104 protein-coding genes and 1 pseudogene (2 of these 105 running past the window's edge) are annotated in these 113,202 nt (G+C 61.2%); 56 read left to right on the top strand and 49 right to left on the bottom strand.

All coding sequences use genetic code 11. The annotated features are described in order from the left end of the window. The 8 genes from rodA to BUE92_RS11055 form a co-directional block, all read left to right on the top strand. On the top strand, positions 1–473 hold the 3' end of the coding sequence (rodA, locus tag BUE92_RS11090) for a rod shape-determining protein RodA (RefSeq protein ID WP_044268991.1). 631 nt of this gene lie to the left of the window's left edge; the window shows 473 of its 1,104 coding nt (coding positions 632–1,104); its start codon lies off the left edge, out of view; the stop codon is at positions 471–473. A 17-nt stretch (positions 474–490) separates the two neighbouring features. Then, on the top strand, positions 491–1,501 hold the full coding sequence (gene mltB, locus BUE92_RS11085; RefSeq protein WP_047711860.1) for a lytic murein transglycosylase B: 1,011 nt from the start codon (positions 491–493) through the stop codon (positions 1,499–1,501). Further along, positions 1,501–2,505 (top strand): septal ring lytic transglycosylase RlpA family protein, encoded by a 1,005-nt coding sequence (locus BUE92_RS11080; RefSeq protein WP_073523683.1) that lies wholly within the window; start codon positions 1,501–1,503, stop codon positions 2,503–2,505. The genes mltB and BUE92_RS11080 overlap by 1 nt, the downstream gene beginning before the upstream one ends. A gap of 183 nt (positions 2,506–2,688) precedes the next feature. Beyond that, a complete protein-coding gene (locus BUE92_RS11075; RefSeq protein WP_073523680.1) occupies positions 2,689–3,846 on the top strand; it encodes a D-alanyl-D-alanine carboxypeptidase family protein in 1,158 nt (385 codons plus the stop codon). Positions 3,847–3,930: 84 nt separating this feature from the next. Then, on the top strand, positions 3,931–4,206 hold the full coding sequence (locus BUE92_RS11070) for a DUF493 domain-containing protein (protein WP_073523678.1): 276 nt from the start codon (positions 3,931–3,933) through the stop codon (positions 4,204–4,206). Further along, entirely contained in the window at positions 4,206–4,853 is a 648-nt protein-coding gene (gene lipB, locus BUE92_RS11065; RefSeq protein WP_073523676.1) for a lipoyl(octanoyl) transferase LipB, read from the top strand. Before BUE92_RS11070 ends, lipB begins: the two co-directional genes overlap by 1 nt. Before the next feature lie 25 nt (positions 4,854–4,878). Beyond that, positions 4,879–5,880 carry a lipoyl synthase gene (gene lipA / locus BUE92_RS11060; protein WP_161794304.1) on the top strand — a complete coding sequence of 334 codons (1,002 nt, stop codon included), beginning with the start codon at positions 4,879–4,881 and terminating at the stop codon, positions 5,878–5,880. A gap of 153 nt (positions 5,881–6,033) precedes the next feature. Next, positions 6,034–6,954, top strand: a complete 921-nt coding sequence (locus BUE92_RS11055) for a S66 peptidase family protein (RefSeq protein WP_073523674.1) — start codon at positions 6,034–6,036, stop codon at positions 6,952–6,954. A gap of 106 nt (positions 6,955–7,060) precedes the next feature. On the opposite strand, the gene BUE92_RS11050 is transcribed toward BUE92_RS11055, so the two are convergent. The 5 genes from BUE92_RS11050 to leuS form a co-directional block, all read right to left on the bottom strand. Next, positions 7,061–8,386 (bottom strand): lytic murein transglycosylase, encoded by a 1,326-nt coding sequence (locus BUE92_RS11050; RefSeq protein WP_073523672.1) that lies wholly within the window; start codon positions 8,384–8,386, stop codon positions 7,061–7,063. A gap of 61 nt (positions 8,387–8,447) precedes the next feature. Then, positions 8,448–8,612 carry an alternative ribosome rescue factor ArfA gene (gene arfA, locus BUE92_RS11045; RefSeq protein ID WP_003176285.1) on the bottom strand — a complete coding sequence of 55 codons (165 nt, stop codon included), beginning with the start codon at positions 8,610–8,612 and terminating at the stop codon, positions 8,448–8,450. A gap of 215 nt (positions 8,613–8,827) precedes the next feature. After that, on the bottom strand, positions 8,828–9,865 hold the full coding sequence (gene holA / locus BUE92_RS11040) for a DNA polymerase III subunit delta (RefSeq protein WP_073523670.1): 1,038 nt from the start codon (positions 9,863–9,865) through the stop codon (positions 8,828–8,830). 39 nt (positions 9,866–9,904) lie between these two features. Next, the gene (locus tag BUE92_RS11035) at positions 9,905–10,510 is read right to left on the bottom strand and encodes an LPS-assembly lipoprotein LptE (protein WP_014720078.1); all 606 of its coding nucleotides are present in this window, start codon (positions 10,508–10,510) and stop codon (positions 9,905–9,907) included. An 88-nt stretch (positions 10,511–10,598) separates the two neighbouring features. Next, a complete protein-coding gene (leuS, locus tag BUE92_RS11030; protein WP_003194453.1) occupies positions 10,599–13,205 on the bottom strand; it encodes a leucine--tRNA ligase in 2,607 nt (868 codons plus the stop codon). A gap of 261 nt (positions 13,206–13,466) precedes the next feature. Between leuS and BUE92_RS11025 the strand changes: the two genes are divergently transcribed. Further along, positions 13,467–13,772 (top strand): hypothetical protein, encoded by a 306-nt coding sequence (locus BUE92_RS11025; RefSeq protein WP_073523668.1) that lies wholly within the window; start codon positions 13,467–13,469, stop codon positions 13,770–13,772. 97 nt (positions 13,773–13,869) lie between these two features. Continuing rightward, a complete protein-coding gene (locus BUE92_RS11020; protein ID WP_073523666.1) occupies positions 13,870–14,631 on the top strand; it encodes a YdcF family protein in 762 nt (253 codons plus the stop codon). Positions 14,632–14,782: 151 nt separating this feature from the next. Here the strand turns inward: BUE92_RS11020 and lnt are convergent, their stop codons facing one another. The 5 genes from lnt to miaB all read right to left on the bottom strand — a co-directional run bounded on the left by lnt (position 14,783) and on the right by miaB (position 20,207). Then, positions 14,783–16,306 (bottom strand): apolipoprotein N-acyltransferase, encoded by a 1,524-nt coding sequence (gene lnt, locus BUE92_RS11015; RefSeq protein ID WP_073523664.1) that lies wholly within the window; start codon positions 16,304–16,306, stop codon positions 14,783–14,785. 8 nt (positions 16,307–16,314) lie between these two features. Beyond that, positions 16,315–17,154, bottom strand: coding sequence for an HlyC/CorC family transporter (locus tag BUE92_RS11010; RefSeq protein ID WP_073523662.1), 840 nt, complete (start codon positions 17,152–17,154; stop codon positions 16,315–16,317). Between the two features lie 42 nt (positions 17,155–17,196). Then, positions 17,197–17,655: an rRNA maturation RNase YbeY gene (gene ybeY / locus BUE92_RS11005; protein ID WP_003194442.1), complete on the bottom strand. Its 459-nt coding sequence runs from the start codon at positions 17,653–17,655 to the stop codon at positions 17,197–17,199. Next, positions 17,648–18,652 carry a PhoH family protein gene (locus tag BUE92_RS11000; RefSeq protein WP_019818064.1) on the bottom strand — a complete coding sequence of 335 codons (1,005 nt, stop codon included), beginning with the start codon at positions 18,650–18,652 and terminating at the stop codon, positions 17,648–17,650. The genes ybeY and BUE92_RS11000 overlap by 8 nt, the downstream gene beginning before the upstream one ends. A gap of 226 nt (positions 18,653–18,878) precedes the next feature. Then, positions 18,879–20,207: a tRNA (N6-isopentenyl adenosine(37)-C2)-methylthiotransferase MiaB gene (miaB, locus tag BUE92_RS10995; protein WP_073523659.1), complete on the bottom strand. Its 1,329-nt coding sequence runs from the start codon at positions 20,205–20,207 to the stop codon at positions 18,879–18,881. 130 nt (positions 20,208–20,337) lie between these two features. On the opposite strand from miaB, the gene BUE92_RS10990 reads away from it, so the two are divergent. Further along, positions 20,338–20,664 (top strand): DUF1820 family protein, encoded by a 327-nt coding sequence (locus BUE92_RS10990; protein WP_003215457.1) that lies wholly within the window; start codon positions 20,338–20,340, stop codon positions 20,662–20,664. Between the two features lie 127 nt (positions 20,665–20,791). On the opposite strand, the gene BUE92_RS10985 is transcribed toward BUE92_RS10990, so the two are convergent. The 4 genes from BUE92_RS10985 to BUE92_RS10970 form a co-directional block, all read right to left on the bottom strand. Next, entirely contained in the window at positions 20,792–21,346 is a 555-nt protein-coding gene (locus tag BUE92_RS10985; RefSeq protein WP_073523657.1) for a tetratricopeptide repeat protein, read from the bottom strand. Positions 21,347–21,572: 226 nt separating this feature from the next. Continuing rightward, positions 21,573–22,856, bottom strand: a complete 1,284-nt coding sequence (gene hemL, locus BUE92_RS10980) for a glutamate-1-semialdehyde 2,1-aminomutase (RefSeq protein WP_073523654.1) — start codon at positions 22,854–22,856, stop codon at positions 21,573–21,575. 11 nt (positions 22,857–22,867) lie between these two features. Continuing rightward, positions 22,868–23,497, bottom strand: coding sequence for a thiamine phosphate synthase (gene thiE, locus BUE92_RS10975; protein WP_073523651.1), 630 nt, complete (start codon positions 23,495–23,497; stop codon positions 22,868–22,870). 30 nt (positions 23,498–23,527) lie between these two features. After that, entirely contained in the window at positions 23,528–24,325 is a 798-nt protein-coding gene (locus tag BUE92_RS10970; protein ID WP_073523650.1) for a hydroxymethylpyrimidine/phosphomethylpyrimidine kinase, read from the bottom strand. Between the two features lie 275 nt (positions 24,326–24,600). Between BUE92_RS10970 and BUE92_RS10965 the strand changes: the two genes are divergently transcribed. The 4 genes from BUE92_RS10965 (at position 24,601) to BUE92_RS10950 (ending at position 31,214) form a co-directional block, all read left to right on the top strand. Next, positions 24,601–27,000: a hybrid sensor histidine kinase/response regulator gene (locus BUE92_RS10965; protein ID WP_073523649.1), complete on the top strand. Its 2,400-nt coding sequence runs from the start codon at positions 24,601–24,603 to the stop codon at positions 26,998–27,000. Between the two features lie 195 nt (positions 27,001–27,195). Beyond that, entirely contained in the window at positions 27,196–28,848 is a 1,653-nt protein-coding gene (locus BUE92_RS10960; protein ID WP_073523648.1) for an acyl-CoA dehydrogenase family protein, read from the top strand. Positions 28,849–29,034: 186 nt separating this feature from the next. Beyond that, positions 29,035–30,507 carry an AMP nucleosidase gene (amn, locus tag BUE92_RS10955; RefSeq protein WP_153475217.1) on the top strand — a complete coding sequence of 491 codons (1,473 nt, stop codon included), beginning with the start codon at positions 29,035–29,037 and terminating at the stop codon, positions 30,505–30,507. Positions 30,508–30,578: 71 nt separating this feature from the next. Beyond that, on the top strand, positions 30,579–31,214 hold the full coding sequence (locus BUE92_RS10950; RefSeq protein WP_073523647.1) for a pseudouridine synthase: 636 nt from the start codon (positions 30,579–30,581) through the stop codon (positions 31,212–31,214). On the opposite strand, the gene BUE92_RS10945 is transcribed toward BUE92_RS10950, so the two are convergent. After that, positions 31,209–31,418 (bottom strand): DUF2788 domain-containing protein, encoded by a 210-nt coding sequence (locus tag BUE92_RS10945; protein ID WP_025999909.1) that lies wholly within the window; start codon positions 31,416–31,418, stop codon positions 31,209–31,211. The genes BUE92_RS10950 and BUE92_RS10945 overlap by 6 nt on opposite strands. 235 nt (positions 31,419–31,653) lie before the next feature. Further along, entirely contained in the window at positions 31,654–32,133 is a 480-nt protein-coding gene (locus BUE92_RS10940; protein WP_003194418.1) for an Lrp/AsnC family transcriptional regulator, read from the bottom strand. A gap of 427 nt (positions 32,134–32,560) precedes the next feature. Between BUE92_RS10940 and BUE92_RS10935 the strand changes: the two genes are divergently transcribed. Then, positions 32,561–33,442 (top strand): DUF6515 family protein, encoded by an 882-nt coding sequence (locus BUE92_RS10935; protein WP_073523646.1) that lies wholly within the window; start codon positions 32,561–32,563, stop codon positions 33,440–33,442. Here BUE92_RS10935 and BUE92_RS10930 read toward each other — a convergent pair. Further along, a complete protein-coding gene (locus BUE92_RS10930; RefSeq protein ID WP_073523645.1) occupies positions 33,439–34,332 on the bottom strand; it encodes a cation diffusion facilitator family transporter in 894 nt (297 codons plus the stop codon). The genes BUE92_RS10935 and BUE92_RS10930 overlap by 4 nt on opposite strands. 9 nt (positions 34,333–34,341) lie before the next feature. Then, entirely contained in the window at positions 34,342–34,761 is a 420-nt protein-coding gene (locus tag BUE92_RS10925; protein ID WP_003194410.1) for a hypothetical protein, read from the bottom strand. A 222-nt stretch (positions 34,762–34,983) separates the two neighbouring features. Here BUE92_RS10925 and hrpB point away from each other — a divergent pair, with 222 nt between their 5' ends. Further along, positions 34,984–37,494: an ATP-dependent helicase HrpB gene (gene hrpB / locus BUE92_RS10920; protein ID WP_073523643.1), complete on the top strand. Its 2,511-nt coding sequence runs from the start codon at positions 34,984–34,986 to the stop codon at positions 37,492–37,494. A gap of 124 nt (positions 37,495–37,618) precedes the next feature. On the opposite strand, the gene BUE92_RS10915 is transcribed toward hrpB, so the two are convergent. Both BUE92_RS10915 and BUE92_RS10910 read right to left on the bottom strand, forming a co-directional pair. Beyond that, the gene (locus BUE92_RS10915) at positions 37,619–38,707 is read right to left on the bottom strand and encodes an endonuclease/exonuclease/phosphatase family protein (RefSeq protein WP_073523640.1); all 1,089 of its coding nucleotides are present in this window, start codon (positions 38,705–38,707) and stop codon (positions 37,619–37,621) included. Positions 38,708–38,748: 41 nt separating this feature from the next. Beyond that, positions 38,749–39,408, bottom strand: a complete 660-nt coding sequence (locus tag BUE92_RS10910) for a YciC family protein (RefSeq protein WP_034133780.1) — start codon at positions 39,406–39,408, stop codon at positions 38,749–38,751. 182 nt (positions 39,409–39,590) lie between these two features. Here BUE92_RS10910 and BUE92_RS10905 point away from each other — a divergent pair, with 182 nt between their 5' ends. The 3 genes from BUE92_RS10905 (at position 39,591) to BUE92_RS10895 (ending at position 41,549) form a co-directional block, all read left to right on the top strand. Then, complete coding sequence (locus tag BUE92_RS10905; protein ID WP_073523639.1) at positions 39,591–40,316, top strand: DUF2076 domain-containing protein; 726 nt, start codon at positions 39,591–39,593, stop codon at positions 40,314–40,316. A 119-nt stretch (positions 40,317–40,435) separates the two neighbouring features. Beyond that, the gene (locus BUE92_RS10900; protein WP_003194396.1) at positions 40,436–40,912 is read left to right on the top strand and encodes a LabA-like NYN domain-containing protein; all 477 of its coding nucleotides are present in this window, start codon (positions 40,436–40,438) and stop codon (positions 40,910–40,912) included. A gap of 25 nt (positions 40,913–40,937) precedes the next feature. Further along, positions 40,938–41,549 carry a 3'-5' exonuclease gene (locus tag BUE92_RS10895; RefSeq protein WP_073523638.1) on the top strand — a complete coding sequence of 204 codons (612 nt, stop codon included), beginning with the start codon at positions 40,938–40,940 and terminating at the stop codon, positions 41,547–41,549. 123 nt (positions 41,550–41,672) lie between these two features. Here the strand turns inward: BUE92_RS10895 and BUE92_RS10890 are convergent. Beyond that, positions 41,673–41,983: pseudogene (locus BUE92_RS10890) on the bottom strand (DUF6124 family protein). A gap of 421 nt (positions 41,984–42,404) precedes the next feature. Next, positions 42,405–42,866 carry an Lrp/AsnC family transcriptional regulator gene (locus BUE92_RS10885; protein WP_014720049.1) on the bottom strand — a complete coding sequence of 154 codons (462 nt, stop codon included), beginning with the start codon at positions 42,864–42,866 and terminating at the stop codon, positions 42,405–42,407. A 160-nt stretch (positions 42,867–43,026) separates the two neighbouring features. Here BUE92_RS10885 and yedA point away from each other — a divergent pair, with 160 nt between their 5' ends. Both yedA and BUE92_RS10875 read left to right on the top strand, forming a co-directional pair. Further along, the gene (yedA, locus tag BUE92_RS10880; protein ID WP_034126930.1) at positions 43,027–43,923 is read left to right on the top strand and encodes a drug/metabolite exporter YedA; all 897 of its coding nucleotides are present in this window, start codon (positions 43,027–43,029) and stop codon (positions 43,921–43,923) included. Positions 43,924–43,971: 48 nt separating this feature from the next. Next, complete coding sequence (locus BUE92_RS10875; protein WP_073523637.1) at positions 43,972–45,306, top strand: DEAD/DEAH box helicase; 1,335 nt, start codon at positions 43,972–43,974, stop codon at positions 45,304–45,306. 534 nt (positions 45,307–45,840) lie between these two features. Here the strand turns inward: BUE92_RS10875 and BUE92_RS10870 are convergent. Next, complete coding sequence (locus tag BUE92_RS10870) at positions 45,841–47,067, bottom strand: TIGR03862 family flavoprotein (protein WP_073523636.1); 1,227 nt, start codon at positions 47,065–47,067, stop codon at positions 45,841–45,843. A 171-nt stretch (positions 47,068–47,238) separates the two neighbouring features. After that, positions 47,239–48,159, bottom strand: coding sequence for a histone deacetylase family protein (locus BUE92_RS10865; RefSeq protein WP_060767991.1), 921 nt, complete (start codon positions 48,157–48,159; stop codon positions 47,239–47,241). Between the two features lie 77 nt (positions 48,160–48,236). Here BUE92_RS10865 and BUE92_RS10860 point away from each other — a divergent pair, with 77 nt between their 5' ends. The 3 genes from BUE92_RS10860 to BUE92_RS10850 all read left to right on the top strand — a co-directional run bounded on the left by BUE92_RS10860 (position 48,237) and on the right by BUE92_RS10850 (position 50,419). Beyond that, a complete protein-coding gene (locus BUE92_RS10860) occupies positions 48,237–48,806 on the top strand; it encodes a GNAT family N-acetyltransferase (RefSeq protein WP_073523635.1) in 570 nt (189 codons plus the stop codon). A 159-nt stretch (positions 48,807–48,965) separates the two neighbouring features. Next, complete coding sequence (gene tesB, locus BUE92_RS10855) at positions 48,966–49,835, top strand: acyl-CoA thioesterase II (RefSeq protein ID WP_014720043.1); 870 nt, start codon at positions 48,966–48,968, stop codon at positions 49,833–49,835. Continuing rightward, positions 49,832–50,419: an HAD family hydrolase gene (locus BUE92_RS10850; RefSeq protein ID WP_073523632.1), complete on the top strand. Its 588-nt coding sequence runs from the start codon at positions 49,832–49,834 to the stop codon at positions 50,417–50,419. The genes tesB and BUE92_RS10850 overlap by 4 nt, the downstream gene beginning before the upstream one ends. A gap of 132 nt (positions 50,420–50,551) precedes the next feature. Here the strand turns inward: BUE92_RS10850 and BUE92_RS10845 are convergent, their stop codons facing one another. Genes BUE92_RS10845 through BUE92_RS10835 form a run of 3 tightly spaced genes read right to left on the bottom strand, consistent with a single transcriptional unit; the run spans position 50,552 to position 52,873 of the window. Further along, the gene (locus BUE92_RS10845) at positions 50,552–51,526 is read right to left on the bottom strand and encodes a hypothetical protein (RefSeq protein WP_073523630.1); all 975 of its coding nucleotides are present in this window, start codon (positions 51,524–51,526) and stop codon (positions 50,552–50,554) included. Continuing rightward, positions 51,527–52,414, bottom strand: coding sequence for a KPN_02809 family neutral zinc metallopeptidase (gene ypfJ / locus BUE92_RS10840; RefSeq protein ID WP_073523629.1), 888 nt, complete (start codon positions 52,412–52,414; stop codon positions 51,527–51,529). It lies immediately after the preceding gene. A gap of 45 nt (positions 52,415–52,459) precedes the next feature. Further along, positions 52,460–52,873, bottom strand: coding sequence for a lipoprotein (locus BUE92_RS10835; RefSeq protein ID WP_073523628.1), 414 nt, complete (start codon positions 52,871–52,873; stop codon positions 52,460–52,462). A 199-nt stretch (positions 52,874–53,072) separates the two neighbouring features. On the opposite strand from BUE92_RS10835, the gene BUE92_RS10830 reads away from it, so the two are divergent. Next, positions 53,073–53,951 (top strand): DMT family transporter, encoded by an 879-nt coding sequence (locus BUE92_RS10830; RefSeq protein WP_003194370.1) that lies wholly within the window; start codon positions 53,073–53,075, stop codon positions 53,949–53,951. On the opposite strand, the gene BUE92_RS10825 is transcribed toward BUE92_RS10830, so the two are convergent. Next, positions 53,952–55,286 carry an MFS transporter gene (locus tag BUE92_RS10825; protein ID WP_014720038.1) on the bottom strand — a complete coding sequence of 445 codons (1,335 nt, stop codon included), beginning with the start codon at positions 55,284–55,286 and terminating at the stop codon, positions 53,952–53,954. A 226-nt stretch (positions 55,287–55,512) separates the two neighbouring features. Between BUE92_RS10825 and quiC the strand changes: the two genes are divergently transcribed. Both quiC and BUE92_RS10815 read left to right on the top strand, forming a co-directional pair. Then, entirely contained in the window at positions 55,513–57,414 is a 1,902-nt protein-coding gene (quiC, locus tag BUE92_RS10820) for a 3-dehydroshikimate dehydratase QuiC (RefSeq protein ID WP_073523627.1), read from the top strand. Positions 57,415–57,491: 77 nt separating this feature from the next. After that, positions 57,492–58,157: a TetR/AcrR family transcriptional regulator gene (locus tag BUE92_RS10815; RefSeq protein ID WP_073523626.1), complete on the top strand. Its 666-nt coding sequence runs from the start codon at positions 57,492–57,494 to the stop codon at positions 58,155–58,157. A gap of 223 nt (positions 58,158–58,380) precedes the next feature. Here the strand turns inward: BUE92_RS10815 and BUE92_RS10810 are convergent, their stop codons facing one another. Further along, positions 58,381–59,229 carry a shikimate dehydrogenase gene (locus BUE92_RS10810; protein WP_073523625.1) on the bottom strand — a complete coding sequence of 283 codons (849 nt, stop codon included), beginning with the start codon at positions 59,227–59,229 and terminating at the stop codon, positions 58,381–58,383. Beyond that, positions 59,229–59,675 (bottom strand): type II 3-dehydroquinate dehydratase, encoded by a 447-nt coding sequence (gene aroQ, locus BUE92_RS10805; RefSeq protein WP_073523624.1) that lies wholly within the window; start codon positions 59,673–59,675, stop codon positions 59,229–59,231. Before aroQ ends, BUE92_RS10810 begins: the two co-directional genes overlap by 1 nt. Before the next feature lie 39 nt (positions 59,676–59,714). Between aroQ and BUE92_RS27865 the strand changes: the two genes are divergently transcribed. From BUE92_RS27865 to BUE92_RS10795, 3 genes are all read left to right on the top strand, one after another. After that, a complete protein-coding gene (locus BUE92_RS27865; RefSeq protein WP_143169969.1) occupies positions 59,715–59,942 on the top strand; it encodes a hypothetical protein in 228 nt (75 codons plus the stop codon). Between the two features lie 85 nt (positions 59,943–60,027). Then, the gene (locus BUE92_RS10800; RefSeq protein WP_073523622.1) at positions 60,028–60,456 is read left to right on the top strand and encodes a DUF4160 domain-containing protein; all 429 of its coding nucleotides are present in this window, start codon (positions 60,028–60,030) and stop codon (positions 60,454–60,456) included. Then, positions 60,453–60,920: a DUF2442 domain-containing protein gene (locus tag BUE92_RS10795; RefSeq protein WP_060767998.1), complete on the top strand. Its 468-nt coding sequence runs from the start codon at positions 60,453–60,455 to the stop codon at positions 60,918–60,920. Before BUE92_RS10800 ends, BUE92_RS10795 begins: the two co-directional genes overlap by 4 nt. Before the next feature lie 114 nt (positions 60,921–61,034). On the opposite strand, the gene trmA is transcribed toward BUE92_RS10795, so the two are convergent. Together trmA and BUE92_RS10785 are read right to left on the bottom strand one after the other, a co-directional pair. Continuing rightward, positions 61,035–62,114 carry a tRNA (uridine(54)-C5)-methyltransferase TrmA gene (gene trmA, locus BUE92_RS10790; RefSeq protein WP_073523620.1) on the bottom strand — a complete coding sequence of 360 codons (1,080 nt, stop codon included), beginning with the start codon at positions 62,112–62,114 and terminating at the stop codon, positions 61,035–61,037. After that, entirely contained in the window at positions 62,111–63,406 is a 1,296-nt protein-coding gene (locus BUE92_RS10785) for an NCS2 family permease (RefSeq protein WP_073523618.1), read from the bottom strand. The genes trmA and BUE92_RS10785 overlap by 4 nt, the downstream gene beginning before the upstream one ends. Before the next feature lie 188 nt (positions 63,407–63,594). On the opposite strand from BUE92_RS10785, the gene BUE92_RS10780 reads away from it, so the two are divergent. The 4 genes from BUE92_RS10780 (at position 63,595) to BUE92_RS10765 (ending at position 67,828) form a co-directional block, all read left to right on the top strand. Further along, positions 63,595–64,041 carry a DUF4879 domain-containing protein gene (locus BUE92_RS10780; protein WP_073523807.1) on the top strand — a complete coding sequence of 149 codons (447 nt, stop codon included), beginning with the start codon at positions 63,595–63,597 and terminating at the stop codon, positions 64,039–64,041. A 96-nt stretch (positions 64,042–64,137) separates the two neighbouring features. Then, positions 64,138–64,662, top strand: coding sequence for a (2Fe-2S)-binding protein (locus BUE92_RS10775; RefSeq protein ID WP_034126942.1), 525 nt, complete (start codon positions 64,138–64,140; stop codon positions 64,660–64,662). Continuing rightward, entirely contained in the window at positions 64,659–65,648 is a 990-nt protein-coding gene (locus BUE92_RS10770; protein ID WP_073523616.1) for an FAD binding domain-containing protein, read from the top strand. The genes BUE92_RS10775 and BUE92_RS10770 overlap by 4 nt, the downstream gene beginning before the upstream one ends. Further along, on the top strand, positions 65,645–67,828 hold the full coding sequence (locus tag BUE92_RS10765; protein WP_073523614.1) for a xanthine dehydrogenase family protein molybdopterin-binding subunit: 2,184 nt from the start codon (positions 65,645–65,647) through the stop codon (positions 67,826–67,828). The genes BUE92_RS10770 and BUE92_RS10765 overlap by 4 nt, the downstream gene beginning before the upstream one ends. Before the next feature lie 155 nt (positions 67,829–67,983). On the opposite strand, the gene BUE92_RS10760 is transcribed toward BUE92_RS10765, so the two are convergent. Then, positions 67,984–69,222 carry an MFS transporter gene (locus tag BUE92_RS10760; protein WP_073523612.1) on the bottom strand — a complete coding sequence of 413 codons (1,239 nt, stop codon included), beginning with the start codon at positions 69,220–69,222 and terminating at the stop codon, positions 67,984–67,986. Positions 69,223–69,538: 316 nt separating this feature from the next. Here BUE92_RS10760 and BUE92_RS10755 point away from each other — a divergent pair, with 316 nt between their 5' ends. From BUE92_RS10755 to BUE92_RS10745, 3 genes are read left to right on the top strand one after another with little or no spacing between them, the layout of a single operon-like run. After that, entirely contained in the window at positions 69,539–70,978 is a 1,440-nt protein-coding gene (locus tag BUE92_RS10755; RefSeq protein ID WP_073523610.1) for a cytochrome ubiquinol oxidase subunit I, read from the top strand. A gap of 1 nt (position 70,979) precedes the next feature. After that, the gene (gene cydB / locus BUE92_RS10750) at positions 70,980–71,987 is read left to right on the top strand and encodes a cytochrome d ubiquinol oxidase subunit II (RefSeq protein WP_073523609.1); all 1,008 of its coding nucleotides are present in this window, start codon (positions 70,980–70,982) and stop codon (positions 71,985–71,987) included. 12 nt (positions 71,988–71,999) lie between these two features. Next, entirely contained in the window at positions 72,000–72,164 is a 165-nt protein-coding gene (locus BUE92_RS10745) for a DUF2474 domain-containing protein (protein WP_003194328.1), read from the top strand. 120 nt (positions 72,165–72,284) lie between these two features. On the opposite strand, the gene BUE92_RS10735 is transcribed toward BUE92_RS10745, so the two are convergent. Both BUE92_RS10735 and BUE92_RS10730 read right to left on the bottom strand, forming a co-directional pair. Continuing rightward, positions 72,285–73,409 (bottom strand): methyltransferase, encoded by a 1,125-nt coding sequence (locus BUE92_RS10735; RefSeq protein WP_073523607.1) that lies wholly within the window; start codon positions 73,407–73,409, stop codon positions 72,285–72,287. Between the two features lie 140 nt (positions 73,410–73,549). Then, complete coding sequence (locus BUE92_RS10730) at positions 73,550–74,260, bottom strand: helix-turn-helix transcriptional regulator (protein WP_073523606.1); 711 nt, start codon at positions 74,258–74,260, stop codon at positions 73,550–73,552. 447 nt (positions 74,261–74,707) lie between these two features. On the opposite strand from BUE92_RS10730, the gene BUE92_RS10725 reads away from it, so the two are divergent. Continuing rightward, positions 74,708–75,484, top strand: a complete 777-nt coding sequence (locus BUE92_RS10725) for a ferredoxin--NADP reductase (RefSeq protein ID WP_073523605.1) — start codon at positions 74,708–74,710, stop codon at positions 75,482–75,484. A gap of 41 nt (positions 75,485–75,525) precedes the next feature. Here BUE92_RS10725 and mscL read toward each other — a convergent pair whose 3' ends face one another. Beyond that, positions 75,526–75,942 (bottom strand): large-conductance mechanosensitive channel protein MscL, encoded by a 417-nt coding sequence (gene mscL, locus BUE92_RS10720; RefSeq protein ID WP_073523604.1) that lies wholly within the window; start codon positions 75,940–75,942, stop codon positions 75,526–75,528. 287 nt (positions 75,943–76,229) lie between these two features. Between mscL and katB the strand changes: the two genes are divergently transcribed. From katB to radA, 3 genes are read left to right on the top strand one after another with little or no spacing between them, the layout of a single operon-like run. Further along, a complete protein-coding gene (katB, locus tag BUE92_RS10715) occupies positions 76,230–77,771 on the top strand; it encodes a catalase KatB (protein ID WP_073523603.1) in 1,542 nt (513 codons plus the stop codon). Between the two features lie 57 nt (positions 77,772–77,828). Continuing rightward, positions 77,829–78,368 (top strand): ankyrin repeat domain-containing protein, encoded by a 540-nt coding sequence (locus BUE92_RS10710; RefSeq protein WP_073523601.1) that lies wholly within the window; start codon positions 77,829–77,831, stop codon positions 78,366–78,368. Positions 78,369–78,403: 35 nt separating this feature from the next. Beyond that, a complete protein-coding gene (gene radA / locus BUE92_RS10705) occupies positions 78,404–79,771 on the top strand; it encodes a DNA repair protein RadA (RefSeq protein WP_046069598.1) in 1,368 nt (455 codons plus the stop codon). A 112-nt stretch (positions 79,772–79,883) separates the two neighbouring features. On the opposite strand, the gene BUE92_RS10700 is transcribed toward radA, so the two are convergent. Next, complete coding sequence (locus tag BUE92_RS10700; protein ID WP_073523599.1) at positions 79,884–80,252, bottom strand: PilZ domain-containing protein; 369 nt, start codon at positions 80,250–80,252, stop codon at positions 79,884–79,886. A gap of 174 nt (positions 80,253–80,426) precedes the next feature. On the opposite strand from BUE92_RS10700, the gene BUE92_RS10695 reads away from it, so the two are divergent. From BUE92_RS10695 to yjiA, 3 genes are all read left to right on the top strand, one after another. Continuing rightward, on the top strand, positions 80,427–82,493 hold the full coding sequence (locus BUE92_RS10695; protein WP_073523597.1) for a carbon starvation CstA family protein: 2,067 nt from the start codon (positions 80,427–80,429) through the stop codon (positions 82,491–82,493). Between the two features lie 15 nt (positions 82,494–82,508). Beyond that, on the top strand, positions 82,509–82,706 hold the full coding sequence (locus BUE92_RS10690; protein WP_003176208.1) for a YbdD/YjiX family protein: 198 nt from the start codon (positions 82,509–82,511) through the stop codon (positions 82,704–82,706). A gap of 151 nt (positions 82,707–82,857) precedes the next feature. Continuing rightward, positions 82,858–83,817 (top strand): GTPase, encoded by a 960-nt coding sequence (gene yjiA / locus BUE92_RS10685; RefSeq protein WP_073523594.1) that lies wholly within the window; start codon positions 82,858–82,860, stop codon positions 83,815–83,817. 126 nt (positions 83,818–83,943) lie between these two features. Here the strand turns inward: yjiA and glyA are convergent, their stop codons facing one another. Both glyA and BUE92_RS10675 read right to left on the bottom strand, forming a co-directional pair. Next, positions 83,944–85,197, bottom strand: coding sequence for a serine hydroxymethyltransferase (glyA, locus tag BUE92_RS10680; protein ID WP_073523590.1), 1,254 nt, complete (start codon positions 85,195–85,197; stop codon positions 83,944–83,946). Positions 85,198–85,467: 270 nt separating this feature from the next. After that, a complete protein-coding gene (locus tag BUE92_RS10675) occupies positions 85,468–89,319 on the bottom strand; it encodes a sensor domain-containing protein (protein WP_073523587.1) in 3,852 nt (1,283 codons plus the stop codon). Positions 89,320–89,604: 285 nt separating this feature from the next. On the opposite strand from BUE92_RS10675, the gene ettA reads away from it, so the two are divergent. After that, complete coding sequence (gene ettA / locus BUE92_RS10670) at positions 89,605–91,269, top strand: energy-dependent translational throttle protein EttA (RefSeq protein WP_005791601.1); 1,665 nt, start codon at positions 89,605–89,607, stop codon at positions 91,267–91,269. 57 nt (positions 91,270–91,326) lie between these two features. Here ettA and BUE92_RS10665 read toward each other — a convergent pair whose 3' ends face one another. Further along, positions 91,327–92,256 carry a LysR family transcriptional regulator gene (locus tag BUE92_RS10665; RefSeq protein ID WP_073523584.1) on the bottom strand — a complete coding sequence of 310 codons (930 nt, stop codon included), beginning with the start codon at positions 92,254–92,256 and terminating at the stop codon, positions 91,327–91,329. A gap of 95 nt (positions 92,257–92,351) precedes the next feature. Here BUE92_RS10665 and BUE92_RS10660 point away from each other — a divergent pair, with 95 nt between their 5' ends. From BUE92_RS10660 to gdhA, 7 genes are all read left to right on the top strand, one after another. Continuing rightward, a complete protein-coding gene (locus BUE92_RS10660) occupies positions 92,352–93,545 on the top strand; it encodes an MFS transporter (protein WP_073523583.1) in 1,194 nt (397 codons plus the stop codon). A gap of 34 nt (positions 93,546–93,579) precedes the next feature. Continuing rightward, positions 93,580–94,404, top strand: a complete 825-nt coding sequence (locus BUE92_RS10655; protein WP_019818016.1) for a hypothetical protein — start codon at positions 93,580–93,582, stop codon at positions 94,402–94,404. A 32-nt stretch (positions 94,405–94,436) separates the two neighbouring features. Continuing rightward, positions 94,437–95,654 carry an MFS transporter gene (locus tag BUE92_RS10650; RefSeq protein ID WP_073523582.1) on the top strand — a complete coding sequence of 406 codons (1,218 nt, stop codon included), beginning with the start codon at positions 94,437–94,439 and terminating at the stop codon, positions 95,652–95,654. 40 nt (positions 95,655–95,694) lie between these two features. Further along, positions 95,695–96,924: a pyridoxal phosphate-dependent aminotransferase gene (locus BUE92_RS10645; protein ID WP_073523581.1), complete on the top strand. Its 1,230-nt coding sequence runs from the start codon at positions 95,695–95,697 to the stop codon at positions 96,922–96,924. Positions 96,925–96,948: 24 nt separating this feature from the next. Next, positions 96,949–97,794 carry a hypothetical protein gene (locus tag BUE92_RS10640; RefSeq protein ID WP_073523580.1) on the top strand — a complete coding sequence of 282 codons (846 nt, stop codon included), beginning with the start codon at positions 96,949–96,951 and terminating at the stop codon, positions 97,792–97,794. 48 nt (positions 97,795–97,842) lie between these two features. Then, positions 97,843–98,733: a phosphoenolpyruvate mutase gene (gene aepX / locus BUE92_RS10635; RefSeq protein ID WP_034126960.1), complete on the top strand. Its 891-nt coding sequence runs from the start codon at positions 97,843–97,845 to the stop codon at positions 98,731–98,733. A gap of 328 nt (positions 98,734–99,061) precedes the next feature. Further along, positions 99,062–100,399 (top strand): NADP-specific glutamate dehydrogenase, encoded by a 1,338-nt coding sequence (gene gdhA / locus BUE92_RS10630; RefSeq protein ID WP_073523579.1) that lies wholly within the window; start codon positions 99,062–99,064, stop codon positions 100,397–100,399. Here gdhA and BUE92_RS10625 read toward each other — a convergent pair. The 4 genes from BUE92_RS10625 to BUE92_RS10610 form a co-directional block, all read right to left on the bottom strand. Continuing rightward, entirely contained in the window at positions 100,396–100,893 is a 498-nt protein-coding gene (locus tag BUE92_RS10625) for a GreA/GreB family elongation factor (protein ID WP_073523576.1), read from the bottom strand. The genes gdhA and BUE92_RS10625 overlap by 4 nt on opposite strands. A gap of 56 nt (positions 100,894–100,949) precedes the next feature. Continuing rightward, positions 100,950–101,306, bottom strand: a complete 357-nt coding sequence (locus tag BUE92_RS10620; protein ID WP_073523574.1) for a hypothetical protein — start codon at positions 101,304–101,306, stop codon at positions 100,950–100,952. A 243-nt stretch (positions 101,307–101,549) separates the two neighbouring features. Next, complete coding sequence (locus BUE92_RS10615; RefSeq protein WP_073523573.1) at positions 101,550–103,403, bottom strand: Lnb N-terminal periplasmic domain-containing protein; 1,854 nt, start codon at positions 103,401–103,403, stop codon at positions 101,550–101,552. 92 nt (positions 103,404–103,495) lie between these two features. Further along, the gene (locus tag BUE92_RS10610) at positions 103,496–103,984 is read right to left on the bottom strand and encodes a DUF3015 domain-containing protein (protein ID WP_073523572.1); all 489 of its coding nucleotides are present in this window, start codon (positions 103,982–103,984) and stop codon (positions 103,496–103,498) included. A 263-nt stretch (positions 103,985–104,247) separates the two neighbouring features. On the opposite strand from BUE92_RS10610, the gene BUE92_RS10605 reads away from it, so the two are divergent. Then, positions 104,248–106,686, top strand: a complete 2,439-nt coding sequence (locus BUE92_RS10605; RefSeq protein ID WP_014719999.1) for a Lon protease family protein — start codon at positions 104,248–104,250, stop codon at positions 106,684–106,686. A gap of 288 nt (positions 106,687–106,974) precedes the next feature. Next, complete coding sequence (locus BUE92_RS10600) at positions 106,975–107,292, top strand: PA4575 family protein (protein ID WP_003194269.1); 318 nt, start codon at positions 106,975–106,977, stop codon at positions 107,290–107,292. A 6-nt stretch (positions 107,293–107,298) separates the two neighbouring features. Here the strand turns inward: BUE92_RS10600 and BUE92_RS10595 are convergent, their stop codons facing one another. Next, complete coding sequence (locus BUE92_RS10595) at positions 107,299–109,122, bottom strand: hypothetical protein (RefSeq protein WP_081372182.1); 1,824 nt, start codon at positions 109,120–109,122, stop codon at positions 107,299–107,301. Positions 109,123–109,284: 162 nt separating this feature from the next. Between BUE92_RS10595 and BUE92_RS10590 the strand changes: the two genes are divergently transcribed. Further along, positions 109,285–109,773 carry a TIGR00645 family protein gene (locus BUE92_RS10590; RefSeq protein ID WP_005791582.1) on the top strand — a complete coding sequence of 163 codons (489 nt, stop codon included), beginning with the start codon at positions 109,285–109,287 and terminating at the stop codon, positions 109,771–109,773. 15 nt (positions 109,774–109,788) lie between these two features. Here the strand turns inward: BUE92_RS10590 and BUE92_RS10585 are convergent, their stop codons facing one another. The 4 genes from BUE92_RS10585 to BUE92_RS10570 all read right to left on the bottom strand — a co-directional run. Next, positions 109,789–111,222 carry an ArnT family glycosyltransferase gene (locus tag BUE92_RS10585; RefSeq protein WP_073523571.1) on the bottom strand — a complete coding sequence of 478 codons (1,434 nt, stop codon included), beginning with the start codon at positions 111,220–111,222 and terminating at the stop codon, positions 109,789–109,791. Between the two features lie 116 nt (positions 111,223–111,338). Then, a complete protein-coding gene (locus BUE92_RS10580) occupies positions 111,339–112,364 on the bottom strand; it encodes a hypothetical protein (RefSeq protein ID WP_073523570.1) in 1,026 nt (341 codons plus the stop codon). 106 nt (positions 112,365–112,470) lie between these two features. Next, positions 112,471–112,725: a DUF6124 family protein gene (locus tag BUE92_RS10575; RefSeq protein WP_014719993.1), complete on the bottom strand. Its 255-nt coding sequence runs from the start codon at positions 112,723–112,725 to the stop codon at positions 112,471–112,473. Between the two features lie 348 nt (positions 112,726–113,073). After that, positions 113,074–113,202: the 3' end of a cysteine hydrolase family protein gene (locus tag BUE92_RS10570; RefSeq protein WP_073523568.1), read on the bottom strand. It continues 390 nt past the right edge of the window; only the last 129 of its 519 coding nucleotides appear in the window; its start codon lies beyond the right edge, outside the window — the gene reads right to left on this strand; the stop codon is at positions 113,074–113,076.

Genomic DNA, 113,202 nt, shown 5'->3' with positions numbered 1-113,202 from the left:
CGTTCCTCGACCCGGAGAGCGACCCGTTGGGCACCGGCTGGAACATCATCCAGTCCAAGGCGGCCATCGGTTCCGGAGGAGTATTTGGCAAGGGGTGGTTGCTAGGCACTCAGTCTCACCTGGACTTCTTGCCCGAGAGCCACACCGACTTCATCATTGCGGTGATGGGCGAAGAGTTCGGCCTGGTGGGCATTTGCGCGTTGTTGCTGATCTATCTGCTGTTGATTGGTCGCGGCCTGGTAATCACGGCCCAGGCGCAGACGCTGTTCGGCAAGTTGCTCGCCGGCAGCCTGACCATGACTTTTTTTGTTTACGTTTTCGTCAACATCGGTATGGTCAGTGGCCTGCTGCCGGTGGTTGGGGTGCCGTTGCCATTCATTAGCTACGGCGGAACTTCGCTGGTGACATTGCTGTCAGCGTTTGGGGTTTTGATGTCGATTCATACGCATCGCAAGTGGATCGCACAGGTTTGAATAAGGTGAAGATGTCAATGCAAGTAATGCGCGGCTGGGCGACTCGGCATGCGACCTGGATGGGCCTGATCGGGCTGCTGGGGGCAACGCAAGAGGCGCAGGCCGGTGACTACGATGGCTCTCCCCAGGTTGCCGAATTTGTCGGTGAGCTGACCCGCGACTACGGTTTTGCCGGCGAGCAACTGATGGGCGTGTTCCGCGAAGCCCAGAAAAAGCAGGCGATCCTCGACGCCATTTCCCGGCCCGCCGAGCGCGTGAAGCAGTGGAAGGACTATCGCCCGATGTTCCTCACTGATGCGCGCATCGCCCGCGGCGTGGATTTCTGGCGCCAGCACGAGGCAGTCCTCGCTCGCGCCGAGCAGGAGTACGGCGTGCCAGCCCAGGTGATCGTCTCGATCATCGGCATCGAAACCTTCTACGGGCGCAACACCGGCAGCTACCGGGTGATCGACGCCTTGTCGACGCTGGGCTTCGATTACCCGCCCCGCGCCGAGTTCTTCCGCAAGGAACTGCGCGAATTCCTGTTACTGGCCCGCGAAGAGCAGGTCGACCCGCTGAGCCTCAAGGGCTCCTACGCCGGGGCGATGGGCTTGCCGCAGTTCATGCCGAGCAGCTTTCGCGCCTACGCGGTGGATTTCGACGGCGACGGGCACATCAATATCTGGAGCAACCCCGACGATGCCATCGGCAGCGTGGCCAGCTACTTCAAGCGTCACGGCTGGGTTGGCGGCGAGCCGGTGGTTATCCGCGCCGATGTCACGGGCGAGCGCGCCGACGAGGGCCTGACCCAAGGTATCGAACCGGTCAAGACCGTCGGGGAGTTGCGAGCGCTGGGCTGGTCGAGTCAGAATGCGCCACGCGACGACATGCCGGTGACGGCATTCCGCCTGGAAGGCGCAAATGGCCCTGAATACTGGATGGGCCTGAAGAATTTCTACGCAATCACGCGTTATAACCGCAGTGTGATGTACGCCATGGCCGTGCATCAGCTGTCAGATGAGCTGGTTCAAGCACGGGGCAACAAGTAATGCGGGTATCGCCGTTCAAAAAACCGCTCAAGCTGGTGGCGTTCGCCGCGTTGTCCTTGTTGGTAGCCAGTTGTTCCACCACCCCTGACCGTGCGCCGGCCAAGAAGGCGGGCGGTGCGGTGGTACGTGCCCAGCCGGGCCTGGACATCAACCGCGCGCACAAAGACGGCGCGCCGTGGTGGGATGTGGATGTGTCGAAGATCCCGGACGCCACGCCGACCCTGCACACCGGCCCGTACAAGGCCAACCCCTATACCGTGCTGGGCAAGAATTACTTCCCACTGCAGGAATCCAAGACCTACGTGCAGTCGGGCACCGCGTCCTGGTACGGCACCAAGTTCCATGGCCAGAACACCGCCAACGGCGAAGTGTATGACCTGTATGGCATGAGCGCGGCCCACAAGACCCTGCCTCTGCCCAGCTATGTGCGCGTGACCAACCTGGACAACAATCGCACCGTGATCCTGCGGGTCAATGATCGTGGGCCGTTCTATTCGGACCGGATCATCGACTTGTCCTACGCGGCCGCCAAGAAGCTCGGTTATGCCGAAACCGGCACCGCACGGGTCAAGGTCGAAGGTATCGACCCGGCGCAGTATTGGGCCCAGCGTGGCAAACCCGCGCCGTTGATGCTCAACGAACCGCCAACCCCACAACCGCAAGTGACGGCCTCCACCGGCAAGATCGAGCAATGGACACCGCCACCGGCGCAGCATGCGCCCGATACCGTGGTGGTTCCTCACGCGGCAGCAGGCGCCTCCATGGCCGGCGGGCAATACCTGCAGGTCGGCGCTTTCGCCAACCCGGATGCGGCAGAACTGTTAAGGTCCAAGCTCAGCGGCATGGTCAGTGCGCCGGTCTTCATCAGTTCCATCGTGCGCAACCAGCAAACCTTGCACCGTGTACGCATGGGCCCGATCGGTTCGCCGAGCGAGGTGGCGCAAGTGCAGAACAGCGTGCGCCTGGCCAATCTGGGGCAACCCAGCGTGGTCACCGCAGAATAAGCAGTAAGGGATTGATGGCTCAGGCGCGCCTGCGCGCTTGAACCCTGGTTGTTGGCTCGTTGAACAATAAAAACCCAGGGGCAAGGGGTGAGCGGGCAACCGAACACGTGACAGTCTGGAAGCGGGCTGTCTGAATAGTTTTGCCCGCGAGGGCAAGTTTCCATAAGCAATTTCGAGAGACGGATGAACATCACCACCTTAGCCAAACGTACGTGCCTGCTTATCTCGCTGATCATCACCCCGGCCGCCTGGGCGGTTGAAATGGTGCCGGCCTCCCCGCAACTGGCCGCCAAGTCGTGGGTCCTCATGGACGCCGCCAGTGGCAACGTGCTGGTCGAAAACGGCGGTGACGTGCGCCTGCCGCCTGCCAGCCTGACCAAGCTGATGACCGCCTACATCGCGACCCTGGAAATCCGTCGCGGCCAGATCGGTGAAAACGACCCGGTTACCGTCAGCGAAAACGCCTGGCGCACCGGTGGTTCGCGGATGTTCATCAAGGTGGGTTCGCAAGTCACCGTGAGCGACCTGCTGCACGGCATCATCATCCAGTCCGGTAACGACGCCAGCGTCGCCCTGGCCGAGCACATCGCCGGCAGCGAAGACGCCTTCGCCGACATGATGAACAAGACCGCCGGCGAGTTGGGCATGACCAACAGCCACTTCATGAACCCGACCGGCCTGCCGAACCCAGAGCACTATTCGTCGGCTCATGACATGGCGATCCTGGCGCGCGCCATCATCCGCGTTGACCCGGTGCACTATGCGATCTACTCCCAGAAGGAGTTCTTCTGGAACAACATCAAGCAGCCTAACCGCAACCTGTTGCTGTGGCGCGACAAGACCGTCGATGGCCTGAAAACCGGCCACACCGACGAAGCCGGCTACTGCATGGTGTCGTCCGCCGTACGTGATGGCCAGCGCCTGATCGCCGTGGTATTCGGTACCAACAGCGAGCAGGCCCGTGCGGCCGAGACGCAAAAACTGCTGACTTACGGCTTCCGTTTCTTCGAAACCCAGACCTTCTACCAGAAGGGTGCTGAGCTGGCGACCGCGCCGGTGTGGAAGGGTGCGACTTCGCAAGTCAAGGCCGGCCTGGCCGACGACCTGACCCTGACCATGCCTAAAGGCCAGCTCAAAAAGCTCGCCGCCAGCATGACCCTGAACCCGCAATTGGTTGCGCCAATCGCCAAGGGTGATGTGATCGGTAAGGTCGAAGTCAAGCTGGACGACAAGGTGGTGCACAGCGCCGACCTGATCGCGCTGGACGCTGTCGAGGAAGGTGGAATCTTGCGCCGCGTATGGGATAGCATCCGTCTATTCTTCTACGGCTTGTTCAACTGATTGTGTGCACCTGCAAAGCCCCGCGTTGATCCGACGCGGGGCTTTGCCCGTCGCCACGGCTTACGCTTACGAGGCCGTTACGCCATGACCGATAAAGAAGTAAAGGCGCCAAAGATCGAATTCCCGGTGGTGGACTATCCCATCAAGGTAATCAGCGATACCGGTGTCGGCCGTAAAGACCTGATTCTCGATATCGTGCGTAAACACGCGACGATCAACGATCAGCGTGTGGATGAGCGATCAAGCTCTACCGGCAAATACACCACGATCCAGTTGCACATCGTTGCGACCGGTCAAGACCAGCTCTACGACATCAACAGCGAACTGCGAGCCACCGGCTTCGTGCATATGGTGCTGTGATGTCGCAAGTCCTGGGCTTTCGCGAGCTCGGCCGGATGGCCTACGAGCCGGTCTGGCATGCCATGCAGCGCTTTACCAATGAGCGCGGCACCTCGGCCCCGGATGAAATCTGGCTGGTGGAACACCCGCCGGTATTCACTCAGGGCCAGGCCGGCAAGGCCGAGCACTTGCTGCTGCCGGGTGATATTCCGGTGGTGCAGGTCGACCGAGGGGGTCAAGTGACTTACCATGGGCCCGGTCAACTGGTGGCCTACCTGCTGCTGGACGTGCGCAAGCTGGGGTTTGGCGTGCGCGACCTGGTCAGCCGCATGGAGACGTGCCTGATCGAGCTGTTGGCCGGTTACGGCGTGACCGCCGTGGCCAAGCCCGATGCCCCGGGTGTGTACGTGGATGGCGCGAAAATCGCCTCCCTGGGGCTGCGCATTCGCCACGGTTGTTCCTTTCATGGCCTGGCCTTGAATGTGGACATGGACCTGGCGCCGTTCCGGCGAATCAACCCGTGCGGTTACGCCGGGCTTGCGATGACCCAGTTGAGTGACCATGCAACATCCATAGAATTTGCCGAGGTAAGTGCCCGGCTGCGCGCGCAGCTCGTCAAACACCTCGACTATGCAGAGCAGACGACCCTGACGGGCGGAATCGATTGATATGACTACTGATGTTGTGCAAACCATGATCCCGACGCTGGACATCACTGAGCGTCCAGCCCCGGCCCCGCGTGCCAAGGTGGAAGCCGGCGTCAAGCTGCGCGGCGCCGAGAAGGTTGCACGCATCCCGGTCAAGATCATCCCGACCACCGAACTGCCGAAGAAGCCTGACTGGATTCGCGTGCGCATCCCGGTTTCGCCGGAAGTCGACCGTATCAAGTCGCTGCTGCGCAAACACAAGTTGCACAGCGTATGCGAAGAAGCCTCCTGCCCGAACCTGGGCGAGTGCTTCTCCGGCGGCACCGCCACCTTCATGATCATGGGTGACATCTGCACCCGTCGTTGCCCGTTCTGCGACGTGGGCCACGGCCGTCCGAAGCCGTTGGACGTCAACGAGCCAGAAAGCCTGGCCATCGCCATCGCCGACCTGAAGCTCAAGTATGTGGTGATCACATCGGTAGACCGCGACGACCTGCGTGACGGTGGTGCCCAGCACTTTGCCGATTGCATCCGCGAGATCCGCAAGCTGTCGCCGAACGTGATGCTCGAAACCCTGGTGCCGGACTACCGTGGCCGTATGGACGTCGCCCTGGAAATCACCGCTGCCGAGCCGCCGGATGTGTTCAACCACAACCTGGAAACCGTGCCGCGCCTGTACAAGGCTGCGCGCCCGGGTTCGGACTACCAGTGGTCGCTGACCCTGCTGCAGAAGTTCAAGCAGATGATGCCGCACATCCCGACCAAATCCGGCTTGATGTTGGGGCTGGGTGAAACCGACGAAGAAGTCATCGAAGTCATGAAGCGCATGCGCGAACACGACATCGACATGCTGACCCTGGGCCAGTACCTGCAACCGTCCCGCAGCCACTTGCCGGTGCAGCGCTTCGTGCACCCGGACACCTTCGCCTGGTTCGCCGAGGAAGGCTACAAGATGGGCTTCAAGAACGTGGCCTCGGGCCCGTTGGTGCGGTCTTCGTACCACGCCGATGAGCAGGCCAAGTTGGTCAAGGCGAGCCTGGTCTCGTAAGCCGCCCCCAGAATGAATGTGAAATGCGGGCTTGTGTGGGAGCTGGCTTGCCTGCGATAGCATCACCTCGGTGTGACTGATACACCGAGGCGCTTGCATCGCAGGCAAGCCAGCTCCCACATTTCGTTCTGCGTCATATAGTGAGAACCCTGGATGACCGTCGCCGTACCTGCACTGCGCCCCGAAGGCACCCTCGGCCTGATCGCCCCCGCCGGCCCCGCCGCGCTGGATGTTGAAAAAGCCAGGCAATGGATGCGTGCCCGTGGCTACGACCTGCACATTTTCCCTGGTGTGCACGAGCGCGACGGCTACCTGGCCGGTAGCGATGAAGTGCGCCTTCGCGATTTGCATGCCGCCTTCGCCAACCCCGACATCGATGCCATCCTCTGCCTGCGTGGCGGCTATGGCACGCCCCGTTTGCTCGATGCGCTGGACTTCGACCTGCTGCGCGCCAACCCCAAGCCGTTCGTGGGCTACAGCGATATCACCGCCTTGCACCTGGCCATCAACCGCTATGCGGGCTTTGTGACGTTCCATGGCCCGATGCTCAACGCCGACCTGCTCGGCGGCAAACAGCCACCCACCGAATCCTCCTTGTTCAGCCTGCTGCGTGGCCAACGGGGCGCCGGCAGTGTGCTGCCGCACCCGATGGCCTACGCGCTGACCACAATCGAGCCAGGCGTGGCCTGTGGGCGCTTGCTGGGCGGTAACTTGTCGATGATCGCCGCAGTCATGGGCACGCCGTACGAAATAGACGCCGATGGCATCATCCTGTTTTTCGAAGACGTCAACGAACCGCTCTATCGCATCGACCGCCTGCTGACGCACCTGCGCCTGGCTGGCAAGCTGGCCCAGGTCGCCGGTGTGCTTGTAGGGGATGTGGCTGGTGTGGATAGCGGGGCGTTGGCACGTCTGCTGAAGCAGACCTTCGAGCCGTTGTGCATTCCGGTGCTGGCGGGCTGGCGCAGTGGGCATTGCGACCCGAACCTGACATTGCCGTTGGGCGCCTTGGTGCGTCTGGATGCGGGGGAGCAGCGGGTGGTGTTGGAGCAGGATGTAGTGTTCAAGGCCTGAGTTAGTTGTCGCTTATCAGGGCCAATCGGGAGCAAGCCCCCTCCCACATTTTGAAATGCATTCCAAGTGTGGGAGCTGGCTTGCCTGCGATGGCGGTGGTCGCGGTTTACTGACCCTGCAGCGATTCCAGCAATTTCACCGTCGGATACCCATCCGCCGGCCAGCCCAGCGCTTGCTGTGCAGCACGAATCGCCTTGCGCGTGTTGGCGCCAATAATCCCGTCGGCATTCCCCGCGTCGTACCCCTTGGCGCTGAGCGCCGTCTGCAGGTCGATGCGTTGCGAACGGCTCAGTGGCAACTCATCTTTTGGCCAACTGCCCCGAATCACACCGCCACCGCCAAATCGCTCCGACAGCAAGCCAACCGCCAGTGCATAGGACGACGAATTGTTGTACTTGAGGATCGCGCGGAAGTTATCCAAGACCAGGAACGCCGGGCCGCGGTAGCCGGCCGGCAGCAGCAGGGCGGCAGACAGCTGGTCGACATTCGCCGGCAGGCTCACGCCAGGGGGGAGTTGGATGCCCAGTTGCAGCCATTGCGCGACCGTTTTGCGTACGCCGCCATCGGCCAGGCTGTAGTCGAAGCCCGACGGCAGTGGCTGCACTTCAACGCCCCATGGCTGGCCTTTCTGCCACCCGGAGCTTTGCAGGTAATGCGCCGTGGAGGCGAGGGCGTCGGACGGGCTGTTCCAGATATCGCGGCGACCATCACCGTCGAAGTCCACCGCATGGGTGTTATAGGTGGTCGGGATGAACTGGGTCTGGCCCATCGCCCCGGCCCAGGAACCTTTCATCTGGTCGGCCTGAATATCGCCATGCTGGATGATCTGCAGCGCTGCCAGCAACTGCGCTTGCGCAAAGGCCGGACGACGTCCTTCATAGGCCAGGGTGGCCAAGGAGCGGATCACCGAGTTATTGCCCTGGAAAGTGCCGAAGTTGCTCTCCATACCCCACACCGAGACCAGCGCCTGGCGGTCGACGCCATAGCGCTGCTCGATGCTTTGCAGAATATCGGCGTACTTGACCAGCAGTGCCTGGCCATTGCGCACGCGCACTGGCGACAGTGCACCGTCGAGGTATTCCCACACCGGGCGGGAAAATTCCGGTTGGCTGCGGTCGGCGCGAATCACCGCCATATCAGGGGTGACGCCGGCAAAAGCGCTATCGAACACGGCCGCAGTGATCCCGGCTTGCAGCGCCTGAGCACGGAAGCCAGCCTGCCATTCGGCAAAGGTCTGGGTCGGCTGGATATCGAGATTGTCCACCGCCAACGGGGCAACCACGGCAGGCGCGATAGCCGGGGCCGTCTGGAGCTTGGGCAGGGGTTGAGCGTCCGCAGCGGTAGGTTTTTCGGCGCAGGCGACGAGCAGAATGAGGCTGGAGGCAGCGATCAATTGGCGTAGGTGCCAATGACGAGAAAGACGAGAGGGCATGCACAGGTCCAGGGGTTACAAATCAGGTACAGACCTTATCATGCCAGAGGGGCGCTTGCCTTCAGGCAGCCAGAAAGTAAGAAGCCTCCCAGCTATTAGACTGGAAGGCTTCGCGGCGGTAGCTGCCTTTGCCCTTGCCGGCGCGTTCCTGACGGCTGCGGAACAGTGGCTGGGCGATGATGGATTTGGCCTTGTTGGGGCCATGCTTGGATGGCTTTTTGCTCATGATGGATTCTCTCGCTTGGGGGTGGACTGCAACGGTGCAAATCATCTGCCGAAGTGACCCGGCTGTAAAGCCCGTCGACGACCCCCTGTAGGAGCGAGCTTGCTCGCGAAAAACCCACAGGCGCCGCGTTCATTCAGGAAATACCCGTTATCGTTGACGTTTTTCGCGAGCAAGCTCGCTCCTACATTGGAATGTAGGGTGTTTTGGAAGCCGGATTATTCGGGGGGCAACGCCAGGCGCTGGCCGGCCATCAACAGCGACAGACGGCTCAGGCTCATCCACGGCGAGCCGGCCGCCTGGCCTTTGATCTGTGCATCGATGCGCTGCGCTTCCAGCAACAGTTGCGCCCAGCGTTGCGCCGAGTGCCGTTGCAGAGCTTTGCTCATCAGGGGTTTGCGTTTGTCCCACACCGGTGGCCTGGCCAGGCTGAAGCATTTGTCCAGCGGTGTGCCCTGGCTGTATTGCAGTGCAATGTTCGCCAACACGCGCAGCTCACGGGCCAGGGCCCAGAGAATCACCGGTGGTTCCACCCCTTCGCCGCGCAGGCCTTCGAGCATGCGCAGGGCGTGGGCGGGCTCGCCGTTGAGGATGGCGTCCACCAGGCCGAACACATCAAAGCGCGCACTATCGGCCACTGCGCCTTGCACGGTTTCGACGGTGATCTGCCCGTCTTCAGCCATCAGCTTGAGCTTTTCGATCTCCTGGGCGGCGGCAAGCAGGTTGCCCTCGACCCGAGCGGCGATCAGCTCCACGGCATCCTGTGTCGCCGCGAGCCCTGATTGCGACAGGCGCTGACGAATCCACTGCGGCAACTGGTTGCTGTCCACCGGCCAGATCTGGATGAACTGAGTCTGTGGACCTTCTACCAGGGCCTTGCCCCACTTGGTTTTCTGCGCGCTGCCGTCGAGCTTGGGCAGGCTGACCAGCAACACGGTGTCCTCGGCGGGGCGCGAGCAGTATTCCATCAAGGCCGCCGCGCCTTTATCACCCGGCTTGCCCGAGGGCAGGCGCAGTTCCAGCAGGCGTTTCTCGGCAAACAGCGACATGCTCGCGCCAGCTTGCAGCAGCGTGCCCCAGTCGAAACTGGCGTCGGCGCTGAACACCTGGCGTTCATCGAAGCCTTGCTGGCGTGCGGCGGTGCGGATAGCGTCGGCTGCTTCCTGGCACAGCAGCGGGTCGTCGCCGCTGACGATGTACACAGGCGCAAGGCCACCTTGCAGGTGTTTGGCGAGTTGGGCGGGGGCAAGTTTCATAGGCGGGGCGAACGGGGCGCCAGGGGCGCCCCGTCTGGCTTACTCGACAGGGACTTCAACAGGCGACTGTTTCGGTGTGTTGTCTTCATATTCCTGCGCAGCTTTCAGGGCGTCGGCGTCAGCCTTGGCCTTGTTATCGGCAACTTGCTGCAGCTCAGCCAGTTTTTCCGGGGTGAGCATTTGCAGGCGAGTCATCATGCGCTGGATCAGCTCACGACGCATTTCCTTGCGCACCTGGATGGTCTCGGAGTCCGAACCCACCAGGTTGTTGCCATCGTGGCTCACCACTTTCTGCACCTGAATCTTGTCACCCATCAACGGCAACTGATCACGGCCTTGTATTTCGAACATCAGCGCCGTGTTCAACTCGACGTCGGACGCACGGCCAGCACTGGCGTAGCTGATATTGCGCTGGGTTTCTCGCTCATCCGTCAGGATCAGTTTGTAGGTTGCGCCGTTGTACACGTGCACACCGCTGTTTTCCAGGGTCTGGCGCAGCTGGGTGACGGTTTCGCCGTAGGCGTTGCGGGCGCTGACGTCGAGTTCCTTGAGCGACAACTCATTGGTGCCGGTGCCGCGCAGCTGGAAGCCGCAAGCGCTCAACAGCACGGCAAGGCCCATAACCAGCAGATTGCGTTTGATCATTTTGTTGCTCCCCTTGAAACCAGGTGGGCCTTATCGGGCCCTAAAGGTTTAGTTCGGCGCGGGGCCCAAGCCCCGCGCCCGATCCGATTTAGCTGGCGACGATATTGACCAGTTTGCCGGGCACCACGATCACCTTGCGGATGGTCAGGCCTTCGGTAAAGCGCAGCACGTTCTCATTGATACGTGCAGCTGCTTCAACCTCTTCACGGCTGGCGCTGGCCGGCATGTCGATCTGGCCACGCAGTTTACCGTTAACCTGGATGACCAGTTGCAGCGTGTCCTGTACCAGGGCGCTGTCATCCTGCACCGGCCAGGCGGCATCGATGACGGCACCGCTGTGGCCTAGACGGCTCCACAGTTCATGGCTGATGTGCGGCGTGATCGGCGCGAGCAACAGGGTAACTGTTTCCAGGCCTTCCTGGATCAGCGCACGGTCTTGTTCGGTCGCCTGCGAGGCTTTTTCCAGCACGTTCATCAGCGTCATCACCTGGGCGATGGCGGTGTTGAATTTGTGGTTCTGCCCGACGTCCTGGCTGGCCTGGCGGATAGCCAGGTGGATGCTGCGGCGAACGGCTTTCTGCTCGTCGTTCAACGCGCCGATATCCAGCTTGCCCGGCAGGCCCTGGCTGACATGAGCGTGGGCCAGGCGCCAGACACGCTTGAGGAAACGGTGCGAGCCTTCGACGCCCGAGTCGGACCATTCGGCGCTCATGTCAGGCGGCGAGGCGAACATCATGAACAGGCGGCAGGTGTCGGCGCCGAACTGATCGATCATCGACTGTGGGTCGACGCCGTTGTTCTTGGACTTGGCCATCTTCTCGGTGCCACCGATTTCCACCGGCAGGCCGTCGGCTTTCAGCTTCGCGCTGATGACCTTGGCCTTGCTGTCACGCTCAAGCTCGACATCCGCCGGGTTGAACCAGGTGTAGGCGCCATTGGCTTCGCGGCGATAGTAAGTGTCGGCGATCACCATGCCCTGGGTCAGCAGGTTCTTGAATGGCTCATCGGAGCTCACCAGGCCTTCGTCACGCATCAGCTTGTGGAAGAAGCGCGCGTACAGCAGGTGGAGGATGGCGTGTTCGATGCCACCGATGTACTGATCCACTGGCAACCAATGGTCGGCTGCGGATTTCTCCACCAGGCCGCCTTCATAGTGCGGCGAGGCATAACGAGCGTAATACCACGAGGACTCGACGAAGGTGTCCATGGTGTCGGTTTCACGCTTGGCCGGCGCGCCGCATTTAGGGCAGCTGCACTCGTAGAACTCGGGCATGCGCGCCAACGGCGAGCCAGCACCATCCGGCACCACGTCTTCTGGCAGCACGACCGGCAGTTGGTCTTCCGGTACCGGCACGTCACCGCAGGTTTGGCAGTGGATGATCGGGATCGGGCAACCCCAGTAGCGCTGGCGGCTGATGCCCCAGTCACGCAGGCGGAACTGGGTGCGCGAGGCACCGAGGTTTTTCTTGATCAGGGCCACTTCCATGGCGTCGAACGCGCCCTGGAAGTCCAGGCCGTCGAATTCGCCGGAGTTGATCAGCGTGCCGTGCTCGCCGTAGGCGTCTTGCCACGGAGCGGGGTTGGTATCACCCGAGCTGGTGCGCACGACCGACTTGATAGGCAGGCTGTACTTGGTGGCGAATTCGAAATCGCGCTCGTCGTGGGCCGGCACGGCCATGACGGCGCCATCGCCGTAGTGCATCAATACGTAGTTGGCGACCCAAACTGGCAGTTTCTCGCCGGTCAACGGGTGCTCGACGAACAGGCCGGTCGGCAGGCCTTTTTTCTCCTGGGTGGCGACATCGGCTTCGGCCACGCTGCCGCCTTTGCATTCAGCGATGAACGCCTGCAGCTCAGGGTTGTTCTGTGCGGCCTGGGTGGCCAGCGGGTGTTCGGCGGCCACGGCGACGTAGGTCGCGCCCATCAGGGTGTCGGGGCGGGTGGTGAACACCTTGAGTGCGCCGGCTTCGCCGATGGAGTCGACGTTGTACGGGAACTGCACTTCCATGCCCTTGGATTTGCCGATCCAGTTGCGCTGCATGGTCTTGACCTGTTCAGGCCAGCCCGGCAGATCGTCAAGGCTCGACAACAGTTCATCCGCGTAGGCGGTGATCTTGAAGTAGTACATCGGGATTTCGCGCTTCTCGATCAGCGCGCCGGAACGCCAGCCGCGACCGTCGATGACCTGTTCGTTGGCCAGTACGGTCTGGTCGATCGGGTCCCAGTTCACGGTGCCGCTTTTTTTGTAGATCACACCTTTTTCGAACAGGCGCGTGAACAGCCATTGTTCCCAACGGTAGTAATCCGGCTTGCAGGTGGTGACCTCGCGGGACCAGTCCACCGCCAGGCCCAGGCTGCGCAGCTGGGTCTTCATGTAGGCGATGTTTTCGTAGGTCCACTTGGCGGGAGCCACGTTGTTTTTCATCGCGGCGTTTTCTGCCGGCATGCCGAAGGCGTCCCAACCCATGGGTTGCAGCACGTTCTTGCCGAGCATGCGCTGGTAGCGCGAAATCACGTCGCCGATGGTGTAGTTGCGCACATGCCCCATGTGTAGCTTGCCGCTGGGGTAAGGGAACATCGATAGGCAGTAGTAAGTCTCCTTGCCTGGCTGTTCACTGACTTCAAAGGACTTCTGCTCGTCCCAGAAGGTTTGGGCGGCATTTTCTATTTCACGGGGCTGATATTGTTCGTGCATGGCTACTTTTGAACTGGATAGGGGTGGCCTAATCCTCTTCGGTGCACTGTCCGGGTTGTTCGACACCAAGAAGCGGCGCGTCCGTGCCCAAACCCTGCGGGAAGTGGAGTTACAGGAAGCGCCGTAGCATACATGACCCCACTCTATCGAGGGAAACCCTGATTGCGCGCCAAGGGCCGTCTGTCGCGGCACCGGGCAGGCGCAGCAACGGGGGCTACGCTGTTTAGTGGGGAGCAAGTATTTCTTCAATGAGGTGAGGGGATGGTTGAATCGCAGCGAACTTTAACGAAACCGCAGTTGTATGAAGGATTGATCGACCGTTTGGGTCGGGCATTGGATGCCGCAAGAACCGCAGGCCGATTGCGTGATGAACGGCCTCTGGAGCTGGAGTTGCGAGGCTTGAGCCAGGCGGAGCTTGAATTGATCAAGAACTACCTGGCGTTGAATCACGACCGCGCCTCCCATGGGCAGGCTTCCCCGCCCGCTCATTCGGCCAAGGTCATCTGGCTCAAAGACCTGGCGGCCGGCCGCGGGCCAGAGAACTTCCGGTCCGTGCGGTGCAAGTGAGCCCCGCGTTATCCGTTAGCGTTATCAAAATGTTGTCGGTAAGGATTGTTGCAAAACCCCGATGCATCTAGGCTTCGGGCATCTTTGGAGATGCCCGATGCCTTTTCGTTATTTCATTAAACAACTGTTGTTGCCGCCCGGTATTTTTCTGCTGTTGTTGGCGTGTGCCTGGTGGTTTCGCCGCAGCCGTCCGCGCCTGGCGGGCTTGTGCTTTGCCCTGGGGCTGGGCGGGATGTGGTTGATCAGCCTGCCAGTGATGGTGCAATGGGGCGCCCGTGCCCTGGAGACAGAGCCGCCTTTGGCCCGGGAAGACTGGGCCAGCCTGGCCCAGCGGGCCGATGCGATTGTGGTGCTGGGCTCGGGGCGCGAGCGTGGAGACATTGCGTGGGGCAGCGACCAGCCCACCGGTATTGGCCTGGAGCGTGAGCGTTTTGCCGCGCGGCTGGCCAAGGCATCCGGATTACCGGTGCTGACCAGCGGCGGCTTGCATTACGGTACGCCGCCCAGTGAGGCCGAGCTGATGGCCGTGTCGATGCAGGATGACTTCGGTGTGACCGTGCGCTGGAAAGAAGAGCGCAGCCGCACCACCTGGGAAAACGCCCAGATGAGCGCCGAGATTCTATTGCCCCAAGGCATCAAGCGTGTGGTGGTAGTGACCCAGGCCTGGCACATGCCGCGCTCGGTGTGGAGTTTCGAGAAGGCCGGCTTCACCGTGGTGCCAGGGCCGGTGGGCTTTCTGGGTGTGGACCATGGCCGACCGCTGGGTGGCTGGATGCCGGAGGTCAAGGCGGTGTGGCAAAGCGGGCAGTTGATCAATGAAGCGGTGGGGCAGGTGGGGTATCGGTTGTTCTACCGCTGACCCTACTGATTAAAGTGCAGATCAAAATGTGGGAGCGGGCTTGCTCGCGAATACGGTGCGCCAGTCAACATTTTCGTTAACTGATACGCCGTATTCGCGAGCAAGCCCGCTCCCACATAAGCCCACTCCTGCATGGCTTGTGTAGCATCTTTTAGAGCGTTTTGGCCATCCGAGCAGCCAACAGTGCCCAGCCAAACAGCAGCACACACACAATGATCAACGGCCACGAACGCCATTGCAGGTACGGCGTGAGGTTGTGCATCGGCACCACTTCGCCGTAAAGAATGCCACGCTCGAACTGCGGGATCTGCGCGGTGATCTGCCCAAACGGGTTGATCAGCCCGGTCACGCCGTTGTTGGTGGCGCGGATCATCCAGCGGCCAGCCTCCAGCGCACGCATTTGCGCCATTTGCAGATGCTGCAGCGGGCCGATGGAGCGGCCGAACCAGGTGTCGTTGCTGATGGTCAGCAGCAGGTCGCTCTGGGCCGACAGGCCGGCGGCGAATTCGGGGTACACCACTTCATAGCAAATGAACGGCGCAATCTGATAACCCTTGGCCTGCAGCATGGCCTGGTCAGAAGGGCCGCGGGCGAAGTCCGACATGGGCAGGTCGAAGAAGGCAATCAGCCCGCGAAGCATATCTTGCAGCGGCACGTACTCGCCAAACGGCACCAGTTTTTGCTTGAGGTAGGTGCCGTCGCCTTCGCCGACTACGGTGATGCCGTTGAAGTAGCGCTTCTGGTGGTGCACTTCCTGGCGAATCGGTACCCCGGTGATCAACGCACTGTCCCGGTCGGCGGCAAACTTACCCATCATGCCCAGGTAGCCCTCGACGGACTCCTTGAGCACCGGCACGGCGGTTTCCGGCCAGATCAGCAGGTCGACACGCTTGGAACTCAGGCTCATGTCGCGATACAGCGCCAACTGTGCATTGAGCTGGTCCGGGTCCCACTTCATGCTTTGCTCGACGTTGCCCTGGATCGCGGCCACGCTCAGGGGCGCGCCAGACGGCGATGTCCAGGCGTGATGCTTGAGTGCCAGGCCAATCGCCCAGGGCGCAACCAGCAATAACAGGCCCGCGCCGATGAAGGCATTGCGCTTGCTGGCCAGCAGGCGCGGCAGGTTGCACAGCAATGCGGCGGTGAGTGCCAGCGCGAAGGAAATCAGCCACATCCCGCCCAATGGCGCGAGGCCGGTCAACGGCCCGTCGAGTTGACTGTAACCGGAGTACAGCCACGGGAAACCGGTCAGGAACCAGCCACGAAAGGCTTCCTGGCCGACCCACAACGCGGCGAACGTCAATGCATCCGCTAGCGGTGCTTCGTTACGGCGCAACCAGCGCGCCCATAGCCAGGCGGGCAGGGCAAAGAACCAGGCGATGGCGGCGGTGAACAGCAGCATCAGGAACCCCGCCAGCAGCACCGAAGCGCCGCCGAAGTGGTGGATGCTGTAGTAGATCCAACTGGTGCCGGCACCAAACAGGCCGAAGCCGAAACACCAGCCACGGCCCAGGGCCTGGCGGGGTGTCAGCTCCCGCAGGCCAATATAGAACAGGCCGACCGCTACCAGCGCCAACGGCCAGATATCGAACGGTGCCAGCGCCAGGGTCGTGATGGCGCCGGCCACCACGGCCAGCAAATTACCGGGCCAGCCGGGTGCGATCATACGGCGCATGTCAGTCCTTAGCGGGCGATGGGTGTCAAACGGATCAGATGGATACGGCGGCTATCAGCATTCAGGATGCGGAAGCGATACGCGCCGATCTCGGTGGTTTCATTACGCTTGGGCAGGTGCCCGAACGCACTCATCACCAGGCCGCCGACGGTGTCGAACTCATCGTCCGAGAACTCGCTGTCGAAGAACTCGTTGAAGTTCTCGATGGGCGTCAGCGCCTTGATCAGGAAGTCACCGCTGGGCAGCGGCTTGATGTAGCTGTCTTCTTCGACGTCGTGCTCGTCTTCGATGTCGCCGACGATCTGCTCCAGCACGTCCTCGATGGTGACCAGGCCGGCCACGCCGCCGTATTCGTCAATCACAATGGCCATGTGATTGTGGTTGGCGCGGAACTCGCGCAGCAGCACATTCAGGCGCTTGGACTCGGGCACGAAGGTGGCCGGGCGCAGCAGGTCCTTGATGTTGAAGCTGTCACCGTTCTCCTGGAGGATCAACGGCAGCAGGTCCTTGGCCAGCAGCACGCCCATGACGTCGTCATGGCTCTCACCGATCACCGGGTAGCGCGAATGCGCCGAGTCGATCACGGCCGGGAGGAACTCCCGTGGGGTCTGGGTCGCCTTGATGCTGATCATCTGCGAGCGCGGGACCATGATGTCGCGTACTTGCAGGTCAGCCACCTGGATGGCGCCCTCGACGATGGCCAGCGCTTCGCTGTCCAGTAACTTGTTCTGGTGTGCATCGCGCAGCAGCTCCAAGAGCTCCTGGCGGTTTTTCGGCTCGTGGGCAAAAGCCTGGGTCAGTTTACCCAGCCATGACTTCTGCCCGTTGCTCGATCGGTCTTCGCTCATAGCGATTACTCTAAATCCTTTGATATGACAGTTGAGTGTTGATCAGCTTTCGTCGTCTGCATACGGGTCGCGGTGACCCAATTCTGCAAGCAACGTTCGTTCCAGTGCTTCCATTTCCTCGGCTTCGTCATCGTCTATATGGTCGTAACCCAAGAGATGCAAGCAGCCGTGGATGACTAGATGGGCCCAATGGGCCTCAAGTTCCTTGCCTTGTTCGGCCGCTTCGCGCTCGACCACCGCGACGCAGATCACCAGGTCGCCCAGCAACGGGATATCCAGCAATTCGTCGGGTACGTCGGCGGGGAAGGACAGCACGTTGGTCGCGTAGTCTTTCTGGCGCCAGGTGTGGTTCAGCTCACGGCCTTCGGCCTCGTCCACCAGACGAATGGTCAGCTCCGAGTCAGCGGTGCGCTGGCGCAAGGCCAGCTCACACCATTGGCGGAACTGGGCTTCACTGGGGGCGGGCGCGTCGGTGGCCAGCTGCAGGTCTAGCTCAAGCATCGTGGCGAGCGTCCTTGGCGGGCGCGTCGTCGCGGTGTTCGAAACGCTCGTAGGCTTCGACAATGCGCTGCACCAGCGGGTGGCGTACCACGTCCTTGGGCATGAAGTGCGTGAAGCTGATACCCGGCACGTCCTTGAGCACTTCGATCACCTGGCCCAGGCCCGACTTGGTGCCCTTGGGCAGGTCGACCTGGGTGATGTCGCCCGTGATCACGGCAGTGGAGCCGAAACCGATACGGGTGAGGAACATCTTCATCTGCTCGACGGTGGTGTTCTGGCTTTCGTCGAGGATGATGAAGCTGTTGTTGAGCGTACGGCCACGCATGTAGGCCAGTGGGGCGATCTCGATCACCTGGCGCTCGATCAGCTTGGCCACGTATTCAAAGCCGAGCATCTCGTACAGCGCGTCGTAGAGCGGGCGCAGGTACGGGTCGATCTTCTGGGCCAGGTCGCCGGGCAGGAAACCGAGCTTTTCGCCGGCCTCGACCGCTGGGCGCACCAGCAGGATGCGCCGCACTTGCTCGCGCTCCAGGGCGTCGACGGCGCAGGCCACCGCGAGGTAGGTCTTGCCGGTACCGGCCGGGCCGATGCCGAAGTTGATGTCGTTGCCCAGGATTTCCTTGACGTACTTCTGCTGATTCAAGCCGCGTGGGCGAATCATGCCTTTTTTGGTACGCAAGGCCACGCTGGCTTCGGCCACCGGGTTATTGGCCAGGTCTTCCACAGCCGACTCCTGCAGGTACAGGTGCACGGTCTCCGGCGACAGCTCGCTACCCTTGGTTTCACGGTAGAGACGGCGCAGCAGGTTTTCTGCAGACGTGGTGTGTTGGGGTTCACCAATGAGCTCGAACTGATTGCCGCGGTTACGGATCTCGATGCTCAGGCGTTGTTCGATCAGGCGCAGGTGCTCGTCGAACTGTCCGCACAGGTTGGCGAAACGGCGAGCCTCAAAAGGCTCGAGGATAAAACGATGGGGTTCTGCTATGGGTGCGTTCAAGGTTGCTTTTAGCCGCCCTTTGGCTGATGAGGTGAGAGAGAGAATAACGCCAGGCGCCGGTGTGCGAAAGCACTTAAATAGCCCGAGTGTGGCGCGGATCCCATGTGGGAGCGGGCTTGCTCGCGAATGCAGTGTGTCAGTCGACGCATATGCCGACTGACACACTGCATTCGCGAGCAAGCCCGCTCCCACATTTCGATCTCCATCAGACAAAAATATCGATGGGTTACTGGATCAACGAGCCGCGCAACGAGTGCGGTTGCGCCGCATCGATGTGCACATCGGCAAACTGGCCGATCAGCGTGGGATTGTCACAGCGGAAGTTGACGATTCGGTTGTTCTCGGTACGACCCTGCAATTCACCCGGGTCTTTCTTCGAATAATCGGTCACCAGAATGCGCTGGATCGAACCGACCATTTGTCGGCTGATTTCAAAGCCCTGTTGATTGAGGCGATGTTGCAGCGCGTTCAGGCGCTCTTTTTTCAACGCTTCCGGGGTTTCGTCCAGCAGGTCGGCAGCCGGTGTGCCCGGGCGCTGGCTGTAGACGAACGAGTAGGAGAAGTCGAAACCGACGTCTTCGATCAGCTTCATGGTCTGCTGGAAGTCTTTCTCGGTTTCGCCCGGGAAGCCGACGATAAAGTCCGAACTGATGCAAATGCCCGGCACGGCGGCGCGCAGTTTGCGCAGTTTGGATTTGTATTCCAGCGCAGTGTGGTTGCGCTTCATTGCCGACAGAATGCGGTCCGAACCCGATTGCACCGGCAAGTGCAGGTGCTTGACCAGCTCTGGCACTTCGGCGTGGGCCTGGATCAGGCTGTCGGAAAACTCCAGCGGGTGCGAGGTGGTGTAGCGGATGCGCTCGATGCCATCGACGGCGGCGACCACGCGGATCAATTCCGCCAGGTCGGCCAGACGCCCGTCGTCGGTCAGGCCGCGGTAACCGTTGACGTTCTGGCCCAGCAAGGTCACTTCTCGCACGCCGTTTTCAGCCAGATGGATGATTTCCGACAGCACATCGTCAAACGGCCGGCTGACTTCTTCGCCACGGGTGTAAGGCACTACGCAGAAGGTGCAGTACTTGCTGCAGCCTTCCATCACCGACACATAGGCGCTTGGCCCATCGATGCGCGGTTCGGGCAGATGGTCGAATTTTTCGATTTCGGGGAACGACACGTCAACCTGCGGCAGCTTGGTGGCGCGCGCGGCGTCGATCATCTCTGGCAAGCGGTGCAGGGTCTGCGGGCCGAACACCACATCGACATAGGGCGCGCGGTCGCGGATCGCGGCGCCTTCCTGGCTGGCCACGCAACCGCCGACGGCGATCACCATGTCCGGGTTGGCCAGTTTCAATTCGCGCCAGCGGCCCAGTTGCGAATACACACGGTCCTGGGCCCGCTCGCGGATCGAGCAGGTATTGAGCAGGATCACGTCGGCATCTTCGGCACGGGCAGTGACTTCCAGGGCCTGGTGTTCGCCCAGCAAGTCGACCATGCGCGAGCTGTCGTACTCGTTCATCTGGCAACCGTGGGTTTCGATGTAAAGCTTCTTGGCCATGGGAATCGTCAACTGGTGGTAAAGAACCGCGCATTATAGGGGTCATGCCCATCGGTTCCTAGCGCTGTGCATCGGGTGCCATGCTATAGTTCGCGCCCTCTTTTATATCCCCATGTGTTGTTCGCCCACCATGACCAAACGTGAAGCTCCAATCTATAAGGTGATTTTCCTCAACCAGGGCCAGGTGTTCGAAATGTACGCCAAGCAGATCTATCAAAGTGATCTGTGGGGCTTCCTGGAGGTGGAAGAGTTCGTCTTTGGCGAGCGCACCCAGTTGGTGGTCGATCCGGGCGAAGAAAAGCTCAAGGCCCAGTTCGAAGGCGTGGTGCGCAGCTTTGTGCCGATGCATTCGATTGTGCGCATCGATGAAGTCGAGCGCCTGGGGACGCCGAAGATCAGTGAGGCTCGGGGCATGAGCAATGTGATGCCGTTCCCGATGCCGATGCCTGAGAAGTAAGGCTTTAGACCGAGGTGTGCCTATCGCAGGCAAGCCAGCTCCCACAGTTGACCGCATTCCAGCATTGAAACGCGGTCGAAAGTGGGAGCTGGCTTGCCTGCGATAGCGATGTAAGGTCTACAAAAAATCAGGGAAGGGGGGAGAACGGCGAACGCCCATCGGCACTCTGCAATTCCTGCAGATAGTTGCGGAAAATCTGCCCCAGCACCTGGGTGGCGACTTCCAGTTCATCGCGCTGCATGTGCTCGGCGACTTCGTCGGCAGTGTCCAGTGCGTCTTCGGCGCCGTTGACCGCGGCCATTTTCAGCACGATGTACGCCTGGACGTTGTTGGCCGGCACGCCTTCGCCTTTGAAGAACATGTTGCCCAACTGGTATTGCGCCTGGGCGTGGCCCTGCAGCGAGGCTTTCTCGAAGTAGCTCAACGCTTTGTTGAGGTCAACGGCCGGGTTCTTGCTGTCGTGGTAGTACTCGCCCAACTCGTATTGCGCTTGCGCATCCCCTTCCTCGGCCTGTTTCTGGCACGCGCTCAGGGCTTCGGCCTGGCTCTCTGGCGGGGTATTGAGGGTGCAACGACCCATCGCTGGGATTAACAACGAGTTGCCGCCGGCCTGGGCATGTGCCAGTAGCGGTTGAAGGAGCAACAGGCAGCCCAGAACCAGGGTGCGGCCGGTGCGTTTCATGGGAATCGACTTACCTCTGACGGGGCGCGCGGACCCTCGAGGGAGTCCAATTAGCGCGCATTATGAAATAAGCAGGCCTCTGCTTACAAAGTCTTTACTCGTTTTTCTGCTGCTTGGGCAAGTTATCTGCCGGATTGCAGGGCAATTCTCGAAAAAACCAGGAATTCTCTGTAAGCAAAGTAGCAAATCTGACGCTGCCAGGGGCAACGTCAGAGGTTGCCGTCACTTATTTCAGGGCCGCGAACGCGCGCTCGGCAGCATCCAGGGTCAATTTCAGTTCGGCTTCGCCATGGGCGATCGAAGTGAAGCCGGCTTCAAAGGCGCTCGGTGCCAGGTATACGCCGCCTTCGAGCATCAGGTGGAAGAAGCGCTTGAACAGCTCGGCATCGCTGCCCATCACGTCATCGAAGGTGACGATATCGTCGGCGCCGCTGAAGTACAGGCCGAACATGCCACCGGCCTGGGTGGTTACAAACGGGATGCCGGCGGCGTCGGCGCGTTGTTGCAGGCCGTCGAGCAGGCGTGTGGTGTAGTCGGTCAGCTCGGCGTGGAAGCCCGGGCGGCTGATCAGGCGCAGGGTGGTCAGGCCGGCGGCCATTGCCAGCGGGTTACCCGACAAGGTGCCTGCCTGGTATACCGGGCCGAGCGGGGCGATGTGTTGCATGATCTCGCGCTTGCCGCCGAAGCAGCCTACCGGCATGCCGCCGCCGATGATCTTGCCGAAGGTGCTCAGGTCTGGCGTGACGCCGTAGTAAGCCTGGGCGCCACCGAGGGCGACCCGGAAACCGGTCATCACTTCGTCAAAAATCAGCACCACGCCATGCTTGTCGCACTGCTCGCGCAGGCCCTCAAGGAAGCCCGGGGCCGGTGGAACGCAGTTCATGTTGCCGGCGACTGGCTCGACGATGATGCACGCCACGTCCTGGCCGACTTCGCCGAGCATCTGCTCGACGGCCGCAATGTCGTTGAACGGCAAGGTCAGGGTGTGCTTGGCGAACGCCGCAGGCACACCGGCGGAATTGGGTACGCCTTGGGTCAGCGCGCCGGAGCCGGCTTTTACCAGCAGGCTGTCGGAGTGGCCGTGGTAGCAGCCTTCGAACTTGATGATGTTGTCGCGGCCGGTGAAACCACGGGCCAGGCGGATCGCGCTCATGGTGGCTTCGGTGCCGGAGCTGACCATGCGCACCATTTCCATCGACGGCACGATCGAGCAGACCAGGTCGGCCATCTCGGTTTCCATCGCGGTCGGGGCGCCGTAGGACAAGCCGTGTTGCAGTTGCTGGCGCACCGCGTCCAGCACGTCCGGATGGCTGTGGCCGAGGATCATCGGGCCCCAGGAGCCGACATAGTCGACATAGCGCTTGTCGTCTTCATCGGTGACGTAGGCGCCTTCGGCATGCTTGAAGAACAACGGCGTGCCGCCCACGCTCTTGAACGCACGCACGGGGGAGTTCACACCGCCGGGGATGTGTTTCTGGGCGTTGGCAAACAGGGTTTCGGAACGGGACATGATCGGGCTCTCTAAACTGAAGATTTAAGAAGATCGTTGAATGCACGGGCGCGGCGGGTGACTTCCTGGGTGCTGTCGGCACCGAACAGGCCGTGGACCACGGCGAGCAGGTCGGCCCCGTGGGCCACCAACGGTTCGGCGTTTTCCAGGGTGACGCCGCCGATCACGCAGATCGGCAGGTGCAGGCGCTTGCGGGCCTGGGCCAGCATTTCAACAGTGGCGGCGGGTGCGCCGGGTTTGGTCGTGGAATTGAAGAAGCGGCCGAAGGCGACGTAGCTGGCGCCTTCGTTGGCGGCCTGTTCGGCCAGTTCGATCTGGCTGTGGCACGTGGCACCGATGATCGCCTTGGCGCCGAGCAATGCCCGGGCCGAGGTCAGCGGGCCGTCGGTCTGGCCCAGGTGCACGCCGACGCCCAGGCGCGCGGCCAGTTCGGCATCGTCGTTGATGATCAATTGGGTCTTGTAGCGCGAGCACAGTTCGTACAGCTTTTCGGCTTCACGCAGGCGCCGTGCCTCGTCGCTGCTTTTGTCGCGGTACTGCAACAAGGTGACGCCACCGTCCAGCGCCGCCTCGACGTAGGCGAGGAATTTGCCGGCCAACAGCTGGCTGTCGGTAATGGCGTAAAGGCCGCGTAGTTTCATCGGGCAAACCCCTTGCTGACGAGCGATAAGTTACGAGCAGAAATCCAGCGGCAATCGGCGCGGCACGAACTGGCCCTGGCCGAGTTGTTCGGCATCACGCAGGGTACGCCACGTGTAGTTGAGGGCCGATTGCACGGCGCTGGCCAGGCCTTCGCCCTGGGCAATGCGCCCGGCCAGCGCACTGGCCAATGTGCAGCCCGAGCCGTGATAACTCCCCGGCAAGCGCTGGCAGGTAAAGGTCTGGCGCGTGCCGTCGCGGCTGTACAGGCGATTGTGCACTTCGTGCTCATCGCCATGGCCGCCGGTGATGAGCAGGTGCTTGATGTACGGCAACAGCTTCTCGGCGCATTCGTCGGCGCTGCCGTCGGGCAGTTCCGCAAGGATGCGGGCTTCTGGCAGGTTGGGGGTGGCGATCAATGACAAGGGCAGCAGCCGCTCGCGCATCGCATAACCGACCTCGTCCTTGCCCAGGCTACCGCCGCCGCCGGCGCGCAGCACCGGGTCGCAGACCACCGGCAAATGCGGATGCGCCTGCAGCAGTTCGACCACGGTGTCGACCATCGCGGTGGAGCCGAGCATGCCCAGCTTCACTGCCGCGACTTCAGAGTCGCCGAGCACGGCATTGGCCTGGGCCAGTACCCACTCACGGTCAAGCACGCGGAAATCACTGACATTGACGGTGTTTTGCACGGTCAACGCGGTGACGGCCGGGGCCGCGTGGCAGCCCTGGGCGAGCAGGGCTTCGATATCTGCCTGCAGGCCGGCGCCACCACTGGGGTCATGGCCGGAGAGACAGAGGACAACGGGGCGAGAGCTGTAGATATTCATGGTGGGCGAGCTTACCACCAAACGCTTTTTGCGTGGCTGCCTGGCGATAGCAGAAGTTTGCTGCTGCAGCGTCGCTTTGTGTGGCTGAACACCGCAACGAAGTGGGCTGAAAGCATTGCGCTAGAGCTATTCTAAAAAAAGTTCCTGCAGTGGCTAATGGCTTTTACTGGCTATGCTAAAGTGCATCCCAACAACTTACTGTATCGCCGGTGTACGTCTTCTCAAAAGGAATGGGGGGCTTTTGACACAACCGGACCAGGCTACGCTGGGGCTCTATGCGCTATTTGCTGATGTTTATATTGTGCGGGCTACCGATGCTCGCCGGCGCCGTCGAGTTCAACCAGGACACGCGCAGCCTCCCGTTGGGCCGGGTCATGCAAGTGCTCGAAGACCCAACCGATGCCCTCACCATCGCCGATGTCAGTTCCCCCGCCTATGCCGCCCAATTCAAGACCCACGACAAAGACACCCTCAATGCCGGCTATTCACGCTCGGTGTTCTGGCTGAAGGTCAACCTGCACTACACCGCCAAAGATCCCCGCGCACCACGCACCTGGTTTCTGGAACTGGCCTACCCGCCGCTCAATCGCCTGGACCTCTACCAGAACGACGGCACTGGCCACTACCGTCTCACCGCCCGCACCGGCAGCGCATTGCCGTTTTCCAGCCGTGAGGTGAGCCAGAGCAACTACCTGTTCAAGCTCAGCTTCTTGCCCGACCAGCAACAAACCGTCTACCTGCGCTTGCAAAGCCAAGGCTCGATCCAGGCACCGCTGACATTGTGGGCGGGCACCGCCTACATGGAAGAGCAACCGCTGCGCTTGTACGTGCTCGGCGCCATCTACGGTGTGCTGCTGGGCATGCTGATCTACAACCTGTTCATTTACCTGAGCGTGCGCGACACCAGCTACCTCTATTACATCTTCTATATTGCTTCGTTCGGCTTGTATCAGCTGTCGGTCAATGGCGTTGCGGTGGAGTACTTCTGGCCGAACAACCCCTGGTGGGCGAATGCGGCGGTACCCTTCCTGATCGGCTCGGCGGCGTTGTTCGGCAGCCTGTTCGCGCGCAGTTTCCTGCACACCGCGCAGCACAGCCGCTGGCTCAACCGCATCCTGCTGGCGCTGGCGGCCAGTGGCGGGTTGGTGATGGCACTGGCGCTGTTGACCAGTTACGCCGTGGCCCTGCGCCTGGCCACTGCGCTGGCGCTGGTGTTTACCGTGACCATCTTCGTGGCGGCCATCAAGGCCTGGTATTGCGGGCAGCGCATGGCGCGTTATTTCATCATCGCCTGGTCGGCCTTCCTGCTCGGCGGGGTGATCAATACCCTGATGGTGCTGGGTTATCTGCCTAACGTGTTCCTGACCATGTACGCCAGCCAGCTCGGCTCAGCCATTGAAGTGGCGCTGTTGTCCCTGGCCCTGGCTGACCGTATCAACGGCATGCGCGAACAGCAGGCGCAGATTCTCCTCGATGCCAGCCAGAAGCTGGAAGCGCTCAACCAGCAACTGGCCCGCAGCAATCGCCTCAAAGACGAATTTCTCGCCACCCTGACCCACGAATTGCGCACGCCGATGAACGGTGTGATCGGCTCTTTGGAACTGATGCAAACCGTGCCTTTGGACGATGACCTGACGCAGTACCAGCAAACCGCCGCCGGCTCGGCGCGGGACATGATGCGCATGGTCAACGGCATCCTCACCCTCACCGAGTTGCAGGCCGGTCGCCTGGTGGCCCAGCCGCAAGTGTTCAGCCTGCGCGGCGAGCTCGATACCTTGCGCCAGCAGTTCACCGGCAGTGTCCAGGCCAAAGGCCTGCAGTTCTCCATTGACGTCGCGGATGAGCTGCCAGACCGGCTCATCGGCGATGCCGAAAAGTTGCGTCAGTGCCTGGATTGCCTGCTCGACAATGCGTTCAAATTCACCCACGTCGGCGCGGTGCGTTTGCGTGTGGTGGGCGTGCCGCAAGGGGATGGCGCCTTGCACTTGAGCTTTATCGTCACCGACACCGGTATCGGCTTCGCCTTTCTCGATGAAGCCACGCTGTATCAGCGTTTCTTTCAGTTGGACGGCTCGATGACGCGTGAGTACGGCGGCCTGGGCATTGGCCTGGCGATTTGTCGGCAGTTGATCGAACTGTTGGGCGGGCGCCTGACCCATCATTCGGAGCCCCGTAAAGGCAGCCGCTTCCAGTTGGAAGTGGACGTCAGCGCGGTGCCGCAGCAGGTGACGCCGGCCGCGCAGGCTTTGCCTGCACAGCGTGCGCCTCAGGAATGCACGGTGCTGCTGGTGGACGACAACAGCGTGGGCCAACTGGCGGTGCGTGGCATGTTGCTCAAGCTCGGTTACCGGGTCAAAACCGTGGACAGCGGCCCGGCGGCGCTCGCTGCATTGCAGGGGCACAGCTTCGACGCCGTGCTGCTGGATGTGCCAGAGGGCGGCTTTTCGTTGTGCTGCCAGATTCGCGCATTGCCCGGCTGCGGTGAATTGCCGGTGATCGCCCTGAGTGCTTCGCCCAATGGGCCGGAGCGTGAGCGCTGCCATGGCATTGGCATGACGGACCGACTGGCCAAACCGGTGCGTTTCGACGCCTTGCAGGCGGCGCTTGAGCGCAGCGTGCTGTGTGCGGATGAGGGTGAAAGCGCCGAGCATTCGGCGCGTATGCCACTTTTTTAAGCGCGATGGCGATGCTTAACTGGAAAAACCGGCCTCTATCGATCTGTGTTTTTCTGTAGGAGCGAGCTTGCTCGCGAAGAACGTCAACGATAACGCGCCCCGCCTGGGTTAGCGCGTTGCTCTCAGGTTTTTCGCGAGCAAGCTCCTCCTACAGGCAGCCTGAAATCGATGTGGCTTTTTTCCAGGAGGCCCGTCATGAACCTGCATCAGTTTGCCGAAACCCACGACGTCACCAACCAGCCGCCGTCCCTGGACGGCACCAACCTGTATCGCATCGACTTGCCTTTGCAGGAATGGTCGCGCCGCTTTGGCGCCGGCTGGGCCGAGTCGCGCATTGATGCCTACGGCGCGCTGGCGGGTGGGCCGTTGATGGCAGCGGGCTTCCTGGCCAACCAGAACAAACCGGTGTTCAGCAGCCATGACCGTTATGGCCATCGTATCGACCTGGTGGAGTTTCACCCGGCTTATCACGAGCTGATGCGCACCGCCGTCGAGCATGGCCTGCCTTCGCTGCCATGGGCCCATCCGCAGGCCGGCGCCCATGTGGCGCGTGCGGCGATGACCTATCTGCACAGCCAGGCCGAAGCCGGCAGCGGTTGCCCGCTGACCATGACCTTCGCCTGCGTCCCGGCCCTGCGCCTGCAACCGGAGCTGGCGGACCTCTGGCTGCCGAAAATCCTCGATACCCAATACGACCCGCGCAATGTCGGCATCGCCCACAAGGCCGGCGCCACTATCGGCATGGCCATGACCGAGAAGCAGGGCGGCACCGACGTGCGCGCCAACACCACTCGCGCTTACCCCGTGGGCGCGGGTGGCCCCGGCCAAGCCTACGAACTGGTGGGGCATAAATGGTTCTGCTCGGCACCGATGTGCGATGGCTTCCTGACCCTGGCCCAGACCGACAAGGGCCTGACCTGTTTCCTGCTGCCCCGGCACCGACCGGACGACACGCGCAACGAGTTCTACATCCAGCGCTTGAAGAACAAACTCGGCAACTGCTCAAACGCCTCCAGCGAAGTGGAATTTCGCGGCGCCCTGGCGTGGATGGTCGGTGAAGAAGGCCGCGGCGTTCCCACCATCATCGAAATGGTCGCCATGACCCGCTTCGATTGCATGGTCGGCTCCAGCGCCTTGATGCGCCAGGCGCTGACCCAGGCCAGCCATCACTGCGCCCATCGCCAGGTGGGTGGCCGCGTGCTCAGCGAGCAGCCGCTGATGCAGAACGTGCTGGCCGACCTGGCCCTGGAAAGCGAAGCGGCCCTGGCCTTGAGCCTGCGCATGGGGCGCGCCCTGGATCATCTTGATGATGAACATGAAGCCAAGTTCGCCCGGCTGGTCACAGCCGTGGGCAAGTATTGGATCTGCAAGCGCGCGCCCGCGATGATCAACGAAGCCGCCGAATGCATGGGCGGTGCCGGGTATGTGGAGGACAGCATCCTGCCGCGCCTTTACCGTGAGGCACCGGTGAATTCGACGTGGGAAGGTTCCGGCAATGTGCAGTGCCTGGACGTATTGCGTGCACTGTCCAAAGAGCCGGGGGTACTGGAGGCGTTGTTTGTCGAGCTGGGCGATGGCCACGGCCACAAACAGTTGGCGCGGCATATCGAGCAGTTGAAGGCGGCATTCATGGACACCCAGGATATCCAGTATCGGGCGCGGCAACTGACCGAGGACATTGCCCTGGCGTTGCAGGCCAAGTTGCTGTTGGAGGCGGGTAATGCGGCGGTCAGCGATGGGTTTATTGCCAGCCGGCTGGGTGAATCGTCGGGGCGCGTATATGGCACCTTGCCGCGTGGCGTCGACGTGGAAGCGATTGTCACCCGCTCAACCCCGCAATCCCTCTGAATAAACACAATCCAAATGTGGGAGCGGGCTTGCTCGCGAATGCGGTGTATCAGTTACCTATTCAGTTACTGACCCACCGCATTCGCGAGCAAGCCCGCTCCCACATTATTTACCGCATTCCAATCCTGTGGTTTCGGTGACGCTTGGATACAGGCAAGATAAAGGCCTGCAAGTCCAGAACACAGGATGCTTACCGTGACCGAAGCTTTTGTTGTCGTCAAAACCGCCGAAGAAGCCGTGGACCGGCTGGCGGCTCTGCATGAGCGAGCCACCGGCGCGCTCAATCAAGCCCTCAAGCAATACCTCAAGGACCGCGTCGAACCCGACGCCGCTCAACGCGCACTGTTTCGCTACCCGGAACTGCGCCTGACCTACCACTGCCACGGCGAAGTCCCACAGACCACCCGTGCGTATGCCAAGGTGCAGTTGCCCGGCACCTACAGCGTCACCGTGACCCACCCGGCCGCGTTCCGTAAGTACCTGCTGGAGCAACTGGTGCCGCTGATGCACGACTTCACCGTGACGGTAGAAGTGGGCGTCAGCCAGCAGAACATCCCGTACCCCTATGTGGTGGAGCAGGGCGATGAACTGGCCGGCTCCGGCGTGACCGCCGCGACCTTGGCCCGTGTATTCCCTAGTACCGACCTGTCCGCCGCCACCGACGGCATTGCCGATGGCCTGTACGACTGGGAAAATACCGACCCACTGCCCCTGGCCCTGTTCGATGCTGCCCGCGTGGACTTTTCCCTGCGTCGCCTGGTGCATTACACCGGCAGCGACTGGCGCCATGTGCAGCCGTGGATCTTGCTGACCAACTACCACCGCTACGTGGACCAGTTCATCCTGCATGGCCTGGAGCAACTGCGCAGCGACCCGCGGTTTATCCGCATGGTGCTGCCCGGCAACGTGGTGATCGACAAGAGCATGGACCACGGCGAAGCCTCGGCCATTGCCGCCGGCGTGGTCTGGCACCGCTACCAGATGCCGGCGTATCACCTGCAGGCCACTGACGGCCACGGCGTGACCCTGGTGAACATCGGCGTGGGCCCGTCCAACGCCAAGAACATCACCGACCACCTGGCCGTACTACGCCCGCATTGCTGGCTGATGATCGGCCACTGCGGCGGCCTGCGCCAATCCCAGACCATCGGCGACTACGTACTGGCCCATGCCTATATGCGCCGCGACGGGATTTTGGACCGTGTGGTACCGCCGAACATCCCTATTCCGGCCCTGGCCGAAGTGCAGTTGGCGCTTCAGCAGGCGGCGGCCAAGGTCACTGGCGAAAAAGGCGAAGAGCTGAAAAAACGCCTGCGCACCGGCACCGTGCTGACCTATGACGACCGGAACTGGGAACTGCGCTGGGCCCAGGAGCGGCCGCTGATCAACCTGTCCCGTGCCGTGGCCGTGGACATGGAAAGCGGCACCATCGCCGCCCAGGGTTACCGTTTGCGCGTGCCTTACGGCACCTTGTTATGCGTATCGGACAAACCCTTGCACAGCGAGATCAAGCTGCCGGGTTCGGCCAACGCGTTTTATGAGCGTGCGGTCAGCCAGCACTTGAAGATCGGCATCGAGGCGGTCGACCTGCTGCGCACCGAACTCAACTCCTTGCACTCGCGCAAATTGCGCAGCTTCGACGAGCCGCCGTTCCGCTAAGCGGTTGGGATGGTCATTTAGCGGTCAGGCCACTAGCATTGTCGGTCCTGACCGTTAGATGTTCCTTTGCCATGTCCCGTCCCAACCGTCCCGATTCACGCCGCCCTGGCGTGAAACCACCGCACTCTGCCGCTCGCCGCGTTGCCAAGGCGCCACCGGCCGAGCCGAAGTTGATCCTGTTCAATAAACCCTTCGACGTGCTGACCCAGTTCAGCGACGAAGGCGGGCGCGCGACCCTCAAGGATTTTATTGATATTCCCGGCATTTACCCGGCGGGGCGCCTGGACCGTGACAGCGAGGGGCTGCTGCTGTTGACCAACGATGGTCAGCTACAAGCGCGGATTGCCGACCCCAAGCACAAGCTGGCGAAAACCTACTGGGTGCAGGTAGAAGGCGAGCCCACCGAAGAGCAACTGCAACGCCTGCGCGAAGGCGTGGAGCTCAACGACGGCATGACCTTGCCGGCCGAGGCGCGGCAACTGGATGAGCCGGCATTATGGCCGCGCAACCCGCCGGTGCGTTTTCGTAAAAGCGTGCCCACCCATTGGCTGGAATTGGTGATTCGCGAAGGGCGTAACCGTCAAGTGCGGCGCATGACCGCGGCGGTAGGCTTGCCGACACTGCGCCTGGTGCGCGTGCGTATTGGCGACTGGTCGATCGACGGCCTGGATCAAGGCCAATGGAAAGCGGTGCCGGCGCGCTTATAAAGCGCCGGATTCAATCAGGCCGATCACCACGCTCTTGATGATGAACGCCGCCACGCCCAGGCCCAGAACGAAGAACAGGATGAACGAACCAAAGCGCCCGGCCTTGGATTTCTTCGCCAGGTCCCAGACGATGAAGCCCATGAAAATGATGAGGATAGTGACCAGGCCGGTCATCATCCATTCTTCAAACAGGGCGGGGTCGATGTTGTTCATGGGACTCTTCCGACAAGACAAGCGAGCAGTATACGGCAGCGTCGCAGACGCAACATTGACCTGAGTCGTACGCGGTCAAACTGTCGGGGGGGGCTTGCCCTGATGCCACTGTAGGAGCGAGCTTGCTCGCGAAAAAATCGCAGGCGCCGCGTTCATTCAGCAAGCACGCGTTATCGTTAACGTTTTTCGCGAGCAAGCTCGCTCCTACAGTTGAACATCGTTGTTCTCAGGTACGCAGGTGGGTCAGGGGCAGTTCGGTGCTGTTGAGCACCTGGTTCAGCACAAAGCTGGAGCGCACGCTGGTCACCCCTTCAATCCGGGTCAGATGGCCCAGCAGCAGTTTCTGATAGTGATCCATATCTGGTACCACGACCTTTAGCTGATAGTCCGCGTCCATGCCGGTCACCAAACTGCACTCCAGCACTTGCGGCAGGGTGCGGATGGCGGCTTCGAAGTTTTCGAAGCGCTCCGGCGTATGGCGGTCCATGCCGATCAATACATAAGCGGTGAGGCTCAGGCCGAGCATCTTGCGGTCGAGCAAGGCGACCTGGCGCGCAATGTAGCCGTCGTCTTCCAACTGCTTGACCCGGCGTGAGCAGGGCGAAGGCGACAGGCCGATGCGTTCGGCCAGCTCCTGGTTGGAGATCCTCGCGTCGCGCTGCAATTCCGCCAGAATACTCAGGTCGTATCGGTCAAGCTTGCTCATTGGGTTGGCCTTTGTCGTAACTATTGCGGTGAATTATCCATGAAGGGTTAAAAATTGCGCAAGCACTGTTTATTGACGCAATCTTCGCAATCCTCTGCCCGCCCGTCACGCCTATGATTACCAACAGAATCACCGCCTGGACAACAGTCCACAGCAACGCGCCCAATCAGGCCCGTTGCGGCCGCCGCCCCAGCAGGGTTGAGCCGGCCTCCAGGCTGCACACTGTCCACAAGACGGCGTGAGGTGAGCCAACGTCAAAAGCGTTGAGCACGGACGAAATTCTCAAGGGGTGGCCGACGGGTCACCCCTTTTTCTTTGTGCGCGTTTTGCCTTCAGAAAATAGTTCTCGTGACTGATAACCTGTCTCAGAACCGGGCGAGGCTTTTCCAGTCTCATGATCAAGCCCCAATCCGCAGTGAGGAAAAGCATGAAGCGCATCTGGCGTATGGCAGGTGTTGGTTTGCTGGTGGTCAGCGTCGGCTCCCAGGCGATGGCCGACGAACGCGATAACTCACCGGGCCAGGGGCATGGGTCGCAAGGGCAGCACGAACGGAGCCCCGAAGGTGGGCCGCGGCCTGAGCATAACCTGCCGATCCAGGGCCGGCCCGATACCGTGCGCCAGACCCAGGAGCCACGCCAGGGTTATTACCGTGATATCCCCCGACGCAACGATGACAACAGGCATTGGGAGGCCGGTAGCCCTGGGCCGCGTGCGGGCAATGACCATCCCAACGATAACCGTTGGCCCGGTCGTCCCGACGGGCATGGCAATGGCTGGGGCCCAGGCCCGCAGCATCGCCCTGGATATGTCATCGACCGTTTCCCCGAGCGCAATTACCGCGTGCCGTACCGTGGTCAGGATTACTTCTTCTCGGGCGGCTACTGGTACCGGCCGCAAGGCCCGCGTTATGTGGTGGTGACGCCGCCGTATGGCATTCGCGTGCATTACCTGCCGGACTATGCGCGTGAAGTGTGGGTAGGCGGTTCGCTGTTGTTCCTCGCCGCAGGCGCCTATTACGCCTACGAGCAAAGCACCCAGCAATACGTGGTGGTGCAACCACCGACGCAGGTGCCATCACCCCCGCCGACGCCTCAAGGCAACGGTTATGACGTGGTGGCTTACCCGGCCAACGGCCAATCGCCAGCCCAGGTACAGCAGGACGGCTACGACTGTTATCGCTGGGCGGTGCAGCAAAGTGGCTTTGACCCGCGCACCGTGACTTACGCCCCGGACCCTGCGGTGGTGCAAACCTACCGCCAGGCCCAGGGCAACTGCCTGGGCAGTCGCGGGTATCAGGTGCAGTACTAGGCCTTGTTGCCGGTGACCACTTCCTGCGGGTCGGCATGCACCAGCACTTCGGCTTTCGGGTATTCCCGGTGAATGGCATCGGCGGCCTGGTCGCTGATGCCGTGGGCCACCGACAGCGTCAACTCCCCCGGCAATTCCAGATGCAGTTGCACAAACCAATGATTACCGGAAACCCGTGTGCGCAAGTCATGGGCACCCAGCACGCCGGGCACGCCACGGGCCAGCTCCAGCATGTGCTGGCTGACATCCGGCGGTAGCTCTTCGTCCATCAACACCGCAAAGCTTTCCCTGGCGATCTGGATCGCGCTCCACAGAATGTAGGCGGCGATACCCAGGCCAAACCAGGCATCAACCTGATGAAAGCCAAAACCTGCCAACACCAGCGCAATCAGAATGCTGCCATTGAGCAGCAAGTCCGAGCGGTAGTGCAGCGAGTCGGCGCGCACCGCGTTGGAGCCGGTCTCGCGCACCACGCGGTGTTGCAGCATCAGCAGGGCCACGGTCAGCGCCAGCGACAAGACAATCACGCCAATGCTCAGCCACGGTGCGCCGACCGGCTCCGGATGCTTGAGCCGTTCATAGGCCTGGAGCGCAATTAGCACCGCACTGCCGGCAATAAACAAGGCTTGCGCCATACCCGCCAGCGACTCCGCCTTGCCGTGCCCGTAACGGTGATCGTCATCGGCCGGGCGCAGGGCGTAATGCACCGCCAGCAAGTTCAACAGCGAAGTCACGCCGTCGAGCAGTGAGTCGGTCAACCCGGCGAGCATGCTCACCGAGCCGCTGAGCCACCAGGCGATGGCCTTGGTCACAATCAACACACAGGCCACGCCCACCGAGGCGCGGGTGGCCAGGCGCAAGAGCCTTGCGTGTTCGGGGCTGCTGGTCATGAGCAATCCTTAAGCGGCAGGCTGCAGGCCCAGGGCCGCCAGTTGTTGCACGCTGCCCTTGAACTGGATCAGGCGTGGGTCGTCCAGCGGCAAGGTGCGACCGGTTTCTTTCTGGATGATGCTTTGCAGTTTGGCGTTATCGACCGTGCCGTCGGCGCCGATGGCTTCGTGCAGTTTCTCGGGAGCGACCTGGGCGGTCTTGCCCGGTTCGAAGTAAATGGCGCCCGTGGCGAAGTCGACACCGAAGGCGATCAGGCCGGGGATCACATAAAACAACAGGCCGAGGGCATCGAGTACCGCGATGGTCGGGTCGATCTTGCCGTCGATCTGGCCACGGCGGTCGGGGTAGAAAATCGAGCCGCAGGCGGTGAGTTGGCTCAGCAGGGTGACGGCGAGGACACCGCCGATGACACGGGAAGCGATACGCATGAAAAAGTCTCCTGAACGCATTTGAAGAATGACTATAAGCGAGTCTACAAGGCGATGATGTCCAAATGTGGGAGCGGGCTTGCTCGCGAAAGCGGTGTATCAGTCATCCGATATGTCGCTGACCCACCGCATTCGCGAGCAAGCCCGCTCCCACATCTGACTCTGTTCCCAATGGGATTATGCAGTTCGCCGTTATACTCGCCGCTCTGCTTTGGAGCCAGTATGAATTCGTTGCCGATCGATGATGTTTTACCCGCCCTGCGTGACGCCTTGGCTCATCGCCATGAAGCCGTGCTGGAAGCGCCCCCCGGCGCCGGTAAAACCACCCGCGTGCCCTTGGCTTTGTTGCATGAGCCCTGGCTCGCCGGGCAAACCATCCTGATGCTCGAACCCCGACGCCTGGCTGCCCGTGCTGCTGCCGAACGACTGGCCAGTGAACTGGGTGAAAAGGTCGGTGAGACCGTGGGCTACCGCATTCGGCTGGACAGCAAAGTCGGCCCCAACACGCGCATCGAGGTAGTCACCGAAGGCATCCTTACCCGTCGCCTGCAGGACGACCCGGCGCTGGACGGCGTGGGCCTGTTGATCTTCGACGAATTCCACGAGCGCAGCCTCGACGCCGACCTGGCGCTGGCCCTGAGCCTTAACGGTCGCGAGCTGTTTCGCGACGAGCAGCCGCTGAAGATCCTGCTGATGTCCGCCACCCTCGAAGGCGAGCGCCTGGCCGGACTGCTGGATGACGCGCCGATCCTGCGCAGCGAAGGGCGCATGTTCCCGGTGCAGATGCGCTGGGGGCGCCCCTACCAGGCCGGGGAGTTTATCGAGCCGCGCGTGGTGCAAACCATCCTCGAAGCCCTGCAGGATGAAACCTGCAGCGTGCTGGTGTTTTTGCCGGGGCAGGCGGAGATTCGCCGGGTCAACCAGCAACTGGCCGAGGCCTTGGGTGATCGCCCTGACGTGCTGTTATGCCCGTTGCATGGTGAGCTGGACCTCAATGCCCAGCGCGCCGCCATCGACCCGGCGCCGGCCGGCAAACGCAAAGTGGTGCTGGCTACCAACATCGCCGAGACCAGCCTGACCATCAACGGCGTACGCGTGGTGATCGACGCCGGGCTGGCGCGGGTGCCGCGTTTCGACCCGGGCAGCGGCATGACGCGCCTCGACACCCAGCGCATCTCACGCGCCAGCGCCACCCAGCGCGCCGGCCGGGCAGGGCGGTTGGAGCCAGGGGTGTGCTATCGGTTGTGGTCCGAAGACCAGCATGAGGGTCTGGCCGCCTATGGCAGTGCGGAAATTCTTGCCGCCGACCTGGCCGGGCTGGCCTTGCAACTGGCGCGCTGGGGCGTGACACCCAGCCAGTTGGTGTGGCTGGACATCCCACCGACAGCCGCCTATGCCCAGGCTCAGGATCTGTTACAACGCCTCGGTGCGCTGAAAGAAGAAACGCTCACCGCCCATGGCCAGAAGATGGCCGAATTGCCCGCCCACCCGCGTATTGCCCACCTGTTGTTGCGTGGTCAGGACTTGGGGTTGGCCGCCACCGCCTGTGACGTGGCAGCCCTGTTGGGCGAGCGCGATATCCTGCGCGGCGGCGGTGCCGATTTGCACAGCCGCCTGGCGCTGATGTCCGGTGAAGAACGTGCGCGAGGCACCCAAAGTGGCGTGCAGCGTGCCAAGCAACTGGCCCGGCAATACCGTGGCTACCTGCGCGGCAAGGCGACCCAGCCGGTGGACAACCCCGACCATCCACGCTGGCTCGGCGCCTTGCTGGCGCTGGCCTACCCCGACCGCGTCGCCCAGCAACGTCGCCCCGGTGGCGCTGAATATCGCCTGGCCAACGGCCGCGCGGCGCTGTTTGCCGAAGCCGACAGCCTGATGAAACAACCCTGGCTGGTGATCGCCGACCTGGGCAGCCGCCAGGGCCAGCGCGAAGAACGCATCTACCTGGCGGCGGATTTTGATCCAGCCCTGTTCGACACGGTGCTGGCCGAGCAAGTGCGCAACGTCGACCAACTCGACTGGGACGAGCGCGAAGGCGTCCTGCGTGCCGAACGCCAACGCAAAGTCGGTGAACTGGTGCTCAGCCGCGACCCCCTGACCGGCCTCGACGAATCCGCCCGCAGCCAGGCGCTGGTCAACCTGGTGCGCCGCAAAGGCCTGGAACTGCTGCCCTGGACTCCGGAACTGCGTCAGTGGCAAGCCCGTGTGATGCTGCTGCGCCAACTGGATGCCGGCAACACCAGCGAGTGGCCCGACCTCAGCGACAAAGCCCTGCTCGCCAGCCTCGAACACTGGCTGATGCCTTACCTGGGCAAGGTCTCGCGCCTCAGCCATTTCGCCAACTTGGATATCTCCAGCTACCTGCACAACCTGCTGCCCTGGCCCTTGCCCCAACGCCTGGAAGAGCTGGCGCCGCAGCACGTGAAAGTGCCGTCGGGCTCCTCGGTGCGTCTGGACTACAGCGAACAGCCGCCGATCCTGGCGGTGCGCTTGCAGGAATTGTTCGGCTTGGCAGACACCCCGCGTATTGCCGGCGGGCGCCTGGCCGTGAAGTTGCACCTGCTGTCCCCGGCGCGGCGGCCGGTGCAGGTCACGCAGGACTTGGCGAACTTCTGGCGCAGTACCTATGCCGAGGTGAAGAAGGATCTCAAGGGGCGATACCCCAAGCATTATTGGCCGGATGATCCATTGGTGGCCGAAGCGACGGCCAGGATCAAACCGCGCAAACCCTAACGACAAAGATCCAATATGTGGGAGCGGGCTTGCTCGCGAAGGCGGTGTGTCAGCCAGTGCATGTATTGGCTGACCCGACGCCTTCGCGAGCAAGCCCGCTCCCACAGGGGGGGCGTGTCAACGCTCATTGCGCGGCAGGCAGCAGGAAGCGGGCAATGACCGGTAAATGATTGGAGATGCGCAACGTGTCTTCCTGCCTTACCTTCGCCTCCACCCGCTTGATGCGCGGGCTGTAGAACAGATAATCCAAGGTGCGATCCGGCCCGTCCAGGCTTGGGTCATTGGGGAAGTGCGTCAGCCATTTTTCACGATCAATCCCGCTGGATTCGCTGTTGCGCGGGATCATCGGGTACTTGTCCCACAGCAGGTGCAACTCGCTGTCCGGCGCATACTGCCCACGTTTAGCCGCGTCCAGGCGCAGGTATTGGCCCAGTGGCAGCAGGTTGAAATCCCCGCCTATCAACCAGGGCGTGCCCCGGCCTTCGAACTTATCCAGCAGCTTGGCCGTGGCTTGCACTTGTTCTTGTGCTGCCGAGCGGCCAGGTGCGCTGCCGTCCAGGCGTGTATTGAGCACTGCCAGCTGGCCGCCATCGCTCAACGGCAGATACGTCAGCAACAAGGCGGGCTTAGACTGGAACTGACGGCTGATGAAGTTGGCATCGGCGGTTGGCAGTTGCAGGCGTTCGGCGTGTTCGATCTGGTAGCGGCTGAGCGTAGCGAGCTTGCGCCCCACGCTACCGAAGATATGCAGGCTGGGCACAAAGTCGGCTTTCCAGTCGAAGGCCTGGGCGCTGCACGGGTAGAGGTCGACCAGACGCTCCTGCAACAGCGCAAGCTGGTCCTGATAATGGGAAGGCTTGGCGCCTTCGTCGACTTCCTGCAACAGCAGGATGTCGGGTTGTTCGTCGCGAATCACGCGCGCCACTTCGTCGAGGCTGAACGCCATGTCTTCGACGGTGGGGCGATCGTCCGGGCCGCTATCGTCCGGGGTGTCGTACCAGAACACGTAGTTCTTGCCGGCCAGGTATTGCACATTCCAGGTCATGACCTTGAGCGCCTGCCCCGGCAACAGCGTCGGAGCGCGGGGTGCCACGCAGCTGACGGGCAGGGTCTCTTTGTCGGCAGGGCGCCAGGTCAGGCTGTAGATCAGCGCGGCCAGCAGGCCGGCGATGATCAACAGGCTCAACAGGGTGATGCGCAATAAACGGGTCATCGGCTCGGCTTATATGCGTGTCAGAAGAGCCACGGAGCATATCACCGCACGTCGGCGTCGCCACCGATCAACATGAATAAACGGAACAGCACCACACTGGTGAACAGTTGCAGGAAGCTGTGGGCGCTGTCCATCAGCAACCCCAGCAACGGCGCCGGCTCAGGGTACGCCGCCACGCTGGCGCCCTTGAGCAGCCACAACGGCGTCATCACGCACAGCAGGCACACCAGGATGCGCCAGAAATGCCCACGGGTCAGGCGCAGGCTTTCCTTCATCGCCGCCAACGCCGGCATGCCGCGCAATACCAGCAGGTATTCGGCAAACGCCAACACCACCATCAGCCACAAGCCCGGCAGGAAATACAGCGACAGCCCCAGCAGAATCAGCAAGGTGCTCATGGCTGTCAGCAGGGCGAAGCGCGGCCACAGGCTCAGGGCCATGGCCCACACATCCTTGGTGCGCGGCGACTCGCCCCGGGTGCGGGCGTCAAGAAACAGGATCAGGGCGCCGGTGTACAGCGGGTACACCAACAAACCCACGACCACGCTGTAGCCGGGAAACGCATCCGGGCCCAGCGTGTGGTCCAGCACCTGTTGCAGCAAGGCTTCGAGGATCACCAATGGCAGGCACAGCTGGACGATGGCGCCCAGGTTGCGCTGGGTAAAGCGGAAGGAGTCGCGCAAAACGTCTAACGGATTCATCAGGGTCATCACAAGCCTGGAAGCAGAGGGCGACACTTTAACCGATCAGGCTCAAAGGGGCGCAAACGTAAACCTTGAGTAAAGACCATTGAAACAACTCGTAACATCCCCATAACTGGAAAGCCCCCGGCCTGATCACAGGCGGGACCGGAATTTTTTATCGGCAATCTAACGAGGTCGCCATGAACAGCGAAGAGCAAACCCTGATCGATGGACTGTTTTCACGGTTGCAACAAGCCGAAACGGACTCAGCCCCCCGCGACGCCCAGGCCGAAGCGCGGATCAAGGAGCATATGGCTCGCCAACCCGCCGTCGGGTACTACATGACCCAGTCGATTCTGGTTCAGGAACATGCGCTGCAAAGCCTCGACGCGCAAAACAAGCAACAGGCTCAGCAGATCCAGCAATTGCAGGACGAGCTGCAACGGGTCAAGGCCACGCAACCCGCGCCGGCCAGCGGTGGTGGGTTCCTGTCGAGCATCTTTGGCGGCGGCTCCCGTGAGCCACAGCCTGCGCCGAGCAACTCAGGTGGCGGCTGGCGTGAACCGGCGCGGCCATCGTTCAACCAGCCAGCGCCCCAGCAGAACTATCAGCCGCCGCAAGCACCGGCAGCCGCGCCAGCCGGCAGTGGCTTTCTCGGTGGCGCCATGAAGACCGCCGCCGGTGTGGCCGGTGGTGTGTTGCTGGCCGAAGGGATCAGCAGCCTGTTCCATCACAACCAGCAGCCGCAGGTGGTGGAAGAAATCATCGAACAACCGGCGCCGGCCAGCGATCAAGGCAACTGGGGCAACGATGACCAAAAGTTTGCCGGCAATGACAACTGGGGCAGCAATAACGCCGATAGCTTCGCCGACAGCGATTATTCCGACGATTCCTCTTCCTTTGGCGACGACGATTCCTTCGTCTGACACACCGGGCCCGGGGCGCTGCGGCGCTCCGGTCTGATTTTTTCCCGGAAACGCTCCCTTGGCTGGCATACTGGCGCCCTTTCCGGGCGCTGGCGCCTGGCTGTCCATGAGGAAGTGCGGTGAAAAAAATTGCAGTGTTCGCCGATGTGCAAAACCTCTACTACACCGTGCGTCAGGCCTATGGTTGCCACTTCAACTACGCCGCGCTGTGGGCTGACATCAGCGCGCGCGGGCAGATTGTCGAGGCGTACGCCTATGCCATCGACCGCGGCGACAGCAAGCAGCAGCAGTTCCAGCAGATCCTGCGCAACCTGGGGTTCACGGTAAAACTCAAGCCGTACATCCAGCGCAGCGACGGCTCCGCCAAGGGCGACTGGGACGTGGGCATCACCCTCGACATCATGGACGCCGCCGACCATGTCGACGAAGTCGTGCTGGCCTCCGGTGACGGTGATTTCGACATGCTGCTCGAGCGCATCATCCACAAGCATGGCGTGCGGGCCGTGGCCTACGGCGTGCCGGGGCTGACGGCCAACTCATTGATACGCGCCGCCAGCCACTACGTGCCGATCGAAGGCGCGTTGTTGCTCAAATAGATCGTAGAACGGAGTTGAAACAGGTTTGGAACGTATAGCGGTCATCGACTTTGAAACCACCGGCATCACCCCCAGCAGCCACTGCCGGGCCACGGAGATTGGCGTGGTCATCCTTGAGCGCGGGCAAATCGTGGATCGCTACCAGAGCCTGATGAACGCCGGTGTGCGCGTACCAGCCTTTATCGAACAGCTCACCGGCATCAGCAACGCCATGCTGCGCACTGCGCCACCGGCTGAACGGGTGATGAACGAAGTCAATGAGTTCGTCGGCACCACGCCCTTGATGGCGCACAACGCCGCGTTCGACCAGAAGTTCTGGGACTTTGAGCTTGGCCTGATCCGCCGCACCCGCCTGCAGAAATTCGCCTGCTCCCTGCTCCTGGCTCGCCGCCTGATGCCGGCGGCGCCGAACCACAAGCTCGGCACCCTCAACGCCTACGCCAAATTGCCCCACACCGGCCAGGCTCACCGGGCGCTGGCGGATGCGGAAATGGCCGCCAACCTCACAGCGCACCTGGCCCAGGAACTGCGCCAGACCCACGGCCTGCGTGAACTGTCCCATGACCTGTTGTGCACCTTGCAGAAAGTGCCGGCGGCGAAGATCAATGAACACCTGAAGAAACATCGCGGGTTCTAAGTACACTGAAGATCCCCATGTGGGAGCGGGCTTGCTCGCGAATGCAGGGTGTCAGTCGCTAAATAAGTTGACTGACACACCGCCTTCGCGGGCAAGCCCGCTCCCACATGGGTTATGCGTCGCCTATCGAGGCTGTGCGCACTCCAGCGCCTGATCCACCACCCCCTTCGCCATCTCCACCAAATGCATCACCGCCCGCTGCGGTGCCTTCATCACCTCACCCGAGGCATGGGCCGTCTCCACCGCGCAATGCAACAAATCCGCCGCATGGGCCAGGGCGTCTTCGAAGCTCAGGTTGTCATTCAGGATAAAGATGGGCGCATCCGGGGCGGATGCCTTGAGGTAGTAGTCGATGGCACGACGGTGGAGCAGGGCGTCTTCGCTGAGGAAGTCGGTTTTGGACTGGGTGGATCGGGGGTGACTTTTTTGACCATGGTGAAACTTCTCCGTCTGGTAAGAAGCTGCAACCGTTCGCTTGCACACGAATTAGGGTGGCAGCAGTACGCGGGTGTGCAAGACCGAGACGGAGTCCGGTAGATCCGAAGATCTCCCGCGTACAGCTGCCATGACACTTAGCGCCTGAGATAAACCAGGCGTAGAGAGTTAAGAGGGCTATGCGTATTACCGTCGTCGGACTTGCACGTCCGGTCACCGAACATTAGATGACAGGGCGAGACTAGCTACCGAATCCGACGGAAACAAGGCCGTGGGATTCTCTCGGAAACGTCCCGCAAATGAAAGGGATTGGTCTTGCGATGAAACCAATGACGCCATCGGGGGCAAGCCCCCACCCACACTTTGATCTGTGAATACATTCAAAAATGTGGGAGGGGGCTTGCCCGCGATGGCGATCGCTCAGCCAGCATTTTTCCCATTGGCTTCCAATTGCCCCAACGGCACCCGCCGCTCTATGGCGCTGGACAAAATAATCGAGGTCTTGCTGAAGCCAAACTTCGCTACGCGGTTAATCAGGTTCTCCAACTCGGGCATCGAGCCCACCGCCGCTTGCATGATCACGCATGGGTCGCCCGTGACCCGGTGGCATTCGGTCAGTTCGGGAATTTCCGCCAGAGCGTCGTATACCTTCTGGCTGCCGTGATTGGTCAACCGCAGTTCGATCACGCATTGAATCGGCAAGCCCACCTTGGACAAGTCCACCTTGGCCTGGTAGCCGGTGATCACGCCGCTGGCCTCAAGCTTGGCCACGCGTTCGGCCACGGCAGGGGCGGAGAGGTTCACGGTGCGCGCCAGTTGCGCGTAGGAAGCACGGCCATCTTCAAGCAGGGCGCTGAGGAGCATGCGGTCGTATTTGTCCATGATAAGGCTCCGGTTGCGCGTGGCTTTCGAAAGCACGGTTTATAGCCTTGATAACCATGGTTTGAGAAGTGTATTGGCGTTTTAAACAGGTTTTGTAACTTAAGTTTATGCACCTTCGTTTCTAGAATAAGTCTCCCATTTCCTGCCATAGAGCCGCCCAATGCCTGGCCCACGTCGCTTTCCCTTACCGTTGATCGCCGCCTTTTTTGCGTTGTATGTGATCTGGGGTTCCACCTACCTGGTGATCCGTATCGGCGTGGAGTACTGGCCGCCGCTGTTGCTGGCGGGGATTCGGTTTTGCACGGCGGGCGTGTTGATGTATGGCTTCCTCAGATGGCGCGGGGTGCCGGCGCCGACCTGGCCGCAGTGGAAGGCGGCCGGGATGATCGGCATTTTATTGCTCACTGTGGGCAATGGTGGCGTGAGTGTGGCGGAACATATGGGCGTGTCGTCCGGCGTGGCCGCGCTGGCGGTGGCGACGGTGCCGCTGTTTACCTTGCTGTGTGGGTTTTTCTGGGGCGCGCGTAATACGCGGTTGGAATGGGCCGGGGTGCTGCTGGGGATCATCGGCATCGCCATGCTCAACATGGGCAGTACCTTGCAGTCGAGCCCACTGGGCGCGGTGTTGCTGTTGATGGCGGCGGCGTCCTGGGCCTTCGGCTCGGTGTGGAGCCGCCACTTGCCGCTGCCTCAAGGCGCCATGGCCAGTGCCGCGGAAATGCTCGTGGCTGGCGTGGCGCTGCTGATCGTCAGTGCATTGTCTGGCGAGCACCTGCAGGCCATGCCGCCGCTGGAAGGCTGGCTGGCCCTGGCGTACCTCACGGTGTTCGGCTCGATCATCGCCTTCAACGCTTATATGTACCTGCTCAAGCACGTACGCCCGGCGGCGGCGACCAGCTACGCCTATGTGAACCCGGCCGTCGCCGTGTTGCTGGGGATTGTGTTCGTGGGTGAGAGCATCGGCCTGGAAGAAGCCCTGGCAATGCTGGTGATCATCAGCGCGGTGTTGCTGATCAGCCTGCCCCAATGGCGCAAGCCCAAACCCGAAATAAGGTAAACTGCCGCGCATTACGCCCTTGCGCTGAATTTTTCCTACGGTAACTACATGACTTTCGCCACCCTTGGCCTGATCGAACCCTTGCTGCGCGCCCTTGAGACGCTTGGCTACCAGACCCCGACGCCGGTGCAGGCGCAAGCCATTCCGGCAGTGCTGGCCGGTCGCGACCTGATGGCCGCGGCCCAGACCGGCACCGGCAAGACCGCAGGTTTCGCCTTGCCGCTGCTGCAACTGCTGACCCTGGAAGGGCCGAAAGTCGCCGCCAACTCGGCGCGTGCGCTGATCCTGTGCCCCACCCGTGAACTGGCCGAGCAGGTTCATGCCAGCGTTGCCGAGTACGCCCAACACCTGCCGCTGACCACTTACGCGGTGTACGGCGGCGTGAGCATCAACCCGCAGATGATGAAGCTGCGCAAAGGCGTCGACATTCTGGTCGCCACCCCTGGCCGCCTGATCGACCTGTTCCGCCAGAACGCGCTGAAGCTCAACCAGCTGCAAACCCTGGTGCTGGATGAAGCCGACCGCATGCTCGACCTGGGCTTTTCCGAAGAGCTTGCCAACATTTATCGCATGCTGCCGAAAAAGCGCCAGACCCTGCTGTTTTCCGCGACCTTCTCCGATGACATTCGCCTGCTCGCCGGGCAGATGCTCAACGACCCGCTGAGCATCGAAGTCAGCCCACGCAACGTTGCCGCCAACACCGTCAAGCAGTGGGTGGTGCCGGTGGACAAGAAGCGCAAGCCGGAGCTGTTTGTGCACCTGATGCGCAAAGGCCGCTGGAAGCAAGTGCTGGTATTCGCCAAGACCCGCAACGGCGTAGACGCCTTGGTGGACAAGTTGCAGGGCCTGGGGATCAACGCCGACGGCATCCATGGCGACAAACCACAAGCCACCCGCCAACGCGCACTGGACCGCTTCAAGACCAGCGACGTGCAAATCCTGGTGGCCACCGATGTGGCGGCCCGTGGCCTGGATATCGAAGACCTGCCGCTGGTGGTCAACTTCGACCTGCCGATCGTGGCCGAGGACTACATCCACCGCATCGGCCGTACCGGCCGTGCGGGCAACACCGGTGAAGCGATTTCCCTGGTGTGTGCCGATGAGGTGAACATGCTCTCGGCCATCGAGATGCTGACCCGCCAGACCCTCACCCGCAAAATGGAACCGGATTTCGAGCCGGAGCACCGCGTGCCGGACACCGATGCCAGCGGGCAGGTGGTCAAGAAACCGAAAAAGCCGAAGAAGCCTAAGGCGTCCGGCGGTGGCGGCAAGCGCAACCTGGGCAAGTGGGTGGACAGTGGGGACGTGGCCCCGGCTGAGCCTTCGATCAAGCCGGTGCGCAAGGTGCCGGTTTTTAACACAGGGCCGCGTAAGAAGAAGTGATTTTGCGCGGTGGCTGATGGCCTCATCGCAGCATAGGTATCTACATAACTCTATAAGCTCAACGGTAACCACGATGCGAAGCGAGCCGCTTTTGATCTGCTTTTGATCTTAGGCGCCCCGTTAAACCACGCTGGCGGATTACGGGTACACCGAGCCTAAGCGAGGTGCCGAGTGGTGGGGCAAGAGCGTTTTGCTTACTTTTGCGCTTTTCAAAAGTGAGCCACTGTAAAAGCGGAACCCTAAGTGGCCGTTACCGCAGGAATGGATATGTACACGGTCCAACTGTGTTGACTGTCAGGCCGTCTTCGCAGGCAAGCCAGCTCCCACATTGGATCGCGGGGCATCAGTTATATCTGTGTCGGCTGCCAGGCCGTCACGGGAGCAAGCTCCCTCGCCACAGATTTAGCGTCGTGCCGAAGTTGTGTAGATACCTATGCTCATCGCAGGCAAGCCAGCTCCCACCTTTGAGTTGCGAATACAGTCAAAGGTGGGAGCTGGCTTGCCTGCGATGGCGGCCTTGAATCCACCCAGCTCTCAGCGGTTAAGCCACTCCAACATCCCCAGCCCAGCCGCCCGGCCACTGGCAAAACACCCGGTCAGCAAATACCCACCGGTCGGCGCCTCCCAATCGAGCATTTCCCCGGCACAGAACACCCCAGGCAAGGGCTTGAGCATCAACCGCTCATCCAGCGCTTCAAACGGCACACCACCGGCCGTGCTGATCGCCTCATCCATTGGCCGCGTCCTCACCAGCGTCAGCGGCAACGCCTTGATATCCACTGCCAATTGCGCCGGATCGGTGAAGTGTTCACCAGGCGTCAGCTCGCGCAACAACGCCGCTTTCACACCATCCAACCCCAACTGACTGTGCAAATGCTTGCTCATCGACCGCGAGCCACGGGGCTTGGCCAATGCGGCCTGCACCTTGTCCAACGGCTTGCTCGGCAGCAAATCGATATGCACCGTAGCAGTACCGTCGCGGTTGATCGCTTCGCGAATCGGCGCTGACAAGGCGTAAATCAAGCTGCCTTCGATACCGGTGGCGGTGATCACGCATTCGCCCAGCCGAGGCTTGTCATCCCCCAGGCCAATGGCGACGTTTTTCAACGGCGCGCCAGCGAATTTGCTGACCATCAACGCGCTCCAGGCCGACACCTCAAACCCGCAGTTGCTCGGTTGCAGTCGCACATAGGGCAGGCCTTTGCCTTCAAACAGGTTGAGCCATGCACCGTCGGAGCCCAGTCGCGACCAGCTGCCGCCGCCCAGGGCCAGCAGCACGGCGTCGCTGTGGACAACTATTTCACCGTCCGGGCTGTGGATAAGTAAATCGCCCTCGGCATTCCAACCCGTCCAACGATGCCGGGTGTGGATAACCACACCTTGCTCCCGCAGACGCTTGAGCCAGGCGCGCAGCAGGGGCGCGGCTTTCATGTCGGTAGGAAATACGCGGCCGGAGGTGCCGACAAAGGTCTGGATACCCAGGCCATGGATCCATTCGCACAACGCCTCGGCGCCAAAGCTGCGCAGCAGCGGCGCCATGTGCGGCGCGCGTTCGGCGTAGCGCGACAGGAACGCCGGGTACGCCTCGGAGTGGGTGATGTTCATGCCGCCCACGCCTGCCAGCAGGAACTTGCGCCCCACCGACGGCATGCCGTCGTACAGATCCACGCGCACGCCCGCCTGGCTCAAGATTTCGGCGGCCATCAGCCCGGCGGGGCCGCCGCCGATAATGGAGACGTGGTGGGCAGAACTCTGAGGCATGGGCAGGGCTACGGTGATGTGAATAGGCCGAGCATTCTACCCGACCACGACGCCGCTGCCTGATCAAAAAACGTACAATTTCCTACAGGCCATGCGGTCAAACGCTTGTAGCCGCTTACGCTCAAGTTATCCACAGGCCGTTCCACAGGCATTGTGGGTAACGCTCACACTTCAATGACAGCCTGATGACGTCCATACCCGCTGCGCGCTGTGGTGCAGGATGCCGTGGCGGCGGGCGAGGGCAGGGCGGTCCTTGCTATAGCCGCCACCGATCACGCCCATCACCGGTATGTCGCGGCCCAGGCAGTGGCGCATCACGCTTTCATCACGGGCGGCGACGCCTGCATCTGTCAGCTTGAGGTAACCAAGGGCGTCGTCCTTGTGCACATCCACGCCGGCGTCGTACAGCACCAGATCCGGCTGGTAGAGCGGCAGCAGGTAATTGAGCGCGTCATCCACCACCTTGAGGTAGTCAGCATCGCCCATGCCCATGGGCAGCGGGATGTCCCAGTCGCTCTGGGCCTTGCGTGCCGGGAAGTTCTTTTCGCAGTGCAGCGACACGGTGATGGCGTCCGGCGTGTCGTGCAGAATGCGTGCGGTGCCGTCGCCCTGATGTACGTCGCAATCAAAGATCAACACGCGATTGACCCGGCCGCTGGCCAACAGGTAATGGCTGATCACCGCCAGGTCATTAAAAATGCAGAAACCCGCCGGATAATCGTAATGGGCATGGTGCGTGCCACCGGCCAAATGGCAGGCCAGGCCATGTTCGAGGGCTTGTTCGGCGGCCAGGATCGAGCCGCCCACCGCACGCACCGTGCGCCGGGCCAGGGCTTCGCTCCAGGGCAGACCGAGGCGGCGCTGGTCTTCGCGGGACAGTTCACCGCTCATGTAGCGTTCGATATACCCAGGTTCATGGGCCAAGGCCAAAATATCTGCCGGGCACAGCGGCGGGCGCAGCAATTGGCTGTCTTCAGTCAGGCCGCTGTCCACCAGGTGGTCACGCAACAGGCGAAACTTGTCCATGGGGAACCGGTGGTCCGCCGGGAACTCAGGGCTGTAGTCTTCGTGGTAGATCAATGGCAAGGGCATGGGATTTTCTGACGGGAACCTGCGACGGATCTTAACAGCGCTGTACACTCACGCACATGGCAAGGCAGGGGGGACCCATGGAGCCGATACTGGAATTGGAAAGTGCACGCTTAGTGCTGCGCCAATGGCGTGACAGCGACCTGCCGGACTTTGCGCGCATGTGCGCCGACCCGCAGGTAATGCGTTACTTCCCGGCTCAATTGAGCCACTTGGAGAGCGCAGCGTTGATCGGCCGGATTCGCGGGCATTTTGCTGAATATGGCTTTGGGTTCTGGGCTTTGCAGCGCAAGGACACCGGTGAATTTATCGGCCTGACGGGCCTTGCGAATGTCAGCTTCGAAGCCGGCTTTACCCCGGCGGTGGAGATCGGCTGGCGCCTGGCCCGTGAGCATTGGGGCCTGGGTTATGCCAGTGAGGCCGCCTGGACCGCGCTGCGCTGTGGTTTTGACCGCTTGCAACTGGACGAAATCCTGGCCTTCACCACCGAAGCCAATCTGCCCTCACAAAAAGTCATGCAGGCCATCGGTATGCATTACGATCCACTGGCAGATTTTGAACACCCGAAAGTCGCAGCCGGTGACCCGCTGCGCCCGCATGTTTTGTACCGCATCACCCGCGCCCAATGGTTGGACACGCTGCACGGATAGGCAGGCGGTCATGCTCAATAGAAACCTGTAGGAGCGAGCTTGCTCGCGAAGGTCGTTAACGATGACGCAGTGCTTCTGGTTTACCGCAGCGCTCTTGCGTTCTTCGCGAGCAAGCTCGCTCCTACAGGTAGATACCGTTTTGCTTTGAGGAGAGTTTGAATGAGCCAAGTATTGGAAGATCTGGTGGACTTGCTGACCCTGGAGCCGATCGAGGAAAACCTCTTTCGCGGCCGCAGCCAGGACCTGGGCTTTCGCCAACTGTTCGGCGGCCAAGTGCTCGGCCAGTCGCTGTCGGCGGCCAGCCAGACCGTAGAAGAAGCTCGGCATGTGCATTCCCTGCATGGTTATTTCCTGCGCCCTGGCGATGCCGCGTTGCCGGTGGTGTATTCGGTGGACCGCGTGCGCGACGGTGGCAGTTTCAGCACGCGTCGTGTCACCGCGATTCAAAAGGGCAATCCGATCTTCACCTGCACGACCTCGTTCCAGTACGACGAACAAGGCTTCGAGCACCAGACCACCATGCCGGTGGTAGTGGGCCCGGAAAACCTGCCGTCGGAGCTGGAGCTGACCCAGCAACGTGCGCACCTGATCCCCGAGCACATGCGCGACAAGCTGCTGTGCCCCAAGCCCATCGAAGTGCGCCCGGTCACCGAAAAAGACCCGTTCAACCCGCAGCCGTCCGACCCGGTCAAGTACGTGTGGTTTCGTGCCGACGGTGCCTTGGCGGACACGCCGGCGCTGCATAAGTACCTGTTGGCCTATGCCTCGGACTTCGGCCTGTTGACCACCTCGCTGCTGCCCCATGGCAAGACCGTGTGGCAGAAAGACATGCAGGTCGCCAGCCTCGATCACGCGCTGTGGTTCCACGCCGACCTGCGTGCCGATGACTGGTTGCTGTACGCCATGGACAGCCCGTGGGCCGGCAACTCCCGGGGTTTCTCCCGGGGCAGCGTGTACAACCGCGCCGGGCAACTGGTGGCGTCGGTGACCCAGGAAGGTTTGATTCGCCATCGCAAGGATTGGGCATGAGCCTCTGCGACGTGAAGCACTGGGTGTTCGACATGGACGGCACCCTCACGGTGGCGGTGCATGATTTTGCCGCGATCCGCGTGGCGCTGGACATTCCACCCGAAGACGACATCCTCACGCACCTGGCGGCCTTGCCGGCGCCGGAGGCAGCGGCCAAGCATGTCTGGCTGCTGGAGCACGAACGCGAGCTGGCGCTGGGTTCCGTTGCGGCCGCAGGTGCCGTGGAACTGGTGCGGGAACTGGCTGGGCGCGGTTATCGCCTGGGGATCCTGACCCGCAATGCGCGGGAGCTGGCCCATATCACCCTGGAGGCGATAGGCCTGGCGGACTGCTTTGCCATTGAGGACGTGCTGGGGCGCGATGATGCGCCGCACAAGCCTGATCCGGGTGGCCTGTTGAAACTGGCGGCGGCGTGGGACGTAGCACCGAGCAAAATGGTGATGGTCGGGGATTATCGCTTTGACCTGGATTGTGGTCGGGCGGCGGGGACCAAGACCGTGTTGGTGAACCTGCCGGAGAACCCGTGGCCGGAATTGGCGGATTGGCATGCGGCAGACTGCGCAGTGCTGCGCCGGATGATTTGAATCGGTTAGCATAAATCCAATGTGGGAGCGGGCTTGCTCGCGAATGCGGTTGTTCAGTATCAAATAGGATGACTGACACTCCGCATTCGCGAGCAAGCCCGCTCCCACATTTTTATTGGGTTTTGTCAGTGACTACTGCGTGAACAGTACCTTTTCTCCCTCTGGCGAGGTAAACATCTTATCCCCGTCATGCCCCACCCCCGGCACTTCTACCAGCCGGTGACCCAACTGCGGATGCCGCTGCTTGAGGTAGTCAAAGAAGTTGTGGCCACGTATCAGCCGATACGCACCCTGGGTTTCGGCTTCGCAGCTTTTATCCAATGCCGGGTGGTTGGGGTCGATGTCCTGCACGCCCAACAGGTAAGTGATGTCGCGTGAGACGTAGTCTTGTTCCAGTTGCTGGGCACCTCGGTCACCCACGTAATCCGGCAGGTTCTGCATGCCGTACTTCCAGTCGTTGAAGTCTGGGCAATTGGCGATGTCGAACGTCACCGGGCGTTGCGGGCTGAAGTACGCATAGGACGACGGGTTAGCCACCACATACCGCAGGCGGATGCCCTCGGTGTTCAGCAACGGATGGTCGTGGCCGGTGAGGGCGAAGCGCTGCACCACTTGGCCGCCACCGGAATGCCCGGCGACCACGATTTCTTTCAGTGCCGGGAACAGTTTGCGGTTGCCCAAGTGCTTGATGATCTGGTCCAGAGCGCCATAAGAGCTGATCTGCCCTGGGCCGGTGGAAGCTGCGCCGGCCATCCAGTCGTTACCCTTCCAACGCACTACCTCGTGGCCCAGGTGGTTGCGCTTCACGTCGGCTTGATTGAGGAACTGCGGTGCGATCACCAGCGTAGTGCCGCCCACCCCGGCATGCTCGGCCGCGTTGATGCCGCTTTGCAGGTAGGTCTGCGCATTGCGCAGGCGGCCATGCACGATGATCAGTGCGCGAGTGACCTTGGGCAGCGGCTGGCGCCAGTCCTGGCTCATGCCCAGGCTGAGGTCGCCGGCCTCCAGATGAAAGCGATCGGGGCTGACCACCTTGACGCCGTGTTCAGCCGCGAAGGTGCAACAGGACACGAGCACACCCAGCAGTAACCCCAATCGTTTGATCATTTAGAGACTCTTGGCCGCGAAGGTATCGCATTGAGTGATCTGGCCCTGGGCGAAGCCGGTCTTGAACCAGCGCACGCGCTGGGCCGAGGTGCCGTGGGTGAACGAGTCTGGTACCACGCGCCCCTGGCCTTGTTGCTGCAAGCGGTCATCGCCGATGGCATTGGCTGCGTTCAGGGCCTCTTCGATATCACCGGGTTCCAGCCAGTTCAGGCGTTTTTGCGCCCGGTTGGCCCACACCCCGGCAAAGCAGTCGGCTTGCAGCTCCTGGCGTACGAGGAGACCGCCGTCGCCTTCCATCTGCCGACCCTGTTGGCGCGCCGCCTGGATCTTGGACGAGATGCCGAGCAGGGTTTGCACGTGATGCCCGACTTCGTGGGCGATCACATAGGCCTGGGCGAAATCGCCGGCGGCCTGGAAGCGTTGCGACATTTCGCGGAAGAAATCCAGGTCCAGGTAGACCTGCTGGTCAGCCGGGCAATAGAACGGGCCGCTCGCCGAGGTGGCACCACCGCAGGCGGAGTTCACCCGGCCACGGAACAGAACCAGTTTGGGGTTCTTGTAGGCCAGGCCGTTTTCCTGGAACACCTGGCCCCAGGTGTCTTCGGTATCGCCCAGCACCGCGCGCACAAAATCGGCGTGCTCATCGTTGGCCGCCGGTGCCTGACGCGGCTGGGTGCTGACCGACGGCGCCTGTTCCATCTGGCCAGTCAATTGGCCAAGAATCTGCATCGGGTCCTGGCCGGTCAGCCAGCCAATGCCAACGATCAGCACGATGGCCGTGAGGCTCAGGCCCTTGCCGCCGCCGAAGCGCATACCGCCGCCACCGCCGCCACTGTCGTTACGGGCATCCACCACGTTGTCGCTGCGTCGGCCTTTTTTCCATAGCATGGGAGCAATCCTCTGTGTGCTAACCGTGATTGATTATGGTCGGTATTAACGGCAATAGCCTTCGCCAGTGGCAACGATCAGGCAGTCTTTTTTATCTGCCAGCCACTTCAAACCGGTGGCGGCGCCATCGCCAGCGCGCAACTGCTGCGGGCCGTCGGGGCGGGTGAAGGCGATGCCGTCTTCAGCGGCCTCACCTTTGAAGGTGCCGGCGTCATCGGCGTCCAGGCCGTATTGCATGGTGAGAAGGTAGTGGCCGCGGCCAATGCTGTCGTCCTTGGCGATGGTCAGGTACAAGCCTTCGACGCCGACCCACTTGCCGACCCATTTATCGGTGGGCGGGGTCTCGGGCACCAGGGTCGCTTGCACGGAGGCGGGCGCGGGCTTGGGGGCTTCTTTCGGGGTTTTATCGCAGGCGGCGAGCAGGGCGAGGGCAGACAGGGCAAAGAGGATTTTTTTCATAGCGGCAAGGCCTTGGTTAAAAAGTGTGCAACGCCGGGGCGAGCGTGCAGCGTTGGACTCGGATCCATCGATTTAGTGCGCTGTTCGCCCGGTGTTTGGTTATGCTCTTGGGGCAGACTCCGGCCCGGCTGCTAGATTACCGGGTTGAGCGCGACTTGGTTCAGCGCTCAGCGTCCCGCTCGCCACACAAGAGAATTCAATGACTGTCAGTACCCCGCTCTCCGGCGTCAACCATCCGTTCAAAGGCATCCTGCTGATTGTGCTGGCGACGTTCCTGTTCTCCAGCCACGACGCCTTGTCCAAATACCTGGCCGGGTTTTACCCGATCGTGATGGTGGTGTGGGCGCGGTACATGGTCCACACCTTGCTGATGGCCGGGATCTTCCTGCCGCAATCGGGCCTGCGCGTGTTGCGCAGCAAGCGGCCGGGCATGCAGGTGGTGCGGGCGTTATGCCTGTTGGGCACCAGCCTGTTCTTCACCACGGCGCTGCATTACATCCCGTTGGCCGAAGCCACTGCGGTGAACTTCCTGGCGCCGATCCTGGTGACGGCGCTGTCGGTGCCGTTGCTCGGTGAGCACGTGACCCGTGGCCAGTGGCTGGCGGTGATCTGCGGGTTTATCGGCGTGGTGATCATCATCCACCCCGGCGGCGAGCTGTTTACCCCGGCGGTACTGCTGCCGCTGTGCTCGGCGCTGTTCTTCTGCTTCTACCAGTTGCTCACGCGCATCCTCAGCCAATACGACAGCCCGACCACCAGCAACTTCTTCGCCGGCCTGTGCAACACCTTGGTGATGAGTGCAATGGTGCCGTTCTTCTGGCAAGTGCCGACGCTGTGGCATGCGGTGATGATGCTGGCGCTGGGCACCTGCGGGATGACCGCGCACCTGATGCTCACCCAGGCGTTCCGCTTCGCGGCGCCGGCCTTGCTGGCGCCGTTTGGCTATTGCCAGATCGTGTTTGCGGGGTTGTTGGGCTGGCTGGTGTTCAGCCATACCCCCGATATGACCACGGTGGTGGGTATCGGGGTGATCTGCATGAGCGGGTTGGCCGCTGCCTGGCAGCAGCGGCGGCGTTAGTTAAACGTCTACCGTGGGGATCTTGCGCGGCGCCATGAAGTACATCCACACCAGTGCGATGAAGTACATCGCCGGGATCAGGGTGAACAACACCGTGTAGTTGTTGTTGGTCACCGTGAGGATATGGCCGACGATCTGGGTCATGAACATGCCGCCGATGGCCGCGCACATGCCGCCGAAACCGAACACCGTGCTCATCATGTGCTTGGGCGTGTAGTCCATCACCAGGCTCCAGATGTTGGCGGTCCAGGCCTGGTGCGCGCCGATGGCCAGGGAGATGGCAAACACCGCGACCCACAGCTGGCTGGAGCCGGCCGCCATGATCACGCCGACGATGCAGCAGGCGAACAGCAACATCGACAACAGCCGCGCCTTGATCGAGTTCATCCCTCGGCCGATCAGGAATGACGACAGGATCCCGCCGCCCACGCTGCCAAAGTCGGCGGTGAGGTAAATGATGATCAGCGGAATGCCCATCTGGGTCACGTTGATGCCCAGGTTGTATTGCTGGTTCAAGAACGGCGGCAGCCAATACAGGTAGAACCAGAACACCGGCGCAGTGAGCGAGTAGGCGAGGGCGAAGGCCCAGGTGCCACGCATGCGCAGGATGCGGCTGAACGGCACACGGGGTTGTTCTGGCTCGACTTCCTGTTGCACGTAGTCCAGTTCGGATTGTTTAACGGTGGGGTGGTCTTCCGGGTTGTAGTACTTCAAGCCCCAGAGCACCAGCCAGATACCGCCCAGTGCCGACATGCACAGGAACGCTGCCTGCCAGCCCCACACGTGCAGGATCAACGGCAGCAGCATGGGTGTCATCATCGCGCCGACGTTGGTGCCGGCGTTGAAGATGCCGGTGGCCACTGCACGTTCACCCGCCGGGAACCACAAGCGTGTGGTCTTGACGCAGGCCGGGTAGTTGGCGGCTTCGGTCAGCCCGAGGACAAACCGGCAGACCATAAAGCCCACCGCCGAAGTGGCCAGTCCATGGGCGCCGGTGGCCAGGCTCCACAGCAGCACGGCGCAGAAGAACACGCGCTTGACGCCAACCCGGTCAATCAGGCGGCCTTGCAGCACAAAGCCGATGGCGTAGCCGACCTGGAACCAGAAATTGATGTTGGCGTAGTCCATCGCCGTCCAGCTCATTTCCTTGGCGAGGATCGGTTGCATCACGCCCAGGGCGGCGCGGTCGATGTAGTTCAAGGTGGTGGCGAAGAACACCAGGGCCAGCATGCCCCAGCGCGTTTTACCCACGGCCAGGGCACCGCGGATCTTGTCGCCGATGCCGGCGTGCGGGTTGCCCGGGCGCGCGGCCAGGGCTGAATTTTGCAGAGGCATGAGGTTTGTACCCGTTTTTTGAAATTCTTATGGTGTGTTCTGGGTCTTTGTTACGTGAGCGAATTGCCCGGTCGATGGTGCGCAGTGGTTAAAAAGTCGTCAATTCGCCAAAGAGGCTTAGTGTTCGATAATCGCACCAAAAACTAACCGGTTCGTACATTTTAATTGCTGCCTGTAGGCTGGGGGCGAATAATTTGCCACAAACAACAATTGCCGGGAGTCTTCCATGCAACGTTCTATTGCCACTGTGTCCTTGAGCGGCACCCTGCCGGAAAAACTCGAAGCCATCGCCGCCGCCGGGTTTGATGGGGTGGAGATCTTTGAGAACGACTTGTTGTATTACGACGGCAGCCCTCGGGAAGTCCGGCAGATGTGCGCCGACCTCGGCATCGCCATCACCCTGTTCCAGCCGTTTCGCGACTTCGAAGGCTGCCGCCGTGATCGCCTGGCGCGCAACCTGGAGCGTGCCGAACGCAAATTCGATCTGATGCAAGAGCTAGGCACCGACCTGGTGCTGGTGTGCAGTAACGCCTCGGCCGACAGCGTGGGTGACGAACGTATTCTGCTCGATGACCTGAGCCTGCTGGCCGAACACGCGGGCAAGCGCGGCCTGCGCATCGGCTATGAAGCGTTGGCCTGGGGCAAGCATGTGAACACCTGGCAGCAGGTGTGGAACCTGGTGCGCCAGGTCGACCACCCAAGCCTGGGCGTGTTGCTCGACAGCTTCCACACCTTGTCGCTCAAGGGCGACCCGAGTGGCATCGCCCAGATCCCCGGCGACAAGATTTTCTTCGTGCAGATGGCCGACGCGCCGATCCTGGCCATGGATGTGCTGGAGTGGAGCCGGCATTTCCGCTGCTTCCCGGGGCAGGGCGAGTTTGACCTGGCGGGCTTTCTCGCGCCGATCATCCAGAGTGGTTACACCGGGCCGTTGTCCCTGGAAATTTTCAATGACGGTTTTCGCGCTGCGCCGACCCGTGCGAATGCGGCGGATGGTTTGCGGTCACTGTTGTACCTGGAAGAAAAAACCCGCCAGCGCCTGGCGCAAGAAGCCCCCGCTGCGCCCGTTGATATCCTGTTTGAAACTCCGGCGGCCAGCGAATACGACGGTATCGAGTTTCTTGAATTTGCCGTGGACGAAAGCCTCGGCGCCAAACTGACCCATTGGCTGGAGCGCCTGGGTTTCGCCAAGGCCGGTCAGCATCGCTCCAAGAATGTGAGCCTGTTGCGCCAGGGGGACATCAACCTGATCCTCAACTGCGAACCCTATTCCTTCGCCCACAACTTTTTCGAGGCCCATGGCCCGTCGCTGTGCGCCACGGCAATTCGGGTCAAGGACAGTGCCAAGGCCCTGGAGCGGGCGGTGGCCTACAAGGGCCAGCCTTATCGCGGCCTGGTCGGCCCCAACGAGCTGGAATTGGCCGCCGTGCGTGCACCGGATGGCAGCCTGATTTACCTGGTCGACCCCAGCGAAGGCGGGCTGTACGACACCGATTTCAACCTGCAAACGGCTGCACCCGCCAGTGGTGGCTTGTTGCGCATCGACCATATGGCCATGGCGCTGCCGGCCGACAGCCTCGACAGTTGGGTGTTGTTCTACAAAAGCCTGCTGGATTTCGAAGCCGATGACGAAGTGGTCCTGCCCGACCCCTACGGCCTGGTGAAAAGCCGTGCGTTGCGCAGCCGTTGCAGTTCGATTCGCCTGCCGTTGAATATTTCCGAAAACCGCAACACGGCGATTTCCCACGCGCTCTCCAGCTATCGCGGTTCGGGCGTGCACCACATTGCCTTCGATTGCGCGGATATTTTTGCCGAGGTACGCCGGGCCAAAGAGGCCGGTGTGCCGTTGCTGGATATCCCGCTCAACTATTACGACGACCTGGCGGCACGCTTCGATTTCGACGATGAGTTCCTCAGTGAGTTGGCGTATTACAACGTGCTGTACGACCGCGACGCCCAGGGCGGTGAGTTGTTTCATGTGTACACCGAGGCGTTCGAGGGGCGGTTTTTCTTCGAGATCATCCAACGCAAGAATGGCTATGCCGGCTACGGCGCTGCCAACGTGGCGGTGCGTCTGGCGGCGATGGCCAAGTCGCGCAGTGGGGCGGTACGCCAGGCTCGGCTATAACCGCAAGGCAGGTGCTTCCTTCGGGGAGCGCCGCGGCCCATAATCAGCGCCTGCACAACAATGGCCGTGAGCGCACCATGACCTCGAGTCCCGATCTCCCCGCGGTAGCTGACGCACCGCGCAAGAGTCGCAAGAACAATCCGGAAAAGACCCGGGAGAATATTCTCCAGGAAGCCATTGTCGAGTTTGTTCAACAGGGCCTGGCCGGCGCTCGCGTAGACGCTATCGCTGAGCGCATCCATACCTCCAAGCGCATGATCTATTACTACTTCGGCAGCAAGGAGCAGCTATACGTCGAGGTGCTGGAGAAGCTCTACGGTGATATCCGCAACACTGAGACGCGTATGAACCTCACCGCCCTGGAACCTCGTGAGGCGATCCGGCGGTTGGTGGAATTTACCTTCGATCACCACGACCAGAATGTGGATTTCGTACGCATCGTCAGCATCGAAAATATCCACAACGCCGAGTACGTCAAGCGCACCGACACCATCAAGGCGATGAACAGCAAAATCCTGGAAGGGTTGGGGGAGACCCTGCGCCGCGGGGCTGAGCTGGGGCTGTTTCGCGAAGGGCTGGAGCCGTTGGATGTGCATTTGCTGATCAACTCGTTCAGTTTCTACCGGGTGTCCAATCGGCACACCTTCAGCGAGATTTTCCAGATTGAGTTGTCGGACGAGGTGATCAAGCAGCGGCATCGGGCGATGATTTGCGAGTCGGTGTTGCGTTACCTGCAAGCCTGAGAACACCTGCTTTCAAGACCGAATCCAATCAATGTGGGAGCCGGGCTTGCCCCGATGCTGTAGGAGCGAGCTTGCTCGCGAAAAACGTCAACGATAACACGCGCTTGCTGAATGAACGCGGCGCCTGTGAGTTTTTCGCGAGCAAGCTCGCTCCTACAAAAAGCCCTTAACTGACTGGCATTGGGGCAAGCCAGCTCCCACATTTTTGATTGGGTTTGCATCCCTAGATAGTCATGCTCTGGAAGTGCGCCAGCATTCGATCTGCATCCGCCACTTCACCGCTGAACAACTCAAACGCCTTCACCGCCTGAAACACCGCCATATTGCCGCCATTCAACGTACGGCAACCCAAGGCGCGGGCGTCGCGCAGCAGTTGGGTTTCCAGCGGGAAGTACACGATTTCCGCCACCCACAATTGGGCCCGCAACAATCGCGCTGGCACCGGCGTGCCGGGCAGCTTGGCCATGCCCATCGGCGTGGTGTTCACCAAGCCATCGGCCTCGGCCATGGCGTTTTCCAGCTGGTTGCCGACTTGAGCGCGGCCGGCGCCAAAGTGTTGGGCGAGGTTATCCACCAGGTCCTGGGCGCGGCTGCTGTCGACGTCGAAGACGCTCAAGTGCTCCACACCCTCGGCCAACAGCGCATGGGCCACCGCTGCGCCTGCGCCACCGGCGCCCATCTGCACCACGCGTTGGCGCGGCACGTTGTGCAAGTTGCGCCGAAAGCCTTCGGCGAACCCCAGGCAGTCAGTGTTATGACCGATGCGCTTGCCATCCTTGAACACCACGGTGTTGACCGCGCCAATGCCCCGGGCCTCATCGGACAGTTCATCGAGCAAGGGCAGGATCGCCTGCTTGCACGGGTAGGTAATGTTCAAGCCGGTGAAGTGCATCTGCTGCGCGGCGCGCAGCAGGTCGGGAAGGGCGTCGAGGTTCAGGTGCAGCGGTTCCAGGTCGATCAGGCGGTACAGATAGCGCAAGCCCTGGGCATCGCCTTCCTGCTCATGCAGTGCCGGGGTGCGTGAGGCCTGGATGCCGGCGCCGATCAGGCCAGCGAGAATGCGTGGTTTCATCACGTGCGTCCCTTCAGCGTCAGGCTGAAATGTTCCAGTGCCAGGTGGTAGCCATGGCTGCCAAACCCGGCCAGCACGGCCTGGGCGATCGGTGACATAAACGAGTGGTGACGAAAGGCTTCACGGGCATGCACGTTGGATAAATGCACTTCGATCACCGGCACTTCACTGGCCACCAGGGCATCGCGGATCGCGACCGAAGTGTGAGTCCAAGCCGCCGGGTTGATCACAATACCCGCGCAGCGGTTGCGGGCGCCGTGGATCCAGTCGAGCAATTCGCCCTCGTGGTTGGTCTGGCGAAACTCGATCTTCAGACCGAGCTTGTCGGCGCTGCGACCACACAGGGCGGCAATGTCGGCCAGGGTTTCATGGCCATAAGTGGCAGGCTCGCGGGTGCCGAGCAGGTTGAGATTGGGGCCGTTGAGCACCAGCACGATGGGCGGCATAGAGGCTTCTCCACAGTTCTTATTGGTTGTGGAATCAAAATGTACTGGTTGGTTAATTTGGTCAATGGATGGCTGCGGATCTGTTCGGTGATCGAACGTTTAATCAATGCAATTGCTGGATCACCGGCTGATGTGCATTCGGTTGAAGTATTGCGCGAGGTTGCTGAACGAGGCGGACTTTCGAGCATTGACCGGGTTGTTCCAGTCGTTGGCATCCCTGGTTACAACCCGGTATTCGCCGGTTTTTTTGTGGTTACTAATCTGTGAATCAGCTTCGGGAATAGGAGCCGGTTGTCGGGTGTGCAGAGGGAAATTGTTACCTGACGGAAAATAACCTAACGGATGGGTTACGATGAGAGTAGGTGCTTACAAAGGCTATGTCATTTCGGTGTTTATCAGGGATGAGCATTGCCCGCCCCATGTGCATGTCAGGGGCAAGGGATGGGATGCGCGGTTTCGTTTCAGTTTCCTGGATGGGGAAGTTGAGTTGTGGGATGTAGAGCCTGAACGGAGGCGGCCACCCATAGCACTTCTGAAGGAGATACGCGGGGCGATCATGCAGCGGCACTACTTGGCGCGGGCACGCAGGATTTGGTGGGAAAAACTGCAGACGGTTTGCCTGGAGAATCATTCCTGGAATTGGGAAACGGATGAACTCATTCCTGGATTGGTCATTCAGCGTGGTGTTTACGTGATTGCACGTGCCCGACACGATGTCGTAGGGCAGAAAACAATTTTGAATCTGGTCAGAGCCCCAGGTTTTGTGGAGATCGATTTATGAAAAAGATCATAAAAGCCAAAGTCACACCTTATGTACCTCTCACTGAAGCCGACGTTGACAAGGCAATCGCCCGAGGACGCAGGTTGAAACGCCTGTACGCCAACGCCAGTAACGTACGTTATGAAAACGATTGCCTCTCCATTGGCTTCAGCGATGGCAGCCGCGTTGTGTTGCCGGTGGCTGGCCTGCCGGAGTTCGAAGGGTTTTCAGAGAAGGATTTCCAGCAGTTGGAAGTGACTTTCGGAGGCAAGGCGATTAGCTGTGAAGCGCAGGACCTGGATGTTTCGATCACAGGGTTGATCGCTACAAGCCAGCCGCTGATGGACCTGGCAACCAGCCTGGTGGCATCGCGCAATGGTCGCAAAAGCAGCGCGGCCAAGACCGCAGCGGCCCGGGCCAATGGCAAGAAGGGGGGCCGGCCACGCAAGGAAGTACCGCAGCCCCCAGAGACAACAGACACTTGAATAAACAGTAGGAGCGAGCTTGCTCGCGAAAACCCCACAGGCACCGCGTTTATCCAGGAAGCACGCGTTATCGTTGACGTTTTTCGCGAGCAAGCTCGCTCCTACCTCGCAGATTTATCGGCGGGTCAGCAACACACCCGACTCCATATGGTGCGTCCACGGGAACTGGTCAAACATTGCACACTGGGTAATCCGGTGCGTGTCGTGCAGTTGCGCGATATTCGCCGCCAGCGTCTCCGGGTTGCAGGAGATGTACAGGATGTTGTCGAAGCGCCGGGTCAGCTCGCAGGTGTCCGGGTCCATGCCAGCGCGGGGCGGGTCGACGAAGACGCTACCGAACTCGTAGCTTTTCAGGTCGATGCCGTGCAGGCGGCGGAACGGGCGCACTTCGTTCAGGGCTTGGGTGAGTTCTTCGGCGGAGAGGCGCACCAGGGTGACGTTCTCCACGCCATTTTCATCCAGGTTGCTCAGGGCCGCATTCACCGAGGTCTTGCTGATCTCGGTGGCCAGCACCTTGCGCACGCGGGTCGCCAGCGGCAGGGTGAAGTTGCCGTTGCCGCAGTACAGCTCCAGCAAATCGTCCGGGCGATTGCCCAGCGCTTCGTAGGCCCAGTTGAGCATCTTCTGGTTCACCGTGCCGTTGGGCTGGGTGAACGCGCCTTCGGGTTGGCGGTAGCTGAAGGTGCGCCCACCGACGTCGAGTTTCTCCACCACGTAGTCGTGGCCGATCACATCGCGCTTGCCCTTGGAACGGCCGATGATGCTCACATTCAGCTCAGCGGCCAATGTGTTCGCGGCGGTATGCCAATGTTCGTCCAGCGGGCGGTGATAACACAGGGTGATCATCGCGTCGCCGGCCAGGGTGGTGAGGAACTCCACCTGGAACAGCTTGTGGCTCAGGGCGGCGCTGGCTTGCCAGGCGGCCTTGAGTTGCGGCATCAACTGGTTGATGCGCTGGCTGGCGATGGGGAACTCTTCGATGAGGATCGGCGTGCGCTTGTCCTCCTGGGAGAACATCGCGTAGTGGCGCTCGCCGCCTTCGCGCCACAGGCGGAACTCCGCACGCAGGCGAAAGTGCTGCAACGGCGAGTCGAAGACCTGCGGCTCGGGTGCGTCGAACGGTGCCAGCAGGTCACGCAGGCGCGTGACCTTGTCTTGCAGTTGAGCGGTGTAGCTTGCGGCGTCGAAAGTCATGCGTTGAACCAGCCCAGCTTGATCACAAACAGGATCGACAGGATCACCAGTGCCGGGTTCAGCTCACGGTAGCGGCCCGAAAGCAGCTTGATGGCGGTCCAGGCGATGAAACCGAAGGCGATGCCGTTGGCGATGGAGTAAGTGAAGGGCATCGCCAGGGCGGTGATTACCACCGGCGCTGCCACCGTAATGTCGTCCCAGTCGATTTCGGCCAGGCCTTGGCTCATCAGCACCGCCACAAACAGCAAGGCTGGCGCGGTGGCATAGGCCGGCACGCTGGCAGCCAGTGGCGAGAAGAACAACGCCAGCAAAAACAGGATCGCGACCACGATGGCGGTCAAGCCGGTACGGCCACCGGCGCTCACGCCTGCGGCCGATTCGATGTAGCTGGTGGTGGTCGAGGTGCCCAGCAGGGAACCGGCCATGGCGGCGGTGCTGTCGGCAATCAGCGCACGGCCCATTTTCGGCATATGGCCGTCCTTGCCCATCAGGCCGGCGCGCTTGGCAACGCCGATCAGGGTGCCGGAGTTATCGAACAGGTCAACGAACAGGAAGGCGAAGATCACGCTGACCAGGCCGATGTCCAGCGCGCCCTTGATATCCAGTTGCAGGAAGGTCGGGGCCAGGGACGGCGGCACCGAGGTCACACCGATGAAGGGCGTGAAGCCCAATACGATAGAGGCAATCGTCACCGCCAGGATGCCGATCAGCACCGCGCCGCGTACGGCCAGGGCTTCCAGCGCGACGATCAGTACGAAACCCAGGGTAGCCAGGATCGGCGCCGGTTGCTTCAGGTCGCCCAGGCCGACCATGGTGGCCGGGTTGCTCACCACGATACCGGCGTTATGCAGGGCGATCAGCGCCAGGAACAGGCCGATGCCGGCGGCAATCGCCGAGCGCAGGGGCAGGGGAATGGCGTTGATGATCCACTCACGAATGCGGAAGATCGACAGCAGGAAAAACAGCACCGCCGAAATGAATACCGCGCCCAGCGCCACCTGCCAGGTGTGGCCCATGTGCAGGACCACGGTATAGGTGAAGAAGGCGTTGAGGCCCATGCCCGGTGCCAGGGCGATCGGGTAGTTGGCGATCAGGCCCATCACGGCGGACCCGATGGCGGCCGCCAGACAGGTGGCGACAAACACCGCGCCCTTGTCCATGCCGGTCTCGCCGAGGATGCTCGGGTTCACGAAGAGGATGTAGGCCATGGCCAGGAAGGTGGTGATCCCCGCGAGAATCTCGGTGCGCACATTGGTGTTGTGGGCTTTGAGTTGAAACAGCTTTTCCAGCATGCCGGCTCCCTGTGACGCTAGTGTGCGTCGTGATTTGTTGACCTCTAAGTCAAAGCACAAACTGCGCCAAACGCTTGTGGTTTCAGAGAGGATCGGAAAAAGCGGCGCATCATACCAGCAGCCGAGGCTGTGTGGCGCATGGGCTTGAGGCATACTGCGCCGACGTTCAACAGCCGGTCATCGACAGCATGAAAAAAGCCAACCCGTGGAGTCTAGCTCTGATCGCCAGTATCAGCCTGTGGCTGGGCGCGGCACCGGCATGGGGCGCGGCTGCACCGGCCTTGAGCGAGGTGCGGGTGTTCAAGGTGGAATCGGCCAACTGCAGCGAAGCGATCCCGGAGCGGGTCAACACCACCCAGATGTGCGAGCACCGCGGGCCCACCAAGGTCTCGGTGATGGAAGTCGGCCTGGGCAACAGCCCCATGGGCCGCTTCAACGGCGCAGAGTTGAATGGGCAACGCACAGCGGTGTGCCAGGTCGGCAACATCAGTGAGGCGTGCAACGGCGTGGGTACCTTGATGGGCTACATCTACATGTTCGACCTGAACGTCCAGGCCCAGGGCTGGTTCGAATTCACCAATACCTCGATCAACCCGCCGCAAAACACCCTGAAAGCCCAGCTCAATATCCGCTGATCAATCATCTTGAACGCTCAAAACACCCGGAAGTCGTACCCCTAAGACGGCGATTTTCCTGAACGCCGCGGACGTACACCAACCCGTGAGGTGTTTATGAGCGCGACCCCCAATGGCGCGGCGGCCCAGCCGTTCGTCGCCCACCCGATACGCCTGACACTCAACGGCCAGGATCGCCAACTGAACGTGTTGCCCTGGACCACCTTGCTGGACTTGCTGCGTGAACAGTTGGACCTGGTGGGCAGCAAAAAAGGCTGCGACCACGGCCAATGCGGCGCCTGCACCGTGTTGCGTGACGGCAAGCGCGTGAATGCCTGCCTGACCCTGGCCGTGATGTGCGACGGCGCCGAATTGACCACCATCGAAGGCCTGGCCGACGGCGACCAACTGCACCCCATGCAGCAGGCCTTTATCCAGCACGACGCTTTCCAGTGCGGCTATTGCACCCCCGGCCAGATCTGTTCTGCCGTGGGCCTGGCCAATGAAGGCCGCGCCCACGACCGTGCGCAGATCCAGGAATTGATGAGCGGCAACCTGTGCCGCTGCGGCGCCTATAACAACATCCGCGATGCCATCGAAGACGCGCTGCCGGCCTGCCGCCGCCAGGGAGGTGAGTCATGAACCCCTTCCACTACAGCAGGCCGACCGATGTGCAGCAGGCCGTTCAGATGAGCGGCGTCGCCTCGCGCTTTATCGCCGGTGGCACCAACCTGCTGGACCTGATGAAGGAAAATATCAGCCATCCCGAGCACCTGATCGACATCACCGGCTTGCCGCTGCATGACATTCAAGAAACGGCCGAGGGCGGCCTGCGCATTGGTGCGCTGGTGAGCAACGCCGACCTGGCCTGGCACCCGCTCATTGAGCAGCGTTACCCGTTGCTGTCCCAGGCCATCCTCGCCGGGGCGTCACCGCAGTTACGCAACATGGCCAGTACCGGCGGCAACCTGTTGCAGCGCACCCGTTGCTATTACTTCTACGACGCCGCGGTACCGTGCAACAAGCGCCAGCCCGGCAGCGGCTGCCCGGCGCGCAACGGCTTGAACCGTATCCATGCGATTCTCGGCGCCAGTGAACAGTGCGTGGCCACCCATCCATCGGACATGTGCGTGGCCCTGTCGGCGCTTGCGGCGCGGGTGCATGTAGAAGGGCGTGGCGGCGCGCGAGTAATCGAGTTCGCCGACTTCCACCGCTTGCCAGGCGATGCGCCGCAACGCGACAACCAATTGGCCGACGATGAGCTGATCACGGCCATTGAGCTCCCCGCCGATCACCTGGCCCGCCACAGCCACTACCTGAAGATCCGCGACCGTGCCTCCTATGCCTTCGCCCTGGTTTCGGTGGCCGCCGCCTTGGAACTGGACGGCGATGAAATCATCGACGCCCGCCTGGCCCTCGGCGGCGTGGCGCACAAACCCTGGCGTGACCGCGCGGTGGAAGCCTTGCTGATTGGCCGCACGGTCAGCCGCGAAACCTTCAGCGCCGCCGCCGACGCCCTGCTGCAAGACGCCGAGCCTTTGGAACACAACGGCTTCAAGGTCAAGCTGGCGCGGCGGGCAATCATTCGTGCCCTGAGCGACGCCGCCGTCGCAGGAGAACAGCCATGAGCGCCATCGGCAAACCCCTGGACCGTGTCGACGGTCTGCTCAAGGTCACCGGCCAAGCGCGCTACGCCGGTGAATTTCCCGAGGACGGCCTGCTGCATGGCAGCGTGGTGTCGAGTACGATCGCCAAAGGCCGGGTGGTTCGCATCGATGCGTCCAAGGCGTTGGCCTTGCCCGGTGTAGTGGACGTGATCCATCACCTCAACCGGCCGAAAATCGCCAGCTATGACGAGGCGTTCGCCGATGCCGATGCGGCCGATGGCTCGCCTTTTCGCCCGCTGTATAACGACCGCGTGCTCTACAGCGGCCAGCCGCTGGCCCTGGTGATTGCCGATAACCTCGAACTGGCGCGGCGCGCCGGCTCGCTGGTGCAGATCGACTACGCGCCCGAAGCTTTCGAAACCGACCTGCTCACCCAGCAAGCGGCGGCGTACCCGTCGCCCCAGACCCCACCCGAACCGCGAGGCAACTTCGACGCTGAATGGGCCGGTGCCGCAATCAGTCTGGACCTGCACTACAGCACGCCCATCGAGCATCACAACCCGATGGAACCCCACGCCAGCACCGTGCTGTATCAGCCCGACGGCAGCCTGCATATCCACGACAAGACCCAGGGCCCGCAGAACTGCCAGGCCTATGTGCAAAAAGTCTTCGGCCTGGATAAGCGCCAGGTGCGCATCTTTGCCGCTTTCGTAGGTGGCGCCTTCGGTTCGGGCCTGCGCCCGCAATACCAATTGCCGCTCGCGGTGATGGCGGCCATGGCGCTCAAGCGTTCGGTGCGCGTCACCCTGACGCGCCAGCAGATGTTCACCTTCGGCTATCGCCCGCGCACCTTGCAGCGTTTGCAGATGGGCGCCGCCGCCAATGGGCGCTTGCTGGCGTTGGGGCACACCGCGATTGGCCAGACGTCGCGCTTCGAGGATTTCAGCGAGCACGTGGTGGAGTGGAGCGGCATGCTCTATCACTGTGACAACGTGCAGCTGACGTACAAGCTGGCGCCGTTGGATGTGTTTACCCCGCTGGACATGCGTGCCCCCGGCGCCGCGCTAGGCGTGCTCGGACTGGAGTGCGCCATGGACGAACTGGCGTGCGCCCTGGCCATCGACCCGGTGCAACTGCGCCTGATCAACTACGCCGAACGTAACCAGAACGAAGACAAGCCCTGGTCGAGCAAGGCCCTGCGTGAGTGCTACAGCGAGGGCGCCGAACGCTTCGGCTGGCACCAGCGCAACCCGGAACCGCGCAGCATGCGTGACGGCCGCCAATTGATCGGCTGGGGCATGGCCGGCGGGGTGTGGGAAGCCATGCAGATGAAGGCCAGCGCCAAGGCGCGCATCGATAGCAACGGCAAACTCACCGTCAGCAGTGCCACCACCGACATCGGCACCGGCACCTACACGGTGATGACTCAAATCGCCGCCCAGGCCAGTGGCGTGGCCATGGCCGACGTGCGTTTTGTGCTGGGCGATTCGTCGTTGCCCACCGCGCCGTTGCAGGGCGGCTCGTTTACCGTGTCCTCGGTGGGTACGGCGGTGCAGCAAGCCTGTGAAGCGCTGAATACCAAGTTGTTGCAGATCGCCCGGCAGACCTACCCGGTGTTCAAGGACGCCGAAGCGGTGCGGTTTGACGAAGGCCAACTGCATGCCGGTGATGTGAGTGTGTCATTGGCGCAACTGGTCAAGGACAGCGGTGAAGAGGTGCTGCAAGCACAGGTTGACAGCGAGCCGGACAAGAAACGCCAGGGCTATGCCTGCGCGACCCATTCGGCGGTGTTTGTCGAGGTGCGGGTTGACGAAGACCTGGGCACCATCAAGGTCAGCCGTGTGGTCAGCGCCATTGCCGCTGGGCGCGTGGTCAACCCCAAGATGGCCCGCAGCCAGATCCTCGGCGGTGTGGTGTGGGGCATTGGCATGGCCCTGCATGAAGAGACCCAGGTGGACCATGAACTGGGGCGCTACATGAACCACAGCCTGGCCGAGTACCACATCCCGGTGAACGCCGATATTGGCGAGATTGACGTGCTGTTCGTCGAAGAGCACGACGAGATCGTCAATGCCCTCGGATCCAAGGGCGTGGGGGAAATCGGCATTGTTGGGGTGGCGGCGGCGGTGGCGAATGCGGTTTACCATGCCACCGGCAAGCGGGTTCGGGAGTTTCCGATTACCTTGGATAAGGTGTTGTAACCGGATCTTCTCAACACTGAAAGTCAAAAATGTGGGAGCGGGCTTGCTCGCGAATGCGGTGGTTCAGTCACTGATGTACTGAAAGGCACGCCGCATTCGCGAGCAAGCCCGCTCCCACATTGACTGTATTCCAACATCAGGTCAGGCGGTGAAGCCTATGGCTTGGTTTCTTCCACCGGCACATGCATGCGATCTCGGTTGGCCAGGGTCGGGAACAGCTTGATCCACACCCCGGTCACTACCAGCGTGCCGATCCCGCCCATCACCACCGCAGGCACTGTCCCAAACCAGTGGGCGGTAATCCCGGATTCGAATTCGCCCAACTGATTGGACGCACCGATAAACAGGCCATTGACCGCACTCACCCGCCCGCGCATTTCATCCGGGGTTTCCAACTGCACGAACGACGCACGAATCACCATGCTGATCATGTCTGCCGCGCCCAGTACCACCAGCACCGCCAGTGAAAACCAGAACGAAGTCGACAGGCCGAAGGCAATGGTTGCCACCCCGAACACGCCGACGGCGGTGAACATCACGCGGCCCACTTGGCGGTCCACCGAAAAGCGCGCTAGCCACAGTGACATCAGCAATGCCCCCACGGCCGGTGCCGACCGCAGCAGGCCCAGGCCCCAGGCGCCGGTCAGTAGGATGTCCTTGGCGAACACCGGCAACAGCGCGGTAGCGCCACCCAGCAGCACGGCAAACAAGTCCAGGGAGATGGCGCCGAGAATGTCCGGGCGGCTGCGGATAAAGCGTATGCCGGCCAACAGGGAGTCCATGGTGGCCTTGGCTTTGTTCAGCGGGGTCTGGCGCGCGGGCAGGTTAAGGGTCAGCACGCAGGCGATCAGGTACAGCGCCACGGTGGGGCCGTACACCCACACACTGCCAAACGCATAAAGCAGGCCGCCCAGGGCCGGTGCGACGATGGTCGCCAGTTGCTGGGCCGATTGCGAGGCGGCCACGGCGCGGGGGAACAGCGCGCTGGGCACGATGCTCGGCAACAGCGCCTGGGTGGTGGGCATTTCAAACGATCGCGCGGCGCCCAGCAGGAAGGCAAGGATAAAGATCATTTCGCGGGTCACGTTGCCGGTCAGGCCACCGATGGCCAGGGACAAGGCAATCAGCGCCTGCAAGGTCTGGCAGATAGCGGCGACCCTGCGGCGTTCATAGCGATCAGCCACATGCCCGGTGTGCAGCATGAATAGCACGCGCGGCACGAATTCCACCAGGCCTACCAAGCCCAGGTCCAAGACGTTGCCGGTCAGCTGGTAGAGGTTCCAGCCGATCGCCACGGTGAGCATCTGGAAGCCGCTGGCGGTAAAGATCCGCGCCAGCCAGAACGCGATGAAAGGGCGGTGGTGACGTAACAGCAACGCAGGTTCACTGGGCATCGGCAATCAGGTCGGCAACGGAGGAATGGCGAGATTAGCATCAAGCTGTAACAAATAGTTGCAAGAACTGAGCTGAGGCAAGCTGTCACGCGGCAAAAGACCACACAGTCCTACAGCAAAAATGGGACTACTCTTTCAACGATGCTTGATCCAGATCAAAACCTGCCCCGGGATTGTTCTGGCGGTCGAAAGACCAGATTCCCCACGCGATGGGTAATAAAAGAAACGAATTGAAATTCGCCACACTCCATATCCGTGGGGGCAGTGGGTGCAGGCTCCCAGCCAGCAGCCGGTATTACCTGACAGAGGAAGACTTATGTTCGGTTTGGAGGCGCTAGATCTCGCCCGAATTCAATTCGCGTTCACCATCTCATTCCACATCCTGTTCCCGGCGATCACCATCGGCCTGGCCAGTTACCTCGCGGTACTGGAGGGCTTGTGGCTCAAGACCCACAACGACACCTACCGTGACCTCTACCATTTCTGGTCGAAGATCTTCGCCGTCAACTTCGGCATGGGCGTGGTGTCGGGCCTGGTCATGGCCTACCAGTTCGGTACCAACTGGAGCCGCTTCTCGGACTTCGCCGGTTCCGTCACCGGGCCGTTGCTGACGTACGAAGTGCTGACGGCCTTTTTCCTCGAGGCCGGTTTCCTTGGCGTGATGTTGTTCGGTTGGAACAAGGTGGGGCGCAAGCTGCACTTCTTCGCCACGGTGATGGTGGCCGTGGGTACGCTGATCTCCACGTTCTGGATCCTTGCCTCCAACAGCTGGATGCAGACGCCCCAGGGCTTTGAAATCATCGATGGCCGCGTGATACCGACCGATTGGCTGGCGGTAATCTTCAACCCGTCGTTCCCCTACCGCCTGATGCACATGTCCACGGCTGCGTTCGTGGCCACGGCGTTCTTCGTCGGCTCGTCGGCGGCCTGGCATTTGCTGCGCGGCAAGGACAACCCGGCGATCCGCAAAATGCTCTCGATGGCGATGTGGATGGCGCTGATCGTTGCGCCCATCCAGGCGGTGATCGGCGACTTCCACGGCCTCAATACCCTCAAGCACCAGCCGGCCAAGATCGCCGCGATTGAAGGCCACTGGGAAAATATCGGCAACGAGCCCACGCCGCTGATCCTGTTCGGCTGGCCGGACATGAAAGCCGAGAAAACCAAATACGCGGTCGAGATTCCGTACCTGGGCAGCCTGATCCTGACTCACTCGCTGGACAAGCAGGTGCCGGCGCTCAAAGAGTTCCCGCCTGAAGACCGCCCCAACTCGACCATTGTGTTCTGGTCGTTCCGGGTCATGGTCGGCCTGGGGTTCCTGATGATTTTCACCGGTCTGTTCAGCCTGTGGCTGCGCCGGGGCGACAAGATGTACACGTCCAAACCGTTCCTGTACCTGGCGCTGTGGATGGGCCCGTCTGGCCTGATTGCGATTCTTGCCGGTTGGTTCACCACCGAAATCGGTCGCCAGCCCTGGGTGGTCTACGGGTTGATGCGCACGGCGGATGCCTCCTCCGGGCATAGCCTGACGCAGATGACCATCACCCTGGTGTTGTTCGTAGTGGTGTACTTCGCGCTGTTCGGCGCGGGCCTGGGCTACATGATGCGCCTGGTGCGCAAAGGCCCCGTGACCCACGACAGTACCGAGCCCGCCCATGGTGGCCCCGGCCAGAAACGCACCCCGGCGCGTCCGTTGTCTGCTGCCGACGATGGCAGTGATAACGACCACGACCACATCCAGCACAAGGGGAATTGAGATGGGTATTGATCTTCCGCTGATCTGGGCCGTGATCATCATCTTCGGCATCATGATGTACGTGGTCATGGACGGCTTCGACCTGGGTATCGGCATTCTCTTCCCGTTTATTCCAGGCAAAGTCGACCGTGATGTGATGATGAACACCGTGGCGCCCGTATGGGACGGTAACGAAACCTGGCTGGTACTCGGTGGCGCGGCGTTGTTCGGCGCGTTCCCGCTGGCCTATTCGGTGGTGTTGTCGGCGCTGTACCTGCCGCTGATCCTGATGCTGATCGGCCTGATCTTCCGCGGCGTGGCCTTTGAGTTCCGCTTCAAGGCCAAGGACCACAAGCGTCACCTGTGGGACAAGGCGTTTATTGGCGGCTCGCTGGCGGCGACCTTCTTCCAGGGTGTTGCGTTGGGCGCCTTCATCGACGGTATTCCGGTGGTGGATCGCCAGTTCGCCGGCGGTTCACTGGACTGGCTCACACCCTTCACGATGTTCTGCGGCGTGGCGCTGATCGTGGCGTATGCCTTGCTCGGCTGCACCTGGTTGATCATGAAGACCGAAGGCAAGTTGCAGGAGCAGATGCACAACCTGGCGCGGCCTTTGGCGTTTGTGGTGTTGGCGGTGATCGGCATCGTCAGCATCTGGACGCCGCTGACCCACCCGGAAATCGCGTCGCGGTGGTTCTCCTTGCCGAACCTGTTCTGGTTCCTGCCGGTGCCGATCCTGGTGCTGGTCACCATGTACGGGCTGATCCGGGCTGTGGCACGTAATGCGCACTACACGCCGTTTTTGCTGACGCTTGTGCTGATCTTCCTCGGCTACAGCGGCCTGGGGATCAGCCTGTGGCCGAACATCATCCCGCCGTCCGTGTCGATCTGGGATGCCGCCGCGCCGCCGCAAAGCCAGGGCTTCATGCTGGTGGGCACGCTGTTCATCATCCCGTTCATCCTGGGCTACACCTTCTGGAGCTACTACGTGTTCCGCGGCAAGGTCACCCACGAAGACGGCTATCACTAGGAGGGTTGAAACATGTCCAAACCTTCGTTGCACGAGATTGAACAGGCCGAGAAGCAGCCGTTGTGGCGGCGCCTGGGGTGGCTGGCGATGATCTGGACCGGCAGCGTACTGGCCCTGTTCGTGGTGGCCAGCCTGATGCGCATGTTCATGAATGCGGCAGGCCTGAGCACCCACTGACACCAATGTAGGAGCGAGCTTGCTCGCGAAAAACGTCAACGATAACGCGGGGTGCCTGACGCCCCGCGGTGTTCTCAGGTTTTTCGCGAGCAAGCTCGCTCCTAAAAAAGCAGGGCTTTTTTATTTACGCGCCTTGAGGATGACGAACTTCGGCGTGGCCGCTACTTGCTCGACGCCACGGAACAGACGCGCCAGCTTGCTGTGGTAGCCCAGGTGACGATTCCCGACGATGTACAGGGCGCCGCCGATCACCAGCGCTTCGCGTGCCTGCTGGAACATGCGCCAGGCGAGGAAGTCGCCGACCACTTGTTGTTGGTGGAACGGCGGGTTGCACAGCACCACATCCAGCGATTGCGCCTCCTGGCCGGCCAGACCATCGCCGGCACGTAGGATGACGTCCCGTTCGCCCAGGGCGGCTTGCCAGTTTTCGGCGGCCGATTGCACCGCCATGTACGACTCATCCACCAAGGTATAGTGCGCGTCGGGGTTGTGCAGGGCGCTGGCAATCGCCAATACACCGTTGCCGCAGCCCAGGTCCGCCACGCGGGCACTGCCCAGGTTTTTTGGCAGGTGCGGCAGGAAGGCGCGGGTGCCGATGTCCAGGCCTTCGCGGCAAAAGACGTTGGCGTGGTTACGCAGTTCGATGACGGGCGCGTCCAGGGTGTAGCGGGTCGGGTAGGGCGAGACTGCAGCAGGGCGCGGCTCGATGCTAGCGATCAGCAGCCGCGCCTTTTTGACCGCCAATGAGGCGTGCATGGGCCCGATATAACGCTCCAGCAATTCGCCCGCAGCCCGTGGCAAATGCTTGACCATTGCGCCTGCGATCACCTCGGCGCCGGGCGCCAGTTGCCCTTGCAGGCGGATCAGTTGCTCTTCCAGCAACGCCAGGGTTTTCGGCACGCGGATCAGTACGCGATCGAACGGCCCGGTCGCGAGATGGCTGGCCGGTATGAAGGGCACGGCATCGAAGGCCTTGCCGTTGCGCACCAGGTTTTTTTCCAGGCCCTGGGCGGCGAGGAACGAATCGCCGCTGGAGGTTACCTGTACCTGGCCTTGAAGGCTGGCCGCCAGGGCGCCGAAGCTGTCATTGAGGACCAGCACGCGGGTGGCAGCAGTAAGCTGTTGCGCGGCGAGGTGGCTGAGCAGGTATTCGTCGGCGGCATCGAAGGCTTGCAGCGGATCATTGTGTTGCTCCGGCTGACGAATCAGGTCGAGCTGGGCGAAAGGGCTGTCAAGCAGGGGCATGGCTGGGCAAGGCTCTGGGTAATCGACGGACCTTCTGAGCGAACGGCGGGGCAACCGTGGAAAGCGCACCCTCAACACTCAGAATTGGCCGTAAATGTTACGTTTTTTTCAACGCGATGACATGCGGTGTTTTGCGTGGGCTAAAACAGCCCGGCTTTAGCGGCGCGCAGCACCGCCTGGATTTTGTTATGCACGCCCAGTTTCTTGAAGGTACTGCTGATATGAAAACCCACGGTGCGCTCGGACAGGCAAAGAATCGCGGCAATCTCGGAGGCAGTCTTGCCCATCGCGGACCATTTGAGGATTTCCGTTTCCCGGGCAGTCAATTTGCTGGGCGCTTTGATGTCGGGTGCGTCGGCGTACTTCTGCGCGACGACCGCATGCATCGCATGGCAAAGCCACAACACCTGGCCGGCTTTTTCGTAAAACTCTTCAGGGCTGACCTCGCCCTTGCTGCGAACCAGGGTCAGCATGCTGAATACACCCTGGAAATCATGCACGGCTTGGGTCCAGCCTAAATGCACCCCGAATGACTGGGCCAATTCCCACAGCTGGGGGGTATTGGCAAAGGTTTTTGGCTCCCAGAGAATGGGCAGTACCGAAGTTTTACAGTGGGTTACAACGGGGTCGACACCGAAGAAGTGCGCTTGTTTATAAATGCTAAGCCATTCGGTTGGATAGTTATTGAATAAAATGGGTTCTGTTTGGGCGTTTTGTGATTGGGCGCTCATGGTAAAGGAGCAATATTCGAACCCTAGTTCATAGGTGTGGTTTATCACCATCTCAAACACACTGGTGATTTCACTCTCGCCGTCCAGCTTGGGCAGCCGGGTATTATGCCAATTGACCATCGGTGACTCTCCATAGGTGTCTGTGTAACCTGGGTACGTCCTGATCCCCCAATGCAGCTCGAAAACAAGTGTAGGGCAAGTCCTATTACTGAGTCTGAAAAATATTTTACTTACAGGATTTGTTTAGTCGGCCGGTTTTGTACAAGGCTTGGAGCTTTGTATAAGAGCGCTTGGCAGATATCTTTTTTTCAATGCTTTTAACGTCTTGAAGGTAGTATCAAAGTGATGTCGCTGTAAGTGCCGTTTCATCTAGTGAGGTATTCGGGGCGCGTTAATAGCCAAATAATTAGTGCCAGTGTGGAGCCCATGGCTTACCTGTTGGACTGGTTAAAAAACGCGCAGGCCAGCCGCGTGAACCTTGAGCGATTGCAAAGCCAGTACCAATCATCAGTGTTTGCGCGGTCTGTTTTGAGGGACACTAACGGCCTGTGCAAAACGGAGCCCCCCATGACGGCCAGTGCTGAGAAATTTACCCGCCAGACCCTGCTCGATGTGCAATCGCTGACCCCCAGCCTGTTCACCCTGCGCACCACCCGCGATGCCGGTTTTCGTTTTACCGCCGGCCAGTTTGTGCGCCTGGGCGTTACCAAGGCGGATGGCAGCACCGTCTGGCGTGCCTATTCCATCGTGTCTTCGCCGTTTGACGAGCATCTGGATTTCTTTTCCATCGTGGTCCCCGGCGGTGAGTTCACCAGTGAACTGAGCCGCCTGAAGGCGGGCGATACCTTGCTGGTAGAGCGCCAGGCTACGGGTTTTCTGACCCTCAACCGCTTTGTCGACGGGCGCGACCTGTGGTTGCTGGGAACAGGTACGGGCGTCGCGCCGTTCCTGTCGATCCTGCAGGACTTCGAAGTCTGGGAAAAATTCGAGCGCATCATCCTGGTGTACAGCGCCCGAGAAGCCAAGGAACTGGCCTACCAGTCGCTGATCGACACACTGGGTGAGCGCGAGTATCTGGCCGACTACGCCCACAAGCTCACCTACATTCCCATCGTCACCCGCGAGCAGCACCCGGGCGCCTTGAACGGGCGTATTACAGCCCTGATCGAAAATGGCGAACTAGAGCGGGCCGCCGGTGTAGAGCTGACGGCGCAGGATTCGCGCGTACTGATTTGCGGCAACCCGCAGATGGTTGATGACACGCGCCAGTTGCTCAAGCAGCGGGACATGCAACTGAGCCTGAGCCGACGGCCTGGCCAGGTGGCGGTAGAAAATTATTGGTAGAAAAAAGGCGCCTTACGAGGCGCCTTTTTTGCAACCGCGGGTTAAAGCGGCTTGTTGTTCTGTGCCTTGAGCAGATCGCGGATCTCGCCCAACAGCACTTCTTCCTGGCTCGGCGTCGGCGGCAAGCTTGGCGCCACGGCCTCTTCGCGCTTCAGGCGGTTGATGGCCTTCACACCCATGAAGATCGCAAACGCGACGATCACGAAGTCGATGATGCTCTGGATGAACTTGCCGTAGGCCAGGACCACGGCCGGTACATCACCCTGCGCAGCCTTGAGCGTTATCGCCAGGTCGCCAAAGTCCACGCCACCGATCAGCAGGCCGATGGGAGGCATTATCACGTCGCCTACAAACGAGGAAACAATCTTGCCGAAGGCAGCACCGATGATGATACCGACGGCCATGTCGACTACATTACCTTTGACCGCGAAGGCCTTGAACTCACTGATCACGCCCATAGGTTATTCCTTGTTACAGTTGAGGAGGGTAGAGGTCAGTGTAATTCAGTCGAACACCGCTTGCTCGACACAACTGTTAACACTGTCGATTTTTATCGACACATCAAATCGCAAATAGTTTGCAAAGTGCCATCAATCGCGCGCGAAATACCGGCTATTTCAGCGGGTTACCAGACTTTTTTCTTAATCGGGCCTGTGGTGTTTTTCTATTTATCTTCTGACTCGCAGGTCACTAGCCTCTGGCAAGCACAACTGAATGTGCATTAAAAAAACCAGAGGAAACCTCGATGAACACTCCAATCAGCCGCAGGCCCGTGTCGGCGCGCCACGCGCTGGCACTGGTGACCGCCAGTCTGCTTTCCCTCTCCGTACAGGCCGCCAACCTGACCCGCGATAACGGGGCCAACGTCGGTGATAACCAGAACTCCCAGACCGCCGGTGCCAATGGCCCGGTGTTGCTGCAAGATGTGCAACTGATCCAGAAGCTGCAACGCTTCGACCGCGAACGCATCCCGGAGCGCGTGGTGCACGCACGCGGCACGGGCGCCCATGGCACCTTCACCGTGACTGACAACCTCAGCGACCTGACCAAGGCCAAGGTGTTCGCCGCCGGTGAAACCACGCCAGTGTTCGTACGCTTCTCGGCCGTGGTGCATGGCAACCACTCCCCGGAAACCCTGCGAGACCCACGAGGCTTCGCCACCAAGTTCTATACCGCTGAAGGTAACTGGGACCTGGTCGGTAATAACTTCCCCACGTTCTTTATTCGGGATGCCATCAAGTTCCCGGACATGGTCCATGCCTTTAAACCGGACCCACGCACTAACCTGGACGATGACTCGCGCCGTTTCGACTTCTTCTCCCATGTTCCAGAGTCCACTCGTACACTGACCGAGTTGTACTCGGACTCCGGCACCCCAGCCAGTTACCGTGAAATGGACGGTAATGGCGTACATGCCTACAAGTTGGTTAACGCCAAAGGCGAAGTGCACTACGTCAAGTTCCACTGGAAGAGCCTGCAGGGCATCAAGAACCTTGATCCCAAGCAAGTTACCGAGGTGCAGGGGCGTGACTACAGTCATATGACTAATGATCTGGTCACGCACATCAACAAAGGCGACTTCCCTAAGTGGGACTTGTATGTGCAGGTGCTCAAGCCTGAAGACCTGGCCAAGTTTGATTTCGACCCACTGGATGCCACCAAGATCTGGCCGAATGTGCCCGAGCGCAAAGTCGGGCAAATGGTGCTGAACCGCAACCCGGCCAATGTGTTCCAGGAAACCGAGCAAGTCGCGATGGCCCCGGCCAACCTGGTACCCGGTATCGAGCCGTCGGAAGACCGCTTGCTGCAGGGCCGCGTGTTCTCCTACGCCGATACGCAAATGTACCGCCTGGGCGCTAACGCCCTGCAACTGCCGATCAACGCTCCACGGGTCACCGTCAACAACGGCAACCAGGACGGCGCGATGAACTTTGGTAAGACCACCACAGGCGTCAACTACCAGCCAAGCCGCCTGTTGCCACGCGAAGAGCCACAAACCGCGCGCTACAGCCAGGCGACGCTGTCGGGCAGCACCCAGCAGGCCAAGATCCAGCGTGAGCAGAACTTCAAGCAGGCCGGTGACCTGTACCGTTCCTACACCAAGAAAGAGCGTGAGGACTTGATCAACAACTTCGGCGGCTCATTGGCCACCACCGATGACGAGAGCAAGCACATCATCCTGTCGTTCCTCTACAAGGCTGATCCGGAATACGGCACCGGCGTGGCCAAGGTCGCCAAGGGCGACCTGGCTCGCGTCAAGGCGCTGGCGGAAAAACTGACCGACTGATTCGTTGGTTGCGGTCGGCGCCTTCACGGGCGTCGACCTTTGGCAGGAGAACACCCTATGCGTATCTCTATCGGTTTACTGATGGCCATGCTGGCCTTTGCCGCTCATGCCGAGTCCCCCGGCCCGGTGGCGCTCAAGGCACAGTTGCAGGACTACTATTTCGACGCCGCCCGTCGTGGCGACCTCGACATGCTCAATACCTTCATAGAGTCCGGCTACGGCCTCAATGCCCAGGATGACAAGGGCTACACCGCATTGATCCTGGCTGCTTATCACGGCCAGGGCCCGTATGTGGAGCGTCTGCTCGATGCCGGCGCCGACGCCTGCGTGCAGGATAAGCGCGGCAACACGGCGTTGATGGGCGCCATCTTCAAAGGCGAGCTGAAGATCGCCCAGCGCCTGTTGGCCACCGACTGCAACCCTGACCAACGCAACGGCGCAGGGCAGACCGCCGCCATGTATGCCGGGCTGTTCAAGCGCGTCGAGTTGCTGAGGGCGCTGCAAGCCAAAGGCGCAGACCTGAACGCCGAGGACCCGGTCGGTAACAGTGCTTCACGTTTAGCCAAGGGCGAAATCCGGACCCCGGCGTCGCGCTGAGCTATCATCGCGGTTTTTCGGTTGGAGGTTCTCATATGGCAAAGGCCAAGCGCATGTACGGCTGCACAGAGTGCGGCGCGACCTTTCCCAAATGGGCGGGCCAGTGCTCCGAATGCGGGGCGTGGAACACCCTGACTGAAACCATGATCGAGAGTGGCGGTGCTGCGGCTCCCACCGGCCGTGCCGGCTGGACCGGGCAACAGGCGCAGATCAAGACCCTGGCCGAAGTCAGCGTCGAAGAGATCCCGCGCTTTTCCACCGCCTCCGGTGAATTGGACCGAGTATTGGGCGGTGGCCTGGTGGACGGCTCGGTGGTGCTGATCGGCGGTGACCCTGGCATCGGCAAGTCCACGATCCTGCTGCAGACCCTGTGCAGCATCGCCAGCCGCATGCCTGCGCTGTATGTCACCGGCGAAGAGTCCCAGCAGCAAGTGGCCATGCGCGCCCGGCGCCTGGGCTTGCCTCAGGACCAACTGCGGGTCATGACCGAAACCTGCATCGAAAGCATCATCGCCACGGCGCGCATCGAAAAGCCCAAGGTCATGGTCATTGACTCGATCCAGACGATTTTCACCGAACAACTGCAATCGGCACCCGGCGGCGTGTCCCAGGTGCGCGAAAGCGCGGCGCTGTTGGTGCGTTACGCCAAGCAGAGCGGCACGGCGATCTTCCTGGTCGGCCACGTGACCAAGGAGGGCGCACTGGCCGGGCCACGGGTGTTGGAACACATGGTCGACACTGTGTTGTATTTCGAAGGGGAATCCGACGGTCGCCTGCGCCTGCTGCGAGCGGTGAAGAACCGTTTTGGTGCGGTCAACGAACTGGGTGTGTTCGCCATGACCGACCGGGGGCTGAAAGAAGTCTCTAACCCCTCGGCGATTTTTCTCACCCGCGCTCAGGAAGAAGTCCCGGGCAGTGTGGTGATGGCCACGTGGGAAGGCACCCGGCCGATGCTGGTGGAAGTCCAGGCGCTGGTGGATGACAGCCATCTGGCCAACCCACGGCGGGTCACGCTGGGCCTGGACCAGAACCGCCTGGCGATGTTGCTGGCGGTTCTGCACCGGCATGGCGGCATTCCGACCCACGACCAGGACGTGTTCCTCAACGTGGTGGGCGGGGTCAAGGTGCTGGAGACCGCGTCCGACCTGGCGTTGATGGCGGCGGTGATGTCCAGTCTGCGCAATCGGCCGTTGCCCCATGACCTGCTGGTGTTTGGCGAGGTGGGTTTGTCGGGCGAAGTGCGCCCGGTGCCGAGTGGGCAGGAGCGCTTGAAGGAAGCGGCCAAGCATGGCTTCAAACGGGCGATTGTGCCCAAGGGCAACGCGCCGAAGGAAATGCCCCAAGGCTTGCAGGTGATCGGCGTTACCCGTCTGGAACAAGCCTTGGATGCGCTGTTCGAATAACCCCTGTGGGAGCTGGCTTGCCTGCGATAGCGGCGGGTCAGCTTACCCATCCTTGCCTGAGACACCGTCATCGCAGGCAAGCCAGCTCCCACATTTTGATTGATGTGGGTTTTCAGATCTCCAGCAGGGCGCCCAACTCGCGCTCCAGCTCTTGCTTATCACCCAGGTTCAACTCAACAAACCGACGCAAATGGCTGATCGAATCCAGATCAATGTGTTTGCACACAAAGCCCAATTGACCATGATCTTCATGGGTCAGCCGTGCTTGCATCTTTATATGCGTCTTCTGGTCCAGGCGTATGTCGACGTCAAAGGGCAGTGCTTTATTCCCCTTCCAGGCTTCAGGCCGTGCCACCAGCAAACCCTTGAGTGACAGATCCACCAGTTTCACCGGCCATTCGCTGCCGTTTTGCCGAAGTTCGGCCGTGGCATCAAAGGCGATCCGGCGAAAACGGCGACGTTCAGACGCATGCTCGGTCATGGTAAAGCCCTCTGTGAATGGGAGGAGTGTAGCCCGGGGCCATCAAGGGGCGTTTATTTCGGCTTTTTTTAACGGTTGAAGGCTCTAGACCAACGTAGGGGGCTGGTCTTTAAGGCCAGTAGCGCTAAACTCGGGCTGGCTGTCCTTTCTGTCCACCCTGGCTGGAATATAAAAATGAAAAATAATAATAGCCTGCTACGCCACTTACCCTGGCTGGTGCTGGCAATTGTAGGAGCGTGCGCCCTGGGCGTAGTGGCCTTGCGCCGCGGCGAGGCGATCAACGCCTTGTGGATTGTGGTCGCTGCTGTGGCCATCTACCTGGTTGCATACCGTTACTACAGTCTGTTCATCGCCAACAACGTGATGCAACTCGATCCACGGCGGGCAACCCCTGCGGTGGTCAACAACGATGGTCTGGACTATGTGCCGACCAACAAACACATTCTTTTCGGTCACCACTTTGCGGCGATTGCCGGTGCAGGCCCGTTGGTCGGCCCGGTGCTGGCGGCGCAAATGGGCTATCTGCCCGGTACCCTCTGGCTGATTGCCGGGGTGGTGCTGGCCGGTGCAGTGCAAGACTTCATGGTCCTGTTCCTGTCCACCCGTCGCAACGGCCGTTCCCTGGGGGACATGGTTCGCGAAGAGATGGGCCGTATTCCCGGGACCATCGCGCTGTTCGGCTGCTTCCTGATCATGATCATCATCCTCGCGGTGCTGGCGCTGATCGTGGTCAAGGCCCTGGCCGAGAGCCCATGGGGCATCTTCACGGTGATGGCGACCATCCCGATCGCGATGTTCATGGGCATCTACATGCGCTACATCCGCCCGGGCCGCATCGGTGAAATCTCGATCATCGGCGTGCTGTTGCTGCTCGGTTCGATCTGGCTGGGCGGGCAGATTGCCGCTGATCCGGTGTGGGCCAAGGCGTTCACCTTTACGGGCGTGCAGATCACCTGGATGCTGATCGGCTACGGCTTCGTTGCCGCGGTACTGCCGGTGTGGCTGATCCTGGCGCCCCGTGACTACCTGTCGACGTTCCTGAAAATCGGCACCATCATCGCCTTGGCAATTGGCATCCTGGTCACCATGCCTGACTTGAAAATGCCAGCGCTGACCCAGTTCATCGACGGCACCGGCCCGGTGTGGAAGGGCGGCCTGTTCCCGTTCCTGTTCATCACCATTGCCTGTGGCGCGGTCTCGGGCTTCCATGCGCTGATCTCTTCGGGCACCACGCCCAAGTTGCTGGCCAGTGAAAGCCATGCCCGTTACATCGGTTACGGCGGCATGCTGATGGAGTCGTTCGTGGCCATCATGGCGATGGTTGCCGCCTCGGTGATCGAGCCTGGCGTGTACTTCGCCATGAACAGCCCGGCGGCGATTGTCGGTACCGACGTGGTCACCGTGGCGCAGACGGTCAGCAGTTGGGGCTTTGCCATTACGCCTGAGGCGCTCTCTGCCGTGGCCCACGATATCGGCGAAACCACCATCCTGGCGCGTGCCGGCGGTGCGCCGACCCTGGCGGTAGGTATCGCACAGATCCTGCACAGTGTGCTGCCAGGTGAAAACACCATGGCGTTCTGGTACCACTTTGCGATCCTGTTCGAAGCGCTGTTCATCCTTACGGCAGTGGATGCCGGTACCCGCGCCGGTCGCTTCATGCTGCAAGACCTGCTCGGTTCCTTCGTGCCTGCGCTCAAACGCACCGAGTCGTGGACTGCCAACCTGATTGCTACCGCAGGCTGCGTGGCGATGTGGGGTTACTTGCTGTACCAGGGCGTGATCGACCCGCTGGGTGGCATCAATACCTTGTGGCCGCTGTTCGGTATCTCCAACCAGATGCTGGCGGGTATCGCGCTGATGCTGGCGACCGTTGTGCTGATCAAAATGAAGCGCCAGCGCTACATCTGGGTGACCATGTTGCCGGCTGTCTGGCTGCTGATCTGCACCACCACCGCAGGCTTCATCAAGCTGTTCGACGCCAACCCGGCGATCGGCTTCCTGTCGCTGGCCAAGAAATACAGCGATGCCCTGGCCAACGGCCAGATCCTGGCTCCGGCCAAGAGCATCGACCAGATGCAGCACGTGATCTGGAACGCCTACACCAATGCAACGCTGACGGCGCTGTTCCTGTTCGTGGTGTTCAGCATCCTGTTCTATGCGCTCAAAGTCGGCGTCGCCGCCTGGGGCAATAAAGAGCGTACGGATAAAGAAGCCCCGTTCCAGGCTGTACCGGACGCGTAAACGAGGATTGCAAGCATGTTCAATGACATCAGTCGCCTCGGTAAATACCTCGGTCAGGCCGCCCGCCTGATGGTCGGCATGCCCGACTACGACACCTACGTCGAGCATATGCAAACCAAACACCCGGACAAGCCGATGATGGACTACAAGGCGTTCTTCCGGGAACGCCAGGAAGCCCGTTACGGCGGCAAGGGTGGGCCCAAGTGCTGCTAGCTCGATAACTTGGGCACGCAGTGATCCCCTGTGGGAGCGGGCTTGCTCGCGAAGGCGGTCGGTCAGTGGATGCATGTGCTGACTGACACGCCGCCTTCGCGAGCAAGCCCGCTCCCACATTTGTTTCTGTGTTTCTTCAAGGAGAATCTCTTTGTCCTCTCCCATCCCCGTCACCATCCTCAGCGGTTTCCTCGGTGCCGGCAAGACCACCTTGCTGCGCCACCTGCTCAAGGCCGAGCACGGCCTTAAAATCGCCGTGATCGAGAACGAATTCAGTGATGCCGGTATCGACACCCAGCTCTTGGGCGACGAGCCGGTGCAAGTGATGACCTTGTCCAACGGCTGCGTGTGCTGCACCATCCACACCGACCTGACAAAAGCCCTGTACCTGCTGCTGGAACGCCTGGACAGCGGCGAGATTGCCTTCGACCGACTGGTGATCGAATGCACCGGCCTGGCCGACCCCGCGCCGGTGGCCCAGACCTTTTTCATCGACGAAGAACTGCGCGAGCGCTATATCCTCGACGGCATCATCACCCTGGTGGATGCGGCCCACGCCGAGCATCACCTCACCCAGACCATCGCCCAGGCCCAGATCGGCTTTGCCGACCGCCTGTTGGTGAGCAAGCGCGACCTGGTGGACGACGCCAGCTTCGACGCCCTCAGCCAGCGCCTCACCCGCATCAACCGTCGTGCGCCGATTCGCGTAGTGGACCACGGCAAGATCGACCTGGCCGAGTTGCTGGATGTGCGCGGCTTCAATCTCAACGCCGGCATGAGCCTGCGCCCGGTCAGTGCAGCGCCTTCGGTCGACCGTATTTCCAGCCTGGTGCTGCGCACCGACCAGCCGCTGGATATCGACCGTCTCAGCGAGTTCATGAACGAACTGCTGGAAGACCATGGCAAGCAACTGTTGCGTTACAAAGGCGTGTTGAACATTGCCGGGGAGGATCGACGCATGGTGTTCCAGGGCGTGCTGAAGCTCTACGGCTTCGACTGGGATACCGAATGGGCCGAAGGCGAAGTGCGCGAGAGTGTGATTGTGTTTATTGCCGATGAGTTGCCGGAAGACAAGATCCGCCAAGGCTTTGAGCGGGTCTACCAGGCATAAAAAAGCCCACTTGTAGGAGCGAGCTTGCTCGCGAAGAACTCACAGGCAACGCGTGCACCCAGGATGCACGCGTTATCGTTGACGTTTTTCGCGAGCAAGCTCGCTCCTACAGTGGGCTTCTTTGTATTACGCGCCGTATACCGGCAGCTTCTTGCAGATGGCCTTGACCTTCTCACGTACCGCGTCGATCACGGCTTCGTTGGAAAGGTCCGCCAGGATGTCGCAGATCCAGCCCGCCAGTTCCTTGCACTCGGCTTCCTTGAAGCCACGGGTGGTCACTGCCGGGGTGCCGAAGCGCAGGCCGGAGGTGACGAACGGCGAACGTGGGTCGTTCGGCACGGAGTTCTTGTTCACGGTGATGAAGGCTTTGCCCAGGGCAGCGTCAGCATCTTTACCGGAAATGTCCTGCTTGATCAGCGACAGCAGGAACAGGTGGTTTTCGGTACCGCCGGACACCACGTCAAAACCGCGCTCGATGAACACGCTGGCCATGGTCTTGGCGTTCTTGACCACTTGTTGCTGGTAGGTCTTGAACTCAGGCTGCAGTGCTTCCTTGAAGCAGATCGCCTTGGCCGCGATCACGTGCTCCAGCGGGCCGCCTTGGGCGCCCGGGAAAACGGCGGAGTTGAGCTTCTTTTCGATCTCGGCGTTGGCACGCGCCAGGATCAGGCCGCCACGTGGACCGCGCAGGGTCTTGTGGGTAGTGGTGGTGACCACGTCAGCGTAAGGCACCGGGTTCGGGTAAACGCCCGCAGCCACCAGACCGGCCACGTGGGCCATGTCGACGAACAGGTAGGCACCGACCTTGTCGGCGATTTCACGGAAGCGTGGGAAGTCCAGGATCTGCGAGTAGGCAGAGAAACCGGCCACGATCATTTTTGGCTTGTGCTCAACCGCCAGGCGCTCGACTTCGTCGTAGTCGATCAGGCCGTTGGCATCGATACCGTACTGAACGGCGTTGTACAGCTTGCCGGAGGAGGAAACTGTGGCGCCGTGGGTCAGGTGACCGCCGTGGGCCAGGCTCATGCCCAGGATGGTGTCGCCGCCTTGCAGCAGGGCCAGGTACACGGCGCTGTTGGCCTGGGAACCGGCGTGTGGCTGGACGTTGGCGTAATCGGCGCCGAACAGTTCTTTTGCACGGTCGATGGCCAACTGCTCAACCACGTCGACGTACTCGCAACCACCGTAGTAGCGCTTGCCTGGGTAGCCTTCGGCGTACTTGTTGGTCAGAACCGAACCTTGAGCCTCCATCACCGCAGGGCTGGTGTAGTTTTCCGAAGCGATCAGCTCAATGTGCTCTTCCTGGCGCACGGCTTCTTGCTCCATGGCGGCGAAGAGATCGGCGTCGTACTTGGCAATAGTCAAATCACGGCTGAACATGGCGGTCCTCAAGGATCGGGGGCAGAAAAGGAGGGCATTCTAACCCAATGGGTTTTAGATGGCATATGAAAGGACATCATGTCGCGGACAAGTGGGGCTCATCTGGGGATGGGCGGTGTCGGTACTGGCCCCATCGCCTTCTTCTGTAGGAGCGAGCTTGCTCGCGAAAAACGTCAACGATAACGCGTGCATCCTGAATGAACGCGGCGCCTGTGAGTTTTTCGCGAGCAAGCTCGCTCCTACAAAAAAACCTAAGCCCCGCCACAGCTTTCAGTCAAACATGAACAGCGCATCATTACTGAACTGCACTTCAAACCGATTCGCCGGCATCGGCCGCCCGAACAGGTAACCCTGCACCTCATCACAGCCATGCTCACGCAGGAAGTCCAGTTGCTCATGGGTTTCCACGCCTTCGGCGATCACCGCCAGGTTCAGGCTGTGGGCCATGGCAATAATCGCCCGGGCAATCTGTGCGTCCTGCTCACCCGAGGGCAGGCCGTCGACGAAGGTGCGGTCGATTTTCAGCACGTCGATGGGGAATTGCTTGAGGTAGTTGAGCGACGAATAGCCGGTGCCGAAGTCATCCACCGCGATGCTCAGGCCCAGGTTTTTCAGGCTGGCGAGGATCTGCAGGGCTTCGTTGACTTCACGCATCAGGATGCTTTCGGTCAGTTCCAGCTCCAGGCACGCCGGCGGCAGGCCGGTGTCCTTGAGGATGGTGGCGATGCGCGTGCCCAACTGGCCGTCCGAGAACTGCCGCGCCGAGATGTTCACTGATACTTTCGGCACGCGCACCTTGTTCTGGTGCCAGGTCTTGAGCTGGCGGCAGGCTTCGCCGATCACCCAGTCGCCCACGTCCACCACCAACCCGAGCTCTTCCAGCACCGGGATAAAGTCCCCGGGCGGCACCAGGCCACGGCGCGGGTGGCGCCAGCGCAGCAGGGCTTCGGCGCCGGTCAGGCGTTTGCCGTCGCCGCTGAATTGCGGCTGGTAATAGAGCACGAATTCGTTCTGGTCCAAGGCGTGGCGCAGGTCGCTTTCCAGCTCCAGGCGCTCCAGGGCACTGGCGTTCATGTCGGCCTGGTAGAACTGGAAGTTGTTCTTGCCGCGTTCTTTAGCGTGATACATGGCCGTGTCGGCGTTTTTCATCAACTGGCTCAGTTCGCTGCCGTCTTGCGGGCTCAGGGCGATGCCGATACTGGCGGTCACGAAGAACTCGCGGCCTTCCAGCACAAAGGGTTTGACCAGGCTGGCGAGGATCTGCTCGGCCACATGGATCGCACGGTTGAGCGCCATATCGCGGCTGACCCGTGGTTGCAGGAGCAAGGTGAATTCGTCGCCGCCCATGCGCGCCACGGTGTCGTCCTCGGCCACACAGCCGAGCAGGCGCGTGGCCATTTCCTTGAGCATACGGTCGCCGGCCGCGTGGCCGAGGGAGTCGTTGATCGGCTTGAAGCGGTCAAGGTCGAGGAACATCAGCACCACCCAGGATTTCTGCCGTTCGGCGGACTGCAAGGCGGTGTGCAGGCGGTCCTGGAACAGGGTGCGGTTGGGCAGGTGGGTCAGGGCGTCGTAGTAGGCCAGGCGGTGGATGCGCTGCTCACTGGCTTTGCGCTCGCTGATATCGCTGAAGAAACACACGTAGCTGGCCAGGTCGCCTTCATCGTCGAACACTGCGGTAATGCCGACCCAGGCCGGGTAATGCTCGCCATTGCGGCGCTTGAGCCACACTTCACCTTCCCAGGTGCTGTGCTGGTGCAGTTGCTTGAGCACATAACGCAGATGGGCTTCCTGCTGCTCATCGACGGTGAGCATGTTCGGCAACTGGTCGAGCACATCCGCCACTTCATAGCCGCTGACCCGGCTGAACGCCTCGTTGGCCTGCACGATATAGCCGGCCGGGTCGGTGATCAGGATCGCCGAGGTGGAATGTTCGAATACCGTGGCCGCCATGCGCAGGTCTTTTTCGGCGCGGCGTTGCTGGCTGATATCGCGGCCCACGCCGAGGATGCCTTCAAACCCGCCATGTTCATCCCACACCAGCACCAGGCGCAGCTCTATCGGCACTTTGCGCCCGTCGGCGCGCAGGCAGTCGAACAGAAACAGTTGGGTCTGGACTTCATCGCGCAAGGTGTTCAAGGCGTCGGGGTTGCCGAGGGCGCGGCTGACCTGTTCCATCAGGTTGTAAATGCCGGTCAACTGCTGAGGGTTGGCAACGATCGACTGCCAGCCGTTCTTGAACACCCAGTCCACGTCATAGCCCAGGACGGTGTTGACCGAGGGGCTGATGTAGTTGAGGGCCAGTTGGCTGTCGGTGGAGCAGATCACGTCGCTGATGCTTTCGGCCAGCATCCGGTAGCGCTGTTCACTGTCGCGTAGCGATTCGCTGGCCTCGATCTGGTCGGTAATGTCCTTGGCCACGCCGATGATCCGGGTGACCACCGTAGACGTATCGCGGGCCAGGGCCTGCTCGCGGATATCGAAGCGGCGCCACTGGTTATTGCGGTGGCGAAAGCGCAGTTGGCAGTGCAGTTGGGTCGTGTAGCCGACCTGGCGTTGCTGTTCGCGCGAGTCATGGTAGTGCTCGGCGTCTTCGGGGTGCAGCAGGATTTCCCAGAAGTACTCACCCATTTGCTGCAGTTCGGCTTTGTTGTAGCCCAGGGTGTGGCCCAGATGGTGGTTGCTGAAAATCATGCGCTGGCTGATCACGTCCTGCACATACAGGTGATCGGGCACGGTGCGCACCACATCCGACCAGAAGCTTTCACGCTCCACCAGCGACAACTCGATCAGCTTGCGGCTGGTGATGTCGCTGATGCTGAGAATCACGGCCTTGACGTCATCCTGCTGCTCCGGCAAACGCATCACCAGCCACAGGTACTGTTCGTTGCCGGCGACGTCGTTGAGCTGGATTTCCAGCTCCAGCTGTTTTTGCCGGGTCAGTACGGCCTCCAGCACCTGATAGCCGATGGACGTGGTATTGCGCGGGCAATCATCGATCAGCCGCTCCCAGGCTTGCTCGCAGGACGCGACGTTCAGCAGGCGCACCGCCATCTGGTTGACCTCGGTGACGCGCAACTCCTTGAGCAGTTGCTTGCGCTCCGTGGGGTTGGCCTGTAACCAGGCGTGCAACTGCTCGCGGCTTTGCACCTGGGTCTTGTTGCAAAACGCCTTGAGCCCCGACAGGTCCAGCACGCACAAGGCCACGCCCGTGCCTTCGAAGATGTCCTGGTAGCGTCGCCGGCCTTCATTTACTTGGCGTTGGCGGCGGCGCATGTTGAGCAGCACGATCACCGGGATCAGCGAAAACGCCAGGCCGAGCAGGCACTTGCCGATAAAGGCCGGCAGCAGTTGTTCCAGCACCGCACTGCGGTCAAACATGCCGCGCAGTTGCCAATCGCTTTTGCTCAAGGGCGTTACCAGCACGCTGTGGTTCAATTCTTCCGGCGTCAGGGCGCCGGACCACTGCGCCGGCATCCCGCTGTCACGGCTGACCACGCGATGGTTCAGGCTGTTCTCGATCGCCCACATCGGGCGCTGGCCCTGGACATCCTGGCGTGTGAGGTTGACCAGATAATTGGGCGCCAGGCGCAGGGCCCAGTACACCTTGGAGCCACCGCTGGGTTGGTGCAGCAACAGGTAGATGACCGTGCCGTCATTGTCGTTGCTCAGGTAGTAGGACTGGGCGTGACTGCGCTTGACCAGGTCTTCGAGCAGGGCACTGTCTTGGCTGCCTTCGGCAGTGTCGCTGATCAGTGCGCCGCTGGGGGCGAGCAGGGCGAAGCTGCGCAGGTCCGGCAACGAGCGCTGCAAGGTGCGCATCAGGGCCTGCTGCTGTTCGGCATTGCGCGGCGGCTCGACAATCGGCAACAGGTTCAGGGCGATCTGCGCGCTCAGGGCCATATTCTGGCTGATCTGCTCGGCCAGGTCGGCGCTGTAGTCGATGGTGTATTGCTGTTGGTTTTTCTGGTTTTGCTGCAATTGGTCAAGCAACTGCCAGAACAATAAGGCGAGCAACAGCAGGACAAGCGTCGCCAACGCGCCTTTCAAGGTGCCGTGCAGGGGCGCTCCCGGCGCAATATGAGCGGCGCGCAAGGGCGTGGGCGGCGTGACGTTGGACAAACTGTGATCCTGCGGTTTGGCTGGACTGGCGCGCGACGTGCACTATAAGCCGGACGCCCGAAGGGCGGCTAGCATGCCTTGAGTTGTGGCAAAGTGCCAGTCCTGCTTGGCTGGACTGCCCCAGCGCATTCAGGTAGCTTTGCCGGTTACGCGGGGGCGTTCCAGCCCCAGATATTCAGGCTTTTTTTGCTCGCTGGCATTGATGATAGTCAAAGGCCCGCGCGGCGCATGGCCTGGCACGGGCTTCGTCCGCTTAATTCATCAGTCACTGACGCTAGGTTCACCATGGCTCAATACGTCTTCACCATGCATCGGCTGGGAAAAGTTGTTCCGCCGAAGCGGGAAATCCTGAAAAACATTTCGCTGTCCTTCTTCCCTGGCGCCAAGATCGGCGTGCTCGGCCTCAACGGTTCGGGTAAGTCCACCCTGCTGAAAATCATGGCGGGCGTCGACACCGAGTTCGAAGGCGAAGCCCGTCCGATGCCGGACCTGAACATCGGCTACCTGCCGCAAGAGCCGATCCTGGACCCGACCAAGACCGTGCGTGAAGTGGTCGAAGAGGCCGTCAGCGTGATCAAGGACGCCCAGGCCCGCCTCGATGAGGTGTACGCCGCCTACGCCGAACCGGATGCCGACTTCGACAAACTGGCCGCCGAACAGGCCAAGCTCGAAGCGATCCTGCAGGCCGGCGATGGCCACAACCTGGAGCGCCAACTGGAAGTCGCCGCCGATGCGCTGCGCCTGCCAGCCTGGGACGCCAAGGTCGAGCACCTGTCCGGTGGTGAGAAGCGCCGTGTGGCCCTGTGCCGCCTGCTGCTGTCGGCCCCTGACATGCTGCTGCTCGACGAACCGACCAACCACCTGGACGCCGATTCCGTCGCCTGGCTGGAGCATTTCCTCCACGATTTCCCAGGCACCGTGGTTGCGATCACGCACGACCGTTACTTCCTGGACAACGTTGCCGGCTGGATCCTCGAGCTCGACCGCGGCGCTGGTATCCCTTACGAGGGCAACTACTCCGGTTGGCTGGAAGCCAAGTCCGACCGTCTGGCCGCCGAATCCAAGCAGCAATCGGCCCACGAAAAAGCCATGAAGGAAGAACTGGAATGGGTGCGCAAAGGCGCCAAGGCTCGCCAGTCCAAATCCAAGGCTCGTCTGCAACGCTTTGAAGAAATGCAGTCGCAGGAATTCCAGAAGCGCAGCGAGACCAACGAGATCTACATCCCGGCCGGCCCGCGCCTGGGTGACAAGGTCATCGAGTTCAAGAACGTATCCAAGGGTTATGGCGACCGCGTGCTGATCGACAACCTGTCGTTTTCCATGCCAAAAGGCGCGATCGTCGGCGTTATCGGTGGTAACGGTGCGGGTAAATCCACACTGTTCCGCATGCTGATGGGCAAGGAAACTCCGGATTCGGGCAGCATCGAGATCGGCGACACCGTGCAACTGGCCTGTGTGGACCAGAGCCGCGACGACCTTGACGGCAGCAAGACCGTGTTCCAGCAGATCTCCGACGGTTCCGACCAGATCCGTATCGGCAACTATGAAATCCCGTCGCGCACCTACGTCGGTCGTTTCAACTTCAAGGGTGGCGATCAGCAGAAGTTCGTCAAGGACCTGTCCGGCGGTGAGCGCGGTCGCTTGCACCTGGCCCTGACCCTCAAAGAGGGCGGCAACGTCCTGCTGCTCGACGAACCGTCCAACGACCTCGACGTTGAAACCCTGCGTTCCCTGGAAGAAGCCCTGCTGGACTTCCCGGGCGCCGCCATTGTGATCTCTCACGATCGGTGGTTCCTTGACCGCGTCGCGACCCACATCCTGGCGTACGAAGATGACTCCCAGGCGGTGTTCTTCGAAGGTAACTACACCGAGTACGAAGCCGACCGTAAGAAGCGTTTGGGTGAGGCCGCTGCCCAGCCGCACCGTGTGCGTCACAAAAAGCTGGCCTGATGCTGCAATAGCCTGTTGAAAAAATACCCCTCACGCAGGGGTATTTTTTTGCCTGCGTTATGCCGGGAGCGTCGTGGGCGCGAGCGCTGGGCGGCTGCGCAGCAACTCTTCGACCACCCCCATGAACGCCTCGACCAACAATGAGCGTGACGGCGAGCGCGTGAGTATCAGCAGGTGTACCCAGGCTTCGGGGTCTGCCAAAGGGCGGTAGACCACGCCTTTCCTGGCCAGGGTGCGGGTGCACTGGGGCACGAGCGAGACACCTTGGCCTGCCGCCACCAGGGCGATGATCGAGGTGATCTGGCGCCCCGCAGGGCCCTGGCGCAGCGCCAGGCCGCGGCGTTGATACAGGTGCTCGATGGAGCCGTTGAGGCCCGAACCGTAATCGCTGGGAAACAGAATCAACGGGTACTCACTGAGCTGGGCGAGGGTGACTTCGTCCTGCTCCGCCAGCGGGTTGTCGCTGCAAAGAGCCGCCACCAGCGGTTCTTGCCCCAACGACAAAGCCTCGACGCCGGTTTGCCCGGCCTCCGGCAGCAGGCGGCTCATGCCGACGTCGATGCGCCCGTCCAGCACGTGCGTGTGCAGGCTGCCGGAAGCGCTCTCCACCAGGGTCAGTTGCACATCGGGAAAACGCTGGGCGAAGGCTTGCAGGGTTTGGCTGAAGAGCTCCGACAGCGCGATCGAGCTGGCATAGCCTACGACCAGTTGGCCGGTCGAGCCGGCAGCCAGCTTGGCGGCGATGTCTTGTGCAAGCCTGGCGTGTTCCAGCGCTGCGCGGGCATACGGCAAAAAGTGCTGGCCTTGGGCGGTCAGTGTGACCGTGCGACTGGTGCGGTCGAACAGGCGAAAGCCAAGCTCGGTTTCCAGGGCCGAAATCTGCCGCGTCAGGGGCGGCTGGGCAAGGTGCAGGCGCTGGGCCGCACGGCCGAAGTGCAGCTCTTCGGCGACCGTCAGGAAGTAACGTAACTTGCGTAGATCAAGCATTCTGTTTCCTGGGTATTGATCGGTCCGAATTCGGTATTGGTATTCGCGGCGCTGGGTATTCTATAAACATCCTCGACCATAAGACGAGAGGCCACATGAACCCGCGCCTGCATCACGCCCGCTTCGCCGTGTTCCTGTGTGGCTGTGCGGCGTTTCTGAATCTTTATGCGACACAGAGCATCCTGCCTGCGTTTGCCGAAAGCTTCCAGGTGAGTGCCCGGCAGGCAGGGTGGAGCATTACGGTGACCACGCTGGCGGTGGCGGTGACCGCGCCGTTTGTCGGGCGCCTGACCGGACGTTTCGAGCAGCGCACGGTGATTGCCGTGGCCGCGTTGCTGCTGGCGCTGCCGACGCTGCTGACGGCCTATGTGGACAGTTTTGCCGAGCTGCTGGTGTGGCGTTTTGTCGAAGGGATGTTGATCCCAGTGGTGTTCGCCACCAGCGTGGCTTATATCGGCGATCGCTGGCGCGCGGGCACCGTCACCGAGATCACCAGTTTGTACGTCGCGGGTACGGTGCTCGGTGGGTTTGCCGGGCGCTTTGTCTCGGGTGTCATGACCCAATATGTGGGCTGGCGCGAAGCCTTCGAACTGTTGGCGGTGATCAGCCTGCTGGTCGGCCTGCTGATTGTGTGGCTGTTGCCGGCCAATCCGGTGGCGCGGCCCGGCGTTGCGGCCGTGGGCATGCACGGGGTGCGCCGGCTTCTGCGCAAACCCTTGCTGGCGGCCTATGGCGTCGGTTTCTGCGTGCTGTTCTCACAAGTCGCAACCTTTACCTATGCCGGGCTGTATCTCAGCCAGGCCCCGTTCAACCTGGGCGCTGCAGCCTTGGGCACTTTGTATGCCGTATTCCTGCTGGCGCTGGTGGTCATTCCTGTTGCGGGGCGCTTGAGCAAATCGCGACCACAGTCGCAGTTACTGACCGGCGCTGTGGCGCTCGGCCTGTGTGGCTCGGCGCTGACATTGTTGCCCTCCCTGTGGCTGATCGTGCTGGGGCTGGCCCTGAGTTCGACCGGCGTATTCCTGGCACAGGCATCCGCCAATGCGTATATCGCCACCACGGCAGGCCCGGACAAGTCCGGCGCCGTGGGGCTGTACCTGACCGGCTATTACCTGGGCGGCAGCGCCGGCGCCGTGGCCCCGGCCATGCTCTGGAATCAGTGGGGCTGGCCGGGCTGCGTGGCGTTGGTCGCAGGTTTTCAGCTGTTGTCGCTGGCGATTGCCCTGCTGGGCTGGAAACCGGTAAAGCCTCAGGCCCTGATCGCCGGACAGCGCGGCAAACCAGCCTGATTTTTCATCCAATAAAGGACTATGAGAGGTGAACATGACTAACACCGTGATCAAGCGCAGCCAGTTGTTGAAGCTCATCGAACCGGTATTGAACGACATGCCGGCCGGTGCCTTGCGCCACGCCCTGTTCGAAGCCTTCTGGGCTCAGGAAGACGCGCTGGTGGATATCGAAGACGCTTTTGCGCGACTCACCTCGCGCCGGCATTCGCCTGCGGTACTGCGCAAGTTCTTCGCCAGTTGGTCCAAAACCAATAATTCGGCGGCCAGTGTGTCCGGCCTGGCCAACCGCATTACCTTGCTGGCGCGCTCCGATGAAGGCTCCGCCGCCGCCGCGCAGTTGTACCGCGCCTGCGGCAGCCTGCAACGCATCACCGATGAAGACTTGGGTGCGTTGGGCAACACCTTGCACGCGGACCTGTTCTACACCATGGCCACCGCGCTGTGCGGCGATGACCAGTGGATATTGAAGGACAATTGCCTGCCCTCGGCGCAGGCGTTCAAGGACTGGACCGACACCCGCCGCCTGCGTGATCGCGACCTGCTGCAGGGGTTACTGACCACGTTGATCCACGAGGTGTACACCCACGGCGAAGTGGAATTCATCCACCCGTTGTACTCGCAGTGGTTCGTGCGAGACATGGGCGTGCCGCCGGAGAAATCCCGTGCGACGGTGGCCTGGGTCACGGTGCACACCGGCGGTACCGAAAGCAACCATTTCGCCCATGCGGTGGCAGCGGTGAATGAGTTCACCACCGCCATGCAGATTGAAGTGGACCCCGCCACGGCGCGCGACATTTTTGCTCAATACCTGCAGCGTAAAGCCAGTGTGATGAGCGACTGTGCGCAGTTGCTGGGTTGACCCGGCGTTTTGCCTGAGAGCCTCTGATCCCGATGAACACTCTGAAGCAGACCGCAGCGCCATCGTTGTCGCCGCCTGACCAGGCAATCGTGCGTCGCCGCGCTCTGGTGGCAGGCTGCGGCGCGCATGCCGTGCACGATGGGCTGACCGATGTGATTTATGTGCTGTTGCCGATCTGGCAAGCGCAGTTCGGCCTCAGCTACGCCCAGATCGGCCTGTTGCGCGGTGCTTACGCGGGCATGATGGCCGGTTTTCAGTTACTGGCCAGCCGTGCTGCCGCACGCTGGGGGCGTGAACGCTTGCTGGTAGGTGGCACTGCGTTGGCGGGCCTGGCCTACCTGCTGGCCGGCCAGGCTGGCGGGCTGGGCGTGTTGCTGGTGGCGCTGCTGCTGGGCGGGCTCGGCGCGAGTACGCAGCACCCGCTGGCCTCGTCGTTGATCACCGATACGCACGAGGCCGGCGGGGGCGTCAAACAAGCGCTGTCGCAGTACAACTTCAGCGGCGATATCGGCAAGACCCTGATCCCGGGGTTGATCGGCCTGTTGCTGGCGGTCATCAGTTGGCGCGCCAGTGTCACCCTGCTGGGTGTACTCGGGCTGCTGGCGGCAGGCCTGTTGTGGTGGCTGATCCCGGCACGCACCGAGGCTTGGACGGCGCCGGTGAAAGCCACCCGTACGGGCGCCGGCGCCGGCTCCGCGAGCGGCCTGCGTGCGCTGATCGTGACCGGCACGCTGGACAGCGCAGTGCGCATGGGTTTTCTCACGTTCCTGCCGTTTTTGCTCAAGGCCAAGGGCGCCGGGCCTGCGGGCATCGGCCTGGCGCTGACGATGCTGTTCGTGGGAGGCGCCTTCGGCAAATTGTTGTGCGGTTACCTCGGTGCGCGCATCGGCATGATGAAAACGGTATGGGCCACGGAGTTCACCACGGCCGTGCTGATCGTCATGGCGGTGTACTTGCCCTACGCCGGCTTGATGGTGATGTTGCCGCTGCTGGGGCTGGCGCTGAACGGCACGTCGTCGGTGCTGTACGGCGCAGTCCCGGACCTGGCAGGGCCGGGCAGGCGCGACCAGGCGTTCGCCGTGTTCTACACCGGCACTATCGGTGGCGGCGCCTTGGCGCCGGTGCTGTTTGGCAGCCTTGGGGATGCCACTGGTGTGCCCATGGCCGTCCTGCTGCTGGCCGCCACCCTGTTGCTGACCTTGCCGCTGTCGTGGCGTGTTCAGCAAGGGTTGGAGGCCCAAGCCCGGTAGGGCGAACGTATTTTTCAGCGTGTTCTGGCAGGTATAACAAATGAATAACAGTGAACCCTCTGCCGTGTCATTGCCGTTGTCCCAGCGTGCGCAACGTCTCAGCGCACCCGGCACGTCCAGCATGCGCAGTAAAGCCAATGCCTTGAAAGAAGCCGGCGTCAACGTGGTCAACTTTGCCGCGGGCGAATTGTCCTTCGATGCCTGCCCGGTCATGAAAGCCGCCGTGGCCGATGCGCTCGCCACTGCCCGCAACCGCTATACGCCGCCCATCGGCCTGCCCCAGCTTCGCCACGCGCTGGCGCAGCAGGTCACGGAGCGCTGCGGGGTGAGTTACGCCGCCGATGAAATAGCGGTGACCGCTGGTGCCAAGCAAGCGCTGTATAACGCCGCAATGGTGCTGCTCAATCCGGGGGATGAAGTCATCGTCGCGGTGCCGTACTGGGAAACCTTCCCCACCCAGATCCAGCTGGCTGGGGGCGTTCCCGTCTATGTCGACACGGCTGCGGACGACTATCGCCTCACCTGCGCAGCGGTCCAGAAGGCCCTGACCCCGCGCACCCGGATGATTGTGATCAATACTCCGAACAATCCGACGGGCACGGTTTATCAGCGCGAAGAACTGCTGGGGATTGCCCGACTCGCCTTCGCACACCGGCTCTGGGTGGTGTTCGACGAGTGTTACCGCAAACTGGTGCGCGCGCCCCATGAACATCACAACATCGTGTCGCTGTTTGCGCCGCTCAAACATCAGACGGTACTGGTCGATTCGTTTTCCAAGAGCCACGCGGTCACCGGCTGGCGGGTAGGGTATGCGTACGCGCCCGCCCCAGTCATCGCCGCCATGCACAACCTGCAAGGGCATACGACGTCCAACCCCAGCAGCCTGTCCCAATATGCCGCGCTCGGCAGCCTGATGGCGGACGCGCCGCACTTTACCCGCCAGGTCAATGCCTTCCTCGACCAGCAACTGCTCGTAGCCTGCACCTGCCTGGGGCATGTCGACGGCATTCGGTGCGCCCCGCCGGAAGGGGCGTTTTATCTGTTTATCGATGTGTCCCGCAAGTTGGGGGGGCGCTACCTGGGCACCGTTATTCGTGACGTTGACCACTTGGCCGATCTGTTATTGACCGAGGCCCATATCGCGGTAGTGCCCGGCTCTGGCTGTGGTGACGGCAACAGCATCCGTATCTCCTACGCCGTTGAGCGTGAGGCGCTGATTGAGGGCCTCACACGCTTCGCTCGTTTCATGTCAGAAATCGTTGCGCATTAACCCCACCTTAAAAGGATATGAGCCGTGGATAATCTGAGCCGCCAATTTATCGGGTACGTGAACCAGGCGCTGGTGGATGTCGAGGACCGACATCTGGCCCAGGCCCTGCTCAGCGGTTTCAACAGTCAAACCGCCGCGCTGGACAAGTACTGCGAGACCTATGTCGACATGACCTCCAGTAATTGGAGCGAGTCGTCACTGTGTACGTTCTTCTGTGGCTGGCGCAGCCCGGACGGCGCCGCCCATGCCGTCTCGAGCATCATCGTGCGCATCCTTCAGGAGTCGGCAACCTTGGCCGATGACGCCAGATTGAAGATGCTTGAAGCGGCGGCCCATTGTGGCGAGATCATTGTCGAGGACATCGGGCTGGGTGAAATGCATGGGCATCCGCACCACTCCAAGCTGTATTACCGCATGGCTTCGGCCATCTGCGGCTCCGATGAATGGCGCCTGCAAGACAAATTCCTCAACCCGATTACCAAGGAATTCTCCGGTTGGGTGGGGGAAAAGCGCCCGTTGGCGCCGCAACTCATCGAAGCGCTGGAAATGATGGCCATGACGGAGTTGTTCAATACCGGCGAATACAACCTGATGACCCCGCTATGGAAACAGTGGTTGCGCGATGTGCGGGGCTATAGCGCCGGAGAGGCCAGCCGCGTCGCGAGTTTTCTCAGCGTGCATTGCGGCAGCGTGGAAGCACGCCACTTCAAGCATGCCGCAGAGGCGTTGCGGCTGTATGCCAGCGCCACCGGGCAGGCGGTGGATTACGCGCGTATCGCACGGCTATCTACGGAATACGTGGCCAGGGCCTGTGAACATCTGCAAAAGATGGCGTCGGTGCTCAAGTGTGAACAGCCCGCCTGGGATTGAGGCTGTCTGATAACCCTTGTTGTGCCGCTGATAAGGAGCCTGAACCCTATGATGGATACCGAAGCGCGCCGACGCCCTCTGTCGGCGCTATTGGATAGCAACCGTTGCCTGCGCGTACTCGAAGCCCATAGCCCGATATCGGCGTTGCTCGCGCAACGCGCCAGGCTGGAGATCAGCCCAGGGCATACGGTGGGGTACGACGCTATCTGGTCGAGTTCGCTGACTGACTCGACCCAGCGCGGGTTACCCGACATCGAAATTCTTTCGCCCAGTAACCGATTGCCGGGGATTCGCGAAATATTCGATGTGTGCTCGCTGCCGCTGATATTCGATGCCGATACCGGCGGCAAGGCCGAACATTTCGCGATTCATATCAAGATGCTGGAGCGCGCGGGCGTCTCGGCGGTGGTGATCGAAGACAAGTGCGGCTTGAAGAAGAACTCACTCTTGGGCATCGAGGTCGACCAGGCGCAGGAGTCCATCGAGGCATTTTGCGCCAAGCTCCAGGCCGGTTGCACGAGTCGCACTGGCTCAGGGCTGATGATGATTGCCCGGTGTGAAAGCTTGATCCTGGATCGCGGCATGGAAGAGGCGATGGCGCGGTGCCTGGCGTATGTCGAGGCGGGGGCGGACGGCATCATGATCCACAGCCGCAAGCAGGATGGCCTGGAAATTCTTGAGTTCGCCAGGCAGTTTCGCCTGCAACGGCCCCGGGTGCCGCTGATTTGCGTGCCGACCAGCTATGTTCACCTGAAGTTCGAGGTGCTGGAGCGAGCAGGTTTCAACGCGGTGATTTATGCCAATCACATGTTGCGCAGTGCCTACCTGGCCATGCGCGATACCGCCGTCGGCATACTCGCCAATGGCAGGACGCTGGAGCTGGAGCCACGTTGCCTGGGCATCGACGAGATACTCGACCTGGTGCCGGGCACGCGCTAGTGCCCTTGTGGGAGCGGGCTTGCTCGCGAAAGCGCTGGGTCAGTCGCTGCCTCTGTTACTGCACCACCGCTTTCGCAGGCAAGCCAGCTCCCACATTTGATCGAGTACACCTGTCATGTGGGAGCCGGCTTGCCTGCGATGGCGGCCAACCTGTTGGTGCAAAACTCAGAGTGAAATCCCCATTTAAGGGCAAAAAAGGGGAGTTATTTATACTTATTGCACCATTTAATTTCACAAAAGCGACATTTTGCCCTGTCACGGTGCGAAACGAATTGATAAAGTCCGGCTCATTCTCTGTTTAACAACAATCAATTTGCCGAGACTGTTCATGACCGAATCCGTCGACTCCTTCCTTGCCCGTCTCAAGAAACGCGACCCGGACCAACCGGAATTCCACCAGGCTGTAGAAGAAGTCCTGCGCAGCCTGTGGCCCTTTCTTGAAGCCAACCCGCACTACCTGAACTCGGGCATTCTGGAGCGCATCTGCGAGCCAGAGCGCGCGATCACGTTCCGGGTGTCGTGGGTGGATGATCACGGCAAGGTTCAGGTCAATCGTGGTTTCCGTATCCAGATGAACAGCGCCATCGGGCCCTACAAAGGTGGCTTGCGCTTTCATCCTTCGGTCAACCTGGGTGTGCTGAAATTCCTCGCCTTCGAACAGACCTTCAAGAACTCCCTGACGTCGCTGCCCATGGGCGGCGGCAAAGGCGGCTCGGACTTCGACCCCAAGGGCAAAAGCGACGCCGAAGTGATGCGCTTCTGCCAGGCGTTCATGAGCGAGCTGTACCGCCACATCGGTGCGGACGTGGACGTACCGGCCGGTGATATCGGTGTAGGCGCGCGGGAAATCGGCTTCCTGTTCGGCCAGTACAAGCGCCTGAGCAATCAATTCACCTCGGTGCTGACCGGTAAGGGCATGACCTACGGCGGCAGCTTGATCCGTCCGGAAGCCACCGGTTTCGGCTGTGTGTATTTCGCCGAGGAAATGCTCAAGCGCCAAGGCCAGCGCGTCGAAGGCAAGCGGGTGGCGGTGTCCGGCTCCGGCAACGTGGCGCAATATGCGGCGCGCAAGGTCATGGACCTGGGCGGCAAGGTGATCTCCCTCTCGGACTCCGAAGGCACCCTGTATGCCGAAAGCGGCTTGACCGAAGAGCAATGGTCGGCGCTGCTGGCGCTGAAAAACGTACAGCGCGGGCGTATCAGTGAACTGGCCGAGCGTTTCGGCCTGGAGTTCCGTAAAGGTCAGACGCCTTGGGAACTGGCCTGCGATATCGCGCTGCCTTGCGCCACCCAGAACGAACTCGACGCCGAAGCTGCGCGCACTTTGCTGCGCAACGGCTGCCTCTGCGTGGCCGAAGGTGCGAACATGCCGACTACGTTGGAGGCTGTGGATATCTTCATCGACGCGGGCATTCTGTTTGCGCCGGGCAAGGCGTCCAACGCCGGTGGCGTGGCGGTGAGCGGCCTGGAAATGTCGCAGAACGCCATGCGCCTGCTGTGGACCGCCGGGGAAGTGGACAGCAAGCTGCACAACATCATGCAGTCGATCCACCATGCCTGCGTGCATTACGGTGAAGAAAATGGCCGTATCAACTACGTCAAGGGCGCGAACATCGCGGGCTTCGTGAAAGTGGCTGACGCGATGCTGGCCCAGGGGATCGTCTAGGCCTCGGGCTCGATGCGCAGCACTTCGATCAACTGATCGCCGACGGGGCGCTGCCACAGCACCTCGTCGCCCACCTGGGCGCCCAACAAGGCACGGCCCAGGGGCGAGCCCCAGTTGATCAAGCCTGCGTTGGCATCGGCCTGGTCTTCACCGACTAACTGGATGCGCTGCTGTTCGTCCTGCTCGTTGGCGAACGTGACCCAACTGCCGATCTGCACCTTGTCGGTGGACGTGGCCGGCGCCACTACCTGAGCGCTTTGCACCCGTTGGTTGAAGTAACGCAGGTCCCGCTCAAGGTCCGCCTGGCGCTGCTTATCGGCCTGCTCACCCTTGGCGGACTCGGCACTGTACTCAAGCTGCATTTGCGCCACCTTGGCTTGCAACTGCGCCAACCCTTGCGCGGTCAGGCGGTTAGGTTGCGCGCTGACCTGACGCTCCACCGGCTGATCAGCCTGGGCCGCCGCGTTGTCTTCATTTACAAAAGCTCGGCTCATGGCGTTCTCCTTCCTATGGAAGTTGGGCCACGTTCGCGGGCTGATCGTTCCCACGATCAGCGCGAGCGATAGGCTTTGGCGGCGTCGCGATCTTTTTCCTGCTGCCAATCGCGTTCGCGGTCGTCCCTGCGGTTTTCCTCGTAATCGCGCAGTTCCTGGCTCTCGCGCATGGCTTTGCACTGACGAAACCCATCTTCCCAACCTTCGGCGTATAGCCGGTCTTTCAGATAGCGCGGCACATTCTTGCGAAACTCCCCGGTAATTACCCCAGCGGCCTGGCGACCGCTGCTGCAGCCGTCGTCAAAACCGTCGGCGAAGGCCGGTGGATAACCCTTGGTCAGCAACTCCTGATGGGTTGACTGGCAACCCGACAACCCCACCACAGCGCACAGCATGACTGCATACCGCCACATGGCGTACCCCCTGGCCGGTTAACGGCTGATAAGGGAAGTCTAGAAGGGGATTTGTCAGCTGTATGTGAAGGGGGTGTCAGAGGGGTGTGCCGGACTTAACTGTAGGAGCGAGCTTGCTCGCGAAAAACGTCAACGATAACGCGTGTTTGCTGAATAACCGCGGCGCCTATGAGTTTTTCGCGAGCAAGCTCGCTCCTACAGAGAGCGAGCGCCGCCCAACTTTTGATTTTCGCCAGGCTTGAGTCAGTAGTGGTACCACTTCAGCTCAAGCATCACTTCATTGACTGGCGTGGACAGGTGGCTGAACTCACGCTGGGCGCTCAAGCGCAGGCCCAGGTTGCGTGACAGTTCCCACTGCTGGTTGAGGCTTATGCTGCGCCGCACTTCGCCGTTGGTGAAGAAATCACCCTTGGCTTCCAGGCTCAGGTTGCCCAACGGGTTTTTCCACAGCACGCCGGTGTTGAAGCCGGCGGCCGGGGAGATGGCTTCGCTGAAGTCGTTGTTGTGCTCCACGCGCACGGTGCCGAGGGCGAAGCCGAGCATGTCGTCGGAGAGTTGCCAGGTGCCACCGGCGCCGCCGTTGACGTGGGCCACCAGGGTTTCGTCGTCGTGTTTGCCCGGTACGCGTTCCAGGCCGCCGGTGACTTGCCACGACCAGGGTTGCAGCAGTGCATTGCGCGGCGTCAGGGAGCGGATGGTGGCCAGGTCCAGTTGCTGGAGCTGCCAGTGATTGCCTTCGTACTGACGCAATTTCATTTGCAGGATTTCGATCTGCGCGCCCAGGGGGAAGCCTTCGGCATTGTCGTTGAGGTCGTGATAGGCCATGCGCAGGCCGTATTCGCCGAAGGCTTTGTCGCCACGGGTGCCGATGCCGGCTTGCCAGGTGCGCGACTCGTGGCCGTTTTCCGGCAGGCCAGGCGGGGTGATCTTCAGGTCTGGCGCCGGGTTCTGGTTGATCGCGCGCAGCAGTTCGAAGCTGCGCTGGGAGCGTGTCGCATCGCGCTCCAGGCCGTTGGCGCGGTAGCGGCCCAGGCGGTAAGCGGCATCCACGATCAGTGCCTGGCGCTCACGAGGCAGTGCCTTGAATGCAGGCTCCAGCAGTTGCTTTTGGTCATCGCTGATGTTCAGCACCCACTGTTGCTCATCGCTATCGAGTGGCTTGGCGCGCTCCAGCAGTTCACGTTCACGGGACGGGCGATAGTCGATCTTCTCCACCAGCCCTGCGTCTTTTACCGCTTTGACGGTATCGGTAGGGATCGCGGTGAGTGGGAATTGCTCAGTCAGGCGCAGGCCGGGGCGGGCCACTTGCAGCAGTTCGAGCAGGCGGTAGGAGCAGTTTTCGTCGAAGAAGAAGTAGTCGAACTGGATCTGCTTGAGCTCCCACACGTGCTCGACCATACGCTTGGTCTCGACCTCGGTGAGGTTCAGGCGGTATTCCCACAAATCGCGGTTTTCGAGGCTGCGGTATTCGGAAAGTTTCTCCTGATAGGGCACCAGGGCGAACAGGCCGGGGTAGCCGCCCATCAGGCCCTTCCAGGCATAGAGGATGCTGTTGTCGGAGCCTTCGATATAGGCGCCGAAGTTGATCGCATAGCTGAGCAGGGCGGTGTTGTTGCTTTGCACGTCAGCCTGGTCGATGCGCAGCAGCGTATGGCCGAACATCGACGACGGGCTGTTGAGGTAGGCCGCCGGGAAGATCATCACTGCGCTATGGGGCGCGACATCCTTGAACCACTGGGTGAACTCTTTGCACTCCAGGGCGGGCAGGTCGTTGAGTTGCAACTGGGCCTTGAGCCAGCGGGTGCGTGCGGGGTAGACGCATTGGGCGTGCTTTTCACCCAGGCTGGCCGGCGCATACAGCGCCTCCACAGTGGCCTTGAGTTCTGCGTCCGGGTGATGAGCGCCATCGGCGGCGAGGAAGAACTTCTTGTCGCTGACATAGCTGCGCCAGCCACTGACCTTGCCGGCTTCGTAGTGCCCCAGCGACAGCCAGAACGGATCATTGGCCAGTTGCTGCAAACGTTGATCGTCGAGGTGCGGTGCCGCATGCAGCGGGGCGCAGGCGAAGAGAGCCAGGCAAGCGAGGCGTTTGAGCATGGAGGCTACTTAAGTCGGACGGAAAAAAAGACCCAAGGTGGGCGGGTCGAAAAAATAAAACCCGCGCCTCGAAAGGCGCGGGCAGGTCGAGCTTAAGCCTGGGTTGCGTATTTCGCCAGACGGGCATCGCTTTTCAGTACAGCAATGGTGTTGTTGTGCACGTCGTCAGCGGTCACGTCAGCCTTGCTGAAGATCTGCTGGAAGTGCTCGTGGGTCACGGCCGCGAAATGATCGCGATCTTCCGGCGCAACACCCAGTACCACAGCGTAGGTGGTCAGCGCTTCGCCGTTGCCTTTGGCCATGTCTTCGGACAGCTCGTTCATCATGCCATTCATGGCAATCCAGGACTTGCCGCCGTAGGACAGGGCGCTGTTGGTGCTGCAACCGTTGGTGCCCGAGGTCATGCCAAAGGTGGCGTTACCCGAAGTACCGTTGGTGGTGGAGGCGAGGAAGTGGGCCGGAGTACCGCGCTGGCCTTCGAACAACATGTTGCCCCAACCGCAGTTCGGGCCACCTGGTGCTTCTGCCATTGCATTGAGGGAGACGACGGTGAAGAGAGTACCAAGAAGGATCCGTTTCATAGCTTTGTTCTCTTTGTGTGCAAACCAATGGACAAGGGTTCAGGTGCTCAACGCACCCTAGGGGCCAGTTATTAGTCCAACCCGCGCAGTTTGGAGTTTAGGCACGTTCCCAGGGTTCCGTGTTTTTTTATAAACATTCAGTCTCGGGCGATTTTTTTGTAGGAGGCGTGCCGTGTCTATGCTTTCCCGAAAGCGCGCCTTGCCAGAGCGCTCAACCCGGAGCCAGAATGCCCCATCTGCCCCGCCTGATGTAAGGAAGCCCGATGCCTGATCCTGTTGCTGCCAGCTTGCGTCTAGCGCCTGAAGCGCTGACTCGCCCTTTCTCCGCTGAACAGTTCAGCTTCTCGACCACCAATGATTTGGAGCCCTTTCGCGGTGTGCTTGGCCAGGAACGTGCGGTTGAAGCCTTGCAGTTCGGCGTGGCCATGCCACGCCCCGGTTACAACGTGTTTGTCATGGGCGAGCCGGGCACCGGCCGCTTTTCGTTCGTCAAACGCTACCTGAAAGCCGAAGGCAAGCGCCTGCAAACCCCGGCGGACTGGGTTTATGTGAATAATTTCGATGAGCCCCGCGAGCCTCGCGCCCTGGAATTACCGGGTGGCGCCGCCGCGGCGTTTATCGCCGATATCAACGGCCTGGTCGATAACCTGGTCGCCACCTTCCCGGCGGTGTTCGAACACCCGACTTATCAACAGCGTAAAAGCGCCATCGACCGTGCGTTCAACCAGCGCTACGACAAGGCGCTGGACGTGATCGAGCGCCTGGCCCTGGAAAAAGACGTGGCGCTGTACCGCGACAGCTCCAACATCGCCTTTACGCCGATGCTTGACGGCAAGGCGCTGGACGAAGCGGAGTTTTCGCAACTGCCCGAAGCCGATCGCGAGCGCTTCCACACCGATATCTCCGAGCTGGAAGAACGCCTCAACGAGGAACTGGCCAGCCTGCCGCAGTGGAAGCGCGAGTCCAACAACCAGCTGCGCCAGTTCAACGAAGAAACCATCACCCTGGCCCTGCAGCCTTTGCTGGCGCCGCTGTCGGAAAAATACGCAGAAAATGCGGGCGTCTGTGGTTACCTGCAGGCCATGCAGGTGTACCTGCTCAAAACCGTGGTGGAGCAATTGGTGGACGACGCCAAGACCGACGCCCAGGCGCGCAAGCTGCTTGAGGAACAATACTGCCCGAGCCTGGTAGTGGGCCACTCGGTCAACGGTGGCGCACCGGTGGTGTTTGAACCGCACCCGACCTACGACAACCTGTTCGGCCGTATCGAATACAGCACCGACCAGGGCGCGCTCTACACTACCTATCGCCAGTTGCGTCCCGGTGCGTTGCACCGCGCCAATGGCGGTTTCCTGATCCTGGAAGCCGAAAAAATGCTCAGCGAGCCGTTTGTGTGGGATGCGCTCAAGCGTTCCCTGCAATCGCGCAAGCTGAAGATGGAATCGCCCCTGGGCGAACTGGGCCGCCTGGCCACCGTGACCCTCAACCCACAGATGATCCCCTTGCAGGTCAAGGTGATCATCATCGGTTCGCGCCAGTTGTATTACGCGCTGCAAGACGCCGACCCGGACTTCCAGGAGATGTTCCGGGTACTGGTGGATTTCGACGAAGACATCCCCATGGTTGACGAGAGCCTGGAGCAGTTCGCCCAGTTGCTCAAAACCCGTACCTCGGAAGAGGGCATGGCGCCGCTCACCTCGGACGCGGTGGCGCGCCTGGCAACCTACAGCGCACGCCTGGCCGAACATCAGGGGCGCTTGTCGGCGCGTATTGGCGATCTGTTCCAGTTGGTCAGCGAGGCGGACTTTATTCGTCACCTGGCGGGCGACGAAATGACCGATGCCGGGCATATCGAGCGCGCCCTCAAGGCCAAGGCCACACGCACCGGTCGTGTATCGGCGCGGATTCTCGACGACATGCTCGCCGGCGTCATCCTGATCGACACCGCCGGCGCCGCTGTGGGCAAGTGCAACGGCTTGACGGTGCTGGAGGTCGGCGACTCGGCATTCGGCGTGCCGGCGCGGATTTCCGCCACGGTGTACCCAGGCGGCAGCGGTATTGTCGACATCGAGCGCGAAGTTAACCTCGGCCAGCCGATTCACTCCAAGGGCGTGATGATCCTAACCGGTTACCTGGGCAGCCGTTATGCCCAGGAATTCCCGCTGGCCATCTCAGCCAGTATCGCCCTGGAGCAGTCCTACGGTTATGTGGATGGCGACAGCGCTTCCCTGGGTGAGGCGTGCACCTTGATCTCGGCCCTGTCGAAGACGCCGCTCAAGCAATGTTTTGCCATCACCGGCTCGATCAACCAGTTTGGTGAAGTGCAGGCGGTGGGCGGGGTCAACGAGAAGATCGAAGGCTTCTTCCGCCTCTGCGAAGCCCGCGGGCTGACCGGTGAGCAGGGTGCGATCATCCCTCAGGCCAACGTGGCCACGCTGATGCTCGACGAGAAGGTGTTGCAGGCCGTGCGTGCCGGGCAGTTCCACATCTATGCGGTGCGCCAGGCGGATGAGGCCTTGAGCCTGCTGGTGGGCGAGGATGCCGGCGAGCCGGACGCCGAGGGGCAATTCCCGGAAGGCACCGTGAATGCGCGGGTGGTGGAGCGCTTGCGGGCGATTGCCGAGATGATCAGCGAGGAGGATCTGAAGGAGGCGGAAAAAGAGCTGGCGCAGCAGGCGTTGGCCGAAGCCAAGCCGACCTGATGCTTCCCTTGTAGGAGCGAGCTTGCTCGCGAAGAACGTCAACGATAACGCGGGCATCCTGGTTTAACTCGGTGTCCTTGCGTTCTTCGCGAGCAAGCTCGCTCCTACATAGTTATCTGCCACAAAATTGACTCCACCCTCAGGGACCAACGCCCGTTGGTCCCTACAACCTTGGTTTGTCGCGTTTTTATTCTATTCTCAGAGTCAGGGATATCCACAGGAGTCGCAGGATAGAAACAGCCTCGCCTTGCGCTGGGGCTGAACACCGATCTACCGAGGGTCGCCGCCATGTCGCGCAACCTTTGCCTTACCCGCCAGTGCCTGGGCCTGGTCACCCGTATCGAATGCTCCATTCGCCCTCTTGCCGGGGATAACGGGATGTGGACGTTGCTATTTGCCGCCGGGATGTCGGGCGAACAGCCTTCCACCGTCAAATCCCAGGGCCCGTTCCATGGGCCCTTCGTGGCAGAACGCATGCTGGGCACCATCGTTGATAGCCTGACCTTGCACGGCTACGAGCAAATGGACGAGCCGCAGATCTGGTGCCTGCACCTGCAGGCCCATCTGCGCCAACTCAATGGCGGCCAGGAGCGGCTGGCCCTATAGCGCCGGTTATTTGCTCTCAGGCTTGTCCAGCTTGACCTCAAAGCCGTACTGCACGGTGCTGAGGTCGGTGCGCTGGTAACTTTCCAGCGTGGTCGGCTGGCCGTAGAAGTAATGCACGTCAAACATCGCCGTGCCGTATTCCTCGGCGCGGTGGCTGACATTCAGAATTTCCTTGAGGTAATTGCCGCTGGCATCCTTGGCGTAGAAGCGCCAGCTGTCGGCGGGGAAGTCCTTCTGGTCGACGATCAGCGCGTTGTCCTTGAGCGACAGGCCCTTGGGCAGCTTGGCGGCGTCAATCGTGGCTTTCTCGATGCTGGCCAAAAACAACGGTACCGAGCCCACCACATACGCCGGGGTTTCCGGGAACAGGTTGAGGTCGTACGTGAGCGTGCCGCTGGCGGCATTCAGCTCGAACGCTTCGCTCGGCAACTCGATGGGCTCGCCCCGTTCGCCCTTGTCATCGGCGGTGAAAAAGGTGATAGGCGCGTCACTGTTGTTGCGTTCGGCACCGACCAGGTCGTCATTGAAGGTGAACGGGTGGTCGAACAGGATTTTTGCGGCACTGGCGTCTTCGGTCGATTGGCTGATGGTGACGCTGTTTTTCAGTTGCTCCTCCGTCATCGACGCATCTTTGAGCCAGCTGGCGGCGCCGTCGTCATACACCGTGACCGGCATCGGCAGGGCCTGCACGGTTTGTTGCAAGCTGTTCCTGTCAAAGCGCATCACCGGCAGGTCCAGGTCTTTATGGGTGACCGTGGCCTTGGAAAAATCCAGCACATTGACCTGCAGGTTATCGATCAGCCCGTTGAAATACACCTTGGCGTAATGGCTGGTCTGCTTGTGTTCGAAGGCTTTTTGCTCATCGGTGAGTTGTTTCTCGAAGGCGTCGGACCAGGCTTTTTGTTTCTGCATTTGCGCCAATTGTTTCTCGTAGAACGCCACTTGCGCGGCACTCTCGTTGATCGAGCCCGAGCGGGTCAGAAATTGCCCGGTGCTGTCCCGTGCCTGCACCAGCAGAGGGTTCGGTGATTCGTCGCCCACGTCTGCGGCCAGGGGTTCGCTGTTGGTCAGCTCGATCTCGGCGTAGTTCTTTTCCAGCGTCAGCAGGTTGAGGGTGATGTTGCCGTCGGTGCGTTTATGGCCCACGTCTTGTTTGCTCAGGTCGAACGTCAGCACCTTGCCCGGGGTGATCACCTCCACCGCGCCCTTGAGGCTGATGGGTTGTGGCTGGCTCTTGTTTTCCGTCTCGATGCCTTCGATAAACGGGTAGGTCACCGTCAGGTCGTCGGGGTTGGTCAGGTTGGAGCTGCTGGGGCTCAGTTGGATGCCGGGGTCGGTTTCTGACCATTCCGGCTGGAAGGGAATGACTTTATTGTTGCTCAGGGTGACCGACTGCCATTCCAGGCCATGGGGGAAGGGGAACTGGTCCGGGGCGTTGAAATTGAACGGGAAGACCGGCTGCAAATCCGTCAGGTAGTCGGAATGAGAGGTTTTGCGCAGTACGAAAAGGCCATTGATGTAGGTGTCCACCAGCGCTTGGGGCGTAGGGTAGTGCTTGAGCAGGGCCAGGCTGTCTTCGCCGTATTCGGCTTCGATGGGCTTGCTGGCGAGCTTGACGCGCGCGCGCTCCAGCAACAGCAGCGAGCCGCCCAGGTCCGCAATGGCATCGCGCAGCTTGGGGTCCTGGATGGTGTCCAGGGACTGTTCGAACTTCGTGGTTTTCTCTTCGAGGGTCGCCTGCTTCTGCTCTTCTTTGGGGGAACAGCCGCTGGCCATCAGCAACGCCGCGCACAGGCCGAAAGTGGCCAAAGGGGATCGCACATCCATCATCTGAGTTTTCCTGTCCGACATCATCGAGCCGAGTGAATGGCCTCGACACTAGCAGAAAAATTCTCTTACAGATGCCACTTGGGTCAGTTTTCTCGCGGTGACAGGTGCCGGGTGGCGGCTGGTATACTCGGCACCATTTTTAGCCAAGCTGTGTGAGATTCAATGGAACGCTTTATCGAAAATACGATGTACGCCTCGCGTTGGCTGCTGGCGCCGATCTACCTGGGGCTGTCCCTGGGCTTGCTGATCCTGGCGCTGAAATTCTTCCAGGAAATCATTCACGTGATTCCCAACATCTTCACCATGTTGGAAGCGGAAGTGATCCTGCTGCTGCTGTCGTTGATCGACATGGCCCTGGTCGGCGGCTTGCTGGTCATGGTGATGATTTCCGGCTACGAGAACTTCGTCTCGCAGCTGGATATCGACGAGAACAAGGAAAAGCTCAACTGGCTGGGCACCATGGACTCCTCGTCGCTGAAGATGAAAGTGGCGGCCTCCATCGTGGCGATTTCGTCCATCCACCTGCTGCGCATCTTCATGGACGCCAAGAACGTCGATCCACAGCACCTGATGTGGTACGTGATCATCCACATGACGTTCGTGGTCTCGGCTTTTGCCATGGGCTACCTGGACAAGCTCACCAAGCACTGATGCCCCGCGCCGGCCTTACTGCTCCACGAAGTAATAAGGCTGGCGGTTGATCGCCATTTGCTTGATCACCGTAACTGGCTCTTTCAGCCGGTCGGTGTGGTCTGTCAATGCAACGTTGCCGGGCTTGGCGCTGAGGAAGGCGCGCAGTTCGGCTTCGGTGTTCAGGATCGGCAAGTAGGCCTGTAGGTAGAACACGCTGGCGCCGTCGATGCGCTCGTTGGGTTGGTACATCGCCACCGTCCTGCCTTCGTCTTGCAGGGCCTGGATCTGACTCATCACCGGTACGAATGAATGGCGCACATCGGCTTTGGGTGCAAACCAGAACGCTGCGCTCAGGTAGCAGGCGATCGCCAGGCTGAAAACCCCGCCAATAATGCGCCGATGATAACGGTACAGCCCCGGCTTATGGTCCTTGGCCCACTCCAGCAACACTCGCGCATATTCGGCGGCCAGTACCGCAGCGGCTGGCGTCAGCGCCATCAAGTACACGGTGCGTTTGCTGGAAGCCAGGGTCAGCAAGGTGAACTGCGCCACCAGCCACACACTGAAAAACAGGCGATAGCGGTTGTGCACCAGGCTTTTACGGAAGTGCCACAGGCCCAGGTACACCAGGATGTTCCAGGGCAAGAAGGCCTCGGGCAGTTTGGCGAGGTAATAGTAGAAAGGTTCGTAATGCCCGGCTTCGACAAACGAACCACTGAAGCGCCCGACGCTATTGGTCCATAACACCTCACCCACCGCCTGCATCCCGCCGCGCTGAAACAGAAACCCAAGCCAGATCAGCAGCGGCACCAACGCCAACAGCGTGAACAGCGCCGGCTTGAGCCAGTCGCCGATGCGCAGGCGCTTATCCATCAGGCTGGTGCTGAGCAAGTACACAAAAATCACAATGCCCGGCATCGCCAGTCCCAACACGCCCTTGCTCAACGTGGCGATGACCATCCCAGCGGTAAACAACGCCCAGGCCCAGGTACTCGAACCTTCACGCTCGGGCCGTACCGCCTGGTAAAACCCCAGCAAGGCAGTGGTGACACCGAGGCTGAGCAACGAATCCTCACCCACACCCCGCACATTGCCCCAGTAACTGGCCATGGTCGCCAGGATCAACGCGGCACTGAACGCCAGCGTCTGCGGCCGCCCGAACCGCCGCAGCATCCCGTACAACAGCATCACACTGAACAACCCGGCAAACGCTGAGGCCAATCGCACCGCCCCGGTGCTGGCGCCAAACAGGCGAATCGCCCCGGCGTCCAGCCACAGGCTCAGGGGCGGTTTTTCCAGGAAGGGTTCGCGAAACAGACGCGGCACCACCCAGTCATCGTCCAGGTGCATCGCCATGGCGATCCCGGACACCCGGGCTTCGGTAGAGCCTTGCAGCTCGTGGTTGCCAAGGGCGAAGAAGAACAACAGACCAGCAAGCAAAAGCAGCAGGGGAGCGGGGCGCGTCATGGAGTCTGGCTACCGAGGCATGAGACCGATCGGGCGACCGGTCATGGGTAGTCAGGGAGTATACGAGCGCGATTCTTAACCTTTGGTGAACGGCCGTGGGGTTTTTCTCTGGCGCGTCAAGGCAGTTTCAAGCTGGGCACTGCCGCTTTGCCTTGTTCGGTCAGCACCGGCTCCAATTGCTCCCAGGTGAAGGCCAAGTCGTTGTCGCAACCGTCGCCATTGGCCGGTGTCGAGAGTTGCAGGCCCTGGGTGTTGAAGCTGAGGTGAAAATTGGAGTAATCGGTAATCGCGGGGCAGCCCTCGTCGGTAGTGGTTTGCTTGGCCAGCCAAGTGCTGAAAGCGGCCGGCAGCTTCAAGTGGCCGGAATAGGCGTCATACCACTGCTGATGACCGCCGAGCCAGGCCCATGGGTCCACACTGTCACCGGTTTGCAGGTTCCAGGAGTGCAGCCCCCAACTGATGCCCATGGCGCCTTGGCCTGCGGCCCAGCGGTAGAACCGCACGGTGAGAAATTGCGATGACCAATAGGCGGGCTCCACCTCGATTTCACTGGTATAGACCGAGCCGTTTCGACCCAGGTATTCACGCCGTTCATAAAAATAGTCGGTTAGATCTTCGTCATTGACGGCCAGGGCAGCGAGCTGCTGGTTGATCTTCTGCACCGCCGGGCTGTCTCCCTCCAGCTTGAGCGTGACGCGGGGGCCTTGGGTCTTGAGCTGGTAGGCGTGGTTTTTGAAAGCCTTCTTCTCGGTCTTGATCGGCAGCGGCGCGGCTTCCATGGGCGCGTTATAGGCATCGCTGCCGCAGCCGTCCGTGCCAATGCGGCGCAGGGCCAGTGGCAGCGGCGCACCGCCATCGGTTTTGCTCCAAGCACCAGAAAGGGTATCGCCCTGAGGTTTTTGCAGAGCCCAGAAACCGGTGTTTCCTTCCTCCACCCAGGGGGCGTTGTCGTTGGCCTGGGTCAGTTGGATAGGGGTACGGATGCGCTGGTAGTAATAACTGCCATGCTCCCCGTCGGCGCCGTTGAAACACACGGTGATAGCGGACTTGCCCAAAGTGCCTTGCCAAACCCCGGCCAGCTCGGCAGCGGTGGCGAATGAAGGGATGAAGGCGAGGGCGATGACGGCGAAGGGCTTGAACACGGGTATCTGACTTCCGGTTGTCTGATAAAGGCCGTCAGGGTAATGGGAAGTGTGAAGGGATGCCAGCGGGCGAGATGCGGTGAGGCAGCTCGCCCGTTTTCGTGTTTTAGGGCTGTGGCGTTTGGGTAGTGAATGGCTGGGTGTTCAGGACTCGTTCTACGAGTAACTCGCCTAGAACGATCAATTGCTGAGCGGCCAGCAACTTGTGGCGGTGCGCGCCTTCAAGCTCGAAAGCCAGGTCGGTGGTCATCGCGTTGAGGGAGGCGAGGGTTTCGCTGGCTTGGATTAGCAGGGTTTCGGGGTGGATGTTTTCGGCGAGGGTGAAGAGGGTGGTTGGGGGATTGGGGGTGATTTTTTTCATGGCTGAAACTCCTTGATTGATGGAGTCGCCAGACATCGCTGCTAAACGAAAAGGGTGGCGACCGTACGCGGGTTAGCAGACCAGGAATCAAGGAACCCGGCGCACCCGAAAGTGCCCCACGCACAGCCGCCATGACACGAACCAGCGGATGCAGAAAGCATCACTCGAACGGATGGTGGCTTTGCAAGCCTTGATATTAACCGAGCTGCTAAACCCGGTCGCTGATTTTGCAGCGACAGGGGAAGGCTAGGCTTGTTGGTTGGGGTGCGCTAGTTCATCAATAGCGCGGCGTCTTGCAGGAAAATTCCGAAGCCCAGCCCTGTTGACCGCCCCCGTCGTCAGGCTCTGTTAAAAGCTCCAGTCCACAGCCTGAACCAACTGGCAGAATGGCCCGTTGAGCGTGGCATTGTGATGAGCCACGATGGCCTCGGCTTTCATCAAGGGCGTGTCAGAACAGGTATGACCGTCGGCGATAAG

The sequence above is a fragment of the Pseudomonas fluorescens genome (assembly GCF_001902145.1).
Classification (GTDB): domain Bacteria; phylum Pseudomonadota; class Gammaproteobacteria; order Pseudomonadales; family Pseudomonadaceae; genus Aquipseudomonas; species Aquipseudomonas fluorescens_BV.
Note: the sequence above shows the minus strand (reverse complement) of the source record. Positions and strands in the feature narration are given on the sequence as shown.

Coding starts and splice junctions, on each gene's coding strand:
- mltB (WP_047711860.1), top strand. CDS start 491: ATGCAAGTAATGCGCGGCTGGGCGACTCGGCATGCGACCTGGATGGGC.
- BUE92_RS11080 (WP_073523683.1), top strand. CDS start 1,501: ATGCGGGTATCGCCGTTCAAAAAACCGCTCAAGCTGGTGGCGTTCGCC.
- BUE92_RS11075 (WP_073523680.1), top strand. CDS start 2,689: ATGAACATCACCACCTTAGCCAAACGTACGTGCCTGCTTATCTCGCTG.
- BUE92_RS11070 (WP_073523678.1), top strand. CDS start 3,931: ATGACCGATAAAGAAGTAAAGGCGCCAAAGATCGAATTCCCGGTGGTG.
- lipB (WP_073523676.1), top strand. CDS start 4,206: ATGTCGCAAGTCCTGGGCTTTCGCGAGCTCGGCCGGATGGCCTACGAG.
- lipA (WP_161794304.1), top strand. CDS start 4,879: ATGATCCCGACGCTGGACATCACTGAGCGTCCAGCCCCGGCCCCGCGT.
- BUE92_RS11055 (WP_073523674.1), top strand. CDS start 6,034: ATGACCGTCGCCGTACCTGCACTGCGCCCCGAAGGCACCCTCGGCCTG.
- BUE92_RS11050 (WP_073523672.1), bottom strand. CDS start 8,386: ATGCCCTCTCGTCTTTCTCGTCATTGGCACCTACGCCAATTGATCGCT.
- arfA (WP_003176285.1), bottom strand. CDS start 8,612: ATGAGCAAAAAGCCATCCAAGCATGGCCCCAACAAGGCCAAATCCATC.
- holA (WP_073523670.1), bottom strand. CDS start 9,865: ATGAAACTTGCCCCCGCCCAACTCGCCAAACACCTGCAAGGTGGCCTT.
- BUE92_RS11035 (WP_014720078.1), bottom strand. CDS start 10,510: ATGATCAAACGCAATCTGCTGGTTATGGGCCTTGCCGTGCTGTTGAGC.
- leuS (WP_003194453.1), bottom strand. CDS start 13,205: ATGCACGAACAATATCAGCCCCGTGAAATAGAAAATGCCGCCCAAACC.
- BUE92_RS11025 (WP_073523668.1), top strand. CDS start 13,467: ATGGTTGAATCGCAGCGAACTTTAACGAAACCGCAGTTGTATGAAGGA.
- BUE92_RS11020 (WP_073523666.1), top strand. CDS start 13,870: ATGCCTTTTCGTTATTTCATTAAACAACTGTTGTTGCCGCCCGGTATT.
- lnt (WP_073523664.1), bottom strand. CDS start 16,306: ATGCGCCGTATGATCGCACCCGGCTGGCCCGGTAATTTGCTGGCCGTG.
- BUE92_RS11010 (WP_073523662.1), bottom strand. CDS start 17,154: ATGAGCGAAGACCGATCGAGCAACGGGCAGAAGTCATGGCTGGGTAAA.
- ybeY (WP_003194442.1), bottom strand. CDS start 17,655: ATGCTTGAGCTAGACCTGCAGCTGGCCACCGACGCGCCCGCCCCCAGT.
- miaB (WP_073523659.1), bottom strand. CDS start 20,207: ATGGCCAAGAAGCTTTACATCGAAACCCACGGTTGCCAGATGAACGAG.
- BUE92_RS10990 (WP_003215457.1), top strand. CDS start 20,338: ATGACCAAACGTGAAGCTCCAATCTATAAGGTGATTTTCCTCAACCAG.
- BUE92_RS10985 (WP_073523657.1), bottom strand. CDS start 21,346: ATGAAACGCACCGGCCGCACCCTGGTTCTGGGCTGCCTGTTGCTCCTT.
- hemL (WP_073523654.1), bottom strand. CDS start 22,856: ATGTCCCGTTCCGAAACCCTGTTTGCCAACGCCCAGAAACACATCCCC.
- thiE (WP_073523651.1), bottom strand. CDS start 23,497: ATGAAACTACGCGGCCTTTACGCCATTACCGACAGCCAGCTGTTGGCC.
- BUE92_RS10970 (WP_073523650.1), bottom strand. CDS start 24,325: ATGAATATCTACAGCTCTCGCCCCGTTGTCCTCTGTCTCTCCGGCCAT.
- BUE92_RS10965 (WP_073523649.1), top strand. CDS start 24,601: ATGCGCTATTTGCTGATGTTTATATTGTGCGGGCTACCGATGCTCGCC.
- BUE92_RS10960 (WP_073523648.1), top strand. CDS start 27,196: ATGAACCTGCATCAGTTTGCCGAAACCCACGACGTCACCAACCAGCCG.
- amn (WP_153475217.1), top strand. CDS start 29,035: ATGCTTACCGTGACCGAAGCTTTTGTTGTCGTCAAAACCGCCGAAGAA.
- BUE92_RS10950 (WP_073523647.1), top strand. CDS start 30,579: ATGTCCCGTCCCAACCGTCCCGATTCACGCCGCCCTGGCGTGAAACCA.
- BUE92_RS10940 (WP_003194418.1), bottom strand. CDS start 32,133: ATGAGCAAGCTTGACCGATACGACCTGAGTATTCTGGCGGAATTGCAG.
- BUE92_RS10935 (WP_073523646.1), top strand. CDS start 32,561: ATGAAGCGCATCTGGCGTATGGCAGGTGTTGGTTTGCTGGTGGTCAGC.
- BUE92_RS10930 (WP_073523645.1), bottom strand. CDS start 34,332: ATGACCAGCAGCCCCGAACACGCAAGGCTCTTGCGCCTGGCCACCCGC.
- BUE92_RS10925 (WP_003194410.1), bottom strand. CDS start 34,761: ATGCGTATCGCTTCCCGTGTCATCGGCGGTGTCCTCGCCGTCACCCTG.
- hrpB (WP_073523643.1), top strand. CDS start 34,984: ATGAATTCGTTGCCGATCGATGATGTTTTACCCGCCCTGCGTGACGCC.
- BUE92_RS10915 (WP_073523640.1), bottom strand. CDS start 38,707: ATGACCCGTTTATTGCGCATCACCCTGTTGAGCCTGTTGATCATCGCC.
- BUE92_RS10910 (WP_034133780.1), bottom strand. CDS start 39,408: ATGAATCCGTTAGACGTTTTGCGCGACTCCTTCCGCTTTACCCAGCGC.
- BUE92_RS10905 (WP_073523639.1), top strand. CDS start 39,591: ATGAACAGCGAAGAGCAAACCCTGATCGATGGACTGTTTTCACGGTTG.
- BUE92_RS10885 (WP_014720049.1), bottom strand. CDS start 42,866: ATGGACAAATACGACCGCATGCTCCTCAGCGCCCTGCTTGAAGATGGC.
- yedA (WP_034126930.1), top strand. CDS start 43,027: ATGCCTGGCCCACGTCGCTTTCCCTTACCGTTGATCGCCGCCTTTTTT.
- BUE92_RS10875 (WP_073523637.1), top strand. CDS start 43,972: ATGACTTTCGCCACCCTTGGCCTGATCGAACCCTTGCTGCGCGCCCTT.
- BUE92_RS10870 (WP_073523636.1), bottom strand. CDS start 47,067: ATGCCTCAGAGTTCTGCCCACCACGTCTCCATTATCGGCGGCGGCCCC.
- BUE92_RS10865 (WP_060767991.1), bottom strand. CDS start 48,159: ATGCCCTTGCCATTGATCTACCACGAAGACTACAGCCCTGAGTTCCCG.
- BUE92_RS10860 (WP_073523635.1), top strand. CDS start 48,237: ATGGAGCCGATACTGGAATTGGAAAGTGCACGCTTAGTGCTGCGCCAA.
- tesB (WP_014720043.1), top strand. CDS start 48,966: ATGAGCCAAGTATTGGAAGATCTGGTGGACTTGCTGACCCTGGAGCCG.
- BUE92_RS10850 (WP_073523632.1), top strand. CDS start 49,832: ATGAGCCTCTGCGACGTGAAGCACTGGGTGTTCGACATGGACGGCACC.
- BUE92_RS10845 (WP_073523630.1), bottom strand. CDS start 51,526: ATGATCAAACGATTGGGGTTACTGCTGGGTGTGCTCGTGTCCTGTTGC.
- ypfJ (WP_073523629.1), bottom strand. CDS start 52,414: ATGCTATGGAAAAAAGGCCGACGCAGCGACAACGTGGTGGATGCCCGT.
- BUE92_RS10835 (WP_073523628.1), bottom strand. CDS start 52,873: ATGAAAAAAATCCTCTTTGCCCTGTCTGCCCTCGCCCTGCTCGCCGCC.
- BUE92_RS10830 (WP_003194370.1), top strand. CDS start 53,073: ATGACTGTCAGTACCCCGCTCTCCGGCGTCAACCATCCGTTCAAAGGC.
- BUE92_RS10825 (WP_014720038.1), bottom strand. CDS start 55,286: ATGCCTCTGCAAAATTCAGCCCTGGCCGCGCGCCCGGGCAACCCGCAC.
- quiC (WP_073523627.1), top strand. CDS start 55,513: ATGCAACGTTCTATTGCCACTGTGTCCTTGAGCGGCACCCTGCCGGAA.
- BUE92_RS10815 (WP_073523626.1), top strand. CDS start 57,492: ATGACCTCGAGTCCCGATCTCCCCGCGGTAGCTGACGCACCGCGCAAG.
- BUE92_RS10810 (WP_073523625.1), bottom strand. CDS start 59,229: ATGAAACCACGCATTCTCGCTGGCCTGATCGGCGCCGGCATCCAGGCC.
- aroQ (WP_073523624.1), bottom strand. CDS start 59,675: ATGCCGCCCATCGTGCTGGTGCTCAACGGCCCCAATCTCAACCTGCTC.
- BUE92_RS27865 (WP_143169969.1), top strand. CDS start 59,715: ATGTACTGGTTGGTTAATTTGGTCAATGGATGGCTGCGGATCTGTTCG.
- BUE92_RS10800 (WP_073523622.1), top strand. CDS start 60,028: ATGAGAGTAGGTGCTTACAAAGGCTATGTCATTTCGGTGTTTATCAGG.
- BUE92_RS10795 (WP_060767998.1), top strand. CDS start 60,453: ATGAAAAAGATCATAAAAGCCAAAGTCACACCTTATGTACCTCTCACT.
- trmA (WP_073523620.1), bottom strand. CDS start 62,114: ATGACTTTCGACGCCGCAAGCTACACCGCTCAACTGCAAGACAAGGTC.
- BUE92_RS10785 (WP_073523618.1), bottom strand. CDS start 63,406: ATGCTGGAAAAGCTGTTTCAACTCAAAGCCCACAACACCAATGTGCGC.
- BUE92_RS10780 (WP_073523807.1), top strand. CDS start 63,595: ATGAAAAAAGCCAACCCGTGGAGTCTAGCTCTGATCGCCAGTATCAGC.
- BUE92_RS10775 (WP_034126942.1), top strand. CDS start 64,138: ATGAGCGCGACCCCCAATGGCGCGGCGGCCCAGCCGTTCGTCGCCCAC.
- BUE92_RS10770 (WP_073523616.1), top strand. CDS start 64,659: ATGAACCCCTTCCACTACAGCAGGCCGACCGATGTGCAGCAGGCCGTT.
- BUE92_RS10765 (WP_073523614.1), top strand. CDS start 65,645: ATGAGCGCCATCGGCAAACCCCTGGACCGTGTCGACGGTCTGCTCAAG.
- BUE92_RS10760 (WP_073523612.1), bottom strand. CDS start 69,222: ATGCCCAGTGAACCTGCGTTGCTGTTACGTCACCACCGCCCTTTCATC.
- BUE92_RS10755 (WP_073523610.1), top strand. CDS start 69,539: ATGTTCGGTTTGGAGGCGCTAGATCTCGCCCGAATTCAATTCGCGTTC.
- cydB (WP_073523609.1), top strand. CDS start 70,980: ATGGGTATTGATCTTCCGCTGATCTGGGCCGTGATCATCATCTTCGGC.
- BUE92_RS10745 (WP_003194328.1), top strand. CDS start 72,000: ATGTCCAAACCTTCGTTGCACGAGATTGAACAGGCCGAGAAGCAGCCG.
- BUE92_RS10735 (WP_073523607.1), bottom strand. CDS start 73,409: ATGCCCCTGCTTGACAGCCCTTTCGCCCAGCTCGACCTGATTCGTCAG.
- BUE92_RS10730 (WP_073523606.1), bottom strand. CDS start 74,260: ATGGTCAATTGGCATAATACCCGGCTGCCCAAGCTGGACGGCGAGAGT.
- BUE92_RS10725 (WP_073523605.1), top strand. CDS start 74,708: ATGACGGCCAGTGCTGAGAAATTTACCCGCCAGACCCTGCTCGATGTG.
- mscL (WP_073523604.1), bottom strand. CDS start 75,942: ATGGGCGTGATCAGTGAGTTCAAGGCCTTCGCGGTCAAAGGTAATGTA.
- katB (WP_073523603.1), top strand. CDS start 76,230: ATGAACACTCCAATCAGCCGCAGGCCCGTGTCGGCGCGCCACGCGCTG.
- BUE92_RS10710 (WP_073523601.1), top strand. CDS start 77,829: ATGCGTATCTCTATCGGTTTACTGATGGCCATGCTGGCCTTTGCCGCT.
- radA (WP_046069598.1), top strand. CDS start 78,404: ATGGCAAAGGCCAAGCGCATGTACGGCTGCACAGAGTGCGGCGCGACC.
- BUE92_RS10700 (WP_073523599.1), bottom strand. CDS start 80,252: ATGACCGAGCATGCGTCTGAACGTCGCCGTTTTCGCCGGATCGCCTTT.
- BUE92_RS10695 (WP_073523597.1), top strand. CDS start 80,427: ATGAAAAATAATAATAGCCTGCTACGCCACTTACCCTGGCTGGTGCTG.
- BUE92_RS10690 (WP_003176208.1), top strand. CDS start 82,509: ATGTTCAATGACATCAGTCGCCTCGGTAAATACCTCGGTCAGGCCGCC.
- glyA (WP_073523590.1), bottom strand. CDS start 85,197: ATGTTCAGCCGTGATTTGACTATTGCCAAGTACGACGCCGATCTCTTC.
- ettA (WP_005791601.1), top strand. CDS start 89,605: ATGGCTCAATACGTCTTCACCATGCATCGGCTGGGAAAAGTTGTTCCG.
- BUE92_RS10665 (WP_073523584.1), bottom strand. CDS start 92,256: ATGCTTGATCTACGCAAGTTACGTTACTTCCTGACGGTCGCCGAAGAG.
- BUE92_RS10660 (WP_073523583.1), top strand. CDS start 92,352: ATGAACCCGCGCCTGCATCACGCCCGCTTCGCCGTGTTCCTGTGTGGC.
- BUE92_RS10655 (WP_019818016.1), top strand. CDS start 93,580: ATGACTAACACCGTGATCAAGCGCAGCCAGTTGTTGAAGCTCATCGAA.
- BUE92_RS10650 (WP_073523582.1), top strand. CDS start 94,437: ATGAACACTCTGAAGCAGACCGCAGCGCCATCGTTGTCGCCGCCTGAC.
- BUE92_RS10645 (WP_073523581.1), top strand. CDS start 95,695: ATGAATAACAGTGAACCCTCTGCCGTGTCATTGCCGTTGTCCCAGCGT.
- aepX (WP_034126960.1), top strand. CDS start 97,843: ATGATGGATACCGAAGCGCGCCGACGCCCTCTGTCGGCGCTATTGGAT.
- gdhA (WP_073523579.1), top strand. CDS start 99,062: ATGACCGAATCCGTCGACTCCTTCCTTGCCCGTCTCAAGAAACGCGAC.
- BUE92_RS10625 (WP_073523576.1), bottom strand. CDS start 100,893: ATGAGCCGAGCTTTTGTAAATGAAGACAACGCGGCGGCCCAGGCTGAT.
- BUE92_RS10620 (WP_073523574.1), bottom strand. CDS start 101,306: ATGTGGCGGTATGCAGTCATGCTGTGCGCTGTGGTGGGGTTGTCGGGT.
- BUE92_RS10615 (WP_073523573.1), bottom strand. CDS start 103,403: ATGCTCAAACGCCTCGCTTGCCTGGCTCTCTTCGCCTGCGCCCCGCTG.
- BUE92_RS10610 (WP_073523572.1), bottom strand. CDS start 103,984: ATGAAACGGATCCTTCTTGGTACTCTCTTCACCGTCGTCTCCCTCAAT.
- BUE92_RS10605 (WP_014719999.1), top strand. CDS start 104,248: ATGCCTGATCCTGTTGCTGCCAGCTTGCGTCTAGCGCCTGAAGCGCTG.
- BUE92_RS10600 (WP_003194269.1), top strand. CDS start 106,975: ATGTCGCGCAACCTTTGCCTTACCCGCCAGTGCCTGGGCCTGGTCACC.
- BUE92_RS10595 (WP_081372182.1), bottom strand. CDS start 109,122: ATGATGGATGTGCGATCCCCTTTGGCCACTTTCGGCCTGTGCGCGGCG.
- BUE92_RS10590 (WP_005791582.1), top strand. CDS start 109,285: ATGGAACGCTTTATCGAAAATACGATGTACGCCTCGCGTTGGCTGCTG.
- BUE92_RS10585 (WP_073523571.1), bottom strand. CDS start 111,222: ATGACGCGCCCCGCTCCCCTGCTGCTTTTGCTTGCTGGTCTGTTGTTC.
- BUE92_RS10575 (WP_014719993.1), bottom strand. CDS start 112,725: ATGAAAAAAATCACCCCCAATCCCCCAACCACCCTCTTCACCCTCGCC.